The 88,581-nt window shown below is 51.4% G+C and carries 51 protein-coding genes and 1 pseudogene; 20 read left to right on the plus strand and 32 right to left on the minus strand.

All coding sequences use genetic code 11. The features are described from left to right. Positions 1-122 (plus strand): annotated as a pseudogene (locus KHS78_RS18725) (IS1595 family transposase); the annotation flags it as partial. Positions 123-505: 383 nt separating this feature from the next. Further along, positions 506-1,258, plus strand: a complete 753-nt coding sequence (locus KHS78_RS18730; RefSeq protein WP_211830225.1) for a hypothetical protein — start codon at positions 506-508, stop codon at positions 1,256-1,258. Positions 1,259-1,503: 245 nt separating this feature from the next. Here KHS78_RS18730 and alr read toward each other — a convergent pair whose 3' ends face one another. After that, complete coding sequence (alr, locus tag KHS78_RS18735; RefSeq protein WP_211830226.1) at positions 1,504-2,706, minus strand: alanine racemase; 1,203 nt, start codon at positions 2,704-2,706, stop codon at positions 1,504-1,506. Between the two features lie 515 nt (positions 2,707-3,221). Here alr and KHS78_RS18740 point away from each other — a divergent pair. Further along, a complete protein-coding gene (locus KHS78_RS18740; protein WP_211830227.1) occupies positions 3,222-4,025 on the plus strand; it encodes a C2H2-type zinc finger protein in 804 nt (267 codons plus the stop codon). 131 nt (positions 4,026-4,156) lie between these two features. Here the strand turns inward: KHS78_RS18740 and KHS78_RS18745 are convergent, their stop codons facing one another. Then, complete coding sequence (locus KHS78_RS18745; protein ID WP_211830229.1) at positions 4,157-6,190, minus strand: hypothetical protein; 2,034 nt, start codon at positions 6,188-6,190, stop codon at positions 4,157-4,159. Between the two features lie 1,204 nt (positions 6,191-7,394). Between KHS78_RS18745 and KHS78_RS18750 the strand changes: the two genes are divergently transcribed. Beyond that, the gene (locus tag KHS78_RS18750; protein ID WP_211830231.1) at positions 7,395-7,655 is read left to right on the plus strand and encodes a RebB family R body protein; all 261 of its coding nucleotides are present in this window, start codon (positions 7,395-7,397) and stop codon (positions 7,653-7,655) included. A gap of 240 nt (positions 7,656-7,895) precedes the next feature. Here KHS78_RS18750 and KHS78_RS18755 read toward each other — a convergent pair whose 3' ends face one another. Further along, positions 7,896-9,161 carry a RidA family protein gene (locus KHS78_RS18755; protein WP_211830233.1) on the minus strand — a complete coding sequence of 422 codons (1,266 nt, stop codon included), beginning with the start codon at positions 9,159-9,161 and terminating at the stop codon, positions 7,896-7,898. 1,152 nt (positions 9,162-10,313) lie between these two features. On the opposite strand from KHS78_RS18755, the gene KHS78_RS18760 reads away from it, so the two are divergent. After that, entirely contained in the window at positions 10,314-10,883 is a 570-nt protein-coding gene (locus KHS78_RS18760; RefSeq protein WP_211830235.1) for a cytochrome b, read from the plus strand. A 101-nt stretch (positions 10,884-10,984) separates the two neighbouring features. Here KHS78_RS18760 and KHS78_RS18765 read toward each other — a convergent pair whose 3' ends face one another. Then, positions 10,985-11,680 (minus strand): class I SAM-dependent DNA methyltransferase, encoded by a 696-nt coding sequence (locus KHS78_RS18765; protein WP_211830237.1) that lies wholly within the window; start codon positions 11,678-11,680, stop codon positions 10,985-10,987. Positions 11,681-12,588: 908 nt separating this feature from the next. On the opposite strand from KHS78_RS18765, the gene KHS78_RS18770 reads away from it, so the two are divergent. Further along, positions 12,589-12,771, plus strand: a complete 183-nt coding sequence (locus KHS78_RS18770) for a hypothetical protein (protein ID WP_211830239.1) — start codon at positions 12,589-12,591, stop codon at positions 12,769-12,771. Positions 12,772-13,100: 329 nt separating this feature from the next. Here the strand turns inward: KHS78_RS18770 and KHS78_RS18775 are convergent, their stop codons facing one another. From KHS78_RS18775 to KHS78_RS18790, 4 genes are all read right to left on the minus strand, one after another. Then, positions 13,101-13,628, minus strand: a complete 528-nt coding sequence (locus tag KHS78_RS18775) for a hypothetical protein (protein ID WP_211830241.1) — start codon at positions 13,626-13,628, stop codon at positions 13,101-13,103. Positions 13,629-13,792: 164 nt separating this feature from the next. After that, positions 13,793-15,040 carry an esterase/lipase family protein gene (locus KHS78_RS18780; protein WP_211830242.1) on the minus strand — a complete coding sequence of 416 codons (1,248 nt, stop codon included), beginning with the start codon at positions 15,038-15,040 and terminating at the stop codon, positions 13,793-13,795. Positions 15,041-15,279: 239 nt separating this feature from the next. Next, complete coding sequence (locus tag KHS78_RS18785) at positions 15,280-17,001, minus strand: DUF2339 domain-containing protein (RefSeq protein ID WP_211830244.1); 1,722 nt, start codon at positions 16,999-17,001, stop codon at positions 15,280-15,282. Positions 17,002-17,191: 190 nt separating this feature from the next. Then, positions 17,192-18,616 carry a hypothetical protein gene (locus KHS78_RS18790; protein ID WP_211830246.1) on the minus strand — a complete coding sequence of 475 codons (1,425 nt, stop codon included), beginning with the start codon at positions 18,614-18,616 and terminating at the stop codon, positions 17,192-17,194. A 581-nt stretch (positions 18,617-19,197) separates the two neighbouring features. Between KHS78_RS18790 and KHS78_RS18795 the strand changes: the two genes are divergently transcribed. After that, entirely contained in the window at positions 19,198-19,875 is a 678-nt protein-coding gene (locus tag KHS78_RS18795) for a DedA family protein (protein ID WP_211830248.1), read from the plus strand. Between the two features lie 77 nt (positions 19,876-19,952). On the opposite strand, the gene KHS78_RS18800 is transcribed toward KHS78_RS18795, so the two are convergent. Continuing rightward, positions 19,953-21,296, minus strand: a complete 1,344-nt coding sequence (locus tag KHS78_RS18800; protein ID WP_211830250.1) for an FAD-dependent oxidoreductase — start codon at positions 21,294-21,296, stop codon at positions 19,953-19,955. A 299-nt stretch (positions 21,297-21,595) separates the two neighbouring features. Between KHS78_RS18800 and KHS78_RS18805 the strand changes: the two genes are divergently transcribed. After that, positions 21,596-22,561 carry a zinc transporter ZntB gene (locus tag KHS78_RS18805; protein WP_211830252.1) on the plus strand — a complete coding sequence of 322 codons (966 nt, stop codon included), beginning with the start codon at positions 21,596-21,598 and terminating at the stop codon, positions 22,559-22,561. Positions 22,562-22,647: 86 nt separating this feature from the next. Here KHS78_RS18805 and KHS78_RS18810 read toward each other — a convergent pair whose 3' ends face one another. Continuing rightward, the gene (locus KHS78_RS18810; protein WP_211830254.1) at positions 22,648-24,060 is read right to left on the minus strand and encodes a Na+/H+ antiporter NhaC family protein; all 1,413 of its coding nucleotides are present in this window, start codon (positions 24,058-24,060) and stop codon (positions 22,648-22,650) included. A 317-nt stretch (positions 24,061-24,377) separates the two neighbouring features. Between KHS78_RS18810 and KHS78_RS18815 the strand changes: the two genes are divergently transcribed. From KHS78_RS18815 to glnG, 3 genes are all read left to right on the plus strand, one after another. Then, positions 24,378-24,944 (plus strand): DUF4124 domain-containing protein, encoded by a 567-nt coding sequence (locus KHS78_RS18815; protein ID WP_211830256.1) that lies wholly within the window; start codon positions 24,378-24,380, stop codon positions 24,942-24,944. 185 nt (positions 24,945-25,129) lie between these two features. Continuing rightward, a complete protein-coding gene (gene glnL, locus KHS78_RS18820) occupies positions 25,130-26,251 on the plus strand; it encodes a nitrogen regulation protein NR(II) (RefSeq protein WP_281417108.1) in 1,122 nt (373 codons plus the stop codon). Beyond that, positions 26,248-27,693, plus strand: coding sequence for a nitrogen regulation protein NR(I) (gene glnG / locus KHS78_RS18825; protein ID WP_211830258.1), 1,446 nt, complete (start codon positions 26,248-26,250; stop codon positions 27,691-27,693). Before glnL ends, glnG begins: the two co-directional genes overlap by 4 nt. Before the next feature lie 88 nt (positions 27,694-27,781). On the opposite strand, the gene KHS78_RS18830 is transcribed toward glnG, so the two are convergent. Beyond that, complete coding sequence (locus KHS78_RS18830; RefSeq protein WP_211830260.1) at positions 27,782-29,533, minus strand: DEAD/DEAH box helicase; 1,752 nt, start codon at positions 29,531-29,533, stop codon at positions 27,782-27,784. A gap of 452 nt (positions 29,534-29,985) precedes the next feature. Between KHS78_RS18830 and KHS78_RS18835 the strand changes: the two genes are divergently transcribed. Together KHS78_RS18835 and KHS78_RS18840 are read left to right on the plus strand one after the other, a co-directional pair. Next, entirely contained in the window at positions 29,986-30,795 is an 810-nt protein-coding gene (locus KHS78_RS18835) for a hypothetical protein (RefSeq protein ID WP_211830262.1), read from the plus strand. A 91-nt stretch (positions 30,796-30,886) separates the two neighbouring features. Next, positions 30,887-31,594 carry a fimbrial biogenesis chaperone gene (locus KHS78_RS18840; RefSeq protein ID WP_211830264.1) on the plus strand — a complete coding sequence of 236 codons (708 nt, stop codon included), beginning with the start codon at positions 30,887-30,889 and terminating at the stop codon, positions 31,592-31,594. A 57-nt stretch (positions 31,595-31,651) separates the two neighbouring features. Here KHS78_RS18840 and KHS78_RS18845 read toward each other — a convergent pair whose 3' ends face one another. From KHS78_RS18845 to KHS78_RS18855, 3 genes are all read right to left on the minus strand, one after another. Then, a complete protein-coding gene (locus KHS78_RS18845; RefSeq protein WP_211830266.1) occupies positions 31,652-32,272 on the minus strand; it encodes a LysE/ArgO family amino acid transporter in 621 nt (206 codons plus the stop codon). Positions 32,273-32,414: 142 nt separating this feature from the next. After that, a complete protein-coding gene (locus KHS78_RS18850; RefSeq protein ID WP_211830268.1) occupies positions 32,415-33,863 on the minus strand; it encodes an NAD-dependent succinate-semialdehyde dehydrogenase in 1,449 nt (482 codons plus the stop codon). 375 nt (positions 33,864-34,238) lie between these two features. Continuing rightward, complete coding sequence (locus KHS78_RS18855) at positions 34,239-35,150, minus strand: SPOR domain-containing protein (protein WP_211830270.1); 912 nt, start codon at positions 35,148-35,150, stop codon at positions 34,239-34,241. 299 nt (positions 35,151-35,449) lie between these two features. On the opposite strand from KHS78_RS18855, the gene KHS78_RS18860 reads away from it, so the two are divergent. Then, positions 35,450-36,082: a L,D-transpeptidase gene (locus KHS78_RS18860; protein WP_211830272.1), complete on the plus strand. Its 633-nt coding sequence runs from the start codon at positions 35,450-35,452 to the stop codon at positions 36,080-36,082. 69 nt (positions 36,083-36,151) lie between these two features. Here the strand turns inward: KHS78_RS18860 and KHS78_RS18865 are convergent, their stop codons facing one another. Next, on the minus strand, positions 36,152-36,925 hold the full coding sequence (locus tag KHS78_RS18865) for a hypothetical protein (protein WP_211830274.1): 774 nt from the start codon (positions 36,923-36,925) through the stop codon (positions 36,152-36,154). Positions 36,926-37,017: 92 nt separating this feature from the next. Next, a complete protein-coding gene (locus tag KHS78_RS18870) occupies positions 37,018-37,572 on the minus strand; it encodes a YaeQ family protein (RefSeq protein WP_211830276.1) in 555 nt (184 codons plus the stop codon). A 258-nt stretch (positions 37,573-37,830) separates the two neighbouring features. Between KHS78_RS18870 and KHS78_RS18875 the strand changes: the two genes are divergently transcribed. From KHS78_RS18875 to KHS78_RS18885, 3 genes are all read left to right on the plus strand, one after another. After that, positions 37,831-39,198, plus strand: a complete 1,368-nt coding sequence (locus KHS78_RS18875) for a hypothetical protein (protein ID WP_211830278.1) — start codon at positions 37,831-37,833, stop codon at positions 39,196-39,198. A 112-nt stretch (positions 39,199-39,310) separates the two neighbouring features. Continuing rightward, complete coding sequence (locus tag KHS78_RS18880; RefSeq protein WP_211830280.1) at positions 39,311-39,952, plus strand: AAA family ATPase; 642 nt, start codon at positions 39,311-39,313, stop codon at positions 39,950-39,952. After that, positions 39,949-41,010, plus strand: a complete 1,062-nt coding sequence (locus KHS78_RS18885) for a methyltransferase (RefSeq protein ID WP_211830282.1) — start codon at positions 39,949-39,951, stop codon at positions 41,008-41,010. The genes KHS78_RS18880 and KHS78_RS18885 overlap by 4 nt, the downstream gene beginning before the upstream one ends. A gap of 8 nt (positions 41,011-41,018) precedes the next feature. Here the strand turns inward: KHS78_RS18885 and KHS78_RS18890 are convergent, their stop codons facing one another. The 10 genes from KHS78_RS18890 to KHS78_RS18935 form a co-directional block, all read right to left on the minus strand. Then, positions 41,019-41,756, minus strand: a complete 738-nt coding sequence (locus KHS78_RS18890) for an efflux RND transporter periplasmic adaptor subunit (RefSeq protein ID WP_211830284.1) — start codon at positions 41,754-41,756, stop codon at positions 41,019-41,021. 15 nt (positions 41,757-41,771) lie between these two features. Continuing rightward, positions 41,772-43,754, minus strand: coding sequence for a preprotein translocase subunit SecA (locus KHS78_RS18895; protein WP_211830285.1), 1,983 nt, complete (start codon positions 43,752-43,754; stop codon positions 41,772-41,774). After that, positions 43,747-45,888, minus strand: a complete 2,142-nt coding sequence (locus KHS78_RS18900) for an efflux RND transporter periplasmic adaptor subunit (protein ID WP_211830287.1) — start codon at positions 45,886-45,888, stop codon at positions 43,747-43,749. The genes KHS78_RS18895 and KHS78_RS18900 overlap by 8 nt, the downstream gene beginning before the upstream one ends. Then, positions 45,888-47,732, minus strand: a complete 1,845-nt coding sequence (locus tag KHS78_RS18905; RefSeq protein WP_211830289.1) for a GAF domain-containing protein — start codon at positions 47,730-47,732, stop codon at positions 45,888-45,890. Before KHS78_RS18905 ends, KHS78_RS18900 begins: the two co-directional genes overlap by 1 nt. 95 nt (positions 47,733-47,827) lie before the next feature. Beyond that, positions 47,828-73,417: an LEPR-XLL domain-containing protein gene (locus tag KHS78_RS18910; RefSeq protein ID WP_211830291.1), complete on the minus strand. Its 25,590-nt coding sequence runs from the start codon at positions 73,415-73,417 to the stop codon at positions 47,828-47,830. A 203-nt stretch (positions 73,418-73,620) separates the two neighbouring features. Further along, on the minus strand, positions 73,621-74,409 hold the full coding sequence (locus tag KHS78_RS18915; protein WP_211830293.1) for a SapC family protein: 789 nt from the start codon (positions 74,407-74,409) through the stop codon (positions 73,621-73,623). A 67-nt stretch (positions 74,410-74,476) separates the two neighbouring features. After that, complete coding sequence (locus KHS78_RS18920) at positions 74,477-75,400, minus strand: radical SAM protein (protein WP_211830317.1); 924 nt, start codon at positions 75,398-75,400, stop codon at positions 74,477-74,479. Between the two features lie 7 nt (positions 75,401-75,407). Then, positions 75,408-76,301 carry a hypothetical protein gene (locus tag KHS78_RS18925; RefSeq protein ID WP_211830294.1) on the minus strand — a complete coding sequence of 298 codons (894 nt, stop codon included), beginning with the start codon at positions 76,299-76,301 and terminating at the stop codon, positions 75,408-75,410. Between the two features lies 1 nt (position 76,302). Further along, entirely contained in the window at positions 76,303-77,109 is an 807-nt protein-coding gene (locus KHS78_RS18930) for a hypothetical protein (protein ID WP_211830296.1), read from the minus strand. Next, positions 77,109-78,530 (minus strand): TolC family outer membrane protein, encoded by a 1,422-nt coding sequence (locus KHS78_RS18935; protein WP_211830297.1) that lies wholly within the window; start codon positions 78,528-78,530, stop codon positions 77,109-77,111. Before KHS78_RS18935 ends, KHS78_RS18930 begins: the two co-directional genes overlap by 1 nt. A gap of 502 nt (positions 78,531-79,032) precedes the next feature. Here KHS78_RS18935 and rimO point away from each other — a divergent pair. From rimO to KHS78_RS18950, 3 genes are all read left to right on the plus strand, one after another. Then, a complete protein-coding gene (gene rimO / locus KHS78_RS18940; protein ID WP_211830299.1) occupies positions 79,033-80,370 on the plus strand; it encodes a 30S ribosomal protein S12 methylthiotransferase RimO in 1,338 nt (445 codons plus the stop codon). A 201-nt stretch (positions 80,371-80,571) separates the two neighbouring features. Next, positions 80,572-80,823, plus strand: coding sequence for a HigA family addiction module antitoxin (locus KHS78_RS18945; RefSeq protein ID WP_211830301.1), 252 nt, complete (start codon positions 80,572-80,574; stop codon positions 80,821-80,823). A gap of 172 nt (positions 80,824-80,995) precedes the next feature. After that, entirely contained in the window at positions 80,996-81,742 is a 747-nt protein-coding gene (locus KHS78_RS18950; protein WP_211830303.1) for a hypothetical protein, read from the plus strand. A 156-nt stretch (positions 81,743-81,898) separates the two neighbouring features. Here KHS78_RS18950 and gcvP read toward each other — a convergent pair whose 3' ends face one another. The 6 genes from gcvP to KHS78_RS18975 all read right to left on the minus strand — a co-directional run bounded on the left by gcvP (position 81,899) and on the right by KHS78_RS18975 (position 88,481). Continuing rightward, entirely contained in the window at positions 81,899-84,793 is a 2,895-nt protein-coding gene (gene gcvP, locus KHS78_RS18955; protein ID WP_211830305.1) for an aminomethyl-transferring glycine dehydrogenase, read from the minus strand. Between the two features lie 77 nt (positions 84,794-84,870). Further along, the gene (locus KHS78_RS22510; RefSeq protein WP_281417109.1) at positions 84,871-84,996 is read right to left on the minus strand and encodes a hypothetical protein; all 126 of its coding nucleotides are present in this window, start codon (positions 84,994-84,996) and stop codon (positions 84,871-84,873) included. 17 nt (positions 84,997-85,013) lie between these two features. After that, complete coding sequence (gcvH, locus tag KHS78_RS18960; RefSeq protein WP_211830307.1) at positions 85,014-85,406, minus strand: glycine cleavage system protein GcvH; 393 nt, start codon at positions 85,404-85,406, stop codon at positions 85,014-85,016. A 53-nt stretch (positions 85,407-85,459) separates the two neighbouring features. Beyond that, positions 85,460-86,545, minus strand: a complete 1,086-nt coding sequence (gcvT, locus tag KHS78_RS18965; protein WP_211830309.1) for a glycine cleavage system aminomethyltransferase GcvT — start codon at positions 86,543-86,545, stop codon at positions 85,460-85,462. Positions 86,546-86,796: 251 nt separating this feature from the next. After that, positions 86,797-87,921: a hypothetical protein gene (locus KHS78_RS18970; protein WP_211830311.1), complete on the minus strand. Its 1,125-nt coding sequence runs from the start codon at positions 87,919-87,921 to the stop codon at positions 86,797-86,799. Positions 87,922-87,971: 50 nt separating this feature from the next. Then, complete coding sequence (locus tag KHS78_RS18975; protein ID WP_211830313.1) at positions 87,972-88,481, minus strand: hypothetical protein; 510 nt, start codon at positions 88,479-88,481, stop codon at positions 87,972-87,974. Positions 88,482-88,581: the final 100 nt, after the last annotated feature.

Below are 88,581 nucleotides of genomic sequence, written 5' to 3' on the forward strand. Positions count from 1 at the left end.
ACTGTTATCGATTTAACCGGCGCTTTGATTTGAAGGCGATGGTATCAAGGCTGGGTTACATGGCTGCGCGAACCTGCCCCATGCCAGCAAGGCTTCTCAAGCTGGCTGAGCCACAGTGGTAATCAGGTTCTTTAATGGCATACTGGGTCGCTATCAAGTCACAGTACATGACGCTGTATCCTATATCTCAACCACACAAAACAAATACACTTTCGCGTTTTATTCTTTCAAACGAAAGCTTAATAATATAAATATCCGGCCACATACACCATCCAACTCGACCCTTGCCAACAAGCGCCCTCATCAAGACAGTACACTCGTAGCAAGCCCTAGCCAGGTAATAGATCCTAAGCAGACACGATACCCTTTATTTCTAACAGGCAATGATCCTAAACTCAGACTCTGCGGCCTCATTGATCGACACCAATGTCTGATAGATTCTTTTTCAAAAGCCAATGACATCGCCTTAGTGTACACAGGAGGTTTTGCCTGCCTGCGACACTGTATGGAAATGATCCAAAAATACCCTGAAAAAAATATACAACTGGTCGTTTCAGATAACAGCTATGACTGCCAACAGGCTTGGAAAGCATTAGCATGCTGCTTTCAACAGGCTGAAACAAAAAGTGCTTTTCTGAGAAATGTTGACAATATTCATTCTATTGATCCACGCAACCCTGGAAAAATCGCCCCTGAAGGCCGACTTGCCGCATCAATTTGTGATGATGACGATAGAACCGATCATCGATGGATAAGTGTCCCATCAAGGGATTATTATCATTTACCCACTGCCGAAAGAAAAACCACAAGGCTAGATCAGTATTATGAGCCCAAAAGCCAGACTGACTTTTTTAATGACATATTGAGAAATGATGCATGCTTTTTAAAGTTAAAAGCATTTATGGCCAACAACTTCCATTTTCACCCGGCAGACTGGAGCAAAGAAAATGCCATGCGTCCGATAAAAGAGCTTTTTGGCAAAAATTTTTCATACGTTGTAAACGCATCGAATATTGCTGCATGTTTAGATGAAACACTTGAGCATGAGAAAAGTACAAACAACCAATCGGCCATTAAAGCAGCACACGATTCAACAATCCAATTTAATCGTAATATTAACGATCTACGCCCGATACTCACCCTAAAAGTTGAACGAAGAGACCTAACATTTTCTGGTTCAGATACCACTATCGTATTTAATGGACCATTAATATTCAGCAAACCTCTCACCACAATACGCATTCAAGATAGATTATAATCTGTAGTGATATTTGCAAACGTGTGCCTTTATTCGCTGTTTAAACCACACAAATAGAGCAAGCAAAAAACATGATGGGTAAACGCAAGAAATTTTTCGCCATGTCATGACGAGACTCTGCCGCATGACAGAAAAATAGGCCAAAGCAGGTACCGATAGCGCCCCCTACCGGTACCTCTTGCAAGAAATATCAGCTCATCACGTGATGTCTACACCGCGGCAGACACAGCGGATTCATACATTGCTTAGTTAACATACACCTTGTCGTTGGTTTGCCCCCACTGAGTATAGATTTCAGGGAGGATCACATCCGCATGCTTCTCCCATTCTGAACTGAGAATGGCATCTTTGTTTTGTACACCAAACAAAACGACTTCATCGCCGGGTTTAACCCCTTCAATGTCCGTCACGTCAATCATGGTGGTGTTCATTGAGATCACACCCTTGACCTTGGCGCGCTGGCCATTGATCAGGACGTCAGCGTTATTCCCCATCTTGCGAGGATAAGAATCACTGTAACCCACCGGCAGGTTAGCCAATACCGAGTTACGGGTCAGTTTAACCGTGGAATCATAGCCAACCGTCGCATCCTTGGGAAAATCCATCAGCGACGCAACCTTGGTCTTGAACGAGAAGATGGGCAGGAATTCCGGGTTCGTTGGTTGGTCGCCGTACAACACACCGCCCGGTCGCACCATATCAAAGTGGGCTTCCGGTACGTTAAGCGTTACATAAGAGTTGGCTGCATGAAGGGTCACATCTTCACGCTTCAGACCCGCCTGCTTGATAATGTCCAACGCATCCTTTTCAAAGGCTTTAGCTTTGGTCAGTACATCCTGCCGGTCATAGCTTGGGAAGTGCGTCATAATACCCACAACCTCAATGCCCGGTACCTGTGCAATTTGAACAGCCTCTTCGATGCTGTCTGTACCATTACGGCTCATGCCGCCATGGTTAAGCGCCAGGTGCACTTTAATGGTTTTATTGTATTTTTTGGCAAGCGCTGCCAGCTGTCTAGCATGGTCAAGATCACCCACCAGTTCTTCGACATCTAACGCGATGGTTTTTTCAATTTCCGAAATCGGCGCAGAACGCACCCGAGCCAAGGCACCGGTAAACCCGTTTTCACGCACCACAAACAATTCAGAATTACTGGTAACACCAATACAAGGAATGTCATTTTCCAGGATGGTTGGCATTAAACCCGCAATACCATTGCCGTAGGCATCAGCCTTCATGATGGCGCAGATTTTGGTGTCAGACTGGATTTTTGCTTTAACGTCATCAATATTCTTCTGGAATTGTGTCAGGTTGATTTCCAACCAACTGTTCGATGACACAGCCGTCGCGGAATCTATTTTCTGAAGTGAGATATCAGGGGCGGCCTGTGCCTGCATTGAAAACAAGGCCGTAGCAATCGCTGCACATAAGAGGCTGTGTTTGAACATTGATCAAAATCCATTATTAAACATGATGCACGACAAAAGCAGCCAGATTATTAGTCCCGGGGCTACTTTTCAGAATCACCGATGCATAGCATTAAAGGTACGCCCCGCAGCAAACTCCGAGGCACCCAAACAGGACTCACCATGACACAACCCTGGTGTCGTTCGGTCAGGAATTTAACGTAGTAAGTTGCGGGTAATACGAGACGCGCTGATTCAACCACAACACGGCATATGCATAATTGATTTACATCACAAAAGGTACCTTGGTACCGGCATTGTTACCCATACCGATGTTACATAAGCCCAACGGGCTAAAGCATTCTGCGGACTATCTAATTATCTTCCCATGCAGCTCAATAAATAGACCATCCAGCAGCTGACCTTACTCAGTGGACTCTGCCGGAATTTCATCTCCTGCGCATTGAACCACGTTGACAATGGTGCTAACCCTCGTTGAACTGACAGGAGATGACCCTGTCATAACTGGATGTTACCATTCTCAAAATGACTCAAGCATGCTGCCAAACACCCACTTCCTTGATGAGATAACCGCGGTTGCTACAACTCATGAGATAATGCAACCAAGCCTCGAATACTTATATTGGCAGGTCACGCAAGCGGAGTCGGCAACTCACCTGGCTCTGGATACAACATCCTCAACACCTAAAAGATGGGTCAGTGACAGAGGGTTAATAGCGCAGGAGGAGGATGAACCTCACGAACTTTTAGTACCTTACGACCCAAACGTATTACTCCCGTTTCAAAGTCCGGCATCACATGCACCACTGGAACAATTATCTGCTGATGGTGTTTCAAGAACGCCTCCAGCAACATCTTCATCAAATCAATCTCATACCCAGACAGGCAGTGTTGACCCTACACCTTCATGTTCATACCCAGTGACTGATCAGACAGCCCCCCTTATTCAAAACACCAGTTCCAGCGATCAATCGAATGATTCAACCGAACATTCATCCAGTGTGGATAGCCATCCAGCCCCATCGAAAACCGATGTTGAAACAGATGAATTCACATGCAGGATCTGCGGTTTTGACGGGCGATCAAGGCGCCGCTATCGATACCATTTACTGCAGCGCCACAGTGTAGGCTTGGATTATAAGCCACAACTAAAAAAGCAATTGCGTTGCATCAATTGTCCTTTCACCACAGATCGAGTCGATACACTGCGTCGGCACAGCCGAATTCATATGACAAAAGAACAGCGTAAGCTATTCAATAAATATCATTGTCCTTTCTGTGATTATAAAAGTGACAGATCTGACCATCTAAAAAAACACGTTAAGACTCACAATAAATAGTCACTTTCTTATACCGAACTTGATCTGCGTCCATCCCGAAATGATGAATAGTTAATCAAATCATGTCTGTTGAGACTATCGATTAACGTTACTGCCAGTAGGACTGGGGTATTTTGATATCCATTTTATCATTAAACAGCAGTTCCCTCCTCGATTCGCAGCACGGTAAGCCTTTCTTCAAGGGACTCATACAAACTGTGCAAAGCACCTTTCACCATATCATAGGCTATATTTGCTCTATATTGTTGAGCAGAAAGGTCAAAGAATCTTCTGACACACCCCTCCGGGGATAAATAGTGATTATCCATTATTCGAGTCAGTATCTGCTGACACTCTAATTCACTTAATGGCTGCAGTTTCAAAAGCCTTATGGCCTGTAGAAATGACAGGTTACCCTCTTTGACGTTATGATGCAGGAATGGAGCAATTGATTTAGCACACCCAGAAACACCAAATACCATAGTACCAATAACTTCAATATTCGCAATCATCTTCACACTTGGACAGCTACTCTGACATTGAAAATAACATTCTGTAAACAATCCAATAAAACCATTTTTTAACCCACCTAAATAATGCCCAATCTCCCAACAGCTCGTTAAGTTAGCCACTGTGACATTACTACGCATACACTGACTGGCAAGATTCATTATCATCGTTTCTTTCTGGCTACCCGTTAAAGCATACGATTGAGGCAACTCTGTTAGGGGGGATACATTCGTTTTCGATGCAAGATCTATCCTAGTGCTATCCTTAGAACCCAAGGAGACATATTGCTTCCCCTTCACAAGACAGGCAGCTACAGTATTTGCCCCCTCTGTGATAACCAAACGCGAGTTTTCAATAAATGCTTCAAACAATAAGTCTGACAACGATGAAATACAGTCAAAAAACATTCCTTCCGGCACAGCTTTATTAATCAAAGATAATTCTTCATTGCTAAGCTCATTTAATACAAAAACAATCGTCTGTATATTTTTTTGTTTTTGCTCATTATAAAAAAAAGTTTCTCCAAGCGATTTCATAAAAACAGAAACCAATGAACACTTTGATGCTCTAAACATGTCATGACGAAGACCGTATATTACAAATAAGTTAACCGCTCCTTCACGAACCCGTTTTAGACAGTTAGTTAGCGGCGTAACTAATTCAGTGGATGAAATTTGACTTTGAATCTCATGTTTCAGAGCCTCAACATAATCACCACCAAACTTCAATTCAGCTATTTGCTCAAGAGTCGTTTGCCCACTAACAATCAATGCAGCATCACTCACATATCTACACGCTTCCCTTTTAACTTCACTGACATTTATTTCATAGTGCCCGAATTCAACTTTTTTAAAACGTTCGTCATTTCTATACCAGATTGCTCTATCTATAAGTGACCACTTGTAAGGAGTTAATGATAAATGACAACCTATGAGACCCGTCATAAGAAGACACTGAAACTGCTGGGGAGCTATCCCACTAAAAAAAAGAGTTATCTCATGATTCCAAAATTCGATTCTTGACTCCGCTGAGACTAACAAATCATACAAATGATACAATTTAATGTTATTCGCATATCCAGACAACGCACAATCAATAACGCCCTCCCTCTGTCCTTCACCAAACTTAATATCAGGTAACACAACCTCCATTTTTTTTCGCACATGCTCCTCCCAGTCAGAAGTTTCTTTCAGATTAAAATCTTCACTTATGACAATATTGTCTGCATCAGAATACTCCTCCTTAAACAGTATCTTTAAGGTTTCCTCGCAGCAAGGACAGGAGTAAACCATCATGACATCTCCTTCATAATGAGTCTCAGCCACCAAATTACGCATCATTCTTACAGAATGTATTTCATCACCAAAACTCAGAGGTGCACTACTAATACCAAGACCAATTCCTAATACTTTCTGCGAGTTCAGCAGTTCAACATATCGGTCTCTAACACTTTTATCACTAGCTCTCGAAAGATTGGCAACGGTTTGCAAGGGTGGCTCTACACAATACCCTTTCTGCGGTGATCGGCGTCGCCGTATCGCTGCCTGAACAGAAACATCATCACTGCTTTCACTTTCAGGGTTGGCTTCCCCCCCCTCATCACTGCCAGGTCTTATCCGAGTAAATGCAAGATGCCTAGATGGCTGATAACTAAAACTTCCAGATGCCGTTAACATTTTTCTCTCCCAAAAAATAATTCATTTTTATTTGTCCGAAGAGCAGCATAAAAATTCCCATCAAACCTAACAACTTTGGTTAGCAAATGATGGTTACATCCAAGACACTGTATTTTTTAAGAAATCGTACGTTAATTAGACCATGCGTTCATTTCGAAAAAATACCCCTTCGAGGTTATTGTATATGCGCTCATCGGAGCCAATACAAAATTTAACTTCTCCTGTTTTTATCTATTACTGACATGATTCATTGGTTCTAATTCTTGCAACAAAGCGCCTAACGCATATCGGAACTTTTATAAAAAATTATGTCAAGTGGTAGGACAAACCCAAAAAAAGGGATATTTTAAATGGATTCAACTCACATGCGTGTTAACTTGGGAAAGGAATCGAAATCAGAAAACCCACTCAAATCAGAACTTTCACGTAAACGTACAAACACGAGAGTCTGTGGGGTTTCACTTTGGTATATTCTTGCGACTGGGTTGGCGTCAGTCGGACTCTATTTTTCTATGCAACTTGCTCCACCCACATGGAAGCGTGATACCCCTATCAATAGTCGTAGCGTAGGTAAACTTCCAGCCAGTTCACCTATGCTATCAGCAAACTATACATTCTCAGTAGCTAACCAATGTCCACTGCTGGATTTGGCTCGGCTTGAGCAATCTATTCAAAAATGCCACTAGGCACAGTGCCTTGACACCGTTGAATATGCCGAGAATTTCAGAAAGCTAATCGCAGTATGGGATAGTGGAATTTTTGAAGAATGCAAATAAATTGATTGATTTGGATACAGACTTTTTTGTTAGACCCTCCCAACAGGATTTTAACTCAATTGATGCTTATGGGAATGGTAGAAAAACGCTTACTTGTTATCGTAGCAGATACAAAAAACAAAGACGATGAATATCCCTGGAGCGAATATAATCAAGCAGACTTTAAATATTAAACACGCCCCCAAAAAATCATCGTAAATGACATCCCCTAGAGATAAAATAACAATCGCTTAGTCTCTAAACCCTGAATCAAAAAATAATACTTTCCAACGATTATTAGAAATCATTGCGTTATTGACAACAACTATACTGGGTTATTTTATTTATTTTACAATATGTTCTAAAGTTTACACTGCATAATCATCAATGTGTTAAAGAGTGCTATTTAATCTCCACATATATAAACAAGGTGAATAATGGAGTGTGCAATGAACAATGGAAAAATCATTAACAGTACTAGCGACCCGTTAATTTACAGCTCATTAAATATAAAGTCAGATATTACAATTAACAGCTTGTCTTTAGTAGCTAAACCAAAAAAACTCACATCTGTTAGGGATAGAATATCTCCAACTAGCAACATGACTATCGGACAGCAGCAAGCAGACATAATGTCGCAAGCTTCAACCGTTCAAGGTATTAATAAGATTCTGACTGCAAGAGGGCTGGAGCAACTGGACAAGATCTAAAAAATGTAAAAATCACATGCAACACAAAAATACTGATTGCGTGAAAAAGGAATTACTCCCCTATGTATTCCCTTTAGGCTATTCAAACTGCAGGATTACTAGCATTAGATATAAGCACATTCCTGAAAAATCACAAAACTGGAAAAGCAACTTACCGCTAACAAAAAAAGACCCCAGCCACTGTAAACTGAATTAAGCTTACAAAAACTGGGGTGTCATATAACGGGAATTAGCTACCCATTATGCGTTTGGCGGAGTACCTTCACCGTTAGAAATAACGGCATCGATTTGCACCAGGGCATCCATAGGAATAGCGGAAACACCAATGGTGGTTCTTGCAGGAAGATCGCGCTTGAAGAAGGTTGTGTAAATTTCGTTTACAGCATCAACATCAGTGATATTTTTAACCTGAACATTGATTTTCACAACATCGTCCATCACGTGGCCGATGCTTTCTACAATGGCCTTGATGTTGGTCAGACATTGTCCAGCCTGCTCTTTTGCACCACCATCAACCAGCTTGCTGGTTTTAGGATCTACCGGTAATTGAGCGGCAATGTGGTTGTAATGAGAAAATGCAACGGTTTGTGTGTAGAGCGGGCTCTTGGGTGCATTATCTGTATTATTTGCTCTGATGACGATGCCGTGACGATCTTCCACTTCCTGCGGAGGAGTACCGTCTCCGTGAGACACAACTGCATCAATCTGTACCAGTGCATCCATTGGCAAACCGGAAGTTGCCACGGTGGAGCGTGCAGGCACATAGCCTACGGTTCTGGCGATAGCGGAGTCTGGGAAAAAGGTGGTGTAAACTTCGTTTACGGCGTCAATATCAGCGGCGTTTTTCAGGAAGATATTGATTTTAACGATATCGTCAAAAGGAACGTCAATACTTTCCAGAATGTTTTTGATGTTTCTCAGGCACTGGCCTGCTTGCTCTTTAACACCACCGGCAACCATTTTTCCGGTTTTAGGATCGACCGGTAATTGAGCGGAGATATTGTTGTAATGAGAAAATGCGACAGTTTGCGTAGAGACAGAACTAATAGGCGCATTTTCAGTATTTTTAGCCACTTTTACGAGATCGCAAGGTGCCTGTGAAGGTGTACCTTCACCGTTGGAAATAATGGCATCAATTTGTACCAGCGCACCTTCCAGAGGCAAAGCGGCAACTGCGAGAGTCGTCCGTGTAGGGAAATAGTTTTTGAAAAATGTTGCGTAAACTTCGTCTACAACGTCGACATCTGAAATGTTCTTGAGGAAGACATTGATTTTAACAACATCGTCCATTACATGGTCGATACTTTCAACAATGGCTTTAATATTTTCCAGGCACTGCATTGCCTGCTCTTTAACACCACCCGCTACAACGTCACCCGTTCTAGGGTCTACAGGTAATTGAGCTGAAATATTATTGTAATGAGAAAAAGCAACCGTTTGTGTAGAGACAGGACTGATAGGTGCATTTTCAGTATTTCTTGAAACCTTAATAATATCGCCACTCATATCACTATTTCTCCTAGTTGAAATTGCATAAACGCACAGAGACAACGCGTTGGCATTGTCTGGTTATGTAAGCGTCATCAGGTACCCCCCGGGCTACGCCTGGCGTCACAGAAAGCCTTTCCAGAGAGTCCATAGGGATGTATTCCACGAGCAGCGTATGCTTGGCATGGGAAAGATCGTGGGGTGTACTGGAACCCACACATCCAACAGGCACTACGTAAGGAAGGTATAGTCGTCAATTCGGCGGTAGACAGGTGCCCATTTTATCGGGGGAAGATCATACTCATACCTTATTACGTGAATTCAGTTTGAGCGAGCCTGAAACGGTTTAAGATACAAACATCTTAAGACGTAGTGTGTAGTGTATAGAATACAAATGTCGTACTTTCAAGTAATTGATCTGAAGCAGTAAAAATGGACATCCGACCCGGATGTTTTAGCCAAACCGATACGCTGGGACTCATACATCCCACTCCCTGGCTACTGGCGAAATACTGGTTTTCGCTGCCTGCGTCAAGGCTTTGGGGGTTGAAGCCCAGTGAATGATAGCCCGGAGACCTGCGTGCCACTGAACTATATTGAGAAACTGATTACCGCTGTCTAGAGTTGGAGATTCACGAGATCGTGGCAAATTTCTAACTTGACCAGACTAAATTTGCTGTCGATTGTGCCAGCGTGCTCAGCGTCTCGTAAACGTGTCAGCTACTGCGTTTGATGCCTGGCGACCCAGGAGATCAAGAGCCGCCATCATTCCAATATCTGAACAGTACAGGGCGAGCAATATGCATTCTTAACGTGCCCACGACCTGTTGATTCATGCTCTTTTCTGCGGGGGCTATCACTCACCGTTTGTTGTGACTTGCATATTCGTAATATTCTTTGAACTATGAACGCCCTACAGACAGCGATTTGAATAAAAATTTTTGATTATCATAGAAAAATTATCAAGCTAGCCAGCCATTCAAACAAGCGAACTGGAAGCAATCAGAAAACTGTTATAAAAGCCCTATAAAAACAGTCTGCACGTCTCTAAAAAGTACTGCACTCGGCTTGGTAACGCTCACTTTTTGACTGGAATGGCTTCGACAAACTCACTACCAAGCAGTTACTCTATGCCAAACGTTTATGCCACTAATAAAGAGGAAGAATAAGATGCAACCGGATAAGCCAGACCAGTTAAGCCTCGTTACCATTGCGCTGCACTGGCTAGTGGCACTCAGCATGATCGGCATGCTCGCTATCGGCGTCTATATGGTAGAAACGGAAACCTACAGCCTTTATTCATGGCATAAGTCATTCGGCGTTCTCATTACCTCGATTGTCATACTGAGAGTGCTCTGGCGCATAAAAAATGGGTGGCCGGTTCCTGTCAGTCAATACAAAGCCATTGAACAGAACCTTGCCAAGGCCATGCACTGGATACTCATTATTGGCACGGTGCTGATGCCCCTCTCCGGCGCGCTGATGTCTGCATTTGGCGGTAATGGTGTTGATCTGTTTGGGCTTGAGCTGGTGCCACGCAACCCTGACCCTGAAAACCCTGGCAAGGTGCTGGCACATAATGGTGATATTGCCGCCTTCTGCCATGCTATACACCATTGGTTGGGGTATGTCGTCATTGGTGCCGTGGTACTGCATATTACCGGCGCATTAAAACATCATGTTATCGACAAGGATGCCACATTGAAGCGAATGCTTGGTTCCCGAGCTTATAGCGAATGATGTAACAAGGGCTCTACCGGAAAATTTCCCAGGCGCCTGTTGGATTGACTGGGAAATTTGCCTGGTAGCAAGTGCGCCTAGCTTTGCGCCTTATCGTTGTTTTATTTTTTTACGCAGACAAAGATGGCATTGCCTGACCGCTTATCCCAAGGCAGGATTTTGTCGTAGTCGTGCTCAAACTGATACACGTCAAAGCATGAAGATAATAGCTGCTGCAGTTCACCGAAGCTTACCGCCACCATCGGGTGCTCATCGTGCCATAACTGCGTAACCTGCCGGTTACTTTTCTCAATACTGAGCTTCAGCGATTGTTTGTCACCACTCCCACAGTAATTCCATCCTGAGCTGAAAACAAAGTGGCTATCATCATGGTCCGCAGTATGCCTGACAACGAAATGGTTGTTTATCTTATTCTTTTCCACCGCATTGAAACAAAATACACCGCCCTGATTTAATGCGGTATATACACTGGCAATACAGGTTTTTAGCTTTTCAACACCATCACTGTAGTGAATCGAATAGAGAAAACAGGTAATTATATCTACGCGTTGTTCGACCTTGAACTCACACATATTCTGCAACAGAAAATGGGCTTCAGGGCAGCGTAACTGAGCCAGATCAAGCATTGGCTGATTGATATCAAGACCACGGCACTGGTAACCGTTATCAATAAAGTATCGAATATGGGGCCCTGTGCCACACGCAAGATCCAGATGATGGTTTCCCTTATTACCGAATAATTGATGCAACCTGTGTACGTAATCACTTTGTGCTTTGTAGTTAATGTCCGCGCACATCAAGTCGTAATAGCAAGACAGGTCAGTGTATAAAGCATTGGATGGGAGAGTAACCAAGCGGATTTACCTGGAAAATTTGGGGTGGCGCATACTATAACAATTGCTTTTATTTGCGAAGTCTATTCTTGCCTAAGGAAACTGCGAATAAGTCCCTTTTTCCCAAAACAGTACCAGTAATACCAAGGATTACCGAAGGTGAGGGTGGACTTATTCGCACCTTCCCTAGTCAACTAAAAAGCATAAATGATTATAAAACTAGCCAAATATAAACAAATAATAATCAGGATCCACATAACCTGTCCTGAACTATTTTTTCGGCTTCTGAACTTATCCTGTCCGGTGAGATCAATACCTGTGCCCAAAAAGCCAGACGGATTCGAGTAGTACGCCCTGATATCACGGCATCGCGCAATGTGTTTACCAGACTTATCTCTGCGGTAACGATCGCCTAACGGCAAGGATTATGCGTATCGCAACATTGGTCGATTTCAGCTCAGAAAGAGCGCAACTCACCCGACAGTACTTAATGCTGGCTATCAACGCCTGCTTCCCTGCAAGATTAATGGGGACAGCGGCTTTGTGCCTGTTACCGCTAGAGCCTTTCCATGGCATCTTCTTGAACGACCTGGCACCAAAAACGTCATTACTGCCCCATACCTTATCCATCACTATCTTCCCAACATCCTTCTTCAGGAAAACCGCCTTGAAACGTATATTACACCTACGCGAATAGGTATTTACCCTTGCCGCAGATCAATACTATTCCAGTTTTCATAGAGGATAATGCAGTCAGGGATGGCCATCTTTAGGGGCTGACAACAACAAAAACGTCAACAACAAGAATTGCCCCGAATCGGCCTGACACCCTGCGAAAGCAGGGTTTTCTTTATGTGTAAGGATGAAAGACCATGGGTAAACCGACACTCTGTCATATGGTTGCCTATCTCAAACGTATCGGTGTGATCTTGAGCCCTCTGAATAAAGAGGCCATTGAATCAGCCTACTATCGCAGTATCTACCAGGTGTTGCCACGGGAGCAGACATTGCAGGCCATCGCCCTGCAACCGCGGAAACACTACCACCGCCGTTAAGCGCGCTCCACTAACCGTTCCAGGGCAATCTCCCACTCATCACGCATCATGGCTGGGCATTGCCCGGATCGGTTTTCGCAAAAAACAAGATACTTACAAATGTGACCCGCGACTCTACTGCCTACCTGACTTCACCCATTTTCAATACGGTCAGTCTCCGATGCCGTGACTTTATTGAATAGCCATACACCGATAATCAAAGACTAAGAAACTGTTTGGTAAACACACTTTCCGCTCTAGGGAAGGTGCGAATAAGTTCACCCTCACCTTCGGTAATCCTTGGTGTGACTGGTACTGTTTTGGGGAAAAGGGACTTGTTCGCAGTTTCCCTAGACAACGCTCAACTGGGCATTCTTAGTCCAAAAGGCATCCAGCATTTCAATCAATGTATGCATGTTTTTCTTCAATTGTTCAACACAAGCTGCGTTAAGCGTTATTCTGGCGACAACTTCACCCTGTTCATTATTAATTTCACGTATAAACACACAGGGCTCTACTTCATCATCCAGTGCTTCCTCAAAGCCATTTAACTGATCAAGCAAGCGCTCAATGGCTATTCCCTTAGGGTTAAATTGAATCATGTTGTTATCGCCATTTCTAAGTGACAGCTCTATCATCATCTTTCTGGCTTTTGTTGACGCAACTTCCTCAGGTGGATTCGATGTTGATATTTTTCTCTTTTTTCCGATTCCGGACGATGAGGAGGCTTGTGGTTGCAAGGTAGCTTCAAGGGCAAGCTGCCCTTCCGTACTCCTTACACAACGACTGTCTGCTGACGTTCCAGCTATTTCGGCAGTAGCCTGTGTCATCGAATCCGTTGTACGTGCTCCCTGACCTTCAGTTATGGGGTGACTCATTATGCGAAATCCTTTCAATGTTGTTAAACACTTGAGTTTTACATTGTTTTCCCAAACGTTTGACTGACAATTTGGTAAGGATCACGGACAAACAACATAAGAAAACACACAATAAAGGGCCCCATTTTAGGGGCCTTTCAGATAGTCTGTCTTTCGAAAAAACACTATTCCGGCGTCAGCCATCGCACCAGCTGCTGGCTGACTTCCGCGCTATGCAGCAACGCCATATGATTCGTACTGTAGGCAATGAACTGCGACGCATCATCAAAGGCCAGGCATTGATCTTCCCTGTCACTCGTCCCTAGTGCACTGTGCAGAGGCACCAGGCCATCACCAATCAGGCGGTCCACCAACACACTCCGCCTGGCCGCTGTCGTGGCCGCCACGGAATGACAAGCCACCCCTTCCGGCAGCGACACCTCCTCTCGCGGGTCGTGGCTGCAGTGAAAACGGTCACGTCCTTCCCAGTCCTCATCGCGCACATGGCCGTGGCGCAGATCGGTGATGCCGGCACTGCGCAACCGGACAAGCCTGGCAAACGGCGCCGTGTAGGGCGTTATTCCCAGGATGGAATCCAGCCAATTGCCCGCCTTCTCGAGCGGCGCGCCATGGTGTGGCGTGCCAAGGAATACCATGTGTTTCAGGTGTTCCGGCCAGCGCATGGCAGCCTGCTGCCCATAGTAACAGGCACTACGAGTGACCAGCCCTCCCATGCTGTATCCGACGATGGTCAGTTCTTCAACCGGCTTAGGCCAGTGGGCGACCAGCTGCTCCAGCCTGGACGACAGTTCCCGACCATTGATTGAGGTATGTAAACCGGAGTTGTATCGCAGGTAGACCGGGGTATAACCCAGGGCGACCGCGAGGGCTTCTCCCTGATCGACGCCATCGATGCCAGTCGGCACACGCCACTGTTGATCATTCATGCACAGGCCGTGTACCAGCAGCAGTATCTTACCGGTGACGCCTGACTCCTGAGGCATCACCTGGTTCTCCAGCGTTGCCCCCTGATACCGCAGGCACATGGCACTGGCAAAGGGATGATGGCCGGCAACCAGCCGATCTCCCATCACACCATTCAATGCAGCCAGTACGGCATCCCGTTGAAACGTACCTTCCTGGGTGTCATCTGGCGTATCCAGATACGGGTCGAGCTTTGCCAGCGCGGCATCCACACTACCGCCGACCAGACGGGTGATACCGTAAACACTTTGGTAAACACCACCGGTCAGGCCACGGGTCTTATCCGACATGCTGCCACTGGGCGCGCCCAGTGTTCGCCAAACCGATTGATGCACACCTTCCACGATCCGGGTAACACCGGTTGTCGCCTCCGTGGCCAGACGGGCCAGCCCGCGCAGGTCGGACGCATAGAGGTGCTTACGGGGTTTTCCGGTAACCGGTATGGGCATGATTCGGATTCCATTGGCGAGATTGTGGCGACAGGCCTGTTGTCGCAATGTCCGCCATTAAATCATCGTGGCGGCAACATTGCATTGCTTTGCCCGGGAATAATGGGGAAAAAGAAACCCAAAACCTTCTTTTTCCCCCACAAGCCAAAGCATCTCTGGTCTCTGAACGTCCAGAGCCAGGAATCCCATGCTCACTGCTCATCAACGCCTGATTGAACCCGCCAGCACAACGCGATGAATCAGTTTTTATCAGCCAGCTTGCCATTAACGACGGATTGGTAAAGAAAGCCGCCCACATACAGGCAGACACTCAAGACCAACAGTACAAGCACACGCACCATTGAATTGGCGCCAGACAAGTCAAACAGTATGACCTTGAGAGCAGCGACAGTAAAAATAATCAGTGCTGACTTCCCAATGGTTTTATCTTTAACAATCAAGGCCAATAACAACAGTGCAACACCATACACAGCCCACACGGCAGACAAGTAGATATCCTCTTTTACCCATGCAACCAGGCAGGCAATAAAGCCCAGATGGCCAGCATAAAGCATTAGCGTAGCGTTACTCGCAAACTGTTCCCGTTTAGTCGCAAACCAGTACATGCCATACAGCAATGCAACATAAACAAACAGCGCAACGATCGGCATGGGCGTTTTCAGATCTGTATCCAGTACTACATCACGCAGCAGCAAGCCATAACCCAGTAAGAACAACCCACCGCAGGCTAACATCACAGGGACTGCAGCCTGCTGATTCCCCCGTAATCGGGAGATCAAAAGCACATAGATAAATGGCGTCGATAAAACTGACCAGGGCAGCCACATCCCCGGAATTTCAGAAAGGAAAACCGCATGCACAACAACCCATGAGCAGTAATAACTCACCAGTACCGCGCCCTGTGACAGAGACTCCTTACCCTGATAGAAACGGCTCGCACAATAATATAAAAACCAAACCAGTACGCCACTGCCCAAAGCGAAGTAATTCACCAGATCTGGAATATGCTTTGCAAGAATGGCGTATTCAATACCGTAGAAAATAAACAGCGCCAAACCATGAGCAAGTGTCGTATCTTTTTCTATAGGTGATTTGTGATATAACGAGAAAAGCACCGTGTTTCCAGCAAAAATGACAAACTGCACAAGCTGGTAGCCCGCTGCCAACTGCCATTGATGACCTCCTGCACCGCGCCAAATCAAATCAAATCCCAAAATGGCCAGATACATTGGCAGCAAATAAGTGATACGCCGTCCGTCAAGAAGAGAGCAATACGAGAACAATAAGCTCCAGGCACTGTAGTAAATCACCAGGTCCAATAATTGTGGATTATCAGAATGAATCAGAAAGGGGCTGGCATAAATACAGATCTCTGAAAAAATCAAATAAACACTATTATTAAAGCGGCGGCTGAGCCAGATACCCAGCAAGGTTGTCATCGCCACCAGCGCGGTTGCGGGGCCATGTGTATAAAACCCGTAATTCAAATGCACGACAAAAGTCGTTAGGTAAAGGACCACCAAACCTACTGCCGGCAGATAAGCGGCATACTGTTTATCCTTTTTATCAAAATAAAAACTGCCGACAATCAGTGCAATGCCGCTCAAATACGCAATGGCGATTTGACGAACGGGTGTTAACCAGCCGGTGTCATACACAAGCTTGAGAAAATACACCGCTGCCAAAATAAATGTGATACCCGCACACCAAGCCATGATTTTACTTGTGGCAAGCGAGTCGTCTGTTTTAGCGAGTTTGAGGTCGTAACCATAGTCTTCATACTGGACAGCGGTGGAGTCCGACTTATTCTGCCCCCGCCCTGTTGGTTCCGCATGCGATATTTTTTCCTGGGTAGATCCGGACTGGCTGGCAGGATATTGATCAAACAATCGCTTTTCTATATGTGCCAGGCGACTCTCTAGTTTTTGAATTCTTTGAGTCAGTTTATCAAGACCATCCATGTCGCTCTCCAACACTCATTTCTCAAACGAATTTTTATATAAAAATGAGCTTAACCAACTCTCTCTTCTAAAGCACGAACCTGTTCCCCCCCTTAAAACAGGACGCATTCCAAAATGGGCGAAGAGCGCTTTTTGCGTTTCCCTGCTGTCTTGTTAACGTCTTAGGATCGCCCTTTATATTGGCTGTTGATTACTTCAGGTCTTTGTAGTTCTTATACAGCCTGTTCATGATTTTCGTGCATCCCTTATCATCAAAATACCTTTTCATATCCTTATGGGTTTCCTTCGCCAGAAAGCCACCGATCAATAATCCCTGCCCCAGGGTTTTGATGGTGCTTGTCGTCTCTCCAGCTGCATTCATGGAGTCATACCAACCATAAGGCGTCTCTATTTGGGGAAAGGTTTTCCTGGCTTCTAAAGCCATCTCAATCGCCACGTCGGGATCGACCATATAGGCTAGCCCGATCGTTCTCGGCGTTGCAGCATCATACGGTGTGTTTTCTTTTTTAAGGGAAAGTGCCGGTACACCAAAATTGTAATACCCGCCATGGATTCCGGTACAGGCGCTTAACATGAAAGGTAGATTGTGTGCCTTCCTGAAATCGTTATGTGCTCTGACGAAGTTTTTAAAATAGCGAAAGGCATCGCCTGTAAATTTCTCCTGGTCCAGCCAGATCATGGGTACCGTTGGATAATACAGCGCGCCTGATCCACTCTGTAACGAAACAATCTCCTCGCCAGTTGTCAGTTGATAATCCGTGATATCCAGCACCAGGCGCGTAAAGGCGGTTTCCGGGATCGCCGCGTTTCCCAGGTCCTTCGTCAATAAAATACCTGCGATTACCCCAGGCATGGCCTCCTCAACGAAAGCGGTAGTATGCCGTTTGAACTTCTGAAGCTTGGTATCCCAACTTTTATGCATCAACCCTTCAGCCGGGTCATAGAATTTACTCCAACCTACCGCCTGCCTTTTCAGCAAATCACTGGCCAGCTGTGTAATCTCTTGCCTGACGGGATCCTCTGAATCGTTATAAGCGCCAATGATGGCCATTAACGTAAATACCAGCTTGGAATTGTTGGCGGTTGAAACCGTATCCGTGCCATTTTTAAAATCCTTTAGGATGTAGTGCCCCCCATGCAAAAGCCCCTCCCAGCCACTCAAGGTAAATAACGTACTCAGTACTTTCTTTATTCTTTCGTGGGCCTTGGTTGTGTATTCCCCACCCACCTTGGACATTTCCAGAAGTATTGTTAAATAGGTCGAGATATATGTTGTTTTCACATAGTCCCTTCGACCGATAATTTCCCCGGTTTCCCTGTCTACCTCGATATTCCCATAGGGGAAACCTGACACCGGTTCTACACCGACTCCATCCCTGAAGTAATTTAAATTATTGTCCAATACTGCCCTGATCTCCTGTGGAAAAACTCTATGCCTTACCTTCAGGTGGTCTATTCTGTCGACCGTTCCGGAAACATCGCCCAGGCCAGTATTCAAGAACCCTCTATCCTGAATCCATTTATCACTTGCTCCCCATGCAGCCGAGCACAATAACAGGCAGAAAGAAAAAACAATCCGCAAACTAATACCAGAAAACACATACAGAGACTTCATAATCAGTACCACGATGTTTCAGGAAGAAGGCTCTCCCTCAATATAACCGACGACTCAATGGTAACGTACGCATTCCACACGAAGTGAGCGCCAGCCATTGGACGACACATGCACAACAACTATAGTTCAGTGTTGAAATAGCCATTGGAATGTTCCCTCCCTCACTTCTGTCTGAATTCCGCAAAGTAAAAACGGATTCATCACGTCGGATATTTATAGTGATTTGCAAACAGCGCATGTTCTAAATCCAAACACTTCCACCTTAAAAAACTGTCCAATACTGAAAATCGCATCGTCGACAGAAATAGTGTCAGAAGCGTAGTTTTTGCTTGCTGCCAGCGTGGTTGCGCCTTACTCTCTCTCCTGCATGTGATCCGTAGCCTGCTATTACGCTTCCGGTCACAGTATGTCGGTTTACAGCTATATCGGTGACCGCGTACGGGAGTTAGCCTACCCTCTCAAGCTCCCTTGCAAAATGTGACGCTGAACGTTTTTATCCCTGACACACGTCTGGTGAATCTTCTCCCTCACCTATTAGAAAACGATGTCACTGAACCACCTTTACGACAAGGTACACGTAGATGCTTGATTCCTTTGTATCTATTTTCTTAGCCCTGTGGCATCAGGATTTTGTCGCCCTGCAGAACCCTGAAAGCATGGTCATGATCTATGTTTGCCTGACCTTTGTGATCTGGCTTGAGAGTGCCTTCCTGCCTGCCGCACCGCTGCCCTGTGACAGCGTGGTGATACTGGCCGGTACCCTTGGCGCCATGGGTGTGATTGATTTTAAGACCATTGTAGTTTTATTGATTCTGGCAGCTGCCATAGGCAGCTGGTTCGCCTACCTCCAGGGACGATGGCTGGATCACCTGCCACGCGTCAAAGGCTGGGTGCACAAGGTGCCTGCACACCGGATGCAAACCGTTGATAACTTGCTGAATCGCCATGGTGTGATTGCCCTGTTCGTTGCCCGGTTCATTCCCGTCGTTCGATCGCTGTTACCGTTAATGATGGGATTGCGGGTCAAGAACCAGAGTCGCTTTTTCCGTTTCGCCGGGCTCAGCGCGGCAGCCTGGGTGGTGCTTCTGACAGGTATCGGTTACACGCTGACACTCCTGCCCGAGAACATTGCCCGCATCACCACTATGGTGTTGATGATTGCGCCGTTTGCGACCCTGGGACTCGCCATCGTGAGTGTGGCCACAGGTTCGGTCATTCGTCGCTATAAGAAAGCGCCCCCACTGCCTGCGGTTGAATAAACCGTTGGTACAGGCTTCTGCAGTATCAAACTGCAGACGCCTGGCAGTCATTGACCGCTCATCAGGCATCGCTGATGCTAACCCCATAATTTCTGCCCAAGAACCTTAACCATAATACCCGGCGCCAGCAGCACCAGCGGGCTTTTCAAATAGGTAAAGACTTCAATAAACCGTTGATGTACCACCCTGTCCCTGCCTGCCAGCTTCATGAGCGCCTTGAGGTAACCATTGGTCATACCAAGACAAAGCGGGCGCTTTCCCCGGGTTTCCGGATAGATGAAATCAGGGCAGGCAGCCATGTGCCAGGGAACAGCCTTTCCCCTGGCTATCATTTTTTGTAACTGCATCATACTGGAGGCGGATAAGTCAGCAGTCGACTTTTCCAACACGCTTCGGAGTGCCTGCACATCTTTTAATGCCGCCGTTATCCCCTGTCCGTAGATCGGATTAAAACTGCATACGGCATCACCAATGACAACAAAATGGCCAGGCCATTGTTCCATACGGTCATAACGCCGCCAAAGACTCCCAGGGCACCGATAACTGCACGGTTCGCCTACCGGTATGGCTTGCTTGAGCACCCTGTAGATATCCGGCTGCGGCAGGGATTGGGCAAAGTCCAGATAGCCGTCCAGCGCCATAGGCGCCACTTCCCCACCACCTCCCACCAGGGTAGCCATCCACTCATTGCTCCCAATGGGATAGATCAACCCGCCCCGCCGGTCATTGGGAGGTTCCGCATAAATAGACAGAACCTTCCAATCCAGCGCATCGGACACTGCGGGAGGGAATCTGAAACGACGGGTGGTGTAGGCAACCTGGACACTGATCTCATCCTGCACGACACGGGCAATACCGGCGTTCTCCAGCCATCGAGGTGTGTGGGTGCCGCGCCCACTGGCATCAATCACCAGTTCGGCTGCCAGTTTATGGGTAATGTCAGCATTCTCACTGCCTGGCACCTTGTAGCAAACACCCGCAACGTGGTGCCCTGATGCAGACATGAACAGGCCTGTCACTCTCGCCGGACTTTCAATCCGGATATTGTCGACAGCCAGCACCGATTGACGCACCTGCCATTCAAACCGGGAGCGATAGCACCAGCCCATGTCGATACCGGAATGAAACCGGGTCTTCCACACACCGAACTGGAACCACTTCAGTTCACTGGCAGTATCTGCCGGGACAAGCCCAAAAGCTTCCAGATCAATCGACGGTAAATCAAGCAACTGTTTCAACAGTTCAACGCCGCTGGGCAGCAATACGTGAGCATGAGCCCCCTGCCCCACCCCTTTATGAAGACCGTTCTCGTCGTTCAGCGTGTCCTTTTCCAGCAGGATCACTTCCTCAAAAAAGGGCGCTATCGCTTTAGCCGCCACCAGCCCCGCCACACTACCGCCAATCACCACTGCCCGCTGCATACTGCCTGTCTCGATCAAACGGAAAAAGAATGTCGCCTGAATACCGGTGATCTGCTGCCAATAGCCCAGCTACCTGCGACAGATGACAGCGAATCAGTCTAAAAGTAGTTAACCTCGGGGGATTGCAGCGTTATTCTCATGGATTTCTGAAGACTGATAGCCCTATGTATTTTCATTCTCTCCCAGCGCCTTGATCTTCTCTTTCATCAATGTTGGCTACCCTTAGCCACAGCCTGCTGATGATTGCAGGGATATAACATCCGGGTTGCTAGTCATTGCCTGAGAAAGAAAGGTAAGCCATGTCCCATTGCTTTGTTTATGGTTTTATTCTGGATAGACAATCGAATGCTCAACCACTGACATCGGATCAAATCTGTCACTGGCATACAGGCGATGGTCTGCTTTGGGTACATTTGGACTATACGAACCGAGACGCTCAGGAATGGGTCAATAACAGTAACCTGCCCGATAATGCAAAATCATTATTACTTGCCAGGCGTACGCACACCGGCGCACACCGAACCCGGGATGGACTACTCCTCTCCCTGCGCGCGATCAACCTGAAAGCAAGCCCGAAAGAAGACGATATGACATCAGTTCGAGGCTACTTTACCCCACACAGCATTGTTACCGTCTCAAACCAGACGATAGCTGCCGTCAGCAGTATTGCGAAACATATTCAGGAGGGGTTTGGTCCCCAGACCACGGGGAGCTTTATCATCGCGCTCTGTGACCGACTGGCAAATCATAAAATCACCCTGATAGACCTGCTGGATGACAGTGTGACAGACCTTGAAGACAGGGTGCTGACCGAGCATGATCCGGCGCTGCACAATGATATTGCCGTGATCCGTCGGCAGGCTGTCTATATCCGGCGTTATGTTGCTCCTCAACGCGATGCCCTGATCAAACTGATGACCACGGAAACGCCCCTGCTCAGCCTGACTGACCGTCAGAAATTACACGACATCAAGGATAAGCTCACCCACGTCATTAATGACCTTGATGCCATCCGTGAACGCGCCAATGTCACCCAGGAAGAGCTGATGATTTTGCAGTCGGATGCCTTGAACCAGCGGGTCTATCTTCTCTCCCTGTTCACAACCATTTTCCTGCCGTTGAGTTTTCTGACCGGCCTTCTCGGCGTCAACCTGGCCGGTATCCCCGGCTCTCAGGACGAACGCGCCTTCTTTATTTTCTGCGCCGTGCTCTTCTTGCTGTTTCTTTTGCAACTCCTGTTTTTTTATCGCCGAAAATGGTTATGACGCTGGGCATTATCGCAGTGATGGCCTGGAGGACTCATAGTGTATGGTTTCCCCCTTACCTGCCCCTGAAAAAATCCTGCGCAATCTCACACCATGAATCCCATAACGCCAAAACCAAACAGGGACAAACCGGCAGACACCAACGCATAGGGCAACTGGGTACGTACATGATCAATGTGATCTGTCGCTGAGGCCATTGAAGCAACAATCGTGGTGTCACTGATAGGCGATGCATGGTCACCAAATACGCCCCCCGATAAGACTGCAGCGATGAACGGTGCAAGAGGCGCTGACACAGCCTGGGCCAGCGGAACAGCGATGGGCATCATAATCGCGAACGTGCCCCAGCTGGAGCCAACCGAAAACCCGATCATCGCAGAAAACAAGAACAACAGCGGTAGTAACAATGCCACTGGAAAATCATGCCCCATTTTTCCCGCAACGTACTGCCCCGTCTGCAACGCCTGAGTGGCATTCCCCAGTGCCAGCGCCAAAAGCAGGATTAGCGCCAGAGGCATCATGCCCGAAGCCCCTTTCATGAACACACTGGTCAGCTCAGTGAGCGATAATTGTCGGTTAAGTAACGCCAGAAGACAGGCTAACATGACGGCAGCCAGTGCTGCAGACAACACACTGGCAGAGCCGGAACCTTTCAGGAAATCCCCCTGCCCGGTGATCCACAGCCCCAGTGGCATCGCCACCAGCATGACCGCTACCGGCAACAGCATACTGATAGCACTGGGCTTCAGACTGGCGTTTTCCTCGAAGGTAAACAGGGATTGATCGATCAACGGTATCCTGCCCGGTGCAAGCACGCGCCCCCCCGCCGCTCTCTGCTCTGCCGCTTTCATCGCCCCCATGTTCCAATCAAACCGTATCACTCCGGCCGAGAGGATTAACGAAAAAATCGCATACAGGTTGAGCGGTATGGCGTATAACAAGACGCTAAGGGGATCCGCGACCCCCATATTGCCCAGCAGAACCAGATTGAATGCTCCCCAGCCATTGAGTGGAATCAGCATGCATACAGGCGCGGAGGTCGCATCGATGAGGTAAGCCAGTTTTTCCCGGGACAAGCGAAAACGATCAAACAGGGGGCGTGAAACAATGCCCGCTACCAGTATCGTTAAATTCGCCTCAATAAAAATGACTATACCAATAAACCAGGCCAACCATTGTGCTCGCCTGCGATTATTCGCCCAACGCCTTCTTTCCAGCCAGTTGATAAAACCGCACACGCCCCCTGTGGCTTCCAGGATAGCAATTAACCCGCCAATGACAAACGTATAGAAAATAACACGTGTATCATCCGGGGATTGAAAGACCTGTATGACTGCATCAAGGCTATGAGCCAGGCCGTTGAACAGTGCACCGTCCAGCAGGATCGTGTGACCAAACCAGATACCTGCAATCAGAGATAGATACACCTGCCGGCTTGTGATCGCCAAGGTAATAGACAATAGTGGCGGCAATACAGAACTCACGCCCAGATCAGCCATGTTTCTCTATCCTGAATTTATGAGGTAAGAAATATAGTGGATCTTGTTAACGAACGACTGAGTAAATCTTATTCAGCAGGCATGGCTTTCATTTCAATGTCGACATGAATTTTTTAACGATCGTAATGATTACAATTCCCCCTTCAATAACTCGTGCAAAGTCACAGGAAAAAGCAACAGGACTCTAATAATCATCCGCATTATTTTTTCTGATAGATCAAGAGCAGACCCACTGTATAAGTCGCTAACAAGATGGAGAACTCCCTGAAGAGCCGTTATGATGTGCTGAGATAACAATCAAAAACAAGGGCTATCCCATGCGCTCATTCAGGCAGGCATTGCTGGCCATCACGCTGCTTTCATTATTCATGTCACCGCTGGCATCTGCCAACTCGGAGATTTATCGCGTCGTTGAAAAAGATGGCTCTGTCGTTTATACCGATGAACCGGCACCTGATGCAGACGCCGAAGCCGTTGAGCTGAAACCGATACAGATTGTACCGACCCTGGCTCCCGCTAAATCCGGATCAACCGGAAAAGAAGAAGCAGCAACACCGAACTACGCAGCGTTAACCATCACGACACCGGAAGAAAAGGAAAACCTGCGTAACCCCACTGAAATCACCGTGAAAACCAATATCAGCCCCGAGCTGCTTAACGGACACTATATCCGCCTTATGCAGAATGGTAGAGAGGTTGGCCTCAGCAAGGATGGCACCTTCATCATCAAGGAACCCTACCGGGGTGAACATACCCTGACAGCGCAAGTCGTCGACAAGCGTAAAAAGGTATTACTCACCAGTACGCCCCGCACCATTTATGTCTATCGTCACTCAGCCCTGTTCAATCCCCAGCCCACGCCGCCTATTGCACCAGCGCCCTGAAGCCGGGCCAGACGTTAAACATAACTCTCAAACAAAACGCACCTTATTGGTGCGTTTTGCAATCTATGTCAAAATGGCATGCCCTAAAAAGTATCACACTGGCATACAACACAGGCACCAGGCGGGTAGTGCACAATATAATCCCGGTACTGGTTTGCTTCTTGCATTAATCGGGGGAGTGCAACATGCAACCGGATTATCCACAAGAATTATTACTGCCCATGTATCAGACATTACTGGAAAACCTGACCACAGCCGTACTGGCCTTTGATGCAGGATTGCAGCTCCAGTATATGAATACGGCTGCAGAAACCCTGATAGAAGCTAGCGACCGGCAACTGCATGGACTGCATATCGATGAACTGTTCCGCGAAGAACCACCCGCCACGGAACACCTTCAGCAGGTTCTGAGCAGCGCCACCAGCTATACCAAGCGAGAAGCCAAACTGCAGCTGCCCAATGGCAGTACCCTGACCGCCGATTACACGGTCACGCCGGTGACCGAGAATGGCCATACAACACTATTAATGGAACTCCAGCCACGGGACCGCCTGCTGCGGATCACCCGCGAGGAAACCATCAAGACCCGCCAGGAAACGGCCAAGATCCTCGTGCGTGGTCTGGCCCATGAAATCAAGAATCCGCTCGGCGGCATTCGTGGTGCCGCCCAGCTGCTTGCCCGGGAATTACCGGATGAATCCCTGAAGGATTATACCAACGTCATCATTGAAGAAGCGGATCGCCTGCGCAACCTGGTCGACCGCATGCTGGGGCCGATCAAACCGCCCCAGCTGGCTGAAGTGAATATCCACGAAGTGCTGGAACGGGTCTGCAGTCTGATTGATGCGGAAACCGGCGGCCACATGACCCTCACCCGCAACTATGACCCCAGCATTCCTCCCATCGCCGCCGATGCCGAGCAGCTGATTCAGGCCACCCTGAACATTGTGCGTAACGCCATGCAGGCCATCAGCCAGCATATGCCCCTTAGTGACGGCAACATTACGCTGAAGACCCGGATCATGCGGCAATTCACCATTGGCAATGTCCGTCACCGGCTTATTTGCCGTCTGGATATTATCGACAACGGCCCCGGCATTCTTTCCGACATGGTGGAAAACATGTTTTACCCCATGATCAGCGGCCGGGCTGACGGCACCGGTCTGGGACTCAGTATCGCCCAGTCCATTATCACCCGGCACAGTGGCGCCATTACCTGTGAAAGCGAACCCGGGAAAACCGTATTCTCCCTGTTCATCCCCTTTGAACAGCCAGACAGACAAGCAGATGCAGGAGCAGCACCATGAGCACAACCGGTAACGTCTGGATCATAGACGACGATCGTTCCATTCGGTGGGTGCTTGAGCGCGCCATGGCCCAGGAAGGGATTCAGACCAGCAGCTTCGAAACGGCGGATGCCGCACTGGCGGCCATTGCGAGTAGGCAGCCCGACGTCATCATCAGCGATGTCCGCATGCCCGGCACGGGGGGCCTTGATCTGCTCAAGCTGATCAAGGAGGAGCACCCTGCCCTGCCAGTCATCATCATGACCGCCCATTCCGATCTGGATAGCGCCGTTGCCTCCTACCAGGGCGGCGCCTTTGAATACCTGCCCAAACCGTTTGATGTCGACGAAGCGGTCACATTGATAAAACGTGCACTGTCTCATGTCCGTGAACAGGCGATTCAGTACCAGGGGCTGGAGCGAGCAGCGACGCCGGAAATCATTGGTGAAGCGCCTGCCATGCAGGAAGTGTTTCGCGCCATTGGCCGTCTGTCGCAGTCCAATATCACGGTATTAATTAACGGCGAATCGGGCACCGGTAAGGAACTGGTAGCCCATGCCCTGCATCGCCACAGCCCCCGTGCGGCCAATCCCTTTATTGCCCTGAACATGGCAGCCATTCCCAAGGATCTGATTGAATCCGAGCTTTTCGGTCATGAAAAAGGGGCTTTTACCGGCGCCAACCAGATGCGCCGCGGCCGGTTTGAACAGGCCAATGGCGGCACCCTGTTTCTGGATGAAATCGGCGACATGCCCGCCGAAACCCAAACCCGGCTCTTGCGGGTCCTGGCTGACGGCGAGTTCTACCGGGTAGGCGGCCATACGCCTGTGCAGGTGGATGTCCGAATTATCGCGGCCACCCACCAGAACCTGGAAAAACTGGTCGCCGCCGGCTCCTTCCGGGAAGATTTGTTTCATCGGTTGAACGTGATCCGGGTGCATCTGCCCCGGCTGGGTGACCGACGCGAAGATATTCCTCTGCTGACCCGCCATTTCCTGGACCGGGCCGCCCGTGAGCTGAGCGTTGAACCCAAGCTGCTCCGCTCTGAAACGGAAGCCTACATGAGCAGCCTGGACTGGCCGGGCAATGTCCGGCAACTGGAAAATACCTGTCGCTGGATTACCGTAATGGCCTCCAGCCGGGAAGTGCATGTCTCAGACCTGCCACCAGAACTCCTAGACCAGCAACGTTCATCCACAACGGGCAATAACTGGGAACAGGCATTGCGCAACTGGGCAGACCAGCAGCTCACTCGTGGAGAAAGCGGTCTGCTGGATCGTGCCGTACCCACGTTCGAGCGGATCATGATTGAAACGGCGCTGAAGCACACCTGCGGCAGACGCCGGGATGCTGCCCTCCTGCTGGGCTGGGGACGCAATACACTGACCCGAAAAATCAAGGAACTTGGGATGAACGACGAGGAAACGATGGATCAGGAAGAAGTACTGGAAGAGGCGGTATAGAGCAGAACAATAAACACAAAAAAGAACGTATAAAAAAACCGCTATTCGTTTAGCCAATAGCGGTTTTTTTTCAAGCGTTTTTCAGACCTTACTGGCGACGCTCACGGCCACCCTCACGACCGCCTTCACGGCGACGGTTGCCACCCTGGCCACCCCCACGACGCGGCGCACGCGGCTGTTCGCCACCACCGGGAACCTGTTCCATCTTCAGAGGACGACCACAAACCCGCACTTTCTGCAGGTGCTGCAGGACTTCACCCGGAATGCCTTCAGGCAGATCCACGGTACTGTAGTTATCAAACAGCTTGATGTGACCAATATAGCGGTTGTCGATCTCGGCTTCGTTGGCAATGGCGCCGACGATATTGCCCGGCATGACACCGTGTTCACGACCCACATCCAGGCGATAACGCTGCATGTTCACATTGGCAAATTCCCGAGAACGGCGCTCACCACGGTCACGACGCTCACGGCCACCATCACGGTCATCACGCTGACGAGGCTCACGGGTACGTACCGGCTCTTCCTTCAGCTGAAGGGGACGGTCTTTCTGTGCCAGGAACAGCAGGGCCGCTGCCAGATCAACCGTATCGACTTCGGTCTGGTGACGCATATCGGTCACAACACCCTTGAAGAAATCCAGCTGTTCACTATCCAGCGCTTCCTGAACCTGCTGCAGCATCTTGGAAACACGGCGCTCTGCCACCAGCTCACGGGTCGGCAGGGTCAGCTGCTGGATGGTCTGGCGGGTGGCGCGCTCAATGGAACGTAGCATACGGCGCTCGCGGTTAGCGACGAACAGAATCGCCTTACCCTTACGGCCTGCACGACCGGTACGGCCGATACGGTGAACGTAAGCTTCTGTATCGTAAGGAATATCGTAGTTAACAACGTGGCTGATCCGCTCAACGTCGAGGCCACGAGCCGCCACATCGGTAGCGACAACGATATCCAGCGAGCCTTCACGCAGTTTTTCAACGGTACGCTCACGCAGCGCCTGGGTCATGTCACCGTGCAGCGGCGCACTGGCATAACCACGGGCTTCCAGTTTTTCCGCCAGCTCAACACTGGAGGTCTTGGTGCGCACGAAGATAATCAGACCGTCGCTTTCTTCCGTTTCCAGAATACGGGTCAGTGCATCCAGTTTGTTCAGACCGCTGACCAGCCAGTAAGACTGCTCGATGGTGTCGACAGTCGTTGTTTTGGCCTTGATGCGGACTTCACGGGGATTTTTCAGGTGACGATGCGCGACCTTACGGATCACTTCCGGCATGGTGGCGGAAAACAGCGCGATCTGGCGCTCTTCCGGCGTATGCTCAAGAATCCATTCGATATCATCGATAAAGCCCATCTTCAGCATTTCATCGGCTTCATCCAGCACCAGGGCCTTCAGGGTGTCCAGATTCAGGGTGCCACGACGGATATGGTCCATCACACGGCCCGGGGTACCGACAACTATCTGGGCACCACGCTGCAATTGGCGCAGCTGCTGGCCCATGCTCTGGCCACCGTAGATAGGCAGCACATGGAACCCTTTCAGGTGACGGGCGTAAGACTGGAACGCTTCGGAAACCTGGATCGCCAGTTCGCGGGTTGGCGCCAGCACCAGCAGCTGGGTAGCCTTGCTGGACAGGTCAATGTTGTTAAGCAGCGGCAGCGCGAATGCGGCAGTTTTGCCGGTACCGGTCTGAGCCTGGCCCAGCAGGTCACAGCCATCCAGCAGCAGCGGAATGCTTTCTGCCTGGATCGGGGAGGGAGTTTCATAACCCAGTTCCTGCAAAGACTGCAGGATAGGCTCAGACAGTCCGAGCTCCCGGAACTGAGGAATGTTTTCTGACATGATAAATGCGCCTTTCTGGTCAATATAAGGTTTCCCTCACCGAAGGTGACGCAAACCTTAGCTGCACATGATAGTTAAGAATTCATGGCAAATGTGTTGGCGAGGTCGAATGCCTGACCCCGTCTGGATATACCCTGCTGCAGAGGCAACCTATATCCAGACAGACTCCGGATTCGTCACTCGAAAAGACCGGGGTGTTGCTACCGCAGTACGATAAAGCGGCGAATTGTAACGGATTCCCGCTCAGGTGGATACTGGGATTCCCGCAGGAGACGCGGGATGAATACCTGTTTTCGCCAGAATTCCGGCATTGTCAGCGGCTTTATTTCCGAAGTAATGATACACCCTCTCTCTTTATCAGATATGGGCGCTTAAACACCGGTTAGACGCGAAGGTAGAGCCTTTCCACTTGCCTATACTGAAATCAGAAATCAGTGAAGGCCAGTCGTAACATGGATGTTCGAGTAGTCGGGCTTCACCACTCGCACCGGGGTATACCGGTTGTCGCGTGTGCGCCCAGTCAACAGCAGTTCCGCCTTGGTGGTGTCGTCAGTCGCTTTTTATTGGCGCTGTTTCTGGCATCTGTCGCAAGCAATGTCTCCCTGTCCAAGGCAGCCAGCCAAGGATCAGTGGGCAAAACCTCCAGTGGTAGTTTTACCATTACCCTGGTTATACCGCCCAGGTTGACCGTACAGACCTTTGCCGTTGCCCCGGATTCCAGCGAACCGGAAACCGCACAGGCTTCTCCCACGGATGCCAGCACTGCCGGCAACAATACAAATACAGCGGTCACCGTACAAACCGCCAAACAGGTGTTATCCAACAATCAGGCGCTACAGGCTGCACAGTCTCGCGCGCAAGCCTCAGACACAACACCTGCACCCTCCAGCAACACAACAGAAACGGAAGCACTGCCTGAGGCGCCCGCAGAGATCATTCCCACCAACACCCTGCAGCAAAAACTGTGCATCCAGGGGAATGGTATGTCTCACTACTCCCTGCAGGCGAGCGGCAGCCGGAATGACAGCCGCATGGTCTTGAGTTCCGACGGCGGGAATGAAGTGCCCTACCAGGTGGTGTTAAACGACCGATCCAGTACTTCACCCATTAATCTTCAAACACCCAAGACGCTGCCGCTCAGCAATCAGAAAGACTGCAGCACCTCACCTGTCGTTTCTATCGACTTGAGCAACACGGCCAGGAACAACCTGCAGGACAGCCGCTACTATGGTGCTGCCCAGGTCACTGTAGCCGCCGAGTAATCCGTACTGCAGAATTTGCGCTGGATTCCTGTGCGGCGGCTACTTACAATCGCAGTAATACTGCTTCCGCTTTCTGGACAAAGCTAAAACTATGCGAAGGATTATTACCTCTCTGCTGGTCACACTGCTGTCGGTAACAGCATCGTCGCTGCACGCCAGTATGTCTCTGGATAAAATGATCGTTTACTTTGAGCCCGGACAGCCTCCCAGGCAAGACATCATGGTATCTAACCCGGACCCGGAAAACCTCTATCTTCAGACAGAAGTCTATAAGGTGGTTAATCCGGGAAGAGAGCATGAAGAGCGCATCCGGATTACGGATCCGGACAAATTGAAACTGCTGGCGACGCCTCATAAAGCCATTATCCCCCCGAATGGCCGTAAGACGGTACGACTGGTTAGCCTTGAAACACCCAACGCAAAAGAAGAAGTCTATAGGGTTACGTTCCGCCCTGTCGTCGGTGATGTTCAGGCCACACAGACAGCCATCAAACTGTTAATTGCCTATCAGGCACTGGTCTTCATTCGCCCCGCTAACCCGAAATATGACGTAGTGGCGAAATGGCAAGGCAATAAAATCGTCTTTACCAACAACGGCAATATGAATGCTGTATTAAGAAACGGAAAATTTTGTACCAGTAAAAAAGACGACAGCTGCAAACCTCTGTCAGAAGGCACCCGCCTCTATGCCGGACAGAGCTGGACACTGGAACTACCCGATTCCAAAGGATATGTCCGCTACGGTCTGTTTGACGGCCAGTTCGAGAAAACCAAAACATTCTCTCCGGGTAAAAACTGATACCTGACCCGTCTTCCCATGGTCCTGTCATTTCCGGAAATTCAACCGATGACAGGACTATACGATCAGTGCCTGCCTCGCCATCGAGGCAGCAACAATCACCAGAATCATCGCTGTTACCCGGTTCATCCACAGCCATGCGGTCCGGGAAGACAACAGGTGTGAAAGACGCCTGGCACCATAGCCAAAACCAAAAAACCAGATCCAGGACGACAGAATACAGCCCACCGTAAACGCCAGACGTTGATCATCCGGATACTGAGCCGCCATTGAACCAATCAGCACCACCACTTCAACAAGCGCCTGGGGATTAATGAAATATAATCCCATCAGCACCAACAGGGTCTTACGCAGGCTTCTGTCACCTTTACCACTGAGTATCAACTGCTCGGGTTCAGGATCACTGCGCAACGTCAGCCAAGCGTACCAGAGCAGAAAAGCGACCCCTGCCCAGAGGGCGCTTTTGAGTAGCCAGTCAACTTGGGAGATCAGGAGCCCCAGGCCGGCAGCCCCGACAAGAATAAGCAGTGTATCCGCCAGCGCACAGAAAAAAACGGTCGCCAGCAGGTGTTGTCGCAAAACACCCTGCCGCAAAACAAACGCATTAATCGCACCGATAGCCGCAATCATTCCGGCATTGACGACAAAACCGCGTGCAAACGGCATCAGCAATTCCATGACCTCTCCCTAGGGTCCCCTTAAACGCATAGTGTGTATTTTCAGGGCTGAAACATTATGACGGGCGCATCACGAATAGCAATGGAGCGGCTTTACACCGCTCCATCCAGCAAACGAAAACACTGAGCAGTGAATATTGCGATTACAGGCCACCCAACAGGGTGTATTTGATTTCCAGGTATTCATCGAGGCCGTACTTTGAGCCTTCCCGACCGATACCGGATTCTTTATACCCACCAAAGGGGGCAACTTCCGTTGACAGGATGCCTTCATTCACAGCGACCATGCCATACTCCAGCGCTTCAGCCACCCTGAAGACCCGACCAAGGTCGCGGGCATAGAAATAAGCCGCCAGTCCGTATTCCGTGTCGTTCGCCATGGCAACAACCTCCTCTTCACGACTGAAACGAAATACCGGCGCTACAGGACCAAAGATTTCTTCCCGGAAACACTGCATCTCCGTGCTGGCATCGGCAATAACTGTGGGCTCATAAAAGCTGCCGCCCAGAGAGTGACGCTGTCCGCCCACCAGTAATCGGCCCCCTTTTTCGACCGCATCTGCCACATGCTGCTCCACTTTAAGAACAGCGGCGTCATTGATCAGGGGTCCCTGCTGGCTCTCTTCGTTCACACCGGGCGCCACTTTCAACTGCTCTACCTGTGCAGCCAGCTTGTCGACAAAGGTGTCATAAATGCTGTCATGAACAAACACACGATTGGTGCACACACAGGTCTGCCCGGAATTACGGAACTTAGACACCATCAGCCCTTCAACGGCGCGATCAATATCAGCATCTTCAAAGACAATAAACGGCGCATTGCCTCCTAGCTCCATAGAAACCTTTTTGACGGTATCCACACACTGCTTCATCAACAGTTTGCCAATACCAGTCGACCCGGTGAACGACAACTTTCTTACAATAGGGCTGGCACACAGGGCCTGACCGACATCAGCAGGTCGCGCTGTGGTCACCACATTCAACACACCCGCCGGTACACCGGCACGCTCTGCGAGTTCCGCCAGTGCCAAGGCACACAACGGAGTCGCTTCTGCGGGCTTGATCACAATCGAACAACCCGCCGCCAGAGCCGGCGCCGCTTTCCGGGTGATCATGGCAATCGGGAAATTCCAGGGAGTAATGGCTGCCACAACGCCCACAGGCTCGCGGGTCACCAGTACTTTGCGTCCCGGAAGGTGTTCGGGCACCACGTCGCCATATGCACGCTTGCCTTCCTCGGCAAACCACTCCACGAATGAGGCGCCATAGAGCACTTCCCCGCAAGCTTCCGCAAGCGGCTTGCCCTGTTCGCTGGTCATCAACAGGGCCAGGTCTTCCTGGTGCTCAATGATCAATTCATACCAGCGGCGAAGAATCGCACTCCGGGCCTTGGCAGTCTGTTGTTTCCAGAGTTTCTGCGCGCGTTCCGCTGCCTGAATCGCTAGGTCTGTCTCTGCCGCCCCCAGGTCGGGTACGTTAGCCAGCAACTCGCCATCCGCCGGATTGGTGACGGGTAATGTAGCCTGGCTACTGACCCAGCCGCCATCAACATAAGCCTGGGAGCGTAAAAGATTCTGATCATTTAATTGCATGCCACACCCGCGTAATTCTTAAAATGCCCAAGAACAGACTTTCCCTGGACATCATCAACAGAAATGTAAAATATATCAAACACAGAGGGATATTTAACCGCAATGCTGACCTGCACTGCAATGGCATCCTGAAACACGCCGAATGGAATCAGGGTAGTAGACCACACGCTCGTAGGAAAAAGCTCACACAGGGAAGGGAGACTTTCCGGTTTTTCCTGTCACGGGTTCCCAGTAATCTGAAATCACAAGGATGTACCCCGGCGCAAGGATGCGCCACCAAGGATGGCTCAACGAATTCACGCATGCTCCCCCGCCCGCACCCCTGACTTTCCTGCCAGTCATGCACTGCGATCTCAATGCATCAATTCACAACACTTACTGGCAGCCTTCACCAGGCAGCATTAGCGTCTGGTCCGACAATACCGGCAAGAGCGAATACCCCGGACGAACCCAGGGCTTACTGATCCCCTGCTGCTCCAGCAAAGCGGCCAGAGATCCAGCGGCTTCCCGACTGCTGAAGCCTTTGCTGATCAGCACCAGCCAGGTGTCACCTTTCACCATCGTCGGAATAATCTCGGTTTCAACAGGCTGCAAACGGGCGGCAAGCGCTTTCAAGCCATCAACTTTTTGCGAAGCGGAAAACTGCAGGTAGAACTGATCGGCACTGTAGGCGGGCTGACAGTCTGGAGAGGTTTGTGGAATATCAGCAGCCGGTGCACTCATCACCTCGGCGGCCGCCAGGGTGGATGACTCAACCGGTGGCGGTAGATTGGAAGGTTCCGAGGGAGGTTCCATAGCCGGCTTATCTGCAGACTCGGCGGGAATGTTTTTTACCCATTCAGGCTCTGGCGGTGTCGGCTCCACCTCCGCGACTGGCGCAGGTTCATCTGTGGATGCCTGCGCAATCTCTGAAGCCTCATCATCCATGGCAACCTGTTCTGCGACGTCTGCCGTACCCTCTACGCTCTCTGGCTCTGGAGCAGGCACCTCATCATCCATGGAAGCCTGCGCATCCACAGACGACAGCGCCTCTTCCTGAGGAACATTCTCAGCCACAGTGATTTCTGCCGGTGCCGGATCATCAATCACAACAAACGTCTGCTGCAGGTCGTCCCGCTCCATTCGGGCGGTACCACTACAGTCCCAGACATTCGAATTAATTTCCCCTGAACAGCTGAACCCGGATTCAACTACCTCAAGCTTCTCTTTCGCACAACCGGACAACCCGACAAGAGTCACTACACCAACAACAGGTAATAATCCATTCCATGTCTTATTGTGACGCATTATTGGCCTTTGCCTTCCTTGTCACCCTGTTTAACTTCAGTCTAATCCGATAGTTGACACATGTTAAGTTATTCGCCTCTAAAGCCCACTGATAAAAGGCCTGAGAGCCCACTACAACACAGGATAACCCTCTGTTTTGACTATATTTACTACTAATACTGCCAACAAAATACTGTGTTAAAAAAAAGCTGTTTTATAACCGGGAATCAACATTCCCAAGTAAACAGCATGAATTGGTAGTATATGAAAACAAAAGAAATACCCGTAAATAGCGTTTCACTGACAGGGAAGTTGTCGTCATGTTGTGCTGTAAGCAGTCTACGGTTTCTATATCTATTCTATGGTGTTGTTTTGTCGTAACACCGTTCTCTTTCGCCATGGATAGCGAGCCTGAATTCTATTGCTCCCAGGATAAACCCTGCGGCAATGAGGCGACTGCATATCAGTCGCTGGCAAATAATCCTGCAGTGAAATACCTGGATCTTAAACAGCAGGAGTTTACTGAAGATATTCTTCTCAGTTTCCCATCACAGATTCCCTCCGTTCGCCAGGACGTCTTTGTCTACAGTCCACGCATTAATGTCTGGGCAGCCTACAACAGTACCGGACAACTGGTGGGTATGGGCCGTGCCTCCGGCGGTCAGGACTGGTGTGCAGATACAAACAGCCATTGTCGTACCCCGGATGGTGCATTCCGCATCTATCGCAAAGGGACATCCAAGTGTTATTCCAACACCTATCCCATCGGCGAAGGTGGTGCCCCAATGCCGTATTGCATGTTCTTCAGACAAGGTTATGCCATTCATGGCTCTGACCACGTACCCAACCGCCCTGCCAGCCACGGCTGCATCAGGGTAAGGGTGGATGCGGCAAAATGGTTACATCAGGAGTTTATTGATTACGGCAGTACGGTGGTTGTTCTTCCTTACTGACAGCATAACCACTGTCTACAGATACGCCGCGCGCGTGCTGGCAAACAACCACCTCGTATCAATACCAACTTACTGCGATATCCAGTTAATTTCCCTGGCAGTTTCCGGTCCGATCCTGACCGTTTTCAAACTCCGAGGAATGTCACTTTCACTGGCGCTCTTAGGAATGCGCCCCCCCATGAGTTCGGCATAACGCTGCGGATACAGCGGCGAACGCTCAGGCTCCGCGTAACCATGGGGGTGCATGGGTTGGCCGTTGGAAAAATCATACTTGTCGCTTGCGCCGACGGTATGCAGCATTTCATGGGCAATCACCACCTGGTTACTGCCTTTATATTGCCAATCACCATACGCATTAATTAAACCGATCAATCCTTTCTGCATACCGGCTGAATGGGCCAGCCGTGGCATGGTCTCAGGATCATGGTAGAGCACAAACAGTCGTATATTCGTAATGGCGTCAGACTTCGTCTGCTTCATTCTCCAGGCCCAGTAACGAAACTTCAGGGACCAGATAATGGCATCCAGCGTACTGGCAGTGGCCGGTGGGGAATCCGGGACCTCTTTCAACTGTCGTCCCAGGTTCACTTCTATGGGTTGATCCAGCGGCAGGTCGTAACCTGCCCCCTGCTCTGCAATGAAACTTTCAAGGCTGTCAAAGTCATCCACGGATAAACGATCAATATACTCCTGCACCTTATTATTACCGGCAGCGTTGATGGGGTAGATGGTCACCCACAACGGATCATTCCAGTCAGTTGTCCTGATCATGGTCTGCCATGTATTCAGCCCGATAAAAAAGAGCACAAGCAACAAGAGAAAGACGCGAATGGCTTTAAACATTATGGGTTCACATTCCTGTGGTTATCCTGCGTTGCATACCGGTAATGGAAGCACAACGGGGATCGTTTCGCACGCCGCGTGGACCGGTCAGCTCACGCCATCACTCCACTGAGCAGCCATTGCTGCGGCTCAACCGTGATATGCTGCCTGCCATTGCTGATGGAAACTGCACCATCCTGAATCATGCACTGTAACTGCATGGTTCTCTCAGCCATGTCTGCCAGCTCGTCAGTCGCAGACTCCGGCAGGTTAATGACTGTCAGGTTCTCAAACCGGGTCAGCTTGTTGCGTATCTGTTGCCACCAGATATCCGCGGTGCGTCCACCATAGCTGTAGATCCAGACAGACGCCGCGCGCCCACAGGCCTTACGAATACGTTTTTCATCCGGCAGACCAAGATCAATCCACACTTCTACTTCATCACTGAGTGACTTCTGCCATAAATCCGGCTCTGAGTCAGTACTCAGCCCTTTGGTAAAGCTCAGAGATTCACTGGCATGACAGGCATAGGCCAGCAGCCTGATCATCATCCGCGCATCCGTTTCCGACGGGTGCCGGGCAATCGTCAGGCTGTGATCCTGATAGTAATTGCGGTCAAGATCCGCAATATTCAGTGTCGCTTTGAAAATCGTGGCTTTAAGCGCCATAACGTGCCCATCATAGAATAACCAATACAATCGTCGATTGTACGCGTTTTCGATCCAAACCGGGATAACAAGATCAATTGAAAAATCAATGAGTTACCCCTTAAAAAAATAACTCAAAACAATAAAGATCTCTTTCTTTATATAAAAAGGCATTAAATAAACGAAATTGTCACTTCGACATTGGAATAATACCTAAAATTACTAAAGGGCATTAGCCTAGTAATCCACAACAAATAAAATGAACAATGGATTGTTTATATGCCTTCTATTTCTGCATTGATACGTAACAGTCGACATCCATATGGTGTCGGAACCCCAAAAAACTTTGATGATGCCCCTCATCGAGTGGCAATCGTTGACGCTGCCCCTGTCAAACAACATCCCGATAGCCAGTGTCCGCGAAAATCCATAAAAGATTTTAAACTCTCCCATACACCAGCCAAGAAAGACTTGACAGTTAAGGCAGTCAAGCACAATGACAAACTAAGAAAAACCAAAAATACCGGAGAGTTCATTAAGCACTTCCAAAAAATGACGCTATCAGGCTTTACGCCCGCCCCAAAAACCGTGGAAAAAAAATGCAACGAATTCATTGTCAGCGCTCCCTCCCGAAGGGAAATGATGGATTCTCTTCTGGCTTTACAACATCACGACCTGACACCTGATGAGACCGTACTACATAACACCTATTGTTCAATGACACAGGATGAAATTACCGACTCACTGCTGGGATCCGACGTTCACCTTGAGGCCCTTAAGCAATTACCAGGAGCCACTCTCGATGGTTTTGTTAATGACAGCAACAAGCTTCGAGACCTGGTTCTCGGGCTAAACAACACCGGCCAGGCCATTTCTTTCAATATCCGTATGGACTTACTTAAAAGTGATCAGCTAGCCCAATCGTTTGGGCTCGACAGTGCTCAGGCCAGATCGGAATTATCATCAAACATTCAGGCTAGCAAGGAAGATGCACAAGGCCTTAAAGAACAATCGCTGAAAGACAGCCGTACCAGCCGGGATACATTTGGCCTGGAGGCGCATGACATTGCAGAATCACTCATCAATAAGACCATGGGAGAGATACTGTCTGCTTTTGAGTATTCTGCCAAAGGCATCAAGGTACGCCAGCAAGCCCTCGACAAAATTCGTTACAACGTCGACATTGCAGTCCCGGCTATTAAAGCAGCTTCGCTGTTTGCCAACAGATTCGGTGATGAAGCACTCCTTAACCCCTTGGACGGACGCTCAACAGAAAACCTGAAAACCCTGATGAGTACGTCAACTGAACACGCTATGAGTCTTGCCAATCTGACAGAGGATAAACTTGCCACGATCACTCTCAGTGAGAAGACTGACATTACAGACAAACTCACAAAAATTAAAAACAAACTATCCCTCCAGTTCATTCGTCGTTATGTCGATCAATTCCCTTCTGCCAAGCGCTTGCTAAAAGCCTCTGACAGGAAGCTGCACCGACACCTTGACCAAATATCCTTACACTGCCGTACGCTGGAGAGTATTGATACCGCTCCCAAGGAAACCCTTCAGGGGCATCTGGACGAACTGTTGCAGTGCAGAGATGTCATCTGGGGCATATTGGATGATCGCGGAGAGTATTGTGTTTAAGCACTGCGAGGCTTCATAAAACGCTGATACAGAGGCTTATCATTTACGTAGCCATCCGTCCCCGTTCACGCATATACTCAGTCATCAGAATACGAATAATGGATAGATAGTAATGGCTTCGATCATCGCCATTGCAGGGCCTCCAGGCTGTGGGAAAAGCACGCTGAGCCGTGCCATTGCCACGCACCTGGATGCGAGCATTATTGACTATGACCATTACCAGACAGTCACGGACCATCCCGTTGAGTCGATCATTGAATGGCTCGACAAGGGGCTTGATTACAATGCATTGACTATCCCCGGCTTGAGTGAGGATCTGGCACGACTGAAGCACGGGCAGGTCGTTACGCCACCCAGTCAGCCATTCTCCGTTTCCTCCCGAAATATCATCCTGTTTGAAACACCGTTCGGTTATTGCCATGCCGAGTCAGCCCGACACATTGATCTTATGCTGTGGATTGATATCCCCCTGGATATCGCACTGGCGCGAAACATCCGCGCATTCACTGAGCACTTCACGCGTTCAAAGCACACGTCACCAGCGACTGACAATATTCACTGGCTGCAGGAATACATGGATAACTATATCAACAGTGTGCATGACCTGCTGACGAAACAAATCGAAAAAGTGCGTCCTCAGGCGGATTATATGATTGATGGCAAAAAAGATGTCGCGACCACCTGCCAGCAGGCACTCAAGATCATTCAGGGCTGGACACATAACAAAATAGCAAGGGAAGTACCCCTGCCATGACAACCGCTGTTGCTCCAACGTCCAATCATACCGGACATCATTACACCGACTACCTGCAGATTGACCGTTATCTGACGACCTTCATGGATCATCAGGCACTAAACAGTGCACTGCAGACCGGCCTCATTGACCTGCTGGACAGACAGACACAGATACAATTCCCCGAAGCCTGCGACTGCATTCGCAGCGATGCACTGGGTACAGAAACCTTACTGGCGTTACTGACAGCCAACCAGGTTATCGAGCAAGTGAATAATAACATTCAGCTCACCGAAGCATTCCGCCAGGCCCTGAAATTTCGTGACCTTCTGGAAGCCAAGATTGCCTTCAGTAATCTTGTGGCGCCGGATGTCATGAACAACTTCACGACACTGCTTCAGAATCCTGCTGAATTCATGGGGCAATCGCGGCTGTTTGAATTATTCGGTTACCACCGCTGCTTTGAAGTGACAGATGAGAATATCGCACTCACCCGCCGCTGGATGCATTTCACGTCCATGTATACCCGTTATGAGGCATCAGCCTGCCTGGCTCATCACGACTTTGGTCAGTACCGCCAGTTAATGGACATTGGCGGCAATAGCGGTGAGTTTTCCCGGCAGCTTTGCAGGCAACATCCGCGATTACTGGCAACGATTGTCGACCTGCCTGTGGTCTGTGAAGTAGGGATGCGACATGTAGCGGATACCCAGGAAACCAGCCGTATCCGTTTTTTCAAAGCCGATGCCTTGTCTGACCCATTACCGGGAAATATGGACATTGTCACCTTCAAATCCATCCTGCACGACTGGCCGACCGATGCCACTCAGCGCTTCCTCGAACAGGCTTACACGTCACTGAAACCTGGGGGAACAGTTCTGATATTCGAGCGTAGCCCTATCAGGATTAATCACCATCGTCTGCCTTATTCCATGCTACCTATGTTTCTGTTTTTTCGTTCTTTCAGAACATCAGACGACTACGTGTCTCAACTCCAAAACAACGGATTCAGTGATATCAGCATTCAACACATTGCCCTGGAAACCCCGTTCTTTTTAATAACCGCAAAGAAACAGTAAGCACATACTTACTCGGCTGTTGCCACGTTAAACGCTGCCCGGCATTTCAGGCCTGCAGGCAAACGTGCATCGGGGTTTGGTACTTCGACCCTGACACCATAGGTGCCACTGGCGGCATCAATCACCTTGTCAACAATCTTCACCGTGCCCTGATAGGCCTTATTGTCAGGGCCAACCACTATCTCGACCGGCATCCCCGGTTCAAGGGTGCCATACTTATCCGATCTCAGAACGATCTCAGCATGCAGTGGATTCAAGGCAACCAACTCAAGCACAGGCTCCGACCCAACGTATTCACCAATAGACACATGACGTTCAACGACAATAGCGTCAATGGGGCTGTAGATCTTACGCTGTTTGAGCCGTTCTTCCGCTTCACGGGTTGCGAGGTCCGCCAGTTCACGATCGGTCAGCAACTCATCACGTTCGTACTCTGACAATAACCCTTTTCGCAACAGATCCTGGTTGCGTTCCAGTTTCCGGATGGTGAATTCTGCCCGCGCCTTGACACTGTTCAATGCCGCACGTTCAAGCCCGCTTTCCAGTGCCAGCAGCAACTGCCCCTTTTCAACACTGCCTCCCCGCTCCGTATTCACCTGGCTGACAATGCCGGAAACTTGGCTACTGATTTGAATTTCACTGCTGGGCTCCAGCAAACAACTCAACTGGGTATCATCCAACTCTATCGCCATCAGGGGCATGGGCAGAATCAATAATAACGCCTTGATTATTTTTCTTGTCAGCACGGTAACACCTCACTATCAGGAACCGGTGAACGATAAACGTTCATCCTGTTTTTCATCTGCCTGGAACAGTTGCCGGCGAATAGAAGCATGCCGACGTTCAACCTGTTTCTGCGCCCATTTCAACCGGACCAACCCAATACGCCCGCCAAAGCGAGATAAAGCACCAGACGCTATCCACTTTTCAAGCGCAACAAACCCCTTTCCTTCCAGCAGACTATCGTCCCCCGAAACCAGTATCTCGAAACTACCAGGATCGCCCTGACGGGCACAGCGCCCGGCCAGCTGCCGGTCAATTCGGGAAGCATCGTGATATTCCGTTAGAATCACATGCAGCCCACCCGCCAGTTCCACCGCCGGGGCCAGCTTGATATCCGTGCCCCGTCCCGCCATCTGGGTGGCAACGGTTATCTGCCCAGGTAATCCAGCCAAGGCAACAATGTCTGCTTCATGGCTGTCATTGACAGCACTGAGTACCTGATGCGACAACCCGTTCTGCTGTAGCAAAGTGCTTAACTGTTCTGCCTCTGCCACACTGGCTACACCGACTAACACTGGACGACCCATGTCATGCATACACCGAATACTGGTCAGCACCGCATGCCATTTCTCATGACTGGACTGAAAATAGCGTGGTGATAAATACTGCCGACGACTGGATCGATGGGTGGGAATAGGCATCACTGGCAAGCCATAAACTGACCAGAGTTCCCCCGCGACCTCATGCGCCGTACCGGTCATACCGGCAAGATGGTGATATTGCCGGAAAAAACGCTGATAGGTTATCCGCGCCAGCGTATCCCGGACGGCGGTCAACTCACAGCCTTCCTTAATTTCTACCAGCTGGTGCAGCCCCTGCTCCCAGCTGCGATCCGCCATGATCCGCCCTGTATGCTCATCAATAATCTGCACCTTACCGTCACGCAGCAGATAATGTCGATCTTTTTCCAGCAGCAAACGAGCCGTTAGTGCCTTGTGAATGATATCTTCCCGCCGCACTTTACCCGACCAATAACTGCCCATATGTCGTGTATTCGCTTTCAGGCGCTCCTCGCCTTCAGCGGTTAGCTGGACAGTACGCTGCTTCCTATCCAACTGAAAATCCCGGTCAACCACCATATCTGAAGCCAGAGTCATAGCCTGAGACAGCACCTTTTGCTGTTCAGGGCTGGCGCCATTACCACCAGAGATCACCAACGGGCTACGCGCCTCATCCAACAGGACACTATCAGCCTCATCCACAATGGCAAAATGCAAGCCTCGCAGTAACAGTGACTCACCGATATCCTCTTTCCCCTTGAGTCTTTCACCGTGCAGGTGCAAGGGGCTGCGATTGTTTTTCAGAATCAACTGGTCACGGAGATAATCAAAGACAACGTCCTTGTTCGTGCAATACACAACATCACAGGCATAAGCCTTTCGCCTGTCGTCTTGCTGCATACCTTGAACGACACATCCGACACTCAGCCCCAAAGCCTCATACACAGGCAGCATCAGTTCAGCATCCCGACGCGCCAGATAATCATTCACGGTAATGACATGTACCGGGATACCCGCCAGTGCAGCAGCGGCGGCAGGCAGCGTGGCGGTCAGGGTTTTACCTTCACCGGTCTGCATTTCCGCCACACAGCCATCAACCAACGCCAACCCCGCCAACAACTGAGCATCAAAATGGTACATGCCCAGGGTTCTTCCAGCCGTTTCACGGATCAGGGCAAAAGCTTCTGACAACAAGGCGTCCGTAAGCCCATTTCGATGGAGTTTTTTAGCGATTTGATCATAGAAAGTCTTCATCTCAGCGTCACTGGCAGTACCGAGCGACGCTGAAAACCGATGAATCGCTTGAAGCAAATGACGATGAATCCATTTTCGGCCGGACAACCTCTGATGCCCCTGCCCTTTGACACCGTGATAAAGACGCTCAAGCATACCGGCTGGCTTGACCCGTTGCTCCGGACGCAGCAGGGTACTGGCCGGCCGCCTCTCCGGACGCCTAGACATCCAGCTGCCTCAGGAAAACCCGGCGAATATCACGGAACCAGCGATAGGCCAAGGGCTCCGGGTCGTGCCGAAACAACACATAAACCCGTTCATTCAGGCGAGCCTGTACACCGTCGGCCAGTGCGAGTTCCAGCTCAAAATAGCGGCCAAAGGATTGAATGCCACGTTCTTTGTCCGGGTTGGCGGCTATACGACCGCCACCATCCAGGGTCAGTATCTCGCTGGGTAGTTGTCGGGTAGCCGCTGGCTCAATACGCAACACCCGGGCTTCCCAGGACCGGCTCCGGTCCGAAACGAACCGGACTTCCACCTGTCGCGTCTGATTACGCACCAGCTCTATAGCCTCTTCCGGCACCATGACAGTGACAGGCAAGTCACCGTAGTTGATGACGTAACCCAACAGATCACCTCGCGCCAGGTAGCGGCCTTCCAGGGTACCGCCGTCAGGTGGGTAAAACTGTCCCGTCTGTGGACTATTGATGGCCATCATTGCCATCTGCTGTCGTTTATTGGCCAGTTCCTCCTGCCGAAACCGGGCCACCTCACGGTTTAAATCCGCCACTGTTCGATCGCCCACACTGGCCTGGTACTGTGCCTGCGCTTCACGATAATTGGCCTCCAGCACCTTTTCCTGTGCCGCAAGCTCGGCATCGGACAGCTGCATCAATAACTCCCCGGCTTCTACACGGCTGGACGGCTGCACCGCAAGTGTTTCCACAAATCCACTGACTCGGGCACGCACTCGCGCCTGCTCAGAGGGGGTCATGACCCCCTCTGTCAGGGTCGCATGGGGAAAGGGAATAAAGCCCAGCAGAATCACCACGCCCGCAAGCACGCCGGATGTTACCCCCCAAAGCCGAACAGAACGGGTTTCCAGGGCGCGGTCTGTTACCGCCTTTTTCAGCAGTTTTCCCAGTGGCATCACAACAGTCCCAAACAACAACCAGATTGCGAGAATGGTACCAATGACAAAGTATTCACCGGCAATAAACAGCGCGATCATCACCATGATAAAAAGCCGGTAGATGTACGACACTGTGACATAACCGGCCAGCCACGCCCCTTCCCTGCGACTGACGACCGGGGACTCCAGCTTATCCACACCCAACACATAGCGTTTTACCAGATAGCCGACATACTGATTGCCACGCGTCGCCAGGTTAGGTATCTCCAACCAGTCCGACAGGACATAGTAAGCATCAAATCGAAGCAGCGGGTTTCCGTTGAAAAGCAGCGTCGATACACCGGCAATCAGCATGGTGTTGAACGCAATGGCGCGGACGGCGCCGGGCTCCACCAGCGTCCAGACAATCATGGCGATTGCCGCAATGAACGCCTCCACCAGAATACCGGCCGCTCCCGTCAGCATTCGCTGGTATTTGCTGTGAAACGCCGAGGCCGCCGAGGCATCCACATAAGGCACTGGAAAGAACACCAGCAACATGATGCCGATTTCATGCACTTCTCCACCCCAGCGCTTGACCGTATAGGCATGCCCCAGCTCATGAATGGTTTTGACAAAGGGATAAATCAGCGCAATCAGCAGGACATTTTCCAGTGACAATATACGGTCACTCACGTTATTAGTCAGCGCATCCCAGTGCAGGCCGGCCAGCACCAGCCCTGTCACAACAACCGCTAACCAGAAAATCATGCCCCAGACGCTGATCAGCGGACGTACCCAACCCTGGGTTTTACTCAGGAACCTCTCGGGATCGACCAGCGGAATCCTGATCGCCAACGGTGACTTGACCTTTTGCAGCAAACGTTTGCGCTCTATGCTGCGAAAACGCTCATGCAGTAAATCGATATCAGGCACGTTGTCCGAATGGAGAAGGTTGGCTTGAAACAACCGTGACACCAGGTCAATCACTTCATCCTGGGAAGGCATCGCATCGCCGAGTTGCCGGCATGCCTGCTCCCAGATAGCCTGCAGTGTACGACGACCATCCATCAGTCCGATGATATGCCAGGCTTCCGGGGTAAAACGATGAAATTGTCCTGTGGCGTGATCCTGCAATACAAACCAGACATTGCCGCGGTAGATATGCCGATGCACATCCGCATGACGACGCAGCCGCACCGTCATACCCGCCACACGGTACCAGGCCTGGCTGAACAGCGAGGCAGACATCAGGCCCACCACATCCAGAGTTTGAGACGAATCCAGGCAATAAGATCTCGGGTCCAGATATTGACCAGTCGGTCTTCACCCAGGTAAACCTTGCCAATGCCTTCCATGCCGGGACGAAGCTGCACCTCTCCGTCCTGCAGGCGGGCTTCAACAATGAACCAGGTTGCGCCATCTTCCGACAGTGTTTTTGGCGTGATCTTGTCAACGACAAAGGTATAAGGTTCATCCGGCAGGGCCGAGAGATGCAGTGTACCGGTCTGCCCCAGTACAACATCTGCAATCCGGCTTTCCGGCACCTTCAAGTCAACTCGGTAAGCGTCGAGTGGTGACACCTCGAACAACACTTCACCTTTGCCAACCGGTCCACCGAGGCGCTGACTGAGGTCGCCACTGATCACCAGTCCATCAAAAGGCGCTGTTTGACGGGAACGTTCAATCTGGCTTTCCACCAGGTTCAACTGGGCACGGGCCTGATCAAGCTGTGCGGCAATAATATTGACCCGGGCACGGTCATGCTCTGCGGTAGCCTCCTGGTACTGCCGGGAGAGTTTATTCTGATGGCTGCGCCAGCGCAGTTTTTCCAGCTGCAGGTCTCGATCATCCAAAGCGACCAGCAGCTCACCTTCCTGCACCTCATCACCAGCACGAACGGTTGTGTCCCGAACATACCCATCATAGGGCGCTACTACCACACGCTGCAGTACTGTGGTTAAGGCCGCTTCTGTTGAAAGACGGTTGTCACCGGTGGCAAAAGCCAGAAACAGTAAACAGACGACAGAGACGAAAGTCGCAAGTTTTCGTCCCAGATAACCAGGACCCAATAAACGACTCAGCTGCTCTTTTCCGGATTCCAAAGCCTTACGCCATAACGGTCGGTCATTCAGCCGTTTTTCTTCCAGTGCTGTGGCTGCCAGCGCCGTAGCACTTTCACAATAAATTGCCTCAGCATTTGAGAACGGCTTGTCTTCTGAGCGTTGAAGCGTGATAGCCCCCACGCACTGACCATCATGATAGAGCGGTACCGTTAAGATTGACTCGCCCTGATGCTGCTTTGCCAGAGACTGGTGAGCAATGACAATGAGGCCATCCGTGCTCTCAACGGGTAGTGAGACCATACGTCCCTGGTCTACCGCTTCTTCCATTGCTGACTCAATACAGCGTACCAGGTTCATACGCTTGGTAAACTGGGCACTGTGGGACAGGTGGCAAACCGTCACAGAACCGTTGCGCACAAACCCCAGACTGACCAGATCGCACTGCATGACCACCGACAACTCAGACACCAGTCGCATGGCTGCGGCATCAAAGTGTGGCTCTGCCAGCACCTTGGTTAACAAATCAACGGCTGTAGACAGACGCTGCTGTTCATCGTGTTTCGTATCAAGGGTTTCCCGAAGCAGTGACAGTTCAACCCAACTGATACCCCATTGCAGCTGCTGCATGGCCGCCTGAAGGACACTGTCACGACGACCATCAAGTATGAGCACCGCCACGCCCTCCAGCGAGGTTTTCACCATTACCGGATGGGCAATCGCCAGCAACGGCTCACCAACATCACGGTCGTTTAAATGGGTAACCAGCGGCGCCTGGTCTTCAATAACCTGTTCAATCAGTTCCGAAACAATTTCAATTTCTGGCATGACGCCGGGCCAGATCGCCACAGGCTGGAAAATGCCGTGTTCAGGGGATTTGATAGCAAGGAGTCCGGCATGAATACCGGTTATCTGTTCACACTGGCGGGTCAGCCACTGCAGATAGAAGGCTTCCCCCTGTAAACCTGACAGGGTTTGTCCTGCTTGGGAGCCGGTCGATTGCCCGGCCTGTTTGTTTTTTATTATTTGCATTAACAGACACCGTCAGGCAACTGCTGCCTGTAAAGCACCGGAAAGACACAGGGCTGACGTTGTCAGCCCTGTCGCCCAATGCATTACAACATACCTTAAAGCGAAACGTTATCCCAGCGCATAAAGCGTTTCGCCCGTTGCCGCTTCTGCAGATCGCTGACGGCAGACTGGTTAAATTTCGCATCAGCCTTACCCTTGCGACGTGCCAGTGCTGCGGTTCCCCAGGCCAGCGAAGCAGCTGCCATCGGTCCGGTAGCGGCAAGGTCACCTTCTTTGCCACTCTTCTCCGGCACAGTCGCTTCTGCACGATTCAGGCTATCCAGCTGCGGATTGACTTCAACTTCTGTATCCACTGCAGCCGAGTCTTCTACCGGCGCCCCCTCCTGCACAGCAGGTTCTGCACAAGGGATCACATTCCCGTTTTCATCCGTACCCGATTCACACTGTGCCGGTTCTGCGCTCTCTCCGTCACCCGCAGCTGTCGGCTCGGATGGCAGCAGGAAGTCTATACCTGCAGACCGGGCACTGGAGCGGTTATTATCCGAGATATGAGCCACCAGGTTCTCAAGGAAGTCCTGAGCATTCGCAGCATTCCCCCGCATTGGTGTGGCAATACCCAGTGCATTGATAGGCCGCAGGTTCAGGAAACTGTGGGTATTGATCGCAGTCACCTTGGTATAGAGCGATTTTTCTGTGACCCGTAGAAGATCCAGTCCACCTTGCGCCAGCGTAACGATCACCGTCGCCTGTTCTGCATTCCCGTTTTCAGCAAAGGTCATCCGGGCATATTCACCCACCATGATGTCTTCTGACAGGTTTCCGTAGAACAGATCACTGCCGAAGCCGCCGATCATGCGATCCAGGCCCTCACCCCCCTTCAGGGTGTCATCGCCGCCGGTGAAGAAGTCGATGGTTTCAAGAATCAGGCTCTGGCTGGTGCGCGTCACTTTTGCACCATCACCAACAATGAGGTCATCGCCGTCATTGCCTTCCATCACATCATTATCGACACCACCAAACAGAACATCCCGGTCAGAACCACCAATCAACAGGTCATCGTCGCCCAGCACCGTACTGCCGGTTGCACCTTCTACATAACGACCAGCCGCATCACTGTCGACATAACCATCATCACCGATCATGACCGTTTCACCGCTGGCGTTCTCGATAGTATCCGCACCGACACCGCCCAGTGCCTGATCCTCACCGTCGCCCAACGAAATGTCATCATTGCCACCGGTTGAGCCAATGGTATCCAGGGTTTCTACACGGGTACGGACACCTTCCGTAAAGGTCACCCGTCCGTTATCGCCCACAACCGTGTCATTACCAGCGCCCGCTGTAACAGTATCGCCGGCAAAGCCCGCCAGAATAACGTTGTCACCATCACCAGCCCGAATGGTATCAATACCGCCAAGAGCAAAGTCGGTGGTTTCGGCCTCCGTAATCAATCCTCTCGCGTCATAGCGAACAACGCCGTTGTCGCCGAGAATATGATCATCACCATTACCCGTCACAACCTCATCATTACCCATGCCGGCAATAATCGTATTGTTACCGTCTGACAGCGTGATGGTGTCGTCAGAACCCTGTGATGGCAGCGTGCTGATCGCCTCACGGAGAATATCCGTGCTATCCCACGTCATCTGGCCATGGTCACCGATCACCTGATCGATACCGCTGCCGGCATTGATCAGGTCGGCACCGGTGCCGCCAATCACGCGGTTGAAACCATCACCCACGACAATGGTGTCATCGCCACCTGTCGTATCATCAAGATCCGTACTCACCAGTGTAATCAGGTGACCATTGGTAAACAGGGCTGAACCATTGTCACCAATCACGATGTCATCATCACCTGCTGTGGTGACTTCATCACCCCCCTGTCCGGCAATCACCACGTTATCGCCTGTCGACAAGCCAATAACATCGTTACCCCCCTGATCATTCAGAGTACTGGTAGCAGATTGGAGAATGTCAGTAAGGTCATAAAGCAGAATACCGTGATCACCGAGGACATGATCTACGCCAGTTCCAGCGGTGATCGTATCTGTACCGGTGCCACCAATCACGCGGTTGAAGCCGTCTCCGACGTTGAGGGTGTCATCGCCACCGGTTGTATCATCCAAATCTGTACTAGTCAGCGTGATCAGGTGACCATCGGTGAACTGGGCAGAGCCGTTGTCACCGATCACGATGTCATCACCGCCGGTGGTGATCACTTCATCATTACCCTGGCCGGCTATCACCACATTACTGCCGTTGGATAACGTGATCACATCACGCGCGCCCTGATCAATCAGTGCACTCTCGGCGGACTGCAGGATATCGGCTACATCGTAGGTCAACGTACCATGGTCACCGAGGGCATGATCTACACCCGTGCCAGCGGTGATCGTATCTGTACCGGTGCCACCAATCACCCGGTTGAAGCCGTCACCCAGATCCAGAGTGTCATCCCCCCCCGTTGTATCATCCAGATCTGTGCTGGTCAGCGTGATCAGATGGCCATCAATGAACTGGGCTGAGCCGTTGTCACCGATCACGATGTCATCACCACCAGTGGTGATCACTTCATCGTTACCCTGACCTGCGATAACCACATTATTGCCACTGGAAAGGTTGATCACATCACGAGCGCCCTGATCATGGAGACTGCTCACAGCAGACTGCAGGATATCGGTTACATCGTAGGTCAACGTACCATGGTCACCGAGCACATGGTCTACACCCGTGCCACCAGTGATGGTATCTGTGCCGGTACCACCAAGAACTCGGTTGAAGCCGTCACCCAGATCAAGGGTGTCATCACCGCCAGTCATGTCATCAAGATCTGTGCTGGTAAGTGTGATCAGGTGGCCATCAGTGAACTGGGCAGAGCCGTTGTCACCGATCACGATGTCATCACCACCGGTCGTGGTCACTTCATCATTACCCTGCCCTGCTATCACTACATTGCTGCCGCTGGACAGAGCAATCACATCACGAGAGCCCTGATTATGGAGGCTGCTCACTGCAGACTGCAGGATATCGGTTACATCGTAGGTCAACGTACCATGGTCACCGAGCACATGGTCTTCACCCGTGCCACCAGTGATGGTATCTGTGCCGGTACCACCAATCACGCGGTTGAAGCCGTCGCCAAGGTTCAGAGTGTCATCACCGCCAGTCATGTCATCAAGATCTGTGCTGGTCAGTGTGATCAGGTGACCATCGGTGAACTGGGCAGAGCCGTTGTCACCTATCACGATGTCATCACCAGCAGTGGTGATCACTTCATCGTTACCCTGACCTGCGATAACCACATTATTGCCACTGGAAAGGTTGATCACATCACGAGTGCCCTGATTATGGAGGCTGCTCACAGCAGACTGCAGGATATCGGCTACATCGTAGGTCAACGTACCATGGTCACCGAGGACATGGTCTACACCCGTGCCACCAGTGATAGTGTCTGTTCCGGTACCACCAATCACGCGGTTGAAGCCGTCGCCAAGGTTCAGAGTGTCATCACCACCAGTCATGTCATCAAGATCAGTGCTGGTCAGTGTGATCAGGTGACCATCGGTGAACTGGGCAGAGCCGTTGTCACCGATCACGATGTCATCACCGCCGGTGGTGGTCACTTCATCATTACCCTGACCTGCGATAACCACATTATTGCCACTGGAAAGGTTGATCACATCACGAGCCCCCTGATCATTAAGGCTGCTCATTGCGGACTGCAGGGTATCGGTTATGTCGTAAACCATTGATCCGTGGTCACCGATCACATGATCCATACCGACACCCGTGGTGATGGTATCAGTACCTGCACCGCCTATGACCCGATTAAAGCCATCACCGGCATTCAGTTGATCATTGTCACCTGTCGTATCATCAGCATCTGTGGACTCAAGCGTAATCAGGTGACCATCCGTAAAGGTGGCTGTCGCATTATCACCGGCAAGAATGTCATTGCCGGAACCGGCGGTGACATCATCCTGACCAAAGCCTGCAATCACCAGGTTATTACCATCCCCTGCACGAATCGTATCGTTACCACCATTCTGAAGACGGAGAGAAGCAACACTGATGATCTGGCCAGCCGCCAGCGTGATGACACCATGATCACCAAGAATCAGGTCATCATCCGTATCCAGCAGTCCCAGCGGGCTGCCATCTTCATTCGCACCGTACAGCTCATCGCCGCCGACACCACCCAGCAACCAGTCATTACCCGCATTCCCCTGCAGAGTATCGATACCGCCATGATCAACGGTGCGGTTCTGAACCAGATCAATAGTAATCAAGTCGCCATCCACATTGCGATCGACTTCACCATTATCACCGATCAGGATATCGTCTCCGGCATTACCGGCCACCTTGTCCGAACCAGTACCCGCAAGGAGCATGTCATTGTCATCACCGCCCAGCAGGGTATCGTCACCGCCCTGAGCTTCTACCGTGGTCTCAATATGCGACACATTACCGGTTGTCATCAGGCGCAGTTGTTCCGGTGAACCATCACGGATCTGGGTGATGATGCCGTGATCACCAAAGAGAATGTCATCACCGATGCCGCCATCAATGGTGTCATTACCCACAGCAAGATCATCCGCATTGGCGCCATCGTTAACAGGATCGGCGACCGTCACCACTGTCAGCACTTCGGTTGCCAGGCTCAGGCGCTGGGATAGATCAATATTGAAACCGGAATCACCGTAGAGGTGGTCATTGCCACCCAATCCATAGAGGTGGTCATCACCGGAACCACCGGCAATCTGATCATTCCCCTGTGAGCCATAGAGGGTGTCATCACCCGCACCACCATAGATCACAACGCCACTCAACGCGCCAGACGCGTCAATAACATCGTTACCGGCATTGCCATAACCAACCACCGGATCCAGTCCAGCACCTCTCAGCGAAGCATACCGGCTACCATCTTGGCTGGTATCACCAAAGATAATCAGTGGAACGTTATTGGTGTTAGTACCCGTCACAGTAATGGTGTCACCGCCCATCCCGGTATCACCGGACGAAGGATCGACAACCTCCCGATTGCCTCCCCCATGAGCAGTCATTACTGGGTTCTGCCGTTGAACAGTGGCAGTTACGGTTTCATCCGTCAGCTGCTCACCGCTGGCCAGTGACACCTGGCTACCATCCAGCGAAATAGAGGCAATGGTATAGCGACCGTCATTGCCAACCGTATCGGCAACCACAATGGTATCGCCGGCACGGAAGCCCTGGTCAAACCAACTGCTACTATCCTGCAAGGTGATATAACTGACACCCAGCCCCACATTGTGGGAGAACACCATGGCCGCACTGATACTGGTCGCTGTAACGTCAACAGCCAGCGTGTCGTTACCGGAGCCCATAACAACTTCGACCACTTCCATGCCGTAGTACGTCATGCCACCCGCAATGGTTCGATCCGGGGCACCATTTTCACCGGCAACCACAATGGCCGTGTCATCCATATTCAGACCGGTCAGTGATGACGCCGTCAATTGTCCATTGTCATCAGTGTCACTGGCATCATTGAATACCGTCATGGTATCCGTCTGAATGGTTTCATCTGTGATCGAGGGAATGTCTTTGGCAGACGTCGCCTGTTCACTGGGCAGCACAACCGGCGTCTTGAGCGACCGATCCGCCATGGTCGAGCCGCCTTCAAGAATCAATGAACCCTGAATAGCACTGGTCAGACCTTCTGAGCCCACGATGAAATTATCGCTGCCCAAGCCGCCGATCAGTGTCGTGATGACACCTTCACGAGTACTTTCAATAATGAAGGTGTCATTGCCTTCCAACGCATCCACATCGACCGACTCCACACCGTCGTAACTGATATACAGTCCCGCACCGATAATAGAATCTCGGGTCACAGTGAAGGTGTCGTCAGCTTCTGTACCGATCGCTGTCAGCGTGTCGAAACCACTGCCACCGTCAATACTGAGCGGGGCATTGACGTTGTAATCAATGGTATCATCGTCATCACCACCATTGAGGTCAATATCGTCGTCAGCAACAAAGGCACGCACAACGAACTCATCGTTGCCTTTTTCACCCTTCATGAACAACTTGGCCTTGTTGCTGTAAACGGTGAAACTGTCGCCATCATCACCACCCAGCAGGGTCAGCTCTTCGCTGTTGCCATAACTCAGGTAGCCTCGGGTCACTGCCGTTCCGGCGACCTCATCACCGGCAGCCGTGACAGGCGCTTCACCAAAGATCTGGCCCACCTGGAAGGTATCCCGGCCACTGCCACCGTCAATGGTCATCAGTGCACTGGTGTCATCCAGGAAGAAACTGTCACTGCCTTCGCCGCCATTGATCAGCACACCACCGGTCAGGTCATTTAGGCTGTCATCGTAATTGATCCGCTCAACAGGATCGACAAAGGTATTGGTATCAACTTCACCGTGCAGACGGGCGATGAAGTTATTCCGAATCAGGAACACATCATCTTTATCTGCGCTAGTGTCACCAGCGAAGCCCCGGCCGTGGATAGTCAGGTTATCCACACCGTCTGCCGCATCACCGCTGTCATGCACATCAACTACATAATCCGTCAGAGTGACACCGTCAGCATCGGTGTCGGTCATTGTGATGATGTACTGATCACCGCCGCCCTGACCATCCAGGGAAAGCATGTCACTCCGCGAATGCAGTTCGTTAACGGTCAGCGTATCGCCACCTGTACCACCGGTGACGTAGGTATCACCGGCCAGCAGGCTGACATCAATCAGGATACTGTCACCGTCACTACCGCCGTCGACATCAATGCGTGTCGAGCCCGTCAGGCTTCCCAGCAGCTGGATATCATCACTGCCAGCTGCACCAGAAATACTCAGGATACCCGCCGTCGTAATGACGCCATCCAGCAGGATATTGTCACTACCAGCTTCACCTTCGATGGTGATATTAGCGCCACTTAGTGTGCCCTGGTTATGGATCGTGGTACCGGCAGCATCGAGATTCTCGTAATCCCCCTGCAGCAGAAGGTCACCGATGGCACTGACCGTAGCACCCGCTTCAACAATCAGGTTGTCACCGGCACGCAAGGTCACAGTGCCTGCAGTCGACTGGATCGTGACGCCGGTTTTGACGGTCAGGTGATCCTCTTCACCCGCTACATCATTGTTGTCTTCACCGGCATAGAGCAGGATGTCGTCGTCAGTGATAATGGACTTCTCAACCGTGATCGGACTATGAGCCTCAATGTTCACGGTGCCAGTCGCAACTATGCCATTTTCCTGATCAAGTCCACCGATAATCAGGTGACCGGTATTGGTAATCCAGACATTACCGCTGGTCGAACGTCCTTCCATGTAGCCGACAGTCGTCTGGAGCCGCTTGCCTGAGGCACCGATATCGCCTTCAGCAAAGAGCCTTGTTTTACCGGAAGTCACGTTCGATGCATTGACATCCGCATTACCATTCAGGATGTTGTCACGGCCGAGGATAAAGGCCGTGTAATCCGCCCCTGTCCCAATGGTGTTAATGGAGAGGTCACCAGCCGTTTCGATCAGGTAGGTATTGAGTGCACTGCTGGTCGTCACCGTGCCGGCCGAACGGTAGGCGCTGTTGATATCCAGGTCATTGCCGGAGATACCAATCGCATCATTCTCAGACGTCAGGGTAATACTGTTACCAATGACATCCGCTTCCGGCAAGCCGGTCACGACATCACCACTGGCATCCTCGGTATCTTTGATTGCCAGGTGCGCACGCAGATCCACATTACCGCCATCCGCGAGCACTTCACGGATATTCATGTTGCCCAGCACTTCATGGACATAGACATCCGCGCCTGCCGCAATCGTCAGGGTAGCGTCCGTAGCCAGGTCAGTTTCCAGATAATCTCCATCTTCACCAACACCGGCTGACGCCGTGAGACTGAGTTCCGTGGCAGCACTGATATTGGCGAAATCATGATCAAGGCCATCGACAATCGCACCACTTTCCGCCGTGAGATAGATACCACCGGACTGCGCATAGAGGGTACCAACATTGATATCGTCAGTTCGCTCTGTGAGGTAAATATCACCGCTGACACGGGCGGTGAAAATGGCATCGGCCGCCAGGTTGATGTAAATCCGGTCGGAGGCTGAACCGATGGAACCATCCGCCGCTTCAAGAATCACATCATTACTGGTGACATTGGTCACACTGTTACCACCAGCGTTGATAATCGATTTCCCGGTCTTGATCCGAACCGTGTCACCGGCTGACACCGTGTTGAGCTTCATATCCAGTTCAGAGCCAAGGAACACATCGCCACTGGCTGTCGCAGAAATAGAACCCAGCGCATCGACATCCACATCATCACGCAGATCGATGCGAATACCGGTTATGGATGCACCATCCACGGTCGGATCCACAATAATTTCCGCCAGTGTGATGTTGGCGCGGTACTCAGTGGATAACTGGTCATCGCCAGACAGCGTTATCGTATTGGCAGTGACAGAATCAATGGTAAAGAACTGCCCATTCTCATTGGCGTTGTCGGCCGTGCCAAAGACCTGGATGGTCATGCCTGCCTGGAAGCCTTCAGTCAGCCAGTTGCCACCATCAGTACGGACAATGGTGTCAGCACTGCTGCCGTTATTCAGGAAGTTCACCTTGGCCGACGCAATATCACCCGCCAGATAAGCGACATCCGTCCGCTCAGCCGCGGCCAAAGCGACACGTTCATCATCGGTGAGTGAGACCGAAGGCCCACTGAGGTCAATCACCTGGGAACCAGTAGCAGAACCCACACTACCAGAAGCTACGATCATCACCGTGCCAGCAGCGCTGATATTGGCAGCCTCAACAGAGGTCTGCGTATCGGTGATGGGTTCGATCAATCCGGCACTGAACAGGTTCAACAATTCATCTTCGGTCCAGACCTTGATACTCGCAGTCAGGCTGTCCCGTTCAGCATCCGACACCGTATAGGTAAAGCTGTCATTGTAGCTGTCACCATAACCGCCAAACTGGCTATGCAGGCTGTGATATTCCTCGGTTCGCTTGTTAACCAGTGTCTGGATTTCACCATCTGTCCAACCGGCATTGGTGTAATACGTCTGTTCATCGGACGACAGAGAGACCACAAAATTCTCATCATAGGCAGACGAATCAGCCTGCATGCCACGGTATTGCCAGTAAGTCTCGTATTCCTGTTCACGGTTGCTGGCATAATCGATCAAGGTCTGATCGATCTTGTTCTGGGCACCGGTACCGTCGGTCAGTTGCAGATCACTCCAGACGCCATTGAGCAGTTCGTCGTACGTTCGGTCATCACGTACGGCACTGTCATTGGCATCCTTGAGGCTGCCACTTGCCACATTGATATACACATCACCGCTGGCGGACGTGGCGCCTTTCAGTCGCAAATCACCACTGGTTTCCTTGATATAAATATCGGTCTTGGCATCAACTGTCACATAGTGGGACAGACTGTTGCCGGAATTGAGTGCCAGTGCACGACTACTGCTGTTACCAACAGAGCCTTCCTCGGCTACCAGCGCCACGGTGCCGCCCTGCACGGAGCCGTTGTACCAGCTGTTTGAGGTCTTCTGTGCAACCGTAATATTTTCCTTGGCGACCAATCTTACGGTCTCGCCGGAGCCGGCCTGAACACTGTCAATTGCCAGGTCACCACTGCCTGCCTCAATATGCACGACACCGCCGGCGGTCGCTTTCAGGCTGGCATAAGCATCATCCGCCAGATTGACGGTCAGCGCGCCGGAATCCACCATGTCGCCATTACCATCGACAACCACCTGCCCGATATCACCGCTGGCAGACAACACCACACGTTTACCGGTGATATAGGAATCTTCGCTGGTCTGACGGATATCCCCTTTCGACGTAATCGTTGTCGTACCAGAACTGTTCAGGATACTGCCATCAATGAGAATATCCGCGCCGGCCACTGTAGAGGTCAGAGAAACACTGCCAGCGTCATACCCAATGAAGTTAATGTTGACGCCATAGTCAGCCTTGACCGTATGTGTGTGTGTGGTCGTCGTGAACTCTTCCTTCACATACTTGGTGTAGTAGGTCTTCTTGCCGTACCAGGTACTGGTCGTCCAGCGATCTTCGATATAGTTCTTGGTCTTGGAGGCATCGACCTGGGGATCACTGACATAGGTGTAGGCATCGTTTGCCTTACCTGCATCGAGGAAGAAATATGGCCCTTCGTCAGTCAGGGTTGGGCCTTCCAATCGCTCGGTCGTATCCCAGTAATCATCACTGGGATCCTTGGCAAAGGCATCAATACCCAGCCAGCCACTCTTCTTCTCGGTTTTGTAATACCGGGTAGCATCCAGCACATCCACCGACCAGCCATAACGCCAGCCGGACTTGATGGAATAAGTGTCGCTGTCACTGCCAGACACATCGGACTTGCCATCTTCCTTAATGGTGACGCCATTCTCATCCTTGGTATAGATGGTGACGTGGGGATTATCACTGGTGCCCTTGGCCTTGTCCTTGATGACCAGGGTTCCTTCACCCCGCTGGGAGGCATCCAGGCTGTGCACCACGACATCGTAGGCAGTATTGTTGGTTACCGAGATCTTGCCATAACCACCCAGCACCCGAATCTCGCCGGCACCGGTATTGAGCATATGGCCTTCCAGCTCAATGTAACCACCACTGACACGGATTTCCTGGACTTCAATCTTGCCGGTTGTCGTATTGTAATAAACGGTATAGTCATCCGTTGACGCCGTTGTCAGCTTGACCAGACCACTGGCCGACCGGCTGAGATTGGATATTTCGTTGGCTGTCGCCGTGCCAAGCGTCAGGCTGTAATCCGGCTTACCACTCTGCATGACACCGTTCAGGTTCAGGTATTCCGCACTGATGACAATACGGTCACCATAGAGGCTGACACCCGTCGGCGTCTTGGTCAGCTCAGCGACAACCGCTGCATCAGAAGAAGACTGCTGTCCGTTATTGGTCAGAGAATCCAGCTTGGAGTAGGTTTCTCCACCCACGCTGTAATCGGTCAGGCCACTGATGTAGACGCTCTTACCAACCACGTTCATGTTTTCCGCACGCACCTGGGCTTCAAAGGTCACCTTCCCATCAGGGTTGCTGACCGTCAGGTTACCCTGCGGATTTTCAACATTACCGGTGATGGTAATATCTGGCGTTGGAATGCCCGCATTAGCCGGATCACTCTCATCAAAGGTATTAGCGATCGTAATAAACGGCGGATTTTCACTACCCCCTGCGGTTACCGTGGAGAAGCTGGCGGAACCCGCCGTAACCCCTTCATCGGCCTGGTTATACGTTTCAATCTCGCTATTGCTGGCGACTTCAACACCGTTCAGGAACAGTCCACCGTTGGAATCCGGAATCGAAATCCCCTTGATTTCCAGGAACGCGGCCGTGTTGTTGGTGATCTCAACGCTGGCATCACCCGGCGCATCAAAGACACCGGTTCCTTCCAGCACATCGGAACGCACATCAATGGTTCCCGCCTGAGCCCAGATCGGGTCAACCTCTACAACAAGAACATCCTGTTTGTTATAACCGGACAAACCATTTTCATCCGTACTCCACAGGCCCTGGGCTTCCAGTTCATTAGTGATACGAGTCACTTCAGACTCGTAGAACGCCTTAAGATTGGCATTGGTATCCTTGTACTGGTTCAGCTGCTTCTGCGCATATTGCAGTTCCTGAACCAGCTCAGAATCCAGCTGATCCGTGACGGTACGGAAGGTCACGCCGTCAGTCTGGGTACTACTGGTTACCTGGCCATTCACAATGGCATCGAGTACCAGTTCCTGTTTGCGATCAATACCCGTACGGACGGTGCCGTCAACATCGACGGTGGCATGAGCCTCGGTTTCAATTGTTCCGTCGTACAGTTCAGAGCCACCGCTGATCGCCTTGGCCACCTCGCTGGTCCAGTTCACGCCCTTGGCCTTGGCTGCCATATCGGCAAAGCCCAGACGTTCGGCATGCAGCTTGGCATCGCGAGCTGTTTCCAGAACCGCGCCTGCGGCGACGGTAATGGTATTGTTCTGGATCAGCTTCGCCGTCGCATCCAGGCTGTTAATAGGGATAGCACTGCCGGCAAAATTATCTGTACGGGCTTCCAGCTTGTACTGATCACGATTGAAGCTGGTGTCTGTGCCTGTTGAGATATTGAGGTTGCCGTCAGTGGTCAGGTAACTGTTCGCGGCAAATGTCACCTTGTTTTCAGGGCGTACTTCTACCGTCGTGTCCGCCACGGCAACCGTACCACCACCGTAGGTTTCCACGTTGACCTTGCCGACGGCCTCACCGGTACCACGGGCAGAGATCTGGACATCACCAACACTGCTCAGCTGTGCGCTGTTACCAACAGACACTTCAGCGATATTGGTATCGGTCTTGATCTCCATTGTCGAACCGGCGCCTGATACCGCACCACCGGAGATCAGGGTGACTTTGTCGTTCAGGATGAAGTCATTGAGGGAATCCAGCGTCATGTCACCAGCATCCGATGCACCATCTTCTACGGTCAGTGACGCACGATCACCAATAACCACACGGGTGGTCATATTGACGTTGGTAAAGCTGTCCGCACCAGCGGCACTGGCGACACCGCCAGTGGTTCCCTTGATATTGTCACCGGATACACCGTTCTTGCGCAGTTTGGTGATCGCATCCATGTCAATATCGGTTGCCTTGACCACAGCATCGGCACCGATGCCAGCGGTCACATTAGCCGTTACATCATGATCTGCCTTGGCGCCTGTTGCTCCCAGAATACCGCCAGAACCGACAGTGATTTTGCTGTCAAAGGTGGCATTCTGCTCCGCCTTGATGACCAGTGTGCCAGCCCCACGTTGTGTCAGGTCGATATCCTTGCCGCTGGCACCTTCACGAATTTCTGCAGTGACGGTGCTCTTGTTGACAGTAATGGCTTCAGTACCGGAACCCCCGGCAAGGCCACCAGCCCCTGCGGTACCTTCTGCATAGTTATCATCATTACCTACAGCGGTGATCTGGAGTGTGGAACCTGTCAGATCAACCCCATCGCCCAGGAAAGCTAGCGTTGTCGTATTTGACTTGGCTTTGGCCGAACTGCCACCCGCTGCGAGCAGACCGCCAGAGTAGCTGTCAGCCTCGGCTTTCTGCTTGGTATTGTTGGTTGCTGAAAGTGTCGTCGCGCCGGTAATTGCCAGGGTTGCGCCATCTGCAACAAAGCTCTTTACGGTGCTGTTGTTATTGATGGTTGAAAGAGTCGCATCGACCCCAATCAAGGCACCGGCAACACCCAGAGAGTAAGACTTCGCGGAATAACTGTTATCAGGTACTTTGGTTTCTGCCGTCAGTGACAAACTGGCTGCAGTAATGCTGATACTGCCTTTCGCGTCATCATCAGGATCACCCAGGGCTGCAATCACCGTGGGTTCAATGGTGATATCCGTCAGTGAGACGCCGACAGCAAGGCCACCCGCATTAACACCGTGCACTGTTACGTCCGCTTTCGGTGTTGCCGCAGCCTGTATATCCACCGTATTGGTGACGGTGACAGCAGCGTTATTACCAATAAAGGCCTTCACGCTCGGATCGATCCGAACCCTGGCATCATTGCCTGAACCTGCACCGATACCGGCTGCAACCGACCAGATATTTTCAGTGACCGTCGCGTTTGATGTTGCCGTAATCAGGACATCACCGACTGAATCACTTCCCTGCCCAACCTGGGCATAATTACCCAGATAAGCCAACGTAGAACCACCGATATCAACATCACCAGCTGCAGCACCCGCGGCTGCGGCACCCGCCGTTACGCCTTTGGCCTCAACGTCATAATTGCGGGAAGCTTCTGCGGTAATGATCAGGTCATCAGCCTTGGTAATCCGTGCTCCGTTTGACGACGATGAACCATGGTCAACAAACGCCCGCTGCGTTGCCGTGTCGTTGATAACGCTGACCTGGGCACCCAGACCTACCGTACCCGCGGAGCCGCCATAGGCGTAGACATCCACGTCCTCGGCAGTAAAGACAGCCTTTATCTTGATATCATCGGTCGCCGATATATCCGTGTTGTTATCGATATAAGCGGTTGTCGCACCCGAAAGATTCAGTACACCGACAGAACCACCGGCACTCAGACCGACGCCCCCGATCGCTGCACCACCGGCAATCTGTTCAATATCCGCCGTGTCCGTCGCCTTCACCAGGATATCTGCTGAAGCACCGTTGCTGCCTGCCGTGACCTGTGCACCGTCACCGATATATGCTGTCGTGTCAGAAACGGAGGGGTCTTCGCCTACTGTGACAGTAAAGAGACTGCTACTGGCAACACCATCCGCTCTCTGCGCCGTATCATCCGATCCCAGCCCGTTGGCATTGCCATCATTGAATGCAGCATCAATCTTTTCCTGTGCCGGCGTCGCCTGTTCATTGCCGGTCGTATCAAGACCGGTACCAACACTGATAACCGAGACTGCCCCACTGATACCAAAGGTCGCACCACCGGCAAACGCCATGACCATCGAATCAATGGTTCGGTTGGCTTCCGCCTCAACGGTCACATCCCCCTCAGCGGTCACCACACTGTTTGCACCGATATGCGCATCCACAGCGTTTTTAACCGTGACGACATCAATGGAAGCACCGATGCCACCGCCACCCAGTGCACCAGCGCCAATATCGTTATCAAATGTCGTGTTACTTGTTGCCTTAACCTTGGTATGTAACCCAGACGTGACACTGGCATTCGTTGCCGCGCCACTATTGGGCACATAGGCGCCAATCCATGCTCCGGTGTTTGAGTGGGTTTCAACAACAGAGACAGAACCCCCAAGCCCCGTACCGCCTACCGCGAGCGTACCAACCAGTACCGAGACATTTTCTGTCGCATCACTATTCACCTGGACACTGTCGTCAGCAACGAGGGTCGCCCCTTCGATATAGGCGCGGGTATTACCATCCAGCAGACCTACTGCAACAGAACCGCCGGCACCGACAATACCGCCGCCGATGGCACCGTCATACAGCTCCAGCTCAACACGACTGTTGGCGTCAACAGAAACACCCGCATCACTGGTCACCTTGGCCAGGCGAATAAACGCATCCGTATCAGACGTACTCTTCACACCAGACGCCGCACCGGCCACACCGGCATAAAAACCAACCCCAACGCCGGCACTGGCAGAGAGAATCTTTTCACGACTCAGGGCAGAGACGTCGAGGCCTTCACCGGTGTAGATATGATCTTCATCGGTCGCGACATCATCATCGGCGACATAGGCCTGTGTGGTGTTATCCACAATATCAGTATCAATAGAAGCACCAACACCTGCTGCACCGCCACCAAAGGCAAGCGCACCACCGCCACTACTGATATCGGTGTGCTGATGCGCACGAACCTTGACCTGCTTACCCCGGTTACTACTGTTATTGACGGAAGAATCACTGATATAGGCGCGTGTCGTATTGGTGACCTTATTGACGATCACATTGGCGCCGATACCCACCTGTCCTGCAAGCCCAAGACTCACCGCAACCACATCGATTTCTTCATCATTGGTGGCAATAACGGCCAGACCATTGAGGTTTTCAGTACTTTCAGTACCTGCAGAATCATCTGCCCACTGTTTGATACTCAGCGAACTGCCAGCCCCTTTTGCGACAACCGTTGCATCACCACTGATATAGGCCTGGGTATCGTTATCCAGCTGGTTAACAACCACGGTGCCGCCAACACCGACCGTACCGGAACCACTGAGTGTACCGGCATACGATGTGATGGTGTCGTCAGATTCCGCCTGAACCAGGATGTTGTCGTCGGTAGTGACTGTGCCGCCGTTGATATACGCCCGCACATCATTGTGAATCAGGTTGCTGGATGCGGATCCCGCCACACTGGCCGTACCAGAACCGGAAATACCTGCCGATAGTGTCGAAATCGTCGCATCAGAGGTTGCCACAATGCGGATATTGCCGGCATTGCCCGCCGTTACGATAACGCTGGAACTATCGACATAAGACTTAACCGTATTGTCGATCTCGTTATAGGCGACAGCCGCACCAATGGCGACAGTCCCGGAGCCACTGATCTGGGCAGAACCTGAACGGATATCGGACGTGTCAGAAGCCAAGACATCAATGTCACCGGTAGCAGTGACTGAAGCATTGCCACTGATATGAGCATCGACGGTTTTACGAATCCAGTTCAGAGAGAAGGAGCCCGCACCGGCAAAGGTGCCAGAACCGGAAATAGACACACTGAACGTATTAATGTCAGCATCAGAGGTCGCATCCACGGTCACGGTATCAGCAATGACGGTGGCGTTATCAATGTAGGCCCTGATGATGTTGGCCGTATCATAATCGCCCGGATCATCCGGGTTACCACCCACATAGTTGTAACCCACGGCCGCACCAATCGCAGCGGTTCCTGCACCACTGCCACCACCGGCCAGCGAGTTCAGTGTCGCCTGATCAGAAGCTGATACTTTCACGGCACCACTGCTGGCCTGTGCCTTGGCACTGTCAGCAATACGTGCTTCAACGCTGTTGCGGATCCAGTTCAACGACAGTGAGGCAGCACCACCAACGGTACCGGCACCCGAGCCACTGATAGTGAATGACCAGATCTGGGCATCCAGTATCGGATCATCGCTGGAATCCTGATCACCATCATCGGCCAGTGCTACAGACGGCAACTGATCTGTATTAAGGACTTTTGCAGCAACCTTGATATCACCTGTTGTCGCTGTGGCTTCAGTACCACTGCCTTCTATCCGTGCCTGGAGATCACTGCGCATATCGTTGGTAGCAGAAGCAATAGCCGCCGCCCCCGTACTGGCACCGGAAGCACCACCAGCGACAATCACCATGATCGGTGTTGTCGTTGCACGAACATTGATATCGGTATAGGCCGTGACCTTGGCACCGCCCTGTATAGAGGCATTCACCAGGTTACGCATGAAGTTAATCGAAATAGAGCCCGCTATCGCGACATTGTTGGCACCTGCGGCGCCCACTGTGACGTTGACAATACTGGCTGCCGAGTCGGCATAGACATTAACGGCGCCCTGACTGGAATCCACCGTCGCATTCCCGCCAATGTAGGCGCGGATGATGCCTGTATTGATAGCATCCCTATTCTCCGCCACATCACGGGTCGGATCACCAGGATCACCACCAATGTAGTTGTAGGCGATCGCGGCCCCTAAAGCCCCACTGCCAGAGGAACCGGCTGCCCCAATAGCGATGGAAATCAGGTCGGCATCATCCTCCGCTGCGACTGTCACATCGCCGGATGCATCAACATCCGCGTCGTTGATGTACGCCTCTACGGTGTTATTCAGCCAGTTCAGGGAAATGGCGGCGCCAGCGGCAAAGGTATTCGCGTAAGCACCAGCAATGGTGACATTAATAATCTGTGCACCGAAGTCGGTATCTGAAGGCAGCTCAGAGGTATCAACCCCGAGGCCTGCCAGATCAACGTCAGAACCGGATGGCGAGAAGCCTGCAAGAACATTCACACCGGCACCGGTTGACTCAACCTTTGCGCCATCAATGGACGCCTGAATCGTATTGCTGACTTCCGTGGTTGAAACAGAGGCTCCAATCGCAGTGCCACTGCCGGAGTAGGCACCCGCGCCGGCAATAACAACCATTGTCGTTGAATCAGCCGCAGCCACGCTGACGGCACCACTGGCCTCAACATCAGTGGCTACTGTTGCGTCGGCATCATCCTTGATACGCGCCTGTATGGTATTGGTCACTTCGTTAACTGAAACAGAGCCACCGGCCGCAAAGTTCTGTCCGCCAGCGCCGCCCACAGCGACACTGACAAGGATGCTTTCAGCGGATGCCAGAACATCCAGCGTTGAGGTATTGGAGACCACTTTTGAGCTGTTGATTTCAGCCAGGATGGTGTTATCAATCAGGTTGACGCCGATAGCGGCTCCCACTGCCCCCTGCTGAGAGGAGTACGCAAGACCACCGGACAGATTAACGCTGGTCGTTGTATCGGATGCAGAAACCAGAACAGCGCCGTCTACGGCAATATCACTGTCGCCGGTGATAGTGGCAGTAATGTCATTATTGGTGTATGTGGCCGCCAGGCTACCGGCAACAGCCAGCTTCTCAGCGCCCGAGCCCCCTACAACCAGGGTGCCCAATACGGAATTTTCTTCGGCCTTAACACTCAAGCCGCCACTGGTGCGCAAGGTTGAGCCAGACACCTTCGCCGTCACCGTGTTATCGATAAAGTTGAAGCCCAGGGCAAAACCCAGCCCCAGCGACTTGCCCTTGGCAAAGCCACCGGCAAAGGAATAAATCGACGACGCATCATCGGCGAGCAGGCTGACATTACCGGTCGAGTCTGCCGTAGTTGTGGTATTGAGCAGTTTGGACTCGACCGTATTGTTGATGAAGTTCATCGACAGGGTGCCAGCAGCCCCCAAGCCGGTCGTGCTTTGTCCGCCGGCAGTCCCCACGGACCCCGTAATAGAAACGACCAGCCCTGTTGACTGTGCTTTGACAGTAACATCACCACCGTGTTTCAGGTTACTGAGGCCATCGATAACCGATTCCGTGGTATTTTGAATTTGTGTGAATGCGACAGCGGAGCCGACGCCTGTCTTGCCACCAAAACCGCCGGAACCGGCAATCAGGATAATCTGGGTATGATCATCAGCATTCAGGTTGATCGTGCCGTCGATGACGGTGTCACCGGAGATAGAAGACAAACCGGTCTTGGTCGTAAAGGTGGTTCTTGTCACGGCAACGGAGCCTGCGATGGCCGTCCCACTACGGCCGGTAGCACCGGCAATACTGGCAGTCAGGGAGGTCACCCAGCCGTTACGGGTTGCATCAAAATCAAGCAAGTCAGCCAGCAGCGAATCTGCACTGACAACCGACGCATTAACAGTACCGGTGACAAAACTGAAGGATGCAGAACCAGCAATCCCTCTAGCAGTACCACCATTGTCATCCTTCACATAGGTCATGGCGCCAGAGATCGAACCATAGATGCTCAGGTCACTGGCTTTGATGGTCAGGTCACCGACATCAATGTCATAGGCATTGCGAATGTACGCTTCCGCATTGTCATCACCGATGTTAATGGTGACAGAGCCGGAGATTCCCATGCCGGTCTGACCAGGCTTGGCGGCTTCTTTCGCGTCTGCCTCCGCCGTCCAGCGGCTGCTCATGTCCGCAATGCCATCCTGGTAGCTCTGGCTCTGGTTCATTTTCATCAATTCCGGACTGGTCGTGGTGGAACCATCGGAATTGCTTAAACCATTGCTGCTGGAAGAATCGGAACTGCCACCGTTGCCATTACTGGAGGTATCCGTCGGGATGCTGTCACTGTCAGCCGCAGGGCTTTTGGACACCTTGGAACCAGCCAGCGCCAGGCTGGCTGCCACCCCGTCATTCTGCGCAAACAGTTTGACGTCACCTGTGGCGGTAAAGCCACCACTGCCATAGCGCGCATCATCACCATAACGGCTACCAATCAGCGCCTCTGTTTCACGCTCAATCACGTTGACGGCTACCGAGGCGCCAACACCGGTGGTTTCAGAGGTCGCCACCGCTCCTGCCACTGTGAAGATGTAAGCCGTATCATTCGCTTCAATCAGTACGGCATTGCCATCATTGTCCGCAGAACCATTGCCAATGGTGACATTGGCACCGTCATCCACCTGGGCAATGGTTGAGTTCAGTACGACGGTGGCCAGCATGGCGCCGTTAAAGGCCATGTTATCAGCCTGGCCGCCAGACGCGCCTAACGTGACTGACAGCGTCTCGTTATCCGCATCGACTTTCAGGCTGTCCGCATACAACGTGACGCCGTCTTCTATCTTCGCCGTGACATCATTGACATAGGCATAACCCAGCAGAGCAACCCCAACGGCATCACCATCATCCGCAGACTTGGAACCATAGCCACCGGCTGTCGCTTTCGGTTTCCAGCCACTGTAGCTTTTATCGTCGCTCTCCGGTTTATCCGTATCACCCGTCACACCAAACGGCGTAAAGTTACCGCCAAGATTGACCATCTGAGCAACACTGACTGCGGATACGGTCACATCCTGGTTACTGGCTGCATCCTGATAGGTGGAGTCCTGGTTGATGGAAGCCCCTTCCTTGATGGTGGCATCCGCACTCTGATTCATGACCAGTACGGCTACAGAACCGGCGGCCGCTTTCTTCTGACCTTCTGCCCGCGAGGCTGTCCAGGAATCAATCAGGTGGTCATCCAGCCCCAGGTTACTGTCAAGATAACTGGCTGCTGTCGTAATAAATTCGCCGATCTTGTTCTGGACCGGATCAAGCATCAGCCACCGTGTGTCATCCTCAAAATCTTGATTATTGAGGTCTACGTTATACTCTGCGACATTGCTCAGGAATTCGTACTGAATCGTTTTTCCAGTACTGTCTTTACTTTCCACCAGCGTACCCTCTGTGAGGGTCGCACCGGTGTCGGTGTCCTTGTAATCAGACTTCCCAGTATCTTCGAGCAGAGGGGCAATCAGGTTCGCGCCCCAAAGACTGGTGGGATCAATTTGATTGCGCGTTTCTGCATTGACTGTCAGCTTTCCAGCCGCATCAACCACCGCATCGTTATTGATATAGGCTTTTGACTTGCTGTCGTAGTAGCCCATAGCGATAGCCGCGGAAAACCCTTTTTCCGTGGTAAACCGGGAGTCATCGCCCGTTGCTGCACCGTAGTCGATCGCCTTGGAGTCTGACGTCAGGCTCGGGCGTGACTCAAGCACAGCCTGAACGGTGATATTGCCACCGGCTTTTACAGTCTGCTTGTTGGCCGCATCCACCACACCGTCGCCGATACGCGCAACCACTTCGTTGTTATCAACATGTACGGCGATCGCCGCCGCAATATCGTATGCATCGCCTTTGGTTTTGGGTTCAGAGGTGGCATTCCACCATTTGTCGAACGCGCTGGATTTGGACGACAAAAATTTTGTCGTGGCATCTTTGACAGGATCAGACAGACGACTTTTCTGCGATTTGGCAGCATCGGTCAGGAAATCGCCCTTGGAGTCTGTCCCAACACCGGCAAATGCCTTAATGCCCGGACTGGTCGGTGGAGACAGGAATAATGAGCCTAATCCGATAATGTTATCTGAAATAGCCCCCAGGCTATTGTTGGCGCCAATGCCCGAATCGGCACCGTTATCATCGAGGATGTGATCATCCATGCTGGCGTCAACGGTGATATCACCTGCGACGGTGACGGTGCCATCCAGGTAAGCATTGGTATGGCTTTCATCAACGGCAATCGCCAGTGCTATACCCAGTTTGCCTTTTACACCGGCAATGGAACGGGCCACTGTCGTATTGATTTCGGAGGTATTGCTGGAGACATTCAGGTTACCGCCAACGGTCATGACAGAGCCATCTTTCACATTGGCTTCTGCCGTTGACTGGATCACACTAACAGCAACTGAGCCTGCCATTTTGGACAGCTTGGTCGGGTTCGCCTCAACATCCATGGCATTTTTGGCATCGGCATGGATGTAAACATCCCCGGCCGCATTCACATTACCGTTGATGTTGACCCGTGATTCATTCTCAATAATGCCGACGGAAGCCGCAAAGCCCCAGGAATAAGGCTTGGCACTGGCCTGCGCCAGAGACGAGGAAACAATCGTGACATTACCGGTATTCTGACTGGTATCCGGAGAAGCTTCTGCAGTGATCTGCGCGAATGAGCCAATCTCAATCTTGGCCGTGGACACCGCACGGGATACCGCCCCTAACAGGGCCAACCCTTCACTGAACTCAATGGCAAACTCGGCAACCGAGAGGGCATTCTCAGCAAACCAGTTATTGTTATTGGAGTTGCTCGCTGCCAGGTAATTCTGGCTGTTAACCACTGCGCCGACCGACACATTGCCGCCCTTCAACGTGGTCTGCGTATTACCGATACCGGCCGTTTCACCAATAAACACCTTGGCTTTCAGATTGTCATAGTTGTACCAGCCAGACGTCCAGGGCAATAACCGCGATTCAGCCAGTACCGTAATATCCCCGTGAACCGCATTGCTGACATTGGTTGACGCCAGTGCGATTAACTGCGCACCTTCATCAATGGTAATTTCTTTGCCCTTGATGGTGATATCGCCCGCCGCTGTCGCATGGCTGGTATCAATTGTATAACCCTTGATCTTGACAGTACCGGCGGCAATCTTGATGTTCATGCCATCAACAGAAATATTGCCGTCAATGGTCGCTGTATTACCCGCGTTCACGGTATAGGTCGCGCTATCCTTTCCGGTAAAGCTGACCCATTCAAAATCTTCCTGGGTAATGGATGAGTCCATTCCCTCAACGATGATTTCGTTATCGGTACCACCACCAATATTGACATTGACCTTGTCAGTTCCTGCCACCAGTCCAGAGATATCGATATAAAACTGATCATTGTCGTTGGCAGAACCCACCAGTGAATCCACACCACCGCCGGTACGCAGTATCACGCCACCTAATGTGAAGCCACTCGCATTCAGTGAGTTAACAGACGCACCACCGGATAGGTCTGCCCGTTCAATACCATCCAGTGTATCGGTTTCAGTGCTACCAATAGCCAGTGTCGCATTATCCAGATCGGCCGGATCTGTTGCATCGTCGCTGGTGATATCTGCCAACACCATATCGGCATCGCGCACTTCGACCAGCCAGTCTTCACCGGCGCCACCGGTGATGGTGTCATTACCCTCGCCACCCGTGAAATAGTCATTACCGATACCGCCAATCAGGGTATCGGCACCAGCTGCACCATCGAGTTTTACATAGCCGGATACGATGTCGTCGCCAGAAAGGCTTCCAGCAGTACCAGTCTTTGCAAGCCCCAGGACTGTTGCCGCCAGTGAACCACCGACCGCGGCAACGGTCAGGTCACCAACGCCAACTGTGGTATCTGTCAGATCAATGCCGGTTTGTGTCGCATTCAGCGAAGCGGTCAGATTGCCGGACGTATCCGCTTCCGCAATGAGATCAAGCACGTCCTGAATGGTTTCTGCATACGACAGGTTGACGTTAACTACCGTGACATCGCGCAGGGTAATGGAGAAGTCCGTGCCATCGACCGTGCCAAGGCCGGACTGGTTATCAAGGTATTGCAGCAGGGTTTCCGCACCCAGCCCGGTGAAGCCGGAGGCATCAATCGTGTTATCACCCGCACCGCCGGTTAATTCGGCAATTTCAACTTGGGACAGGGTATCCGTCGTGCTGCCGTGCACAAGGCTCACATTGGTGAGCGTCATATTTGCGTCGAAGGTTTCTACCAGCGTATCAATGCCTTCACCACCATCAATGACATCAGCACCCCCAAAGCCCGTTAAGGTATCGGCATCATCCTGACCATACAGTTCGTCATCTCCACCGGCGCCAATCAGGGTATCCATCCCTTCTCCGCCGTAAAGCTTGACGCTGCCGGAGAATCCGGATGCATCCAGCAGGTTGCCGCTGGCACCGCCGGTCAGCTCAGCTTTCTCAATCTCACTGAGTGTATCCAGACTTTGAACGCCATCCACACTGCTGACGCCTGCACTGCCCCCGACGTTAAAATCACCATTAACGGTCATTTCGCTGACATTAATGGCAGCCAGATTGTTCGTAAACGTCACAACCCATGCGCCGGCGGAACCGGTCACCGCGACATCTTCATAACCGATATTATCGAGCTGGCGGAGTGCAAACGCGACATCATCAACGTCCGCATCGAACGCCAGGTTTTCTGTCGTTTGACCATCAAACGTCAGCGTGAATGAGCCACTGGTCACGCTCGTCAAGGTGATGGTCTGAACCTCGTTATTGGACTGTCCAGCCTGCGTTGTTTGTACTGCAGCGGAACCACTGGAAAAGCTGCCGGTGACAACCAATGGTTCAATATCCTGAGAACCAAACTCACCAATAAACTGAATCTGCCAGGCGCCGGGGCCGCCGGTGACCTGAATATTTTCTTCATGGAATCCGGTCAGCAGGCTGAGAATATCTGCCAGTTCCTCGGTCGAGGCATCGTGGGCGATAGCTTCGGATTCTTCTCCGCGGAAGGAGACGGTGAACGTGCCATCACTGACACCGGTCAGAACAATGGTCTGGATTTCATCAACTCCTGCCGCTGCATCCAGGCTGGAATCGGTGAGAATGTAGCGGGTATCTCCGCTTTCAATCAGCGTATCGGTGCCACCATTGCCATCGATACTGTCGGCGCCAGTGCCCCCGCTTAGTAGATCATCATTATCCGAACCGACCAGCGTGTCACGACCCGCGCCACCGGATAACGTAACGCCGCCCAAGGTAAAGCCAGACGCATCCAGGGTGTTATCACTCAGGCCACCGGTCAGATCGGCACTTTCTATACGAACAAGCGTGTCTATTTCAGTCGACGTATCGGCATACGTAACCGTCAGTTGGGATTCAAAATCCACCGCAGAGACATCCACCAGGGTGAAATCGACATCCTGCTGTTCCCACAGTGTATCGGTGCCCGCACCACCGTCGATGGCATCGGCTCCGGTACCACCGGTCAGGGTGTCATTGCCAGCTGTACCAGTTAAGGTGTCATTGCCACCGGCACCATCCAGGGTAACGCCACCCAATGTAAAGGCTGAAGCATCCAGCGTATTGTCACTGTCACCGCCGGTCAGCGCTGCAGACTCAAAGCCTGAAAGCGTATCCTCATCGACGCCGTCAATCGTAAGAACAGTGTCTTTTAGTACAAAGTCTGCGTCACGACGTTCACTGACGGTGTCCGTTCCTTCTCCACCACTCAGGGTATCCAGACCTAAACCGCCGCCAAGGGTATCGTTACCCTTGCCACCGACAATAGTGTTGTCATTCGCGTTACCGGCCAACGTATCGTCATAATCGGAACCGGTGATATCACCAAAGCCACTGACGCCTTCAAAACCGGTCGCAATACCAGCATCCAGGTCGACCGTCACACCGGTGCTGTATCCGGAAAAATCCAGCACATCGTCAGAGTCAGCAGACAGGGCTTCAATACCGGTCAGAGAGATACCGGCCAGATCGAGTGAATTACTGCCGGTTATGACCCAGTTATTTTTGCCATCAATGGTGGCGCTGAGCGTGTCATCCCCATTACCACCGGTGATAGCATCAATACCACTGAAGGTCAGGTCACCGGCCGTACCACTGTTGTTTCCGGTCAGCGTCCATGTGGTATCGCTTTCTGCACCCTCCAGGGTGTCACTGCCACTGCCCGCATTAAACGTAATCAGCAGCGTATCATCGCTAAGTGCGGTAATACTTTTATCCAGTGTCAGAGTGTCATCACCATCGGTACCCGTGATCGTGATGTGATTGCTGCTGTCCAGCGTCGCTTCATAAAGGACTGGCGCACCATCCGCGCCGTTATCCACCAATTGCAGGACGGAGGTGTTGTCCTGCTCAATGACCCTGAGCACCAGGTCATTGGCATCGTTGCCCATATCGTGGCTGAGCTCATTGGTCTGCACCGCCATGGCCATGGGGTCGGCAGAAAAGAGCAGCCTTGGCTCCAGGCTCTCAAAGGTAAACCGATGCTGCGCAGACGCACTCTTACGGCGAACCGGCTTTTTCCTGCGGGAGGGCTCTGCCCCGGGCATTTCCCGGCTCAGCAGGCTTTTTCCCAGCGACAGGACGCTGTTCTTCAACCGTGACAGAGGATGAAGGGCGGTTGTCGTCGGAAATGGATATGCCATGGTCTGCGCTTCCGTATTTGTCCGTTTTTATATCCGGTGTCTGGAGTCTGTCCTTACTGCAACACCGTGACGGCCTTGATCGGTACTACCACTCAGTAGTGCGTCTACAGCCTTTATTCTCATAGCCCCGACACGTCAGCGAGCGGCCGGAGCCGCTCACCATTCTGGGGCAAAAATACGCACCTTCATGGTGCGCTTTTCTCTTACTGCAATGTCACTTCTTCTTCCGGCGCAGCGGCTTCTTCCTTAGATGCCGCTGGCTCTGATGCTTCAGCACCCGCCACTTTCTCCAGCATGCTGGTGAAGTTGCGCATGGACTGGAGATGGATATAGATCAGTTCCAGTGCATCGGTCTTCGCCAGATCCGCCAGCTGTTCACCGGTCAGAGACTTCAGTTTTTCACGGTTAACCGCCATGAAGCCGGTCAGGGTCAGCTTCTCGCCATCCGGCTGGGTAAACTGGGCGCCCATCGGTTCCAGCAGATCCAGCTCTTTCAGCTTGCTGCAGAAGTTCCGGGTACGATTAAAGTGCACCTGGTACTCCTTCAGGAAGGCCAACACATTGTCGAGGTATTGGGTCTTCTCACCTTCCGCATCAAACAGCCGCTCGCCAACACCCTCCTGATTACAGCCAGTGTAGGTCTCATCAATGCAAAGGGTGAAGTTAGCGCCATCATCCGAGCTGGAGAAAACAAACGGATAGCGGCGCAGGAAGGCTGGCACGTAACGGGAAGTCATTTGACCTTCGTCGTTCAGATACAGGTTTTCCTGCTCCCTGACACCCAGAATCACCACCGGCATAATCTGATCATCATTCCCCGTAAAAACGACGGCCATTTCACTGGCAGCATTGGGGAATTCCACAGCCATCAGGGGCACCGAGTTTACATCCCTGGCAAACTCAAAGTCAGTCACCTGCTTGATCGCCCAGTCACGATGACGCTGGCTGGAGACCGGCTGGACCTGGCTGTAAATCAGTAATTGCTTTGCCATGTTTTTTATACCTCTTTCCTGCTCTTTCCCTGTGGGGCGTTCCATTGTCGTCAAACCATTGCGTCGATCAGCTGCACAGGCGCAAGACCTGTGACGGCACAACCGGCTGCAATAACTGTTCTTCCCATCCGTATTTACGGACATACGCGGTATTCAGACCAAGGCATTGCTCAGACTGACACTGGTCACGATACGCACACTGGTGAAAACCATTGCGCATGAATTCCGTCCAGAAAGCCGGATCGATATGCAGTTCCGGCTGATCGTTCATCAATACATCCACCAGTTCACCCAGCAGACATTCGGGGAAATTCTTGACTTCTACCACCCGGCCCAATGCCTTGGCTCTGATGACGGCTTCACGAAGAAAAGGCAGCACCGTGTTGTGAGGTACCAGTAAATCCTTTTCATCAGTTTCCTGCATTGGCCAATAGGACCAGAATTCCATTTGCTCGAGTCGCTTGAGATGCGCAAGCCTTTCCACCAGATCGGGTAATAGTTGATAACTGCTGGCGGTAACTACCGTGTTTGTCAGCAGTGAAACCCCTTCAATCGCATCCAGATACTCCAGCCCCTGCATCATGCGATCGAAAGCGCCCTGGACACCGGTAATATGGTCATGACTCCAGGCATCGGAGCCGGCGACACTGACAAAGTATTCATCCACACCCGCGTCCAGCAGACGGTCACAGTAACTTTTCTGGTGCAGGTGCATACCGTGCGTCTGAATCCGGACATGCTGAAAACCTGCTGCTTTGGCCTGGCTGGCCAATTCAGGCAGATCTCGACGAAGGGTAATTTCAGAACCGGTCAGGATCAGCCCTTTCCACTGCTGATGTTCACGGTTATGGGCAAGAATCTCATTGAAGCGTTCAAGGGTTTGCGGGACGAGACGATCCATGGTGCCCTCGATCATGCAATGCTCGCACTTGAGATTGCACCGGAACTCCATGGTGACAGAGACGTAGTCGTTATTGTTAAATCGTCCCATACTCACGTCAGAACACCCCGTAGTATGCGCTTTTGGTGATGTTTATCGTGCCTTCAACCATCGTATAGTCAAAGCCCACATCAAACAACAAGTGTTCCAAACGATCACGGTTCTTTTCAACATACGCGACATGCGCTGCCGGAAAATGGGTTTTCCTGAGGAAAAACAGCAGCTGGTCAACGGTTACCCGGGAAAAATATATACCTTCACATAGTCGCTTGTTGGCGACGACAATCGTCTGGCAATCCACCAGCTCAGGCCAGAGCACGTCATCAGGATTGAGTGAATCCAGGCTAAGATGCGCAGAACAGGCCATCTTAGCCAAAATGTCATCCTGCTCGTTCCTTGCATCAAAAAAACTGTAGAGATTATCAAAGATCAAACCGTCAGCCGTCAGCGAGTAACTCAACCCCGAAGAGACATTGCTACCAGCATTGCCCATATAAATATTGATTGAATCCAGCGAACGCAGGTTGTGTCCTGTTTCAGGTTCAAGATTCAGGGAAAACATAAAATACGGACTGTTTTCATTGACGGCCAGATCGCAGGACAACCAGGGCGACAACACATCAATCAGCCGTGACGCCGAGACCCGTCGCTGCAGACGCTCATAATCGTAAAAATAGAGTTCCCAACTAAATCCTTTTTCTGACTGCTTGATACCCCAAACCGTCTGAAAATCGCCAACCGCGTCACGAATCGCCTGACAAATATCGACCAGTTGCTCTGCGCCTGCCTGTTGAAACGATGCATGGAGCAAATTGATCGAACGGAGCTTACCCGACTGGCTGCAACGGGGCTCATAAGGCCAGAGACAATAATCCAGACAGGGATCATTCGATTCGGCCCATTCAATCTCAGGCCGGCTAACGGTACAGGTTCGATCCAGGGCAACTGACATACTAACGCCCCTCTATACCGAAGTAGACAGTGGCAAATGGTCGTCCATCACGGGCAATGCCGCTGGAAAGATGACCGAGTGGCTGTCCTGTATTGTTATCCAACCAGCGTGCGACTTTCCCTGGTTCAATCCGGAAAGCTTCAGCCAGTTGTTCCAGCAAATGACGAATATCGCCCAGGATCATGTCCGTGTCATACAGATTGATATCAAAGGATTTGCGTGGATTGCCCGGCTCATTCACTTCCAGGCACATCAATTCTTCTGCAGGCAGTCGCTCTGCAGTCAACATCAGAACCTGCTGAAGAAAAGACGATAACACCTGATAGTGTTCATCAGCACTTGTGGAAACTTCATCGATCCAGTGTCCCAGCTCACTTTCAGGGTTTAACCAGTACTGTGTGATTGCATGGCGCTGCGGCTTTTCGACATTCCACTTCAACGCTTTATGCACGAGCAATGGTGACTTGATTTGACCGGTTTCCATCGCGGCCCGAACCGTCGAGGCAAACTCCACATACAATTTGCACAGTCTTGCGTCAGCTTCCGCCTCAAAGCCAAGGTGGACAATATCCGCCTCCGGCAGCAACGCTAAAACAGATGCGAGCACATCGGCCGGTGCATTCAACTGCTGACAGAGGGTTTCCAACTTGTGCTCCGGGCGCTTCCCCAGGGACGCCTTATGCACGGTCATCAGGAATCGGTCATCCAGCATCTGACTTTCACAAAACTTTACCGAACGCTCAAAGCCATAGGGGGCTCCAAGCGCCTCAGCAAAGGTCGCCAGTATTGCCGATTCCGGATACTGCATCAGTCAGCCTGTCCAGCTACAGCCAGAGTCGTAGTACGGCTGTAGGCAGAGAGATGGGCTGAGCCCGACTGAGCATCCGCCAGCAGGCCATTCACCTGCGTCAGATCCGCTTCGGACAAAACGCCTACGGAGCGCTTGAGCCGCAATGTATTCAGGATGTAACCATAACGCGCCCTGGCGTACTCACTCCGGGCAAAGAACAGGTCCCGCTCAGCATCCAGAACAGACAAACTGGTCGTCAGACCTGAAGAGAAACCCACGCGCTTGGCCTCAACCGCCAACTCATAGGACTCAACCGACTTGGCCAACGATTCGACCTTGGCAATATCGGTGAGAATGCCGTCATAGGATGACAGCGTCTGACGTTTGATCGCACGCTGCTCAAGCTCAAGCTCCTGCATCGTCCGACTGAGCAGATCGGTTGCCGCACGAACCCTGGACGACACCAGGCCACCCGAGTAGATCGGAATATTCAATGAAACGGTCGCAGCCGTGGTCGTTACTTCACTACCGCCACCATAGAGTGAACCCTGGGTATCGTTATTGTTGTAACTGATATCAAGATCCAGCGTGGGATAATGGCCACCTTTAAGGCTTTTCACTTCTTCTCGGGCAGCTTCTACAGCATTCGTCCGAATCTTCAGCTCCGGGTTATATTCCAGCGCAGTACTGAGCCATTCATCGGGACTCGCAGGCTCTGGCGATGCCATCGGAACCGACGCTTTCAACAACGCCAGCGATGCGGGTGTATTCCCGGTCAACTCACTGACCATTTCAAGACTGTCTTTCAGGCGCGTACGAATTTCCAGTGCACGGGCTTTCGTCTGCAGGTAGCGGGCCTGGGCATCCAGAAAATCCGTCTCACGAGCCAAGCCGTCTTTGCGTTTGGCCTCGATCAGCTCGAAATGCTGCTTGACGGCTTTTTCTTCCGCCGCGATATACGTGTTTTCTTCATGGACGGCGAGCGCGGCAAAATAGGCTTCAGCAGTTCTTAAAAGAAGATCCTGCTCAAGCGCCGCCAACTCACCTTGGTATCGCTCACTTAGAGCTTCCGCCTGACGCAGTCTCGCCCAGTTGCTGTAGCTATAAATGGACTGTGAGATGGAGAGAGTATAATCATCGATCGGATAACTAGTAGAGCCAAAACCAAAGACATCGTTATCCGAGCTTTTGATATCCTGCTTGTTTTCCGTGCGGAACATGTTAAACGATACAGTAGGCAAGAGGCTCGAACGTGCCTGAATGTAACCTTCCACATCCGCACTGAACTGGTGGATACCCGCGAGGTAGATCGGATCATTACTCTGCGCCTGCTGGTAGATATCCGACAGGTCTTCAGCCTGGGCGACCCCGGCACCTGCCAGCAACAGACCCGCAACCCGAATCGCCCGTGTGGTTTTTCGCCATCTGGCATTGTTCATTGTGCCAATCACTCCCTTTGCCGGCGGCAAAATCATTTTTATTTTATGTGACACTGTTATCAATTTTTGATAATTCTACGCGCTATTGATTTTAAGGCGCAAATCTAATTGCCTTAACCCTATACAAAGAAAGGTTAAATAACACGCTGATACTCTTAACGTTTTTATTCCTGAACAAGCATTCAATTAAATCGTTCTATTTCTGCACTCTATTGATGCAGTTTGGCAGAATAATGTGACATCGTGATGAATCAATGGCCGAATAATTCTAAGTTTGATTGACTTCCATCATTAGACGTCTATTACCGTTTATTTAACGAGTTTATTTCCCTGTAAATACCTGACGCTGGCAATACCCCGATATCCCATTACATGACAACGTACATTTCGCGCTTTGGCTCCCTCGCTCACTGGTTTAGAATGCGCGGTTTTTATTCGCCATCATTACCGTGAAGGATCCTGCCGATCCGGTGGCTGCTTAGTACAAGAGAGGCTGTTTTTCATGTCCACAGAATCCCCGAAGGTCGGTTTCGTCAGCCTGGGCTGCCCAAAAGCTCTGGTCGACTCTGAACGCATCCTGACCCAACTGAAGCTGGACGGCTATGACGTCGTCAACAGCTACGAAGGCGCCGACGTGGTGGTGGTCAACACCTGTGGATTCATTGATGACGCCAAGCAGGAGTCTCTGGATGCCATCGGCGAAGCCATCAAGGAAAACGGCAAGGTTATTGTCACCGGCTGCATGGGCAAGGATGAAAACAGCATCCGCTCTGTGCATCCGGGCGTACTCAGTGTCACCGGCCCGCACGCCTATGAAGACGTCGTCGGCGCCGTGCATGAGTGGGTACCCCCATCAAAAGAACACAATCCTTTTGTTGATCTGGTACCGCCTCAGGGCATCAAGCTGACACCACGTCACTATGCTTACCTGAAAATATCCGAAGGCTGTAACCACAGCTGCAGTTTTTGCATTATTCCGGACCTGCGCGGCAAACTCGTCAGCCGTCCTTCCGGCGATGTATTGGAAGAAGCCGAGCGCCTGGTCGATGCTGGCACCCGGGAGCTGCTGGTCGTTTCCCAGGACACCAGCGCCTACGGCGTTGACCTGAAGTACCGCACCCACTTCTGGCAAGGGCAACCGGTCAAGACCCGACTGAAAGAACTGGCCACCGAGCTGGGTCGCCTTGGCGCCTGGGTACGCCTGCATTATGTCTACCCTTATCCGAATGTGGATGACCTGATCCCGCTGATGGCAGAAGGCCTTGTACTGCCTTATCTGGACATTCCGCTGCAGCACGCCAGCCAGCAGACACTCAAAGCCATGAAGCGCCCGGCCCATACCGAGAATACACTGGCTCGTATCCAGAACTGGCGGAAAATTTGTCCGGAAATCGCCCTGCGCTCCAGCTTTATCGTGGGCTTCCCCGGCGAAACCGAAGACGACTTCCAGCAACTGCTTAACTTCCTGGAAGACGCGCGACTGGAACGCGTCGGATGCTTCAAGTATTCCGCTGTGGATGGTGCCCGCGCCAATGCACTGCCCGGCGCAGTGCCGGAAGAAGTCAAAGAAGAACGCTGGGAACGCCTGATGGAAGTCCAGCAACGCATCAGCGCCGAAAAGTTGCAGGAAAAAGTCGGGCGCCAGATGCAGGTACTGGTTGATGGCACCAATGAAGACGGCGATGTCTTTGGTCGCACGTATGCCGATGCGCCGGATATTGATGGTGTTGTCTGGCTGGAGAACGGTCAGGGCCTGCAGCCCGGCGACCTGACGGATGTGGAAATCTTTGAGGCCGATGAGTATGACCTTTACGCCCGTCCGGCTCCAAGAGACGAATAATACTCAACGCCGAAAATACTGAACCTTTCCTACCGGGATTCCCGCTCAAGCGTGAATCCCTACCCCTAAAAAAACGTCAATGGTTATCTATCTTTTTAAGACGACCCAGTTATGAGCAGCATATTACTTATGACTGCAAACTATTGTCAGAAGCCATGCCCTTCCTCATATACTGAATAATGAACATGGAGGGAACCATTAATGACAATAAAAGACCATCCGCATCCGGGCTTGATTTTGTCCAGATTCCTCGCTCGACGTTATATCACCGTAGGCGATCTCTGTACCCAGATGGACATCCAGTCCAATCATATTGAAAGCGTATTACATGGGCGAAGGCGAATGGGCGCCCTGTTTGCTCACCGGCTCTGCCAGGTGATCGGTGGAAAACCTCAGATCTGGATGAGACTGCAAAAACGTTACGACAAGACCCGGCCAAACCCTTTACCCTGATTATTTACATTCATAAAGGTGGCCTTCCAGCCACCTTTTTGCCTCGCTAACCTATTTCCCTTTGTTATAACAAAAAACACTAACAATTAAGCCAAAGGTATTAGTTACCCTCTGGAACCCTCATGTTAATTTGATAACAACCAAAATAAAAACAACATAAATGAGGAACCCAATGAAGGTATTTAAACGTTTATCTAATTATTTCAAACACAAGCCATCATGTACGGCAAAGCCCAGCCGTTATACTAAAAGTAAAACGGGCTGCCGTTATTGCCAGCAGGCAGGTGTTATTCAATATACGTATTGGCCGGTAGCAACCCAAACCGTCTCGTGCCGTACCCTTTCAATGTATCCAGCTGTCCCGGCATCTCCAACATGCTACGTATCGCCAGGCGCCAGTGTCATTTTTAGCAATGGACAATGGGTTCACAATCAATCGAGCCGCCCCGTCTATGCCACACAGGTTATGCCCTATACCAGCTATGCAAGACCAGCATCGCCCCCTATGCGCAGGCAACCTGATCGAACACCCCGGTCAATACCAAAGCCACCGCCGCCACCTTTAACCACAAGTGAATCCAGCCACTCTCTCAGGCCAACTCGTGGCCACAGAATCATGCCACCAGCGACTCGCCTGGATGCGATAACCTTGCCAACGCTGTCAAAAGAAGAGCAGGATTTCATCGATATACTGAATGATTATGTGGCCTTTCATAATGCCAAAGACGGAAAAACCGGCAACCATCATCCTCTCAAACATATTGAGAAACCAACCAGAAAAAATGATGATCAAATCGTTCAGTTTATTGCACAAATAAAACAGGCGCTCCTGCATTACAAAACGACGATACAATCCACCGGGCTCAATAGTTACGCTTATGATTCACTATGCAGACAGTTAATCAACAAGTATCGATAACTTCATTTAATTGAATGACAACCTGTTAATAAAAAATGGTAGATGACCACTGTCATTTAATCTCAAAGAATAAAAAACCTCAGCAATCAAACCATTCAACCGGCTTGATCACTGAGGCATTTTGACAACAACCTGTCAATCAACAGGCTTTACTTATCACTCCTGATAACTCTCCACCGGCGGGCAGCTGCACATCAGGTGACGATCACCATAGACGTTATCGACACGGTTGACCGACGGCCAGAACTTGCTGCGTGCAACACTCGGTACCGGATAAGCCGCTTCTTCACGGGTGTAGGGGCGATCCCACTCGTTATCCAGAATATCCGCCAGTGTGTGCGGCGCTCTCACCAGCATGTTGTTTTCAGCATCCAGCTCGCCGTTTTCCACCCGGGCGATCTCGTGACGGATCTGCGCCATGGCTTCGATGAAACGATCCAGCTCGGCCCTGGATTCACTTTCCGTCGGCTCGATCATCAGCGTACCCGCGACCGGGAAGCTCATGGTCGGTGCATGGAAACCGAAATCCATCAGACGCTTGGCGATATCTTCCTCGGTGATGCCACTGGCGGCCTTGAGTGGACGGATATCGATGATGCACTCATGCGCCACACGACCGTTGCGGCCGGTGTACAAAACCGGATAGTACTCGGCCAGTTTCTTCGCCAGGTAGTTGGCATTCATCAGGGCAACAGCGGTGGACTTGCGGATACCTTCGCTGCCCATCATGCGGATATACGCCCACGGAATCGGCAGGATGGACACAGAGCCCCAGGGCGCGGCGCTGATCGCTGTGCTTTCCGGGTTGGGGCCGTCCAGCTTGACGACGCTGTGGTTGGCAACAAACGGAATCAGGTGTTTCTTGATACCGATCGGTCCCATACCCGGGCCACCGCCACCGTGCGGAATGCACAGGGTCTTGTGCAGGTTCCAGTGAGACACATCCGCACCGATTTCCGCCGGCTTGGATACACCGACCTGGCCATTCATGTTGGCGCCATCCATGTACACCTGACCACCGTTGGCGTGGATGATGTCACAGATTTCCCGGATACCTTCCTCGTACACACCGTGGGTGGACGGATAGGTGATCATCAGCGCAGCCAGCTGATCCTTCATGTCTTCGGCTTTCTGCTTGAGATCAGCCACGTCAACGTTGCCATTCTCATCACACGCCGTAACCACAACCTTCATACCCGCCATCGCCGCAGATGCAGGGTTGGTACCGTGCGCAGAAGCAGGAATCAGGCAGACATTACGGTGTCCTTCGCCACGGCTCTCAAGGTAATTGCGGATTGCCATCAGGCCCGCATATTCACCCTGGGCACCGGAGTTCGGCTGCATGCTCACCGCATCAAAACCCGTGATGATCTTCAGATAATCTTCCAGTTCACGAATCATCTGGCGGGTGCCTTCCGATTGGGCGACGGGAACAAATGGGTGCATACGCCCCAGCTCAGGCCAGGTCACCGGCAGCATTTCGGTGGTGGCGTTAAGCTTCATGGTGCAGGAACCCAGCGGAATCATGGAATGATTCAGGGCCAGGTCGCGGTCTTCCAGACGCTTGATGTAGCGCAGCATCTCGGTTTCAGAGTGGTAGCTGTTGAAGACCGGGTGGGTCAGGATGGCATCATCACGCACCAGCTCCGCAGGAATAGAAGCAGTCCCTTTTGATGTGATCTGGCTATCCAGCGTATCAACGCTCAGGCCATGGCCATCACCCAGCACGATATCCCACAGGCAGACGATATCGTCACGGGTGGTGCACTCATCCAGGCTGATACTGACGCGGTTGTCATCAAAGACCCGCAGGTTAACCTGACGGGCGTCGGCACGCGCCAGAACGGCCGCTTTGTCTTTCACTTGCAGGGTGATGGTGTCAAACCAGGTGTCGTTCTGCAGGGTGACGCCCTTGGTTTTTAGACCGGCTGCAAGAATATCCGTCAGCCGGTGAATACGGCTCGCAATATTCTTCAGCCCTTCCGGACCATGGTAAACCGCGTAGAAGGACGCCATATTGGCCAGCAGCACCTGGGCAGTACAGATGTTACTGGTCGCTTTCTCACGACGGATGTGTTGCTCACGGGTCTGCATGGCGAGGCGGTAGCCCTTGTTGCCACGCTGGTCGATGGACACACCAATCACACGACCCGGCAGGGAACGCTTGTGCTTTTCACTGGTTGCGAAGAAAGCCGCATGGGGACCACCGTAACCCAAGGGAACACCGAAGCGCTGGGCGCTGCCCAGTACCGCATCAGCCCCCAGTGAACCGGGTGATTTCAACAGAATCAGGCTCATGATGTCGGCTACCACAGAGACAATGCATTTTTGTCCCTGCAGTTCAGCAATCAGGCTCTGGGGATTACCGATCTGGCCATAGGTGTCGGAGTAAGCAATCAGCGCACCAAAGCTGTCGTGATTCACGGCATCGGCAGCAGGCCCGACCATCACGTCCACATCAAAGCCCTTGGCACGGGTTTTCACCACGTCAATGGTTTGCGGATGGCAGTTTTCATCGATATAGAACAGGTTGCTCTTCTTGTTCTTCGACACACGGCGGGCCAAGCCGAGCGCTTCACCGGCCGCCGTACCTTCATCCAGCAGTGAGGCGCTGGCCAAATCCAGACCGGTCAGGTCCATGGTCAGCTGCTGGAAATTGACCAGCGCTTCCAGACGGCCCTGGGCAATTTCCGGCTGATAAGGCGTGTAAGCGGTATACCAGCCCGGATTCTCGAAGACATTACGAAGGATGACGGTCGGCGTCAGCGTATCGTGGTAGCCCATGCCGATGAAGCTGCGATACAGCTTGTTCTTCGCCAGCATCGCTTTTAGATAGGCCAGGGTTTCCGTTTCCGTATGGGCTTCTCCCACAGCGGGCGGCTCGGCCTGCAGAATGCTGCCGGGTATCGTGTTGTCGAGCAGCTCCTCCAGGGAACCCAGGCCGAGCTCGGCCAGCATTTCCACCGTTTCCTGTTCACCTGGACCGATATGACGACGGATAAATTCGTTCTTGTTTTCCAGATCCTTCAGGGACACATGTTCAGCAGTCATTCGCACATTCCAGCCAATAAACCAATGCCATAAATAACAAAGCCCCGACAGTCGTCGAGGCTTTGCATCCCTACCAGTCAATCACTACCATCGCTGATACCGGCCTGCAGCTGCCCTGTGGGCAGACCATCTCTGTCACCGATACTCAACCACCCATCCAACAAACGGGCAGACAGCGCAGGACAGCAAACCGGATTACACATGGTGGCGTACCAGCCTCTTACTCTTCAGACTCACACAGTTCTTTGTAAGCATCCGCATCCATCAGCTCAGACAGCTCGCCTTCGTCTGCCGGCTTCATGCGGAAGAACCAGCCTTCGCCATAAGGCTCGGAATTGACCAGTTCCGGGGCTTCGTCCAGCGCTTCGTTCACCGCTACGACTTCACCTGACAGCGGCGCATACAGGTCAGACGCCGCCTTCACGGACTCAACCACGCCGGATTCATCGCCCGCGCCCACCGTGGAGCCCACTTCCGGCAATTCAACAAACACCACGTCACCGAGCGATGCCTGGGCATGATCGGTTACACCGATGGTGACGGTGCCATCCTCTTCCATGCGGATCCATTCATGCGATGAGACATAGCGCAGTTCAGAAGGAATGCTGCTCATTAATCCAATCCTCTAGCTTTACGTTACCTGACAGAATTCGAGTCACTCAGGTGTCAGTCGAATACTTTCTTACCGTTACGAACAAAACCGGCCTTGATCACCCGGACCGGCAGGGATTTACCACGGACATCCACCACCGCTTCACTGCCGGTGCCGGCGGGCACCCGCGCCATGGCGATGGCATGACCCAGGGTGGGCGAGAAGGTACCGCTGGTGATCACCCCTTCCCCTAAACCTTCCACAATCACTTTCTGACCGGGACGCAGTACACCGCGTTGCTCCAACACCAGACCAACCAGGCGGTCATACTGGCCGTCAGCCTTGATGGCTTCCAGAGCAGAGCGGCCGATAAAATCGCGATCCGCCGGTTCCCAGGCGACACACCAGCCCATATTAGCAGACAGTGGATTGATGCTTTCATCCATGTCAGAACCGTACAGATTCATGCCCGCTTCAAGGCGCAGGGTATCTCGGGCGCCGAGGCCGGCCGGACGCACACCGGCTTCCAGCAATGCTTTCCAGAAGGATTCGGCTTCTTTCTCCGGCACCACGATTTCCAGTCCGTCTTCACCGGTATAACCGGTTCTGGCAATAAACCAGCCTTCGACTTCCTTACCCTGGAATACTTTCAGTTCACGGATCACCTCAGCCTTGGCCGCAGATACCGACAAGGCGGCCTTTTCGCGGGCATTGGGGCCCTGAACGGCGATCATGGCCATTTCCGGACGTTCTTCCAGTGAGACTTCAAAACGAGCCGCCTGTTTGGTCATCCATTCGAGATCTTTTTCACGGGTTGCGCAGTTGACGACAACGCGGTACCAGTCGCCCATGCCATAGACGATCAGGTCATCAATCACCCCACCTTCGGAGTTGAGCATGCCGCTGTAGAGGGCCTTGCCGGGGGTAGTGAGTTTGTCGACATCATTGGCGAGAAGGGTGCGGAGGAAATCCCGGGCATCCTGACCCGAAATATCAATGACCGTCATATGGGAAACATCGAACATGCCGGCGTCCTGACGCACGGCGTGGTGCTCTTCAACCTGAGAGCCGTAATGGAGAGGCATATCCCAGCCGCCGAAATCCACGAGTTTACCGCCGGCCTGCTGATGCGCTTCGTACAGCGCCGTCTTCTTGCCCATGTGCTTGTCGTCCCGATAATAGTGACAGGAAAGCCCTTGTCGGAAAGGGCTGTCGTTCTGCTAGCAACCGTAGTGGGACTGGCATTCTAACCAGATGACCCATAGGGAACAACCGCACAGATCAACGAAATCTGGAAGAATATTTTCTGATTATACCTACATAGATCAATGCTTTTTCCCGCGAACACTCCATTCAACACTGGAAAACCGCTCTGGTGTGAGTATACAGAGCATATGTATCACAGAGACGTTCAGAGACTCTCAAATTCCTTCTGGCTTTTGTTTTTTTTCTCTGGAGACAAGAAAGTTTCACCCGATCTCACTCGTTTCGGCTTTCTCGTTGAGCGTTCCAATTCTCCAGCATTCAAATCTATTGGTAATGATTGATATTCTCCTGATGACACAGAATGATCTGCCCGACGTTTTCTTTTCCCTTTAGCCTGACTGCTCTCCCCTGCAATATTAGAATCATCAGCACTGATAGACCTTTGGACCTGAAATGAAGGAGATCTCAATAGAGGTTGTGCGATTAAAGCTGCACCCTTATGGGCTTCTTTTCCTTCAGCCTGTTGTTTTTCTTCTGATCGCATACTTTTGTCTGCAAAGAAAGGCTGCCTCGGGTAGTTATCATCATGATAGGTAGGTAATGAACGAAACTCTGGCTCTTCCACTTCTAAGAATTCATGAGCAGTACTACTTTCAGACATTAACGGTGAAATAGATTCTGGCTCAACTCTGACATTTGGTAATTCATCATCAGTTCTTATTGACCATTCAGCAATCTTTGGCTGTTGCTCAGAGCGAGCCATTAAATCACTCCCGGATGTACTGGAAATATCCGATGTCTTTGCAGTGGATGTAGACGCCCATTGTCCAGACTGACTCAGCAAGCGGCTAAAAGCAGAAGCCTCTGATTCACCAAAAGTGCTTTGCTCCGACTCTCCCAGCAACCTTGCCCCTGGCCTGACGCTCTCTCCTGAACCCAGATCCAACTTTGAAAAATTGTCTGAAAACACCACAGGTTCAGGAGACATTTGTCTTTGAGCCCCCATTTCACTTTGATTCCACATAACGGCTTCTAACTCTTGTAAAATGTCGTCTTCCTCAGTATCTGAATTTGACAAAGCACTGGAATCTGATGGTTGACGCCATGATTGGATCGATGACTGTAGACCACTCTCGACAACCCGCACATTCTCTGTGAGCGATGTCTCAGCTGGATGCCTTCTCCTCGTTGTAGCCGTCCCAGCAGCTAATAAAGGTGATGGATCGGAAACCACCTTTGGTGAATCTGCTGTACTTGTCGGTACTGTTTGATCGTTATTCCCGGAGCGACTCTTTTGACCACCTGAGGGACTGAATTGACTGGCTTCCACTGGTTTACCTACCTTTCCTTTACAACTTGATTAATTTGACACTAATAGATTCAGAATCTCTCAATTTCAGTCAGATTTTGTTGTTCAACAGTATCTGGCGTAGCTGTCTCTTTCGGGATAGAGGTCGCCATAATGGGTTTTGGCTGTACTGCATTAGCTTTTACTGAATTCTTCTCATTCGACGAGGCTTTCCCATTTGTCTCTATCGATTCAAGGTCAATATCATCTTCAGAAGAAAAACGTAAACATTTTGCAACTGGCTTTTTTCCTCCATTATTTTCTGCTGCGTCTTCACTGTTAGAGGAGGAACTACTTAATACCCGCTTTCTATTCATACGTGGAGCAGCTGAAAAATCCATATCTGCATGTTGATCCAGAGCGTTTGATAGTTGAGCTATATCGCTATTACCTGCTTGACTACACGCCCTTCCCATCCTATCAAATACCTGAGCAGGCTCATCTTGTTCGGTTTGCTGGATTCGCCCTGATAACGGCGAGGCCTCCCTACTAATCCCTTCCACAATCACCTCACTGGCTCTGTTCACATTAAGTGTTGTCATCTCTGACTATACTGTTTCGTGCGTCTATTCCACTCGGCATTTGAGAGGTGAGACATGCAGCAGCAATCATTTGACGACATCCTGAAATCCATTCCTCTGA

The sequence above is a fragment of the Kistimonas asteriae genome (assembly GCF_018263925.1).
GTDB classification, from domain to species: domain Bacteria; phylum Pseudomonadota; class Gammaproteobacteria; order Pseudomonadales; family Endozoicomonadaceae; genus Kistimonas; species Kistimonas asteriae.

Excerpts from the sequence above, each read along its gene's own strand:
- KHS78_RS18730 (WP_211830225.1), top strand. The coding sequence starts at position 506 with ATGGAAATGATCCAAAAATACCCTGAAAAAAATATACAACTGGTCGTT.
- alr (WP_211830226.1), bottom strand. The coding sequence starts at position 2,706 with ATGTTCAAACACAGCCTCTTATGTGCAGCGATTGCTACGGCCTTGTTT.
- KHS78_RS18740 (WP_211830227.1), top strand. The coding sequence starts at position 3,222 with ATGCTGCCAAACACCCACTTCCTTGATGAGATAACCGCGGTTGCTACA.
- KHS78_RS18745 (WP_211830229.1), bottom strand. The coding sequence starts at position 6,190 with ATGTTAACGGCATCTGGAAGTTTTAGTTATCAGCCATCTAGGCATCTT.
- KHS78_RS18750 (WP_211830231.1), top strand. The coding sequence starts at position 7,395 with ATGAACAATGGAAAAATCATTAACAGTACTAGCGACCCGTTAATTTAC.
- KHS78_RS18755 (WP_211830233.1), bottom strand. The coding sequence starts at position 9,161 with ATGAGTGGCGATATTATTAAGGTTTCAAGAAATACTGAAAATGCACCT.
- KHS78_RS18760 (WP_211830235.1), top strand. The coding sequence starts at position 10,314 with ATGCAACCGGATAAGCCAGACCAGTTAAGCCTCGTTACCATTGCGCTG.
- KHS78_RS18765 (WP_211830237.1), bottom strand. The coding sequence starts at position 11,680 with ATGTGCGCGGACATTAACTACAAAGCACAAAGTGATTACGTACACAGG.
- KHS78_RS18770 (WP_211830239.1), top strand. The coding sequence starts at position 12,589 with ATGGGTAAACCGACACTCTGTCATATGGTTGCCTATCTCAAACGTATC.
- KHS78_RS18775 (WP_211830241.1), bottom strand. The coding sequence starts at position 13,628 with ATGAGTCACCCCATAACTGAAGGTCAGGGAGCACGTACAACGGATTCG.
- KHS78_RS18780 (WP_211830242.1), bottom strand. The coding sequence starts at position 15,040 with ATGCCCATACCGGTTACCGGAAAACCCCGTAAGCACCTCTATGCGTCC.
- KHS78_RS18785 (WP_211830244.1), bottom strand. The coding sequence starts at position 17,001 with ATGGATGGTCTTGATAAACTGACTCAAAGAATTCAAAAACTAGAGAGT.
- KHS78_RS18790 (WP_211830246.1), bottom strand. The coding sequence starts at position 18,616 with ATGAAGTCTCTGTATGTGTTTTCTGGTATTAGTTTGCGGATTGTTTTT.
- KHS78_RS18795 (WP_211830248.1), top strand. The coding sequence starts at position 19,198 with ATGCTTGATTCCTTTGTATCTATTTTCTTAGCCCTGTGGCATCAGGAT.
- KHS78_RS18800 (WP_211830250.1), bottom strand. The coding sequence starts at position 21,296 with ATGCAGCGGGCAGTGGTGATTGGCGGTAGTGTGGCGGGGCTGGTGGCG.
- KHS78_RS18805 (WP_211830252.1), top strand. The coding sequence starts at position 21,596 with ATGTCCCATTGCTTTGTTTATGGTTTTATTCTGGATAGACAATCGAAT.
- KHS78_RS18810 (WP_211830254.1), bottom strand. The coding sequence starts at position 24,060 with ATGGCTGATCTGGGCGTGAGTTCTGTATTGCCGCCACTATTGTCTATT.
- KHS78_RS18815 (WP_211830256.1), top strand. The coding sequence starts at position 24,378 with ATGCGCTCATTCAGGCAGGCATTGCTGGCCATCACGCTGCTTTCATTA.
- glnL (WP_281417108.1), top strand. The coding sequence starts at position 25,130 with ATGCAACCGGATTATCCACAAGAATTATTACTGCCCATGTATCAGACA.
- glnG (WP_211830258.1), top strand. The coding sequence starts at position 26,248 with ATGAGCACAACCGGTAACGTCTGGATCATAGACGACGATCGTTCCATT.
- KHS78_RS18830 (WP_211830260.1), bottom strand. The coding sequence starts at position 29,533 with ATGTCAGAAAACATTCCTCAGTTCCGGGAGCTCGGACTGTCTGAGCCT.
- KHS78_RS18835 (WP_211830262.1), top strand. The coding sequence starts at position 29,986 with ATGGATGTTCGAGTAGTCGGGCTTCACCACTCGCACCGGGGTATACCG.
- KHS78_RS18840 (WP_211830264.1), top strand. The coding sequence starts at position 30,887 with ATGCGAAGGATTATTACCTCTCTGCTGGTCACACTGCTGTCGGTAACA.
- KHS78_RS18845 (WP_211830266.1), bottom strand. The coding sequence starts at position 32,272 with ATGGAATTGCTGATGCCGTTTGCACGCGGTTTTGTCGTCAATGCCGGA.
- KHS78_RS18850 (WP_211830268.1), bottom strand. The coding sequence starts at position 33,863 with ATGCAATTAAATGATCAGAATCTTTTACGCTCCCAGGCTTATGTTGAT.
- KHS78_RS18855 (WP_211830270.1), bottom strand. The coding sequence starts at position 35,150 with ATGCGTCACAATAAGACATGGAATGGATTATTACCTGTTGTTGGTGTA.
- KHS78_RS18860 (WP_211830272.1), top strand. The coding sequence starts at position 35,450 with ATGTTGTGCTGTAAGCAGTCTACGGTTTCTATATCTATTCTATGGTGT.
- KHS78_RS18865 (WP_211830274.1), bottom strand. The coding sequence starts at position 36,925 with ATGTTTAAAGCCATTCGCGTCTTTCTCTTGTTGCTTGTGCTCTTTTTT.
- KHS78_RS18870 (WP_211830276.1), bottom strand. The coding sequence starts at position 37,572 with ATGGCGCTTAAAGCCACGATTTTCAAAGCGACACTGAATATTGCGGAT.
- KHS78_RS18875 (WP_211830278.1), top strand. The coding sequence starts at position 37,831 with ATGCCTTCTATTTCTGCATTGATACGTAACAGTCGACATCCATATGGT.
- KHS78_RS18880 (WP_211830280.1), top strand. The coding sequence starts at position 39,311 with ATGGCTTCGATCATCGCCATTGCAGGGCCTCCAGGCTGTGGGAAAAGC.
- KHS78_RS18885 (WP_211830282.1), top strand. The coding sequence starts at position 39,949 with ATGACAACCGCTGTTGCTCCAACGTCCAATCATACCGGACATCATTAC.
- KHS78_RS18895 (WP_211830285.1), bottom strand. The coding sequence starts at position 43,754 with ATGTCTAGGCGTCCGGAGAGGCGGCCGGCCAGTACCCTGCTGCGTCCG.
- KHS78_RS18900 (WP_211830287.1), bottom strand. The coding sequence starts at position 45,888 with ATGTCTGCCTCGCTGTTCAGCCAGGCCTGGTACCGTGTGGCGGGTATG.
- KHS78_RS18905 (WP_211830289.1), bottom strand. The coding sequence starts at position 47,732 with ATGCAAATAATAAAAAACAAACAGGCCGGGCAATCGACCGGCTCCCAA.
- KHS78_RS18910 (WP_211830291.1), bottom strand. The coding sequence starts at position 73,417 with ATGGCATATCCATTTCCGACGACAACCGCCCTTCATCCTCTGTCACGG.
- KHS78_RS18915 (WP_211830293.1), bottom strand. The coding sequence starts at position 74,409 with ATGGCAAAGCAATTACTGATTTACAGCCAGGTCCAGCCGGTCTCCAGC.
- KHS78_RS18920 (WP_211830317.1), bottom strand. The coding sequence starts at position 75,400 with ATGGGACGATTTAACAATAACGACTACGTCTCTGTCACCATGGAGTTC.
- KHS78_RS18925 (WP_211830294.1), bottom strand. The coding sequence starts at position 76,301 with ATGTCAGTTGCCCTGGATCGAACCTGTACCGTTAGCCGGCCTGAGATT.
- KHS78_RS18930 (WP_211830296.1), bottom strand. The coding sequence starts at position 77,109 with ATGCAGTATCCGGAATCGGCAATACTGGCGACCTTTGCTGAGGCGCTT.
- KHS78_RS18935 (WP_211830297.1), bottom strand. The coding sequence starts at position 78,530 with ATGAACAATGCCAGATGGCGAAAAACCACACGGGCGATTCGGGTTGCG.
- rimO (WP_211830299.1), top strand. The coding sequence starts at position 79,033 with ATGTCCACAGAATCCCCGAAGGTCGGTTTCGTCAGCCTGGGCTGCCCA.
- KHS78_RS18945 (WP_211830301.1), top strand. The coding sequence starts at position 80,572 with ATGACAATAAAAGACCATCCGCATCCGGGCTTGATTTTGTCCAGATTC.
- KHS78_RS18950 (WP_211830303.1), top strand. The coding sequence starts at position 80,996 with ATGAAGGTATTTAAACGTTTATCTAATTATTTCAAACACAAGCCATCA.
- gcvP (WP_211830305.1), bottom strand. The coding sequence starts at position 84,793 with ATGACTGCTGAACATGTGTCCCTGAAGGATCTGGAAAACAAGAACGAA.
- KHS78_RS22510 (WP_281417109.1), bottom strand. The coding sequence starts at position 84,996 with ATGTGTAATCCGGTTTGCTGTCCTGCGCTGTCTGCCCGTTTGTTGGAT.
- gcvH (WP_211830307.1), bottom strand. The coding sequence starts at position 85,406 with ATGAGCAGCATTCCTTCTGAACTGCGCTATGTCTCATCGCATGAATGG.
- gcvT (WP_211830309.1), bottom strand. The coding sequence starts at position 86,545 with ATGGGCAAGAAGACGGCGCTGTACGAAGCGCATCAGCAGGCCGGCGGT.
- KHS78_RS18975 (WP_211830313.1), bottom strand. The coding sequence starts at position 88,481 with ATGACAACACTTAATGTGAACAGAGCCAGTGAGGTGATTGTGGAAGGG.